The organism is Mucilaginibacter segetis, from assembly GCF_016522075.1.
In the GTDB taxonomy this organism is placed as follows: domain Bacteria; phylum Bacteroidota; class Bacteroidia; order Sphingobacteriales; family Sphingobacteriaceae; genus Mucilaginibacter; species Mucilaginibacter segetis.
In genome coordinates, this window is the sequence record NZ_JAEHFW010000004.1 from 1 (window position 1) to 115,343 (window position 115,343).

Sequence of the window (115,343 nt, forward strand, 5' to 3'; positions counted from 1 at the left end):
GTCGGTGCCCAATCTTAAAGTTAAACCCTTCAACCTAAAGTTGAGGGGTTTCTTTGTTTTTATACAGTCCGCGAAGTAAGTAAAGTCCGGAAGACAGAAAGTCCGCAAGAGACATTCTAAATCCTAAAATATGAACTCTAAATCCTAAAGTATAAATCTCAAATCCTGAAAAACTTTAAACTTTACGCTTTATACTTGTAACTCCCGTGTCATTCAGAATGATAGAGATAAATTTTGTACCACTTCATCCCTGCAAAAGAGATTTATACGTGTCTTAAAATTTAATGGCGTATAGGGTAAACGGGGTTTACAGGTCTTAAATAATGCAGGTGGATAGGCAATACGTGTTTTTGCCCGACTGAATTTTATGCCTTTTGCTGCGGCTGTTTTAGGTGGCTTTTCTGCTAAAAACACAGATTGCATCGCGTACAGGCGGTTTTTTGCACTATGGTTTGCTGCTGAAGCAAGCCGTGTGCCAAAACAAAAGAACGATTTTTTGATATTTTTGAAATTGAACAAGCGTGTGATGCCCAGGTTGAATGCTGCAGAACGCAGGATAACCCGGTAATAATTGCAATATAAATATACAGAAAATTCTTGATATATGGAAGCCTCCTTTATGTCTCACCTGCTTGCGAGGACTTTAAAATCCTTGTTAAGAGGTGCAAATAAATTTTGATATGAGAATCATTATATTTGAATATAAATAATTTGATAACCGGGTGGATAGCAGCGCAAACGTATATTTCAGGTCGAAAAGGGTTTCGTTAATAATTTTAGCGGTAACGGCCGTAGTTTGCTCCAGACTATTGTTCTTCTTTTTTAAAGATCCGGAAGGCCCGAATTTGTTTGTAGTTGGTGTGATGGCGCTATTGCTGTTTGTTTTAGCTGCAGCGGTTTACCTTTTGGGCCCGTTAAAAATAAACGGGATCAATCGGCTTTCTTTGGTGATTGGAATACAGGTGCTCGCCGCAATAGTGCTTTATTTTTGCATGTAAAGCCCCTTCTAAATCCCCTATAGATAGGTAGAGACCTTTTTTTAATTTAATGACTCATACCGCCCGCGATTTCTTGCTCTTCTGTTAAATTTCTACGGTATCTTTTTCACCTATCTGCTGACGCCACATGGCATAATATAAACCTTTTTGATCTATCAGATCGGGGTGCTTGCCCGATTCAATGATACGGCCTTTCTCCAGTACGTATATCTGGTCGGCGTGCATAATGGTCGATAGACGGTGTGCTATCAATATGGTGATATGATCATTCATTACAGATACGTCGCGTATGGTTGCCGTAATTTCCTCTTCGGTGATGGAATCCAGCGATGAGGTAGCCTCATCGAAAACCAGAATATCCGGCCGGCGCAATAACGAACGCGCTATAGACAGACGCTGCTTTTCGCCACCCGATACTTTTACTCCACCCTCACCTATCACGGTATCCAGCCCTTTATCGGCCCTTGCCATTAAGGTTTGGCAGGCCGCGCGTTGTAACACGTTAAAGCATTCCTCATCGGTAGCATCGGGGCGCACAAACTGCAGGTTCTCGCGAATAGTGCCCGAAAACAGTTGTGTATCCTGTGTTACAAAGCCTATCTTCTCGCGCAGATGGTCAAGATCAATATCCTTGCTCAAGGTATCGTTATACAAAATATCGCCATCAAGCGGCTGATAAAGGCCTACCAACAGCTTTACCAGTGTGGTTTTACCCGAACCCGAAGGCCCTACAAAAGCTATAGTTTCGCCGGTATGCGTTTCAAAGGTAATATGATTTAATGCGTTGCGGTTAGCGGTTAAATGTTTAAAGCTAACATTACTGAAAGCCAATTTTTTTACACGCTCAAGCAATACGGGCTTTTCGGGTTTGGCATCAATAGGGATGTTTAATATCCTGTTAAAATTATCTAAGGATACCTGTGCCTCGCGCCACGACAGGATAACGTTGCCCAGTTCCTGCAGAGGGTTAAATAAAAAGAACGAGTAAAATAAAAAGCTGAAGTATTGTCCCGGTGATATGGTTTCCTGGAAAATGAGGAGTAACAGTATAACCACCATTACGCTGCGTACAAAGTTTACTGTGGTGCCCTGTACAAAGCTCATACTGCGCACAAATTTTACCTTACGCAGTTCCAGATCGAGTATTTTATAGGTGGTATTGTTAAGGCGTTTGATCTCCTGCCGTGCCAGGCCGAGGCTTTTTATGAGTTCGATATTACGTAACGACTCCGTAGTTGAGCCTGCAAGCGCGGTGGTTTCGCCCACTATTTTACGCTGGATGGTTTTTATACGCTTGCTCATGGCCATGCTCACAAACGTAATAACAGGTATGGCCGCAAAGTACACCAGGGTAACTTTATAGCTTACTGTTGCCGAGTAAACGATAACGAATATCATACCGATAAGACTCACAAATAATATGCTGATGAACGAGGTAATGAACTTTTCGCAATCCAGCCGTACCTTTTGCAGCACGCCCAAAGTTTCGCCGCTGCGCTGATCTTCAAAAACCTGGTAGGGCAGCTCAAGCGAGTGTGTTAAGCCATCGGCATACATTTCGGCACCTACCTTTTGGGTAATAATGTTAGTGAAATAATCCTGAAAGTTTTTTGCTATACGCGATACCATTGCCACGCCAATAGCCAGGCCAACCATTTTTAATACGCCGTAAACATATTCGTGGTGCGACAGCACCTTGTATTTTTCGATAAAGTTATCAACTATACGACCGGTGATGTAAGGATCGAGCAGGGAGAAACCGATATTGGTAGCGGCTAAAAAGAGCGCTAAAACTACCACCCAACGGTGTTTTGATAAGTAGGAGATTAATATTTTCATACAGTATCAACAAAAATAAAAAAAGGGAATGGCTAATAAGCTCATTCCCTTTAATTTGACATTTTGGTTAATATTAAACCGTCATGATATCTTTTTCCTTCACATCCGAAAGCTGATCTATCTTAACGATATAAGCATCAGTAAGTTTTTGGATCTCACCCTCGCCAACCTTTATCTCATCTTCAGAAACACCTTCTGTTTTTAATTTTTTTATCTTTTCGTTAGCATCCTTACGAATGTTACGGATAGCTATCTTACCTGTTTCGGCTTCGCCTTTTGCTTTTTTAACCAGATCGCGGCGGCGCTCCTCGGTCAAAGGCGGAACGTTGATTCGGATAATAACCCCGTCGTTTTGTGGGTTTAAGCCCAAATTAGCTTCTTTAATAGCTTTTTCAATAGCTCCAAGTAATGATTTTTCCCATGGCTGTATAACTATGGTACGGGCATCGGGCGTGTTTACACTGCCTACCTGGCTTAAAGGTGTTGCTGTGCCGTAATAATCAACGGTAACATCATCCAGCATGGATGGGTTTGCCTTACCGGCGCGTATTTTTGTTAGTTCACTATCCGTATGGGCAATGGCTTTTTCCATGGAAGCCTTTGCATCATCTACTTGTTTTTTAATGAGTTCGCTCATTGGTTTATTATTTTTTGTGACAAAAATAGTAAAAAGTATTAAAGCGGCTTAATGTAATGCAGATATAGGACGTACTTTTTATCAGTAAGGCTGTGCCAAACGCTTATTGATCGGTGCTATGTTTTTGAGATACAAGCTTTTCTACCGGGTAACCCATAGCCTTACACCTGCTGATTATATGCTGTAATAAATTTTTATCGATAGATGGGGTACGGCTCATGATAAACAAATATTTATGGTCAGGATGGCCAACTACCACGTAGGAATAATCATCTGCAAGCTCAATAACCCAGTAATCTACCTTATATGGCCATAAGAACTGGGCCTTCATTTCGGCATTATGCGTGCCCTCTACCTGAAATAGTTTAGAGTTTACAGAATGTACCCCGGGATCATTGCCTTTTTTATAGGTGGTAACCACGTTATAATATTCCTTTTTTGCGTTCCAGTTGTAAGTAGTGGTAGTTTCTCGGGTGCCTTTATCAAAATAAGTAGGGATAGAGTATAAAGAATACCATTTACCGGCAAAGCGATGAAGATCAACGCTGTCAACCGGTTTATTGGGAATGCCTGTAAACGAACTGAAGAATAGTATTAAAGTTACATATAACGTTTTCATATAAATAAAAAACGAGATAGGGAGCTGTACAGATTGTACTTTAAGCCTTAATTGTTACAACCAACAGGAGAGCGCAGGGGTATTTTCATATTGTCGTATGTCCGGAAATTCCGCTGCGAAACGGACGGATAAGTAAGGGGTGCTATAAGTTAGATACAATGGTTTAGGAATTCTGAATAAATTCCTTTACAAGTTTTATACTATGGATAGTAAGCATTAAACAACTGCATATTATAGTCAGATTAATTAAGGCCCGTATAAGCCAGCGTTGTTTTGCGAAATTATGGTTGAGGACTTTTGTCAGCAAAACAGCAAGGCTAATAAAGAAAAACCAGGTTGTAAAAAACAGGGATGTACTGCCGCGAAAGATTATAGTAACAACATCATGGATCAGTCCGCAAAAAATGAAGGTGAAAATTAACGAAATAGAATTAGGAAAGATCTTTTTTAACGGCTTAAAAATAAACTTACCAAGGTAATAGCCAAAGACGGGATTCCAAAAATTCCAAAAAGCTGAAAAATTTTTAGCGCCGAGTGACCGGTAAAGATTATTTCTTAATGATTTTGGACTACCGATTGCTACGCCATTTCTTTTCTTTATATACTCGGTTAAAGTTATATGCATATTGATGTGACACGAGGTAATGCGACCAGCGCAAAAATATTTATCCATTTGGCTATAAAGCATATGGGTGTTTTATCCTGAAATTCCGCTAAGAAAACGAGCGGATAAGGTATACCATGCAGGTGGTAATTAGCCAAAGAAAAGGCGGAGTCGCAAAAAAATGATGCAAATAAAAAGCACGCTGACAATAAATTGAAAGCGTGTTAATGGAAATATGATTTACAGCAAAACACTGTTGGTTAACAATGTTTTGCTGTAGGTAAACATCTGTTTTACCAGCGACTGCCGCCGCCGCGATTGCTATCTTTTGAATAGCCGCCACCGCCGCCACCACGATTGCCACCGCCGTAACCGCCGCCACGGTTGCCACCGCCAAAACCACCACCGCCTCTGCGATCGCCTGGTTTTTTATCTTCGGCCTGGCTCACTGCGATTGAACGACCGGCAACTTCAGAACCATTCAGACCTGAAATTGCTTTTTGAGCGCTTTCGTCATCGGGCATTTCAACAAATCCGAAACCTTTGCTTCTTCCGGATTCCCTGTCGATAATAATTTTAACGGTGCTTACTTCACCATAAGCTTCAAAAAGCTCTTTTAAATCTGCTTCCTCTAAAGAATAAGGAAGACTTCCTACGAATATGTTCATCAAAAAATTAGTTTAGTAATGATCAGTTTTTTTTGCTGTCATTATTTTGTTTACCCAAATATAGAATAGATATTAATGATTTGTACAATAATTTATTAAACTGTGTACTTTATTTTATTTTAAGGTCAAATTATGGGCCGAAATTTAAATAATTGAGGTTATTTGATAGTTTTTTTCATTTAAGGAAAAAGTTTCCCCTGTTTTTTTGCCTGTTAACTTTAATCCGATAGGGGAAGCTGGAGATACCGCATAGTAACTTTTCCCATCAAGACTTAATATTCCGGCGCTTATAGCAATGTAAAACGTTCCGTTATTGGTAGTTACCAAACTGCCGGGCGCAGCTGTTGTATAAACGGGTGTATAGTGTACCTGGTTAAGCGCTACCATAAGTTTGTTAGCTTCAGTTAACTGTGCCATGTTACGGTTAGTTTCCTGCTGCATCATTTCTCGGCCCGTTTCATATTTATCGCCGGCGCTGCTTTTAGTATCATCCTTTGCGGCATTTTGAGCTTCTTTTATAGCATCTTCCGCGGCCTGCATCCGGCTTTGTACATAATCGATACATAACTTATGCAGAGTGGCCTTTATATCATCCATCAGGGTAAAAATCAGGACGCTAATATGGGTAAAATAGGTGAAAGGTATAAGGGCAATAAAAACAAAAGCCCCGGAGCACTCGCTGCCCGGGGACTTTCAACCTAAACCTTATCACAATTATAAGTGTATTGCACTTACAGTGATATAAACGAAATTGGGTGAGCTATGATACATCACTTAATTAAAGTTGACATAAAAATGATAAAACTAAAAAACGATGTAGATGTTAACTTTTGAAAATACTTTTAAAAGTATTAAACCTTAAATATTTTTAGTTGTCTGTTACATTATAGCAAGCCATTACGTAAGGGTTGTATAAAATCAGTTTTATGATCAGGAATTTTAAAAAAGAGATGAACAGTTATGAAGCGACGCTGATCTTGCTTTCGATATTGTTGGTACTCATTGGCCTTTTTGAATTAATGCCGCTAAAATAAACCTTCCCTGTATTATACTTATCAACTCCAGTTGCGCTTAAAACAAAGCCCGGTTAATTTGGTTATCTGTAAACATTAATTAAAAGCACTTAACCATAAAAAATATGAACCTAAAACGCACATTTGGCACCGTACTTACTGTATTAGGAATAATAGGACTTATTTATACCGGAGTAGAAGTTATACAGCATACCGGTGAAGCAACTACACTTATTGTTATTGGTGTAATTTCAGTTATTTTCTTCTTTACAGGCGTTGGGCTTGTACGCAACACTAAAGACGAAGCTTAGCATTAACCGGAGATATATCTCCGCTGGCAGTTATCATTAGTCCGCTGGCGGGGAAATCCGTTTCGGTAAGCATTTTTATACGGTTTGCCGCCCGGTTTAAAGTATCGGGCAGGAGTCCTTTATCATGAGTTTGTATAAATGAAACTATCTGCCCGTTAATAAACTCACCCCGTTTGTTCAGCTTTACCTTTAATAAGGGGGCCAAACCACATACACCTAATACACTTACCGATTTATAAGTACAAAAATTACCCAGGCTGTAAGCGATCAGCCTGTTTTTATAGAGCTCAACCGCCCGGCTTACATGAGGGCCATTCCCCAATATGATATCAGCTCCGGCATCCACTGCGGCGTGAGCAAAAGCATTAACGTTACCACGGCGCTCGCCTTTATATAATTCCTCTTTTAAAGGTACATGTTCAAAATCCACCCCTTCGCCACCTCCATGGAATGATACGATCACGATGTCGCTTTTAGCTTTTAAGTTGGTAACAATGCTTTTTACCACTTTCAAATTGAGTAATGATACGGTTTGGCTGTTTGGTGAAAACGCGCAAAAGCCATAACGCACGCCCTTAATGGTAAATAATTTTGACTGATGCGTTTTTAGTCCTGCGTAATTAATACCCAGGCTATCAAGCACCTTAACCGTGCTTTTTTGACCTTCCAAGGCAAAATCGTTGCTATGGTTGTTGGCCATGCTTAATAAGTTAAAGCCCGCCTTTTTAAAGATATCACCATAAAATTCGGGCATCTTAAATAAATAGGCTTTGCTTTTAAAATGCAGTTTTTGTTGCTCGGGTTCGCCCTTATCTAATAAAACCCCTTCCAGGTTACCAAAAGTAACATCCGCTGCTTGCAGGTATTTATCGGCATATTTAAAGCTGTATTTACCGCTATCTGCCGGTAGTTGGCTGCTATCGGGGTAGGTGCTGCCCAGCATAATATCACCCACCGCGGCTATATTTACCATGGTATCAGCAGGCTGGACAGCTATATTTTTTTTAACGGAAGGAGCGTGATGCTGTGTAACCTTCGTAGTTGTTGACGGATTTTTTTTTAAATAAGGATCAAAGCAGGCGGTTGCAGTAAAACAGGCAAACGCTATAAAAAGGCAGATAGAATGGTGTTTCATTAAATAAAAAGATCCTTCCATAAAGGTATGAAAGGATCTTTAGTTATAATATAATTTAGGTTTAATTATCGTCTGAATCGTCGTCAGACGATGATAGTTCGTTTTTAAAAGAATCAAGCAACCTGCCGCCTTTGTAAAAGTAGCGGGCATAATAGGCATCGGCCAAATTGCTGATGGCTACCCCGTGTGATGAAGCGTGTGCAAATTTTCCATCGCCTAAATAAATACCAACATGTGATATTTTGCGGCTGTGTATTTTAAAGAAAACCAGATCGCCTTCTTTCAGATCATCCTTGCTGATGGGATCTACCATTTTAAAGATATCACGTGAATTGCGGCGGATACTTAAATTAAATACATCACTGTATAGTTGTTTGGTAAATGCCGAGCAATCGATACCTTTCCGGGTGTTACCACCAAAACGGTAAGGAGTGCCTATCCAGTCATGTACAAAATTAAAAAGTTTAAGGTTAGATGTAGCTGAAAGGGCAACACCCATAATTTGCGATAAATAATCTTTTGCTAAGCTTTCCTGATCTTCAGGTTCAGAGGTGGTATTTGGAACAGTTTTTGTTTGCGCTTGTGCACCTATTATGGTGAAAATTAATGCAATAGCAAATATTATTTTCTTCATTTAATCTTTGATTTGTTGGTTAGCGAACAACAAGTTGTATATTAAATTGTACAGTGTGTCTATTGTTGGATACAAATCTATATAATATTTCTAAACCTCCAAATTAAAGGTGAAATTTATTTTACAATTAAATTAGCTATAGTTTTAAACTATTGTTAATAAACCACTTGTAAAACGTAAAAAATCAGCTTTATTTTTCGGGCAGCGAAATTAAATTTCCTGTGGCGATTGTTTTTTTGTTTTGCCATATGGTTATTGATTAGTTGATGTATGTATATGATATATGGATGTTATTACACATACTCATAAGTTTTTTTTAATTTTTTACTAAATAGAAAATTGCGGTATTTATTTCATCAACTGTTAAATAAAGGGTAGTAATATGCGGTATTCCAAATGATATTTTGCTTTTTGTGAATTTTTATTACTGCGTATGAGCTATATAAGGCATAAATGCGGATAAATCTTTCCAACAAATTCGTTGCAGTTTCGATTATTTGCAGGATATAATTAGATTTGCGCTTTCTCTAAGATTTGTTTTTAATAAATGAGTTCAATCGAAATAAATAAAGACACCTACCTGATGTGGTACGAGTCTATGCTTTTAATGCGGAAGTTCGAAGAAAAGGCCGGCCAGTTATATGGTCAGCAAAAGATCCGCGGGTTTTGTCACCTCTATATAGGGCAGGAAGCCGTATTGGCCGGAGCGATGTCAGTTCTTCGTAAGGAGGACAGTATGATAACCGCCTATCGTGATCACGCACATGCTTTAGCAAAAGGGACAAGCCCGAATGCTGTAATGGCGGAGCTTTACGGTAAAGCTACCGGTTGCTCAAAAGGTAAGGGTGGTTCCATGCACATGTTCGATAAAGAAAATAACTTTTACGGCGGGCATGGTATTGTAGGCGGACAGGTACCTTTGGGTGCAGGTGTTGCCTTTGCCGAATTGTATAAAGGTACCGATAACGTTAACGTAGCCTATATGGGCGATGGTGCTGTACGCCAGGGCGCGCTTACTGAAACCTTTAATATGGCCGCTTTATGGAAGTTGCCTGTAATTTTTGTTTGCGAAAACAATGGTTACGCTATGGGTACTTCAGTAGCGCGTACAACTGTACAAACCGATATTTATAAGCTGGGTCTGCCTTACGGGATCCCTTCATCCCCGGTTGACGGGATGGATCCGGTTGCGGTGCATAATGCTATGGACGAGGCCGTACAACGTGCACGCCGCGGCGAAGGGCCAACATTTTTGGAGATGCGTACGTACAGGTATAAAGGGCACTCGATGTCCGATCCGCAAAAGTACCGTACTAAGGATGAACTGGAAAGTTATAAATCAAAAGATCCGATAGAAACAGTAAAACTAACTATACAAAAAGAAGGTTATGCTGATGATAAATGGTTTGAAGATATCGCGGAAAAAGTGAAGGCGGTGGTTGATGAATCGGTTAATTTCTCTGAAGAATCACCATGGCCGGAAGCGTCAGAACTGTATACTGATGTTTACGTACAAAAGGATTATCCTTACATCCGCGACTAACTATTATAAATAAATATTAACAATATTCACAGTATATGGCTGAAGTAGTTAAAATGCCAAAAATGAGCGATACCATGACCGAAGGGGTATTGGCGAAATGGCATAAAAAAGTTGGCGACAAGGTGAAATCGGGCGATGTTTTAGCCGAGATCGAAACCGATAAGGCCACTATGGATTTTGAATCGTACCAGGACGGCACCTTGCTATACTTAGGTGTTGAAGAAGGTAACGCTGTGCCGGTTGATGCCGTTATAGCTGTTTTAGGTAAGGAAGGCGAAGATTATAAAGCGGCATTGGACGCTGCCGGAAGCGGAGCCGAACCTAAAAAAGAAGAAGAAAAAACAGAAACTGCCGAAACTAAACCAGCGGCAACGGAAGATAAAAAACCTGCATCCGCAGAAGCTAAACCAAAGGTGGATACATCAAGCATACCTGCAACGGTTATACGCATGCCTTTGTTAAGTGATACCATGACCGAAGGAACTATTGAAAAATGGAACTTCAAGGTTGGTGATAAAGTAAAATCCGATGATTCATTAGCGGATGTGGCCACCGATAAAGCTACAATGGAAGTTGTAGGATATGAGGAAGGCACCCTGCTTTACATTGGTGTTAAAGAGGGTGAAGCTGCCCAAGTAAATGGTATTATAGCTATTGTAGGTAAAGAGGGTACAGATATCACCCCTTTATTGCAGGATACAGGCGAGGAAGAAACTCCTGCCGAAGATTCCGCTAAGGAAGAAGCTACTCAGGCTGCAGAAACTCCTGCGCCGGAGACCGCTGCACCTGCTGCCGGCGGAAGCAATGACGATGACAGCCGTGTTAAAGCGTCGCCACTGGCACGTAAAATAGCTAAGGATAAAGGTATTAACCTGAATGATGTAAAAGGATCTGCCGATGGCGGCCGCATCATTAAAAAGGATGTGGAAGAGTACACGCCTGCTGCTAAACCGCAGGAAGCTGCTGCTCCTGCAAAAACAGAAGGTGCTCCTGCTAAAACCCAGGCCCCGGTAGTATTACCAACTTACACAGGCGAAGAAAAATTCAGCGAAAGGCCTGTTACGCAAATGCGCAAAGCCATCAGCAGAAGATTATCTGAAAGCTTATTTACCGCACCTCATTTTTATGTGACCATGTCTATTGATATGGATCAGGCTATTGCGGCCCGTACCAAAATGAACGAGGTAGCGCCGGTTAAAATATCCTTTAATGATTTTGTAGTTAAAGCAGTTGCTGTGGCGTTAAAACAACACCCTGCTATTAACTCCTCATTCATGGGCGATAAGATACGTACAAACGAGCATATACACGTTGGTGTGGCCGTAGCGGTAGATGAAGGTTTACTGGTGCCTGTTATTAAATTTGCGGATGGTAAATCATTAAGTCACATCTCGGTAGAGGTGAAGGAGTTCGCCGGAAAAGCTAAGGCTAAAAAGTTGCAGCCTGCCGAAATGGAAGGTTCAACATTCACTATATCAAACTTAGGTATGTTTGGTGTTGACGAGTTTACCGCTATTATTAACACTCCAAACGCATGTATATTAGCAGTAAGCGGTATACAGCAGGTTCCGGTTGTTAAAAATGGCGCCGTGGTACCGGGTAACATCATGAAGGTTACTTTAAGCTGCGATCACCGCGTGGTAGACGGAGCTTTGGGTGCAGCATTCCTGCAAACCCTTAAAGCGTTGTTAGAAGAGCCTGTAAGGCTGTTGATATAAGTCCCGGAAGTATTCCGTAACAGGAAAATCCGAAAGATGAATAGCGATGGGTTAATGCTCATCGCTATTTTTTTGTGTTGCGCATTAAGTTTAATCCTATATTGCCTTTATGTATTACCTGGTTCCTGTTGTTATTGTAATTGTTGTTTACCTGTTATTTAAAAAAAACCGGCATAAGGTATCGTTACAACCTATGCCAGCTTTAAAAAAGTTGCTGGTACAGCATATTAATTACTATAACGAACTTACTGACGAGGATAAAGCAGTTTTTGAACATAAGATAAGCACCTTTTTATCTGACGTAAATATTGAGGGTGTAGGATTAACCGTAACCGATACCGACCGTGTTATGGTTGCGGCAAGCGCCGTTATCCCCATTTTTGGCTTTAAGGATTGGCGTTACCGTAATGTAACCAATGTGCTTTTGTATCCGGATACTTTTGATAAGGAGTTTGCGTATGAAGGGGGTGAAGGGCGAAATATAATGGGCATGGTAGGCAGCGGATATATGAACGGGCAAATGATACTATCACGCAGGGCGCTGGAGAAAGGCTTTTCTAAAAATGCAGGCAAAGAGAACACCGGTATACATGAATTCGTTCATCTGCTGGATAAAACCGACGGCGCTACAGATGGTATTCCCGAAGGATTTTTACAGCATGAATATGTAACGCCCTGGGTAAAAATGATGCACCAGGAGATCCATAAAATAGAAGCCGGTAAATCGGACATAGGGATATACGCGGCTACCAACGAGGCTGAGTTTTTCGCGGTGACATCAGAATATTTTTTCGAGAAACCGCACCAGTTTAAAGCTAAGCATCCCGAGTTGTATGATATGCTGAGTAAAACATTCGGGCAAGACCCGGAAGGCGAAGATGCGATTCATTGACAAGCGTATTAAAGCAAAAGAGCGATAGATACCCATCGCTCTTTTGTTATAATTTATATTTATAGGTCGATTTACATCTTTTCTATAACTGCAACTATCCCAATAATAACAGATACCATAAGGAAGAAGAAAAACATATCTGCCTTTAATTTAGAATAGTTTCTGCTTTTTTTTGATAAGATGATATCTGTTGCCTTTTTGTAAAGCACAATAATGAAAAACGGAATAAATACTAAATATAATGGGTGCATTTTATGATTCTTAATAAATCTCCATTAGTTAAAGCCCAAACATTGCCGTATTTTAAGTCCGGCAATTTCTAATACATCTAAATTAGTTTTTTTTTGGATTGTTCTTTAAAATATATCAATAAAACGCTCTACTATTGTTCATTTTCAACATTCGCCAAAGCGGATGTTTTGCTTAACAACTTTGCACTTTCCGCAAGGCGAATAAATTCTGACCGGTAGCCTTCCTCGTCATTCCCTCTACCTGCCTTTGCAATATTTATAGCCTGCTCAAAATTAGCATGCTGCTTAAACTGCGAGTCGCGCAGCAGCATGCCTATTTCAGCTATGGAAGCCGCGAATTTGAAATCGTCCGAGGTTTTGTCAAATGCCGCGGGTACATCCATAACCACTGCCTGGCTCAGTTTGCTTTTTGAGGAGTTTGGCTCTTTATACCGGAATTTAATGGTCAGCATTTCATCAGATGTGGAAACTACCGGTTTAGCTTTAGGCTTTTGATATTTAAGCGGGTCGACCGAGGGGGTATAGTCATCAGTAATACCTGCGGGGATGATCTCGTAAAAAGCAGTAACATTGTGCCCGGAGCCCATATCACCGGCATCTTTTTTATCGTTATTAAAATCTTCTTTGTTCAGTATACGGTTTTCGTAGCCTAACAATCGATAGGCCTGCACTTTGGCAGGGTTAAACTCTATCTGCAGCTTTACATCTTTTGCAACAGTGAATAAAGTTCCTCCAAACTCGCTGATAAGAGTTTTACGTGCTTCGGTAATATTATCAATGTAGGCGTAATTACCGTTGCCCTTATCGGCAAGGGTTTCCATTTTGCTGTCTTTATAATTACCCATACCATAGCCCAGTACGGATAATGAAATACCGCTTTCCCTTTCCTTTTCAATCAGTTTTTGCATGTCCTCATCACAGGAAGCTCCTACGTTAAAGTCGCCGTCGGTAGCCAGTATAATACGGTTATTACCTTTCTTCATTAAATTATCCGCTGCTATTTTGTAAGCCAGCTTTATGCCTTCGCCGCCCGCTGTTGATCCGCCTGCATTCAAATTATCAATAGCGTTATAAATGGTGGTTTTTTTATTGCCGGGGGTAGATGGCAGAACCACGCCGGCTGCACCTGCATATACTACCATAGCTACGCGGTCTTGCGGCCTTAGCTGATCGGTAAGCATTTTTAAGGATGATTTTACCAGCGGTAATTTATTAGGATCGCTCATAGAGCCCGACACATCAATTAAAAACACCAGGTTAGATGGCGGCAGGTTATCAGTAGGGATGGTTTTAGCTTTAAGGGCAATACGCAGTAAGCGGTGTTTGGTATTCCAGGGCGCCGATGAAAGTTCGGTATGGATGGCAACCGGATCATTATTTATTGGCCCGGCCAGGTCATATTTAAAATAGTTGATCATTTCCTCTATACGTACCGCATCAGCAGGGGGTAGTTGCCCATTATTAATAAACCGGCGAAAGTTGCTGTACGATGCCGCATCCACATCAACAGAGAAGGTAGATAGCGGGTTATTAACCGCATCCTGAAAAGCATTCTCTGTAATGGTATTATAGGTTTCTTCATCGGCTTTTATTACGGGAGCGGCAAACCTAACATTCTGAACTGATGCCTTTCCTCTTATCCGGATAGTCTGGTTTGACCCCGGACTGCCCTGTACCATCACTCCATATACTTTATCGTTAAGCATAGCATTTGGGGATACCGTGGTAACAGCACCTGTAACTTCTCGTCTTATTTGAGCCTTGTACCCGGTAACAACCACCTCATTGAGTGAATTAATACTTTCTTCTAAATACACATTTAGGATATTGCTTTTTTTGATGGTTATTATTTGAGGCTTATAGCCTAAAAAGGCAAATTCCAGCTTTGTTTTTCCTTCGGGAAGGCTGATGGTGTATTTACCATACTTGTCGGTTTGTGTAGCCTGGTTGCTGCCCGCAACCCTAATGGTTACACCGGGAATTGCCAAACTGTCGGTTGCAGAGTACACCGTGCCGCTGATCATACGGTTGGTGTTTAGCTTAAATGCGGTTAAGCCAAATGCTGATAGCGTGATAATTAATATAAGCTTTTTCATAATTTGATGATTTTTTACCTGTAGGATGCAGCAAAAAGCTAATTTCCATAAACCATAAAAAAAAATTATTTTGTGGCTTTAATGAATTTACTAACCAAGCCAATTAAAACCGATAATACTACTGATGAAAAGCTGGTAGCCGTTTATCGTTCAACGGGAGATATCGCGGTGTTAGGTAAGCTGTATGAAGCATATATGCCGCTGGTGTTTGGCGTGTGCCTTAAATATCTGAAAGAGGAGGAGCCTGCCCGGGATGCGGTGATGGAGATATTTGAAGAGTTGGTTGATAAGGTAAAAAAACACGATATAAAACAATTCAGGAGTTGGTTGTATGTATTAAGCCGCAATTATTGTTTAATGCAGCTGCGGGCCGGTAAAAAAATAAACGTTGTTGCTTTGGATGAGGTTATGGAATTTACACCTTTTATGCATCCTGATGATAATAAAGAGGAGGCCCTGCAGGCAATGGAACATTGTTTGGAGAAGTTAATTGCGGCACAGCAACAATGCGTAAGGTTGTTTTACCTTGACGAGAAGTGCTATAAAGAGATCGCAGCTGTTACGGGCTACCTGCTTAACGAGGTGAAAAGTTATATACAAAACGGCAAAAGGAATTTGAAGATTTGCCTTGAGAAGAAATTGTGAGTAAAAAGGATTACGACATAACGCAAATAAAAAAGTACCTGAACGGAGAGCTGGATGACCGTGCTATGTACCAATTGGAACGCCGGGCGCAGGATGATCCGTTTTTGATGGATGCCCTGGAGGGGTATGAGGTAGCGGGTGCCGATCAGCAGGATAACCTGGATCTGCTTTCGGAAAATTTGAAGGGGAGGTTGGCAAATCAAAAGGAAAGACGTATAATACCGTGGACGGTGATTGCTGCTGCCGCTTCGGTTATAGGCATATTGGTAGTAGCCGGAATATTGTATAACGCGAATTATAAGCAAGCAGTGAAAACGCAACCGATAGCGGCAACTGTAGAGCCTGTATTAACTAAACCGGATGCGAACGTTGATAAAGCGCCTGTAGTGGTAAAAGAAAGGTCGGTTGCTAAACCGAAGGCCAATAAGCAGCTTAGTGAGCATCGTTTCAAATCTTTTTCTCCCCCAATAGTTAAGGCAGATGAGGAGGCCCTGGTTGCTGCGAATAGTGTAATAGCCTCCCGGGCTGACAAGAGAGTGCAGAAAAAACTTCCGACGATATCAAAAACGGATATGATGGGCGATACCCTGCCATTGGATGAGATGGTGATGGGATATATAGCCAAACAAAAAGATGACAGTTTAACTATGCCCCAAACCGTGGCTATAAATAAGCGGCCCTACGCAAGGGTAATAAACGGAAAAACGGAAGGGGTTAATACTAACGAACGTAAAGGAAGGAATGAGCAAAACAATGCGTATTACTTAGGGACGCTTGCACCCCAAACGCCATCGGGAGATATACAATTAGCGGGAGTGGTTACCAGCCATGATGACGGCCAGCCTTTACCGGACGTATCGGTTAACGTAGTAGGTAAACCTGTTGGTGCCGTAACGGATGCTAATGGTAAATTTATATTACCCGGGGTAAAAAAGGATGAAACGCTATTGGTTGGTTCTGTAGGCTATAACTCCCAAAAAGTTAATGTGGGCTCAACTGATACTGTAAAGGTGGAGCTTGACGCATCCCAGTCTGCCCTGAGTGAAGTAGTTGTTGTAAACGGTACTGTTAAGGCACATCCCCGAAAAGGGTGGGACTATTTTAAGGCGTACCTGAAAAAGAACGCCTTATTACCTGCGGGAGCAAAGAAAGGCAGAGTACAATTGCAATTTAAAGTGAACAGCAAAGGCAATGTATCTGATATTACTGTGATCAAAAGTCTCAGCGCATACGCCGATAAGAAAGCTGTTGCACTCATAAAAAACGGTCCGGCATGGATAGCTAATTCAAAGGGCATTACGGAAACGGTAAGTTTAAAAATAAACTTTGAATAGCACTCCGGCAATTAATACTGTCCTGTTATTACTTCCTCAGTTTGGTACGGTCGGCGTAAGAGAATACTTTTTGCATGAGCGGAGTGGTACGTGCCGATATATTCTGGCGAATGTTCAATTCTTCTTTAGCTATCTCATAAAATAAGCCATCAATTGCTTTTTGCGTAACATAATCGCTTATATCCGGGTTTATCTTACTAACCAATGGCACCTTGTTGTATGCTGTAGCTGCTTCGCTGTAATATTTGGTAGCGCCTACTTTATTCAAACTCGTTTCTACTACGGGTTTAAATTTAGCGGCAAGTTGTTGGGTAGTGGTACGCTCAAAATATTGTGTTGCCGCATCCTGGCTGCCCAATAAAATATTAGTAACATCCTGTATGGTCATTTGCTTTATAGCGTTCACAAATATGGGTTTGGCTTCGGCAGCGGCATCTTCAGCAGCACGGTTAAGCGATAATATCACATTATCAGCCAAAGAAGCCAAACCTATGGTACGCAGGGTGCTTTCTACCTTTTTAGCTTCGGGTGGGAAAAGTATTTTTACAGCTGCGTTACCAAAAAATCCATTGGTAGCTGATAGCTGATTAGAGCTTTTATCGGTTCCCTGCTCAAGTGCCTGTTTTAAGGCGCTGGCTATCTCTACAGTTGATGGATTACCTGCTTGTTGTATAGTTGTTTGCGCCACCTGGCTAAGTGTATCGCAGCCGGTAGTAAATATTAAAAATAATGGGATAAGGAGCAGTAATTTTTTCATGCAAGCATAATAGCAAAATTACTGCCAAGAAAAAAACCAGATCAGAAGGAACGCACAACCAAAAATACCAGGCCGGCAATAACCGCTGAAATTGGAATGGTAATTATCCAGGCCCAAACTAAATTAATGGTGACCCCCCAGCGTACAGCAGATACACGTTTTGTTAAACCAACCCCAATAATTGAACCGGTAATGGTATGGGTAGTTGATACAGGTATACCAAAATGTTCGGTTAAGAGAAGGGTTACCGCACCGGCAGATTCAGCACTTACGCCCTCTAAAGGTGTTATCTTGGTGATCTTGGAACCCATGGTTTTAACAATTTTCCACCCGCCAGACATGGTACCTAAAGAAATAGCCGAATAACAGGCCAGTGGTATCCAATCAGGCATAGGGGCATCGGCACCTATTATTTTTGAAGCAATAAGTGTAACATACAATATACCCATAACTTTTTGGGCATCATTTGCACCATGTGCAAAACTTAATGCTGCTGCAGATACCAATTGTAATCTTTTAAACCAGCGTTCGGCCACGGCGGGTTTTGCTTTCTTACATATATGCAGGATGAGAATAGTAATGATATATGCGATAACTAAACCAATAAAAGGCGCTAATACTATATAAGCTATAATGGTTAATATATAGTGCATGTTAACCGCATCAAGCCCGTGCTGCCCCATTAACAAGGCATTGGTGATACCTGCGCCTGCAAAACCACCTATAAGCGTGTGCGAAGAGCTGGACGGAATACCAAACCACCAGGTTGTTAAATTCCAGGTAATGGCAGCTATTAAACCGGCTAATATTACCGGCATGGTTATAAATTGTTCAACTACTATTTTTGAGACGGTATTGGCTACTTTATGATCCTTAATAAAAAAGTAAGCGGTAAAATTAAAAACAGCCGCTAACAAAACAGCCTGAAAAGGTGTAAGTACCTTAGTAGAAACTATAGTAGCAATAGAATTGGCCGCATCGTGAAAGCCATTGGTGTAATCGAAAATAAGGGCAAGAACAACAATAACAACTAATAGGGTGGTAACCATTTAAATAAGATAAATTTTCGCTTACGCGTTTTTAACTAAAATCGATTCCATAACGTTAGCGGCATCTTCGCACATATCTGTAGCGGTTTCCAGCGCGGCAAGTATCTCTTTGTATTTAATAAGGCGTATAGCGTCAGTTTCGTACAGGAACAGATCGGCCACGGCACGGTCAAATACATAGTCGGCCTGGTTCTCAACACTGTTTATCCTGATGCAGGAATCGGCGATATTGCGTACGTTCCTTAAGTCTTTCAATTCCCTTACTGCTTTTTCAAGGTCGCCACATGCTTGTAATATCAGCTCAGATAGTTTGCGGATATGCTCATTAAAATCATCTATCTTATACAAACTCATCCTGTTTGCTGCGCCGTGTATGTAATCGGCTACGTCATCAATAGCCGTGGCTAATGCGTGTATATCTTCACGATCAAAAGGGGTAATGAAGTTTTTGCCCAGTTCGAGGTATATCTGGTGGGTAATTTCATCGCCTTTATTCTCAAGCTTATCTATCTGCCTGAAAAGCTCATCCTGAGTAGCGGAATTACCCGAATTAACGGCTTCTACCAGGATTGTTGCCATGCTTACCACATTATTGGCGGCTTGTTCAAAAAGCGGGAAAAAGGTTTTCTTATCTTTTGGTACGAAGTACTGGAAAATACTGTTAAGTGACATTGCGTAATTTTATGGGGTAAAGGTACGTTAGCAATGTTAAGTTAATGTTAACTTTTTAATACGGGGATGTTCGGAAAGGGTAAAATTTGTTTACCCTTTTGTAAAGTGAACCCGAAGGTTGAGCCGAGTCCGTCAGTACTGCGCACATTTATAGTTTGCTGATGGGCCTCTATAATATGTTTAACAATAGCTAACCCCAATCCTGAACCACCGATCTGGCGGGAGCGGCTGGTATCTGTACGAAAAAAGCGCTCAAATAAACGGGGTAGATATTTTTCTTCGATACCAATGCCATCATCGGTAACCTCTATCAGTACCTGCTCATGCAGGGTAAAAAGGCTGATACCGGTTTCGCCGCCATCCTTGCCGTATTTAAAAGAGTTATCTATCAAATTCACCAATACCTGCCTTATTTTTTCACGATCGGCGTTTACGTATATGCCCTCGTCATACTTTTGTTTAAAGGTTAGTTTGATATTATGTTTTTTCGCTTTCATTTCCATTGATTCCATCACCTCTTTAATCAGGTCATTGATCTTGAATTTGGAATAATTAATAGGGATCTCTCCGGATTCGAGTTTAGATATCTCATCCAGATCCTTAATAAGATAGCTTAAGCGGTCAACATTTTTTGAGGCCTTTTCTAAAAATTGCGCGGCCATCTCCTTATCTTCAAAATCATCATCCTGCAAGGCTTCAATATACCCCTGTATAGCAAAAAGCGGGGTTTTAAATTCATGTGAGATGTTTGATAAAAAATCGCGGCGGAATTTTTCCTGTCGTCTTAATTCATCTATTTCAGTTTTTTTTTGAGAGGCCCATTCCTTTACTTCCTGTTCCACATCATTTATAGGGTCGGCGCTTACATGCTCGCCAAGCGCATCGCGCAGGTCGCGGCCAAGTTTAAGGTTATGAATAAGCTTGTAAATGAGCTTTATTTTTGAATAGATGTACTTTTCTATAAGGTAATAAAAAACAATATAGCTGGTGGCAAGCGTTACCAAAAAAGTAACAGCCATATCAGTCCATTTACGTTGAAAATAATAATTTACTATAGATAGGGTAATAGCTACAGCTAAAGCATTAATAAATACTAATACACGCAATTTCATGGGTATAAAGATAGTATATAGCTGCCAATTAAAACCGGCATTAATGCTAAATGAATGTTAAATGTTCAGATAAATAAGAGTTACTTAGATGCTTTAACCTCAACGTTAACAATAACCTCATCGCTCAGGGTGAGGCTATTACCGCCGATACCAAAATCGCGGCGATTTATTTTAAAGCTGCCTTTAAATGAATTGGCGTTACCCGTATCAGCGTAGGTGAAAGGAAGATCAACAGATTTAGTGATACCTTTTATGGTGATGTTAAAACTGCCCATGTAATTATTACCGCCTTTTTGTTTAAAGGTAGTAGACGACATTACGATCATGGGGTACTTTTCAGCATTAAAGTAGTCTTCACCTTTCAGGTGGCTATCGCGCAGACTATTATCGGTATCAATAGTGTTTACCTCGGCTGTAGCTTCTATTTTGCTGGCGCTTAAGTTAGCAGGGTCGAAGTTAATGATCGCGGTAACACCGCCAATGGTTCCGCCTGTTTTAATGCCCAGATTTTTTATCTCAAAGGATACTTTTGAACTTACTATATTGTTTTGTGCAAATACGGAGGTGCCTGTTATTAACAGTACTATTATTGTGAAATATTTTTTCATGTAAAGGATTTGATGCTTTTTTAGGTTACAGGTTTAATTTATGACGTTCAATAACTTAAATTATTGCACTTCAAAGTAAAACTGATCCAGGTAGGTTTCCATAAAATTGTGGCGTTGTTGTGCCAATTGTTTGCCGGTAGGTGTGTTCATCTTGTTTTTTAGCAGCAACAGCTTTTCATAAAAATGGTTAATGGTAGGCGCAGTAGTGTTTTTATATTCCTCTTTGGTCATGTTCAGTTTAGGTTTTATCTCCGGATTATATATTTCCCGGCCCTTAAACCCACCATATGCGAATGCCCGTGCAATACCAATAGCACCAATAGCATCAAGCCTGTCGGCATCCTGTACAATATGAAGTTCTATAGATTTAAAGGTTGGGGCATCAAACCCTGATTTAAAAGAAACATGCTTTATAATTTGTTGCACATGCTCAATTACAGTATCATTAGCATTTATACTCTTTAAAAAATCGCCGGCTTTTTTGGGGCCTAACTCTTCGTTGCCATTATGAAACTTACTATCGGCAATATCATGAAGCAATGCAGCAAGTTCAACCACCAGCAGGTCGCACTCTTCTGTTTGCGCTATACGCCTGGCGTTTGTCCATACGCGTTGTATATGCCACCAATCGTGGCCGCCCTCTGCATCTTTGAGGGTAAATTGAACAAAGTCTGCGGTTTGCCTTATAATATCTGCATTATTCATCATTCGGTGCTAAATATGCAAATATAAGAGGAAGAAATAAGTTGTTTCTAATTATTGAGCAGCCTCAGCCCCGGTGGTGTTTATAAGGTCAATGATTGGTATTTCCAGCACTTCAGCTATCTGAAACAGGCGTTCAAGTGTAATTTTGGTATAGCCCAATTCAATTTTGCTATAAGCATTTTGCGATATATTCAATTTTGCGGCAAGATATTCCTGAGTGTAATTTAACTCCTCGCGTTTATTTCTGATGTTCGCCGCTACGGCCTTTACTCTTGTATTTAAATGATTACTCGTCATTGTCAGGGTTAATTATTCCTATAATAACGAGATGTAACGCCGATTGGATTTTTACAAATTGCTTTAGGCGGATTTTAACTATAAAACTTTAATGTTTTAGCTTACAGATTGTACTTAACCACTACTGCAGGTAATAAGGTTGCCGCATTTAATGGTAGCTGATCTGTTGCAACAATGGGTTTACGCTTACGGTAAAAATCGTATGCTGCTTTTTCAATCTCTGCCGAGCCAGTAGCCGGGTTATTAAAGCTTACTGAAAAAGGGATAATAAAATCATGAAACTTTTCCTTATCCGGGATGATCCATTTTTTATTCGATTTTTTTAGTACCTCAATTAGCGGCGCTGTTAAAAGGTAATCATCAGCATAATAGATCACTATTTTTTGAATGTTGCCGTATTCATCAGCAGTAAACTTAAATATGGCCATACCGGTTGCTTTTTTGGCTACAATATCCGGTGTAACAGTAATGCTGTCCTTAAAAAATTGTTTAAAGATCTGGTTGCCTCCCTGGAAGGGAAACGCTAATTGTCCGTCCTGCGCGCTGCAGTACACTGATGACAACAGCAAAAAAAATACGATAAGTTTCTTCATTTACTCTTCTTTTGGTTCACGTTTACTGCCTTCATACAGTTCATATTCAAACAATCGGCAATCTAATTTACCATTATAAAATTCAATTCGGCGTGACGGGCGTAAACCTATTTTTTTAGCCAGATCCGGATTGCCGGTAAATACATAGCCACTGTAACCAAGGCAGTCTTTTTTTAAATAATCGCCAATGCGCTTGTAAGTTATTTCCAGTTTGGTGTGTACGCCCAGGCGTTCACCATATTCCGGATTAAACATTACCACACCGCCGCCTTCCGGCACGGGTGTCTCGGCAAAATCACAAACGTGAAAATCAATTAAATGTTCTACACCCGCTGTTTTTGCATTGTTTTGAGCAATATTAACGGCATCTTCAGATATATCAGTAGCGATGATCTTAAAATCAACCGTTTTTTTGGCTTTATCTTTCAGTTTACGGCGCTCCGTAAAAAACTCCTGCTCATCATATCCCAAAATATGCATAAAGCCATAGTTCATTCTGAATAGTCCCGGGTGCTTATCGGTAGCCAGTAAAGCGGCCTCTATGGCCAACGTTCCGGAACCGCACATGGGATTGATGAAATTGCTTTGCCCATCCCACCTGGTAGCCATAATGGTAGATGTTGCCAGAGCTTCCAGCATGGGCGCCTTACCCGGTATTTTACGATAGCTGTGCTTGGCCAAAGTTTCGCCGGAGGTGTCTAAAAAGATATCGGCCTTATCCTCCTGCCAGTACAGATGCACCAGCGTTTTATGAGCATCAGCGCCGGAATCCGGCCTTATGCCTTTTACCGATTTTATACGATCAGCGATGGCATCTTTTACCTTTACATTGGCAAATAACGGCGTGCGTATGTGTTCGTTGTTCACATTTGACGATACGGAGAAATAGCCGGCAAAATCGATCAGGGTCTCCCATTCAATTTTAACCAGCTCGTCATATAATTGCTGCGGATCTTCGGCATCAAAGCTTTTTAATAAATAAAGCACCTGGCTTGCGCAGCGCAGGTTAAGGTTCAAAGCAATGGTATCGGTTATGGTACCCTTTAACTCAACGCCTGTTTGGAAAACACGTGTCGGGGTAAAGCCCAGGGCTTCTACTTCCTGCTGCAGGTAAGGTGAAAGCCTTTTGTTGCAGGTGATGATGATTTTACTCTCGGTGTGGAAAACTTGCATGATATTTTTGCGAATTTATAAATAAATACACCTCATTTTAATTTCTTACTATTAACTTTACATTTTAAATATTTTCTGAACTATGGATATCAAAGGTAAAGTACATGAAGTATCGGCAACTATGCAGGTTACCGAGTCGTTAAAAAAGAGAGAATTGATAGTTGAATATATCGAGAACCCGCAATATCCCGAGTATTTAAAATTTGAAGCTATACAGGATCGTTGTAACTTACTGGATAATGTTAAGGTTGGGGATGATGTGGAAGTGTTCTTTAATTTAAGGGGCCGCCCATGGACAGATAAAAACGGTAAAAAATCTTATTTTAATTCGTTACAGCTGTGGAGGCTTAACGTATTAACCGGTGGTGGCGCCAGTGCTTCACCTGAGTATGCTCCGCCTGCTGATATCAGCTCGGCTCCTGATGATGACGATCTGCCGTTTTAAAATATATAATTGGAGAAAAATCCAATCGCTAAAAAAGCCTTTCCGAAAAATTTGGAAAGGCTTTTTTTATGATTATAATGACATCTTGATTTGATCCGTTTTAATGGCCATTTTTAAGGGTTTTGTAGCTTATGCTAAGTGCAGGGCGGCGAATAACAAACGAAAGAAATGGTTATTAATCAATAGCTTAAATATAGCTTTATAAATTGTTAAAAATTGTTAAAAACCCTCATTCTACAATTATTTAAAATATTTTTGCTTAAAGCATGAAGAGGAAAAGTATTGGTTTAATAATAGGATTGATGGGCCTTGCGCTGTTGGGCGTTGTGGCTATGCAATTATATTTTTTACGCCAGTCGTACCAAATGCAGTCAGAGCTTTTTAAAAGTTCGGTCAACGAGGCACTTAACAGCGTGGTTGCTAAAGTTGCCAAACAGGATGCCATTAATTTTCTGAATTCAAAAACAAAGAACGCCCAAAAGCTTGCGGAAGAAACTGCCTCACAAAAGGAAACGGAAATAAGTATAAATGGCAGTAATGGCGAAGGTGCTCCTGATAATCAAAACCAAACAAAGCGTGAACGTAAGCTGAAAATGCTGAGGGATAGTTTGCGGCACATGATCATGCAAAGGCAGGTGGAAGACCAGCTGGCTACCTTATCACAGCAGGGTACACTGCGTATTCGTATTGAGGAATTTACGGATGAGTTTGGAGACGTACATGGCCGGCTTATACCCGAGATAGTGAAATCAGGCCCGTTGCCGGTAAAGAAGAAATTATATAAATATGATACGCTCCGGTCTACTTATATCGATCCGCAGTTTGGCAAGCAGGTAATATCCGCCGTCAGAATTAATCCGCTATGGCTACAGGAGCAGGAGCGGCTGCAAAAAGAACGGCAGTTTAAACAGGTGAAGAAAATGCTGGCTGCCGATTCACTGGAAAATGCGTCGCACACATCGCCGAAAATTAATGTTATTGAGAATTTGGCAGAGGAGTACCGCCAGTCGGGTGAACCACTGGACAAACGGCTTAATACGTTGTGGATAGATTCGGTATTAAGGTTTGAACTGCATAACAGGGGGATATTTATACCATATAGTTATGAGGTAAGTACCGCCAACAGCGATTCACTTATATTTTCGAGTGCCCAGGATGTTAAGGGACTGAGGCCTAAGTTTGTTAATGATAAAACTTATCAAAAGGCAATATTCGGCAACCAGGTGATCAATGATCCGGGAAGGATAAAAATATATTTTCCGAAGCAGAACTCATTTATATTGGGCAACATGACCGCCAGTATGGCCACCACCGGCGGGCTGATATTTGTGCTTATACTGTGCTTTGGATACACTATTTTCTCGATACTTAAACAAAAGAAGATATCGGAGATGAAAATGGATTTCATCAATAACATGACGCATGAATTTAAAACACCGGTATCAACCATCATGATAGCCAGCGAGGCCTTGAAAGACGAGGAGATAACGGAAGATAAAGCACGTGTGTTACGTTTGGCAAACGTTATTTACGAAGAGAATGTAAGGCTGGGCAGCCACATAGAGCGCGTACTGAATATTGCCCGTATTGAGAAAGACGATTTTAAACTGGATAAGAAACCGGTAGATGTTAACGAGATGATCACTATTGTGCTCGATAGCATGCAGCTTAAACTTCAAAAATGCGGCGCGGTTACCAGGTTAAAAATGGATGCAAAAAATCCGGTTATTATTGGCGATGAGTTACATTTTAGTAACGTGCTGTATAATCTTATTGATAATGCCATAAAATACAGCACTGATAATCCGGAAATTACTATTACAACGCAAAATAACAGCGGATATGTATTAATAAAGGTTGCCGATAAGGGTATTGGCATGAACCGAGACCAGCAGGCGAAGATATTTGAGCAATTTTACCGTATACCCACCGGTAACCTGCACGATGTTAAGGGCTTTGGTTTAGGGTTAAGCTATGTTAACACCATAGTTAAAAGGCTTGAAGGTATGATAAGTGTACGATCTGAAAAGGAAAAAGGATCGGAGTTTGAACTGAAATTTCCATTGGCATAATTCAATATGAAAAAAATATTACTGGTTGAGGACGATCCTAATCTGGGCTTGCTGTTGCAGGATTACCTACAGCTGAAAGGTAAGTTTGATGTAGTGTTATGCAAAGACGGGGACGAAGGTTTACGGGCCTTTACCAAACAGACTTATGACCTGCTGATACTGGATGTGATGATGCCTAAAAAGGATGGTTTTACCCTTGGTAAGGAAATCAGAAAAATGAATGCGCAGGTACCCATAATTTTTGCCACAGCCAAGGGCATGATAGAGGATAAAACGCAGGCCTTTAATTTAGGCGGAGACGATTATATCACCAAACCATTTAGAATAGAGGAACTTTTACTGCGTATTAACGCTTTGCTTAAACGTGCAGATAACGCGGAGAAAAAAGCGGATGAAATGCCAACGCAGTTTAAGTTAGGAGGGTATGATTTTGATTATACCTCGCAGGTAATTACGCGGGGGGGCAACAGCCAGAAACTATCTACCAAAGAGGCCGAATTGCTGCGCTTATTATGTTTACGAAAAAACGAAGTGCTTACACGCGAAGAAGCTTTATTAAATATTTGGCACGACGATAATTATTTTAACGGCCGCAGTATGGATGTTTTTTTAAGTAAGATACGTAAGTATTTAAAGGATGATCCGGCTGTGGAGATCATTAATGTGCACGGTAAGGGGTATAAAATGCTGATCAATTAATCATCGTCAGCCATATCCTCGCCGAAGTGGATGATATTGCCGTTGTTATCCAGAATACTGAATTGTTTCATTTTCCAGGGCATTTCTTTCAGTTCTCCGTTGGGGTGTACCACGCCGTGAGGTTTTAATTCGGCATACAGCTTATCAACTTCAGTAACATTCACATAACAACCTGTGTTTTTAGCGATCTCTGCATCAGTACAGGGCCATAAATGAATATTGATATCATCGCGGCTAAATATCAGATATCCCTCCCAACTGGAATGGAAGGTAAACCCCAGCTTTTCTGTATAAAAGTTTATAGTATCATCCTCATTTAACGAGGCTAAAATTGGTACGGCCGATCTGAGCATTTTTTTAAGGATAACTATTATTCAAATATAAGGCGAATTAATTTGCTTGTAACAACTTTGTTAATTCTGCCGAAGATTTTTACAGTTTAAATTAGATAAGTTTGTTTATTGCTTACTTAAACTGATCAAATATGAAATTAAAATTACTTTACACCTGTATTGTTTTTACAGGCTTAACGGGTTCTGTGTTAGCACAGGAGGCCGTTGACCAGGCTGCTGTTCAAAAGATCCGCGAGGAAGGATTGAACCATTCCAAGGTGATGGAAACAGCCTTTTATTTAACTGATGTTGCCGGGCCGCGACTGGCAGGTTCACCCGGACTTAAACGCGCGCAAAACTGGGCGGTAAACCAGTTAAAGGCCTGGGGCATGTCGAACGCTAAATTAGAGCCCTGGGGCAAATTTGGCAAAGGCTGGGAAGTTCAGAAGAACTACGCTGCCATGACCGCACCTTACTATCACGCTATTATTGCCATACCTAAAGCATGGACTCCAGGTACAAACGGGCCCATAAAAAGCGAAGTAGTATTGGTAAAAGCGGATACCGTAACCGATTTAGATAAGTACAAAGGCAAATTGCAGGGTAAGGTGGTGATTTTTGATACCGAAAATACACTGAACAGGACCTTTAAACCGGATGCGGCCCGATACACTGATGAAGAATTAGCTGAAATGGAAAACGCAGAAGCACAGCGTGGGGGTGGTGGCCGTCGTGCTTTTGACCGTAACAACCCGCGTTTTGTTGCTATGATGAAAGCAAGGGCAATGCGTGGCGCTTTAAACGAATTTTTAATCAACGAAAAAGTTGGTCTTATTTTAAGCCAGGCACGTGGTACCGATGGTACCGTATTTACTACTAACGGCGCATCATATGCCGATACCGCCAAAGCTGTGGCTCCAGAGCTGGAAACCAGCGGCGAAGATTATCTGCGTATTTTAAGATTGGTTAAAGCCGGACAGCATGTAGAGGTGGAAGCTGATATAAAAACCCGGTTTATAACTGATGATATGAACGGTTATAACGTAGTGGCCGAAATTCCTGGTACGGACAAAACCTTAAAAGATCAGGTAATAATGATAGGCGGCCACCTTGACTCGTGGCATGCGGCAACCGGGGCTACTGATAATGCTGCAGGCAGCGCGGTAATGATGGAGGCTATGCGCATTTTAAAAGCAATAGATTTTAAGCCGAAACGCACTATCCGTATTGCCTTATGGAGTTCAGAGGAGCAGGGTTTATTTGGTTCGCGTAATTACGTGCTTAACCACTTTGGCGATCCGGCTACCATGAAGTTAAAACCCGAACAAGCTAAGTTAGACGCTTACTATAACCTTGATAACGGTACAGGTAAAATACGCGGTATTTACTTACAGGGCGACTCAGCAGCCGGGCCGATATTTAAGGCATGGTTCGCGCCGTTTAAAGACCTTGGAGCATCAACCGTTACCATTCGTAATACAGGCGGTACCGATCACCAGTCGTTTGATGCGGTTGGCCTGCCGGGCTTCCAGTTTATACAGGATGCTATTGATTATGGCGCCCGTACCCACCACAGTAACCAGGATACTTATGATCGTTTAATTGAGGATGATCTGAAACAGGCAGCTACCATCGTAGCATCATTTGTGTATAATACATCGCAACGTACAGAAATGATACCCCGTAAACCCTTACCAGAGCCGCGCGGCGCAAGGAGGTAGTTTACGTTGAAATAAAAAAAGGCGATCAGGGAATATTTCTGATCGCCTTTTTGCTTTTGCGAATAACTTATAAATATAAATCAAGAGCATCAAAAAACTGCTTTTTTAATTGATATAGTTCATTTAGATCAGTGATTTCTGTTTTAACAAACTCTTTGTTATTGTTTATAATTGCAATTGTTTTTTTCTTTTCCGTGAAGTATAAGCGGCATATTGGTTTTCTGTTATTATCATCTAACAATATAGCGCAGTAAGATTGGGCATCTCTCAAGTCAACTCTCTTTGGATCTATCTTCTCAGAAAGTATAGATTTAATTATTAAACACCCTACAATTTCATCTTCGGTTGTCTCAATATTATTACCATCAGAAATGTCTGTTTTTTGAGAGTCAATAACTGGAGTTAAGGATTCTTCTTTGTTAGTGTCTATTTCTAAAGCTGATTTAAATCTTTCGTTTAATATATCATTTATGTAAATTGAACAAGCTCTCTTGGTAATTAGCTTAAACTGTTCTAATACCTTTTGAGTAACTGCACCGGGATAAACTTTTTTTGTGAAGTATTTTACGAATTCATCTGTAGGATCAGCAAATTCTTGATTTAATGCCTGTTTTATCTGGTTCAAATATTTAAGTTCACTTGCAGTGTTTGTAATATTATCTACATCAAAATATGATTTATGAAACTTTCTGAGCTCAATAATTTCATTGTCTTTAATGTCAGTAATTTTGAATTCAAAAAATGGTTTCTCATCCATTTTATTCGGACTTGCTAAATCCGTATAAAACTTGAATTGAATACCATTTGTAAGTAGTCCAAACTTAGCCTCACTTGTGTGAAAATATCTAAATAATTGAGAATTATGCGGATTTAAATCTTGTGTGTAATGTTTGCATTCAATTAGTAGAATAGGCTTTCCATCGTTCATAATTGCATAATCAACTTTTTCGCCTTTTTTTATTCCAATATCAGCAACGAATTCAGGATTAACCTCAAATGGGTTAAATACATCGTATCCAAGTAGTTGAATAAATGGCATTATTAATGCATTTTTTGTTGCCTCTTCGGTTTGAATTTGGGTGCATAATTTTTCAACGCGCGATGCAAATTGAAGAATTTGATCTTTAAAGTCCATGATTGATTTAAGTTTAGGTTAGGTTTACTATTTAGTAATCTGTAAGGTAGATTAAAATTTTGGGAAAAGGAATTGTTTATAATGCAAAAAGCGATAAGAAACTAATCCTATCGCTTTTACAATGAGTTTTTTATAAATTTTATTATGAAGCTTTAGTATGTTTGTTGCGTTTAATTTCCTGCGCTTTTACTTTGGCAACAATTGCTGCCGCGTTGTATCCGCATTCGGCCCAAAGTTCGGGCTGTTCGCCATGTTCTATAATCCGGTCAGGAATACCTAAACGTATAATATTTGCTTTGTATTTATTGTCGGCCATAAATTCTAACACAGCGGTACCCATGCCGCCTTCAAGACATCCGTCCTCAACGGTTATTACCGTATTGAATTTTGCAAATACCTCGTGCAACAATCCTTCATCAAGGGGTTTTACAAACCGGAGGTCGTAATGTGCCGGGTAATAGCCGTCATCGTTTAATTCTGCAGTAGCTTTTACCACCTCGTTACCAATGGTGCCGATGGACAATATGGTAACATCTTCACCATCACATATTTTGCGTCCCTTGCCCACCGGTATAGCTTTGAAAGGGCGTTGCCAGTCAACCATTACACCGTTACCACGCGGATAGCGAATAGAGAAAGGGCCCATATCATTCTGCTGAGCGGTGTACATCAGGTTACGGAGTTCTTCCTCGTTCATCGGGGCGGATACCGTCATGTTGGGGATACAGCGCATATAAGCGAGGTCGTATGCGCCGTGGTGGGTTGGTCCGTCAGCTCCGGCAATACCGGCCCTGTCCAGGCAAAAAATAACATTAAGCTTTTGTATGGCTACGTCATGGATAACCTGATCATAAGCCCGCTGCATAAAGCTGGAATATATGTTACAAAACGGGATCAGGCCTTGTGTAGCTAAGCCTGCCGAAAAAGTAACCGCATGCTGTTCTGCAATGCCCACGTCAAAAGCGCGGTTAGGCATTGCCTTCATCATCAGGTTAAGCGAGCATCCTGACGGCATTGCCGGAGTTATACCCATAATTTTAGGGTTTTGCTCAGCCAGTTCAATTATAGTATGCCCAAATACATCCTGATATTTTGGTGGCTGTGGCTTATCCTGTTTAGTTTTTTTTATTTCGCCGGTTATTTTATCAAATAAGCCGGGGGCGTGCCATTTGGTCTGGTCTTTCTCGGCTAGGGCGTAGCCTTTGCCCTTTACCGTAATGCAATGCAGCAGTTTTGGACCGGGGATATCGCGCAGATCGCGCAATAATTTTACCAGGTGTTTAACATCGTGGCCGTCAACAGGTCCAAAATACCTGAATTTTAGCGCCTCAAAAAAATTGCTTCTTTTAAGAAGGGTGCCCTTAATGCTTTTTTCCAGTTTCTTGGCTATTTTAAAAGCATCGGGCCCTATTGATGATATTTTTGCCAGCACGGTAGCAATATCATCCCTGAAACGGTTGTATGGGCGCGAGGTGGTAATATCCGTTAAATATTCTTTAAGCGCGCCAACGTTAGGATCTATCGACATGTTATTGTCGTTCAGTATCACTAACAAATTACTATTCTCTATACCTGCATGGTTAAGCGCTTCAAAAGCAAGTCCGGCTGTCATGGCGCCATCGCCTATTACCGCTACGTGCTGCCTGTCGGTTTCGCCTTTGTATTGTGATGCTACGGCCATGCCTAACGCAGCGGAGATAGATGTAGAGGAGTGGCCCACACCAAATGTATCAAACGGGCTTTCCGCTCTTTTCGGGAAACCGCTTATACCGTTATGGACGCGGTTAGTATGAAAGGTATCGCGACGGCCGGTCAATATTTTATGACCATAGGCCTGGTGGCCAACGTCCCAAACTAACTGATCATAAGGGGTATTTAAAACATATTGCAGGGCTACTGTAAGTTCTACAACACCAAGGCTTGCGGCAAAGTGCCCGCCATTTACCGATACTACATCAATAATATACTGACGAAGCTCGTTACAAACCTTTTCAAGCTCTTCTTCCTTAACTTGCTTTAAATCAGTTGGGGAATTAATAGTTTTTAACAAATCACCTGCGGGTACCTGCATGGATATTTTATAGCCTTTATTAACTTACAAAGTAAGTTATTTTATTGATATAATCAGAATATGGTAAAGGTAAATATTGTTTTTAAATTAACAATTTAATATATGTTAATAAGCTGTATTTTTGAGCTATGACCGATGATGGTTTCGCCATAAAACTACCTCAGTTTGAGGGGCCGTTTGATTTGCTGCTTTTTTTTATTGAAAGGGATGAGCTTGATATACATGACATCCCGATAGCCCGGATTACCGACGATTTTTTGAATTACATCCATCAGATGACGGTTTTGAATATGGAGCTGGCCAGTGAATTTATTTTTGTTGCGGCTACCTTAATGCGTATTAAAGCCAAAATGCTGTTGCCCCGTTATAATGCCGATGACGAGGAAAATGAAAAGGATACGAGGGAGGGCCTCATCAGAAAGCTTATAGAATATAAGAAGTTTAAGGAAGTGTGCGATGACCTGCGCCCGTATGAGGATGAGCGCCTGAAACAGGAAAAGCGGGGCAATATTAAAACCGATCTGGAGCAGGTTGAAAAGGTCACAACACCCGGCGAGGAACTGTCTGACCTAAGCTTGTATAAATTAATGATGGTGTATAACCGCATGATGCGCCAATATATTACACGTACCGAAGAGGTGCACCATACCATAGTACAATACCCCTATACCATTGAGAAGCAAAAGCAGGCCATAAGCGAGTTGCTTAAAATAAACAGGAAACTCGATTTTAAGAACATTGCCCTTAACTCCGAGAATAAGGTGCATTTTGTATATAATTTTTTGGCTGTATTGGAGATGCTGCAACAGGATCTGGTCGATATTCAAATAGGGTTGGGGTTTAATAATTTTTGGATATCGCCCAGAATGAATGCCGCAGACTAAAAAGAAAGAATAAGTATTAATAATAAAACGCTTTTAGCTTTAGGGTTTTACTTCTAATATCTAACTTAGGGCCGTTTTAAAAATAACCATGAAGAGAGACAAACTGATTTTTAAGCTACTGGACGAAGAGCAGCAGCGCCAGGAAGAAGGCATTGAGCTTATCGCATCTGAAAATTTTGTGAGCAAACAGGTAATGGAAGCCGCAGGCTCTGTAGCAACCAATAAATATGCCGAAGGATTGCCTGGCAAACGTTATTACGGTGGCTGCGAGGTGGTTGATGAAATTGAAACCATAGCTATTGAACGTGCCAAGCAGCTTTTTAATGCAGAGTGGGCTAACGTACAGCCCCATAGCGGCGCGCAGGCAAATGCAGCGGTAATGCTGGCTTGTTTACAGCCGGGCGATAAAATATTAGGGTTCGATCTTTCACATGGCGGGCACTTAACACATGGTTCGCCTGTTAACTTTTCAGGGAAATTATATAAACCCTTTTTTTACGGTGTGGATAAAGAAACCGGTTTGGTTGATTATGATCATCTGAAAAAGGTAGCGTTAAAAGAAAAACCAAAACTGATCATCTGTGGCGCATCAGCTTACTCGCGCGATTGGGATTATGAATTTATACGTAAGGTAGCCGATGAAGTAGGTGCACTGGTATTGGCAGATATATCGCATCCGGCGGGGTTAATAGCGCGCGGCTTGTTAACCGATCCGCTGCCACACTGCCACATAGTTACCACCACTACACACAAAACGCTTCGCGGGCCACGCGGGGGCCTTATTTTGTTAGGTAAGGATTTTGAGAACCCTTGGGGCTTAAAAACACCGAAAGGCGAAGTGAAAATGATGTCGGCCGTATTGGACATGGCAGTTTTCCCGGGTACGCAGGGCGGGCCGCTGGAGCATATCATTGCAGCTAAAGCAGTTGCCTTTGGCGAAGCGCTGAGCGATAGCTATATGAAATACATAGCGCAGGTTAAACTTAATGCAGCTGCTATGGCCAAGGCATTTACCGAAAGGGGATATAACATTATATCGGGTGGTACCGATAATCATTTAATGCTTATCGATCTGCGTAATAAGAATATCAGCGGAAAGGCGGCCGAAAACGCATTGGTAATTGCCGATATCACCGTAAATAAAAATATGGTGCCCTTTGATGATAAGTCGCCGTTTGTTACTTCGGGCATACGCGTAGGTACTGCCGCCATAACCACCCGCGGTTTGAAGGAAAAGAATATGGAAGCGATTGTGGAACTGATAGATGCGGTTTTAAAAGATCCGGAAAATGAAACATCGCTGAAGAAAATACGTAAAAGGGTACATAAGTTTATGAATGACTACCCGCTCTACCGCGATAAACATTTAAAATAGCGAATGACAAGTGAGCAACAGCATCTTTTTGACTATGAAAACCGGCGCTTAAATGCGCTTAATTCATACGAAGTACTGGATACTTTGCCCGAAAAAGAATATGATGCCATTACCCGGCTGGCATCATATATATGCCATGCGCCCATCGCTTTGATCACTTTGATCGACAGCGAAAAGCAATGGATTAAATCAAAGGTGGGGGTTGATATTGAAGAAACTTCCCGGACGAACGCGTTTTGTAATTACACGATAGAAAGTGACGAAATTTTTGAAGTAGCGGATGCGTTAAAGGATGAAAAAGTAAAAGATAACCCATTTGTTGATTCTGCGGGAATACGGTTTTATGCGGGGGCGCCGTTAATTGATCCGGATGGATATCGTCTGGGGTCGTTATGTGTCATTGATCACATCCCGCGTAAACTTAGTCCTGAACAGCGCGATGCCCTGCGCACCCTTGCTGACGAGGTGATGTCGCACCTTACCCTTCGCAAACAAAAAAAAGAACTTGAGCAAAGTGTATTGGTGCATAAAGAGTTCTATAATCTGTTCAATAGTTCATCCGAGATACATCTTATAGCTGATAGTGATTCTAACATCCAACTGATAAACGAGGCTGCTAATACAATTTTAGGCTATAAACCTGCTGATGTGACAGGGAAATCATTATGGGAGTTTGTAGCCGGTAAAGATCGTGAGCAATTTGTTTCGCTTATTGAAAAAGGCCTGGAATCGGAAAAACCGTTTGAACTGGAAACCCAGATACCTGCACATAACGGTGAAATTAAATGGATAAGCTGGACGGCGAACTACAGCGCCAGTAAATGGTATGCCAGTGGCAGGGACATTACCTATCAAAAAATGCTGCTTACCGAAACGGAGCAACTCTCGCTGGTGGCAAGTAAAATAAATAACGGAGTAGTAATTAGTGATACTGATGATAAGATAATCTGGGCTAACAGCGCTTTTGAAAAAATAACCGGTTATAAAACTACCGAGGTAAAAGGAGAATATATTGGTAAGGTGCTGAAAGGGAAGCCAAAGGATAACGCAGCTGAACAGGAACTGATAAAAGCGATAAAAAACAAGGTATCCTATGAGGTGGAATTGTTGATTGATAATAAAAGTGGTGAACAATCCTGGGTATCAGTTACCAATACTATCATATACTCTGCCGATGGCACTGTTGACAAATATGTAAGGATAATTATCGACATCACATCGCGCAAGAAGGCGGAGCAGGATGTAGAAATACTTTCGTTTGCCGCACGCAAGTCGCCCAGCGGAATAATGACACGCGATAAAGATGGGAGGATTATATGGATGAACGAGGCTATGGAGCGCATTATTGGTTATTCACTTGAAGAGTTGAAAGGCCAAACCGTAGGTAAAAGATTGATAGGTGAAGAAACGGATCTTAAGGTATTTGAAAAAGCTGTTGAAGCTGTAAAGCAAAACCAACCCTATGAAATAGAGCTGAAAATATATAAGAAAGACGGATCTACGGCGTGGGTGTTCATATCAAACAGTCCGCTGTTTAACGAAACCGGAACTGTAGAACGCCAGATAGGCGTAATGGTTGATATTACCGAGCGTAAAAAATCGGAAGAAGAGTTGACCATGCTATCATTGGTGGCCAGCAGAACTACCAGCGGAGTTGTAATTAATAACAGTAAAGGGAAGGTGGAATGGGTTAACCCATCATTTGAACAAATTACCGGCTACAGCCTTACCGATGTAAAGGATCAGCACCTGGGAGATGTGCTTAAGGGAGAACTTACTGATGTATCCCTTATTGAAAAAGCACGTGAATTATCCGCACAAAAGCAATCCTTTGAGGTGGATCTGCTGATCTACCGCAAGGATGGCCAGCAACTGTGGCTTTCTGTTATCAACTCGGTAATTATGGATGCCGAGGGTAAAGTAGACAAATATATAGAGGTAATTATAGACATCACCTCAAAAAAGAAAGCAGAACTTGAACTGGTAGCTGCAAAAGAAGAAGCTTTGCAATTAAGCCGTGCAAAAGACATGTTTATTTCAGTGATGAGCCATGAGATACGCACACCGCTTAACGCGGTTATAGGTATGTCGCATTTATTGCTGGAAGATAACCCTCTTGAGTCGCAAAAAGAGAATTTAAGCATCCTTAAGTTTTCTGCAGAGAATTTGATGACCTTAATAAATGACGTACTTGACTTCACAAAAATAGAAACCGGTAATATAGAACTGGAGAAGGCGAAGGTTGATATACGTGAAATGATTAAAGGCATTATTGCATCAATGCAATATAAAGCAAAAGAAAAAGATATTTATTTAAAAAGCCAAATTGATGATGCGGTTCCGGCCGTTGTGATAGGCGATAGAGCAAGGCTTGTGCAAATATTATTGAATCTTATCAGTAATTCTGTTAAATTTACGGGCAAAGGAGGCGTAAGCATCGATCTGAAGGTTATTGAACAAAATAACAATACGGTAAGAATACGCTTTGCGGTAACAGATACCGGTATAGGTATTGCGAAAAATAAATTAAATACCATATTCGAATCTTTTAAGCAGGCCGAAGCCGATACTACACGAAATTATGGTGGTACGGGTTTAGGTTTAGCTATCAGTAAGCGGTTAATAGAATTACATGATTCACGTATTAACGTTGATAGTGAGTTAGGAGAGGGGTCAACCTTTTGGTTTACTATAACATTTAATAAATTAGATAACCACACAAGTACTAACGATAATAAAGTGGAAGCAGGATTAAATATTAACGTATTGGTAGTTGATGACAATCAGATTAACAGATTGCTTATCAACAAAGTATTGAAGAAGTGGGGAGCCAGTGCTGACTTTGCCGAAAATGGCGTGGAGGCGATAGAGAAATTGGAACTTAACAAAAATTATGATGTTGTGCTTATGGATATTCATATGCCGCTAATGGGTGGTTTAGAAGCTACGGGTGTGATAAGGGCAAAAAGTGATTCTTACTTCCAAAAGCTTCCTATTATAGCTTTGACGGCATCAATGCTTAGTAATCAAATGGGCCAGATAGAGGGTGCTGGTATGAACGATTATATTTTAAAACCGTTTGATCCTACTACGCTTTACGATAAGCTGAGCCGCTACCAAAAACAATAATTACTCCGCATAAGCAATAGTTGCTATACTTAGTTTTAGTCCGGGTATTTTAAGCAGCTCAAGTCCGCAGGCTTCCAGTGTCGATCCGGTGGTTATTATATCATCAACCAGTAAAATGTGTTTGTTCATCAATCTTTCGGGATCAAGCACAGTGAAAACCTCCTGCATATTCTCGAACCTTGCAAAGCGCGATTTGTGAGTTTGTGTATGGGTAGCTACTATACGTACCAGGTTATTTGTTTCTACCCGGGCATTTAATTTCGGTGCCAGGCCTTTTGCAAAACACTCACTCTGATTATATCCGCGTTGTTTTAATCTTTTTTTATGGAGAGGAACCGGTATAATAACGTCCACAGAGGTGAATGTTTTATTGAGCATAAGCTGCCCGGCTGCAATACCCCCCAGTAAAGTACCTATCTTATACATGCCGTCGTATTTAAAATGGTGCATCATTTTTTGCACACTGCCACCTTTATTAAAATAGAACAAAGCGTATGCTGCCTCAATGGGTAATTTGCCCCAAAACTGCCGTGCAACAATGTTATCGGATTGCAAATGAAAGTTGGTTTTTGGTAAATTGTACAGGCAATCGGTACAAAGGATGGTCTCGTTGGCCATTAAGCCATTGTGGCACGCGGCACATATTTGAGGAAATATGAGAGAAGCAAAGTCCGCTAAGTAAACACCCAAGGCTTTCATGGTGTTAATTTAAGCAGATATTTATATTCAGGAAACCTTTTCTTTCTCTTTAATTGCCAGCTGGCCACAGGCCGCATCAATATCTTTACCCCGACTGCGGCGTAAATTAGTATTAACACCTTGTTTACGCAGATAATCGGCAAAAACCTCAATCTTATCTTCACCGGCATTTAAGTAACTCGCAAAGGCAATGGGGTTATATTCAATAATATTTACCTTACAGGGGAGGTGCTTACAAAAGCTGGCTAATTCCATCGCATCCTGCAGGGTATCGTTTACGCCATCAAAAACAATATATTCATACGTTACAGGGTTTTTGGTTTTAGCGTAGTAATATTTTAATGCCTCGGCAAGGGCCTTTAATGAATTTTGCTCATTTATGGGCATAATAGTGTTTCGCTTTTCATCATTGGCAGCATGTAACGAAAGTGCCAGATTAAACTTAACCCCATCATCGCCAAGCTTACGAATCATTTTTGCTATGCCCGCTGTAGATACTGTAATACGTTTTGCAGCCATATTTAAACCATCCGGAGAAGTTATTTTTTCGATAGATTTAATAACATTGGCATAGTTTAACAGCGGTTCACCCATCCCCATATATACAATATTTGATAACGGAATGCCATAGTTTTCGCGCGCTTGCTTATCTATTAATACTACCTGATCATAAATCTCATCGGGATTAAGGTTGCGTTTTCGCTCCATATAGCCGGTAGCACAGAACTTACAGGTAAGGCTGCAACCCACTTGTGATGATACACAAGCCGTCATGCGGCCGGGCGTCGGAATTAAAACGCCCTCAATTAAGTGAGTATCGTATAATATAAAAGAATTTTTTATAGTTTTATCAGCACTAATCTGTGAAGAATTAATTTTAACATTATTGATGGTAAAATTTTCGTTGAGTTTAGTACGAAGTTCTTTTGAAATATTGCTCATGTCATCAAAAGATAAGCATGATTTTTTCCAAAGCCACTCATAAACCTGTTTAGCACGGAAGCTCTTTTCATTCATTTGAATAAAGTGCTGCTGTAAAGCTTCCAGACTCAGGCTGCGGATATCAATTTTACCTTTTTTGTTGTTCACATTACAAAAGTACTTAAATTTAAAAAATTCGTTCTTTTTTTAAAGTCATTCTTTTATAACATTAAAAACAATAACTAAAAGTTAATTGTTAGCTAATTCATAATAGAGAATGGGTTTGAAAAATTTCAGTGGAAGATGCTAAGATATATTTAATGAAAAGTTTTAAAGCCGATTACGTTTATCCTGTTTATGCCGATCCGATAAAAGATGGAATTGTAACCATTGATGACCATGGTAAAATAATTTCAATAACAAATAGCCTCACGGATAAACCAGATCATGAATTAGAACATCATAGCGGAGTTATCTGTCCGGGTTTTATAAATACGCATTGTCACGTAGAGTTCTCTCATCTTAAAGATAAAATTGCACAGGGCGGCGGACTGATCACTTTCATAAAAGATATACAGAAATTAAGGAATGCTGATAAAAGCGAGATATTGGCTGCAGCAGAAAAGGCTGATAATGAAATGTATGAAAATGGCATAGTAGCCGTTGGCGATACCTCAAACAGTAATATAAGTGTATCAGTTAAAGCGAAAAGTAAGCTTTATTACCACACTTTTGTAGAGATATTTGGCTTTTCTCCCGAAAATGCTGAAAAGTTATTTAATGACGCACTTGCGCTTGCAGATGAGTTTAAACCGCAATCAAGTTCGGTTACTGCTCATGCTCCGTATTCCGTATCAAAAGAATTGTTCAGGTTAATAAAGCGATATAGTGATAACGGTAAAAACCTGCTAAGTATTCATAACCAGGAATGTGATGATGAGAATAAATTTTATAGATATAAACTTGGCGGATTTATAGAACTGTATGACCATTTAGGGATAAATATTGATCATTTTCGCCCGCAGGCGCGCAATTCCCTGCAATCAATAATTCCACTTTTAACCAACCGGCAAAAAATTTTGCTGGTGCATAATACCTGTACCAATTTAAAAGATATCTACTTTATTAAACGATTTGACCGGAAAATAAACTGGTGTTTTTGCCCCAATGCCAATATGTACATAGAAAAAAGGTTGCCTAAGGTAGATCTGTTTGTAAATCAGGGATTAAATATCACTTTAGGAACTGATAGCCTGGCATCGAACAGTAAATTGTGCATTTTAAGTGAAATGCGCACCCTGCAACATAAATTCCCTTCGCTGAGTTTAGGCACCCTGTTAAAATGGGGAACCATTAATGGAGCGGAATTTTTGGGGATCGACGAAACCATGGGCACACTCGAAACAGGGAAAACTCCGGGACTTAATCTTATTACAGGCTTAGATGGGTTAAAAATCACTCCTGAAACTAAAGTAAAAAAATTGGTTTAATTAAATTTGATTGCGTTGATTTGAAGTAATGTAATAATACTTCAGAAAAAACAAGTTCAGATTAAATGATCAAACATTTAGATATTACCGTTAACGGCAAAGTGCAAGGCGTTTTTTACCGTAAATCAACCAAGGCGGTGGCCGACCAGTTAGGTGTGCGAGGCTTTGTGATGAACAAACCCAACGGCGACGTGTATATTGAGGCTGAGGCCGATACCGCTACATTGGATATGTTTTTAGACTGGTGCAATGAGGGGCCTGAGAATGCTGTGGTAGGTGCTGTTGAAACGCATGAGGGCGAATTAAAAAACTATCGTAATTTTGAGGTGGTTAAGAAAAGCATTTTCAAGTAAGTAATTTATAGCCATTGTCAACCGCAAAAAAATTCGCAGGTCAAACTGCCATGTATGGATTAGGTACCGTTATTCCGCGTTTACTCAGTTCATTGCTTACACCGCTTTATACAAGTGCCTACAACCCCAAAATATATAGTATTTTTAGTACCATGTTCAGTTATGCCGCTGTATTGCAGGTATTACTGGCATTTGGCATGGAAACCACTTTTTTCAGGTATCTGAATAAGATAAGTGAAAAAAAGCAGGAGGTTTACAATAATAGTTTTTGGGCAGTATTTATGATAACGGTGCTGTTTTTATTATTAACTATTCCCTTTACCCATACCATAGCAAGTTTCATAAAAATAGGTGATACTACTTCGCAAAAAGAATTTGAACTATACATCTATTACTTTATAGCCATATTAGTTTTAGATGCCTGGTGCGCTATACCCTTTGCCAAACTACGTGCGGATGGGCGGCCCATAAAATACAGTATTATTAAAACCATTAATATTGTAGTTACTGTATCGTTGAATCTAATTTTAATATTACTTATACCTTATATTATTAAAAATAATTTTACAGGTGCCGCATGGTTTAAAACATGGTATATTGATAGTTGGGTTGGATACGCGTTTATTGCCAATATTGCCGCCAGTTTTATTACGCTGCTCCTGCTATCATCAGAGCTGTTAAAAATTCAGATGCGGTTTGATGCAGCTATATTTAAAAGCATGCTTAAATATAGCTGGCCGGTAATGATAGCTGGCCTATCCTATGTGGTGAATGAGAATTTTGATAAGATATTATTAGGTAAGTTACTGCCCGCTAATATCAGCGAGCGCGAATTGGGTATTTATGCGGGTTGTGCACGTATATCAGTGTTTCTCAGCTTATTTAACCAGGCTTTTAGGATGGGGGCCGAACCTTTCTTTTTTAGTCATGCCAAAAACAAAAATTCCGGGCATACTTATGCCCGTATCATGGATTATTTTGTTATCACCATGTGTTTAATGTTTGTAGGGGTGGTGGCAAATATTAATATATTTAAATATTACGTGCATGATAAAGCCTACTGGGTAGGGTTGCCGGTAGTTCCGCCATTGTTATTGGGGTATGTAAGTTTAGGGGTATATACTAATTTGTCCATCTGGTACAAACTATCCGATCAAACAAAATATGGGTTGTATATTTCCGGAATTGGTGCAATACTCACCATAGTGCTAAATGTTATTTTTATACGTAAATACAGCTACATGGCATCGGCATGGATATCGTTGATCGCTTATGCCAGCATGATGGTCATGTCGTACATATGGGGGCAAAAAAATTACCCGATACCTTATAACCTGAAAAAGAATTTAGCGTATATTGTTATTTCGGTAGTACTTGTTTACTTGTCATTCAGTGTATTTAAACGCAACATATTTATCGGCAATGCCTTTTTGATCTTATTTGGACTTGGGGCATTGTATAATGAAAGAAAAGAACTAAAAGCTATATTTAGCAGATGAACATTAAAGTAATAAATAAATCAAAAAACGCCTTACCCGCGTATGAGACGTTACATTCAGCGGGAATGGATCTCCGCGCAGACCTGGAAGAGCCTGTGTTGTTAAAGCCCCTGGAACGCAAACTGATACCTACCGGTTTATATATTGAATTACCTGAAGGATATGAGGCACAGATAAGACCCCGAAGCGGTTTGGCTTTTAAACACGGTATAGGTATTGTAAATTCACCTGGCACAATTGATGCAGACTATCGTGGTGAAATTAAGGTGCTGCTTGTAAACCTTTCAAATGTGGATTTTGAAATAAACACCGGGGACAGGGTAGCTCAAATGATAGTGGCAAAACACGAAAAGGTGATTTGGCAGGAAGTAGAAAATTTAAATGAAACTGTACGTGGTGCCGGTGGCTATGGCCATACGGGCGTTGGTTAAAATATAAATGAGATTTATAGCGGTCATAGTATTATTTACCATTTTTTCATTCAGCAGTTTTGCTCAAAACAAGCTGAAGAAAAATAATAATGCCGATGCTTTTACATCAAAGGGCCTGAGCAATGCTGATAGCGGGGTGGTCAGGCAGCTTTATTTTTCAGCTCTTCGGGAAAAAACGATAGAAAATTTCAGGTTGGCGTCTGACCTGTTTACCCGGGTTTTGCAAATAGATCCGGCTAATGATGCATCAATGTATGAGCTGGCCAATCTGCAAAAAATTCAAAAAAATTATGCAGATGCGGTGCCGCTCTTAGAACGGGCCGTAACTATCAGTCCGGATAATGAATGGTATTGGTTAGCCCTGGCTGATGGGTATGAAAAGACCAATAACATCAATAAGCTCGAGAACGTATTTGATCAGCTTATACGTCTTGATCCGAAAAAGCCCGATTATTATTTTGACAAGGCAAATGTTTATCTGCTGCAAAAAAAGTATGATGAAGCTTTGAAGTTATACGACCAGGTAGAACTGCTTACGGGCCCCAGCGACGAATTGCTGGCAAATAAACAAAAGATATATTTAAGGCAGGGCAATATAAATAAAGCAACGGACGAGCTTGAAAAAATGATAGCTGAAGAGCCTTCGGAAATAAAATATTACATAAAACTCGCGGATGTTTACAATTCTAATGATAAGAATGATAAGGCGCAGGAGGTAATAGAACGCGCGCAGAAAATACAGCCCGATAATGGTATTCTTCATCTTGCACTGGCGGATATTTACAGGGATAAAAAGAAATACGAAGACAGTTTTAATGAACTGGAAAAAGCATTTGCTGATCCGGATGTGGATATAGAACAAAAGATCCGTATCATTTTAGGGTATCTGCCTCAGTTTTCTGATCTGAATGCTAAGGCCAGCGCCCTTCAACTAAGTAAAATTCTTACCACCACCCATCCGGATAATGACAGGGCTTTTGCCATGTATGGCGATATGTTATTGCAAAATGGGAAATATAGCGAAGCTAAGGCAGCTTACAAAAAAGCAATTGCGTTAAACGGGCAGGTTTATGCCACACAGGAACAGTTAGTTAGATTAGAGATAGGAGATAATGATATTGAAAATGCGATAAAAGATGGCGAAAATGCGCTTTCTTATTTCCCTAACCAAGCATCGATGAATTATTTGGTAGGGGTTGCATGGCAGCAGGCTAAAGATTATAATAAGGCATTAAGTTATTTAAAAAACGCGCTCGCGTTAGAGCCGGCCGATAAGGAGTTGCTTTCGCAATGTTACTCCTCAATGGGCGATTGTTACCATGCAATCAGCGATAATGCTAAATCAGACGAGGCATATGATAAGGCTTTGACATACGATCCGGATAATGCTTATACTTTGAACAATTATGCTTACTATTTGTCGTTAAGGAATGAGAAGCTGGATAAAGCCGAACAGATGTCAAAACACAGTAACGTTTTGCAGGAAAATTCAGCATCATTTGAAGACACGTACGCCTGGATATTATTTAAACAAAAAAATTACCGGGAAGCTAAGGTTTGGATAGAAAGATCGTTACAACACGATAAAACCAATAGCTCGCTCAAAACAGAACATTACGGTGATATCCTGTATTTTTTAGGGGAAACAGATGGGGCGGTAAAAAATTGGATAAAAGCTAAAGCTCAGGGTGAACAATCGCCCGTTTTGGAACAAAAGATAAATGAGAGAAAATATATTGAATAAAATACTGGTAATTTGCTGCATTATTATAGCAATGGGTTGTTCATCAAAAAAACTGCTGGTTGTAAAAAGACCTGTTGCCGACTCCGCTATAAATGCTACAGATGATAAAGCAGAAAGGCTCGCGGCTGTAAGTTCCAGCCAGATTACTTTCAATACCTTTTCGGGCAGGGCCAAAACAAAATTAGATATTAACGGGAATGATAATGATGTAACGCTTAATATTCGTGTAAACAGGGGGCAGAAAATCTGGATATCCATCACCGCTATAGCCGGAATTGAAGTAGCCCGGGCACTTATTACCCCTGATAGTATACAGGTTTTGAACCGGATAGATAACGTGTATCTGAATAAGCCCTTTAATTATATTTACAATTATGCCGACAAACAGGTTAATTTTGGCACTTTGCAATCGTTACTGGTGGGAAATGCGATACCCGAGTTAATTAATGCTAATACCACTGTTGAATTTAATGATAATAAAACAACCTTGTCTGGTAATGTTAAAGGACTTCTTTATAAAATATTACTGGGGGCTGATCTTAGGGTAAGTGAAATGACTTTACAAAATCCGGAAACCCGCCAATCATTACAGGTAACCAATAGTGCATTTACGCAAGCTGATGACCATATTGTACCCTCGGAGGTTAATATAACATCCGTATCCGGAAATAATAAGGTATTAGTGAATTTGCGTTATACTAAAGTTGAGTTTGATAAGGTGCTTGAATATCCCTTCAGTATCCCAAAAAATTACGAACCTGCTAATTAAAATTATACTTTTGGCGAATGAAATTTTTTAGAGCGGTATTATTTATTATTTCTGTGTTTTTTGTTTCCGGCGTGTTTGCGCAAAGCAGTTCGGAGTTAAAAAAACGGCGTGATAAGTTAACCAATGAGCTGGAACAACTAAACAAAGAATATAACGAGGTAGCCAGCAGTAAAAAAGTATCATTAAAACAGTTAAATATCTTAAAGGCAAAAATAAATTTACGGGAAGAAAAGATCCGGAATATCAATTCTGAGGTAAGAAATCTAAATAATCAAATCTCTCAGAGCAATAATACCGTACGTAGTTTACAGGCGCAGTTAGATCAGCTTAAGAAAGATTATGCCGGGATGGTACTTTTTGCTTATCGAAACAAGAGCGGCTATAATAAGCTGATGTTTATTTTCGCGGCGAAAGATTTTAACCAGGCTTACAGGCGTTTAAAATATCTGCAACAATTTGGAGCTTACCGCGAGCGGCAGGCGGGATATATACAAAATACGCAAAAGGAACTTAAAGAAAAGATACAGGAACTTGATAAGGATAAAAAGCAGAAAAGTGATCTGCTTGCCGATCAGGAAAAAGAAAAGGCAACCTTGGGCAAAGAGAAAAATAATCAGTTAAAGGAGATTACAAATCTTTCGAAACACCAGGGAACGTTACGGAAACAACAACGTGACCTGAGAAATAAAATTGACAAAGCAAATAAACAAATTCAGGCCGTAGTACGCCGGGAGATAGAACAGGCAAGGCGCGAGGCCGAAGAAAAAGCCAGATTAGCTGCTGCTAAAGCTAAGGCGGAGAACCGTGCGGGGGAAAGCAAAGCAAAAACGATTGATAAAAGTTCAACCACCAGCGAGGTGTTAAACGCAACTCCTGAGGCGGCAAAATTATCAAATGACTTTTTAGGTAACAGGGGCCGATTACCATGGCCGGTAGCTAACGGACAATTAGTGCATGGTTTTGGTACCTATAAAGATGCGGAAGGTATAACTATTGATAACTTAGGTTATGAGATTAGAACAGGTGACGGGGCAGCAGTAAGGGCCGTTTTTGACGGGGAGGTAATAAATATTACCGATGTGAGTGGTACATATTTAGTTATAATAAGGCATGGAGAGTATTTTACCTCTTACCAAAATTTACGTACCGTGGTTGTATCAAAAGGACAAAAAGTTAACACAAAACAAACTTTAGGTACTGTTGCTACTGATCCGTCGAGTGGGGAAGCTGAGGTTATATTTGGCTTAACTAAGGGTGTTACTTCAGTTGATCCAAAATTATGGCTGACGCCAAACTAAGTTGAAGATTATAGCGTTCTATTTGTTTATATTTGTAACTTTAATTTAAGTAAGGATAATGTTGAGTTCAGTTTTTTTATTTTTGAACATAGGCGGCGGCGAAATGATACTTATCGTTTTTGCAGCACTGATGCTATTTGGGGGCGAAAAGTTACCTGGTATTGCACGCACATTAGGCAAGGGCATAAGGGATTTTAAGGATGCCTCTGAAGATGTGAAACGGGAGATAAATAATCAGATTAATACTTTTGAAGAGAAAAAAACTGAAATAAAAACACCGGCAACTGAACAAAAAACATATGAATCAGAAGGTGTTGCCGGTACTCTCCCGGCGTTTTCAGGGCAGTCAGCAACTGATGTTATAGACGAAACGGAAAATAATGAAATTGCCGTTGCTGAAGAAGAGAAACCAACAGAACAAATAATAACTGAATCTCCTGTGGCTGAACATAATGATGTTGTTAATACTTCAGCTGATGAAATGTTGACTACTGAAAATAACACTACAGAAGAACCGGTAAAAAAATCTATCGAAGAAGAATATAAATAATAACAAAAATATTAACGTAACATAAAATTAAAAAATCATGGGTGGATTAGGCGCACCAGAAATTATTCTGATCATTATTGCAATACTTATTTTATTTGGCGGAAGAAAAATCCCTGAACTTATGAAAGGTTTAGGTAAAGGTATGAAGGAATTTAAAGACGCGCAGAACGGCGAGTCAAACAATACAACAAATACCTCTGCTACAGAGGAAAAGCCAAAGGCTTAACTGTTGCTGTTAAAAGCATAATTGCTGTTTAAACTTACAACTTATCTGTTGAAATATTTATGCTTCAACAGATAAGTTTTTTTATTTTAGGCCCATGGCTAAAAAATATGCCTCTTACAGTCAACTTAAGAGGGAATTATATAGCGGGGAAGTTACTGCTGAAGAGCTGGTTAAAAGTTACCTTCAGCAAATAAAAAGCAACGCCCGCTTAAATGTTTTTAACGAGGTATTTGAACAGGAAGCGCTGGCTGCTGCAAAAAATATCGACGAACGTATCGCATCGGGTGCATCCTTGGGCAAACTCGCCGGAATGGTTATAGCTATTAAGGATAATATTTGCTATAAAGGGCATAAAGTTAGCGCATCTTCAAAAATATTAGCAGATTTTACTTCCATATATTCCGCGACCATAGTTGAACGTTTATTGGCAGAGGACGCCATTATTATCGGCCGCTGTAATTGTGATGAGTTTGCTATGGGTGCCGCAAACGAAAATTCATTTTTCGGGCCGGTAAAGAATTTTGCTGATGAAACCCGCGTATCAGGCGGCTCATCAGGAGGTTCGGCGGTTGCCGTGCAGGCGGGCATGTGCCACGCAGCAATTGGTACCGATACCGGAGGGTCAGTAAGGCAACCGGCGGCCTTTTGCGGTGTTATTGGCTTAAAGCCCACTTACGGAAGAATATCCAGGCATGGAATTATATCTTATGCTTCATCATTTGATCAGGTTGGTCCATTAACACAATCCATTGAGGATGCTTTATTGTTATTGGAGATCATGGCCGGGCCCGACGAGTTTGACGGTACACTTTCTACAAAACCTGTTCCTGAAAGCAAAAAGCACAGCCGCGATACCGGTAAAAAGAATATCGCATACCTGCAGGAGGCTTTATCAAGCCCCGGCGTTGATGATGAAATTAAAAATAAGCTTATCAGTTATATAGAGAAACTTCGCGCAGACGGACACATCGTAAAGCCAGTATCATTTGAATTGCTGGATTACCTGGTACCTGCCTATTATATATTGGCAATGGCCGAAGCATCGTCAAATCTGGCCAGGTACGACGGCGTGCATTTTGGGTATCGCAGTCCGGAAGCTACCGACCTGGTATCGACCTATAAGCGTTCACGTTCCGAGGGGTTTGGTAAGGAGGTTAAGCGACGTATTATGCTGGGCACATTTGTATTAAGTGCAGGTTATTATGACGCTTATTATGCGAAAGCACAAAAAGTTCGCCGCCTGATAAAAGAGAAAACAGAACAATTATTGCAGGAGTACGATTTTATATTGACACCAACCGCTCCAGAACCGGCTTTTGAGATGGGAATTAAAGAAAAAGATCCGGTGGTGAATTATTTACACGACATTTTTACGGTACAGGCTTCTTTAGCGGGTTTACCGGCAATTTCGTTGCCGGCAGGTAATAATAGCAAGGGTTTACCGTTAGGCTTACAATTAATAGCCAAAAATTTTGCCGAACAGGAGTTGTTGAGTTTTTCTGATTATTTCTTGCAGCTATAAAAAATTAATATATTAGTAAATAATTTTAAACTGTTGTTCCCTGTAATTAACCCCTTATGAAGAAACTGTTTACTTTTATTATTTGTATTTCATTAATACCAATAGTTAAGGCAGATGTAAATAAGCATACTTTACAATTCGCGTTTAAATTATCGCTGCTTAACCGGGTTGATACTAACGCGATTTCGCCCCCCAGCCCGTCAACTCGGTCCATTTACGAAGATAATGTATACAAACGCCGGCTCGACTCGGTACAAAAAGATGTGCCATTAGATTATAACGAGTATGTACAGGCTTATATTGATACCTACATGGGGCGAAAAGGCGACATCGCTCGTTCATTGGGCTTGTCTAAATATTATTTTCCTATTTACGAAAAGGCTTTTCGTGATGCCGGGATCCCGGAGGAGATGAAATATCTTTCGATAGTTGAATCGGAACTAAACCCTAATGCTGTTTCAAGGGTTGGCGCTACAGGTTTATGGCAGTTTATGTCGGAAACGGCTAAAATATATAATCTTAAAATAGATAATTATGTTGATGACCGCCGCGACCCCATAGAGGCAACCTATGCTGCGGCCGCCTATTTAAAGGATGCCTATCAGCAATTTGGCGACTGGCTTTTGGCAATAGCATCTTATAACTGCGGTAAAAGCAATGTAGAGCGCGCCATGGAAAAAACAGGTGGTCACGACTATTGGTCGATACGTGAGTATCTGCCTGCCGAAACCCGGGGTTATGTACCCGCTTATATTGCCGTAAGCTACATGATGCAATATTATGATAAATATAACATTACGCCCGAGCAAAGTGTATTAGCTATGCAAACAGATACCGTTATGGTGAACAAGTATGTTTCGCTTACTAAAATATCGGCTGCATTAGGTATAGGGGTACAGGATATGGCTTTACTAAATCCGGCGTACAAGCAATTGATAATAAATGGAACGGCTGCACAGCCGCGAAGGTTAGTGATACCCCAAATATCAAAAGACAGGTTTGCCGTTTTGTACGAGGTGTTAAATAATCCTGATGCGCCGGTACCCGCTGTGCAATCCGCTACTGCGAAAACTTTACAGGCCAAAACTGTTTTGCCTAAATATTATACTACAAAAAAGGGGGAGACCCTTGAGGATATTGCAGACAGATACGGTGTAGATATTGAAGATCTGAAACTATGGAATAAAACCATCATAGGTATTAAAACCGGGCGCCTGCAAGCAGGTGTAACACTTAAAATAACTCGGGGATAAATGTATTAAACAAGTTAGCCCGGTTTTGAAAAACATCAAAACCGGGCTTTTTTATTAGCCGTTCAAAAAGTAATTGTAATTTTGAGGGCTTGAATTTGATAAGATGAACAAAACCAATCGTAAACAGGACGCCCTTAATTACCACTCTAAAGGTCGTCCCGGAAAAATACAGGTAGTACCTACCAAACCAACTAACTCACAGCGCGATCTTACTTTGGCTTATTCGCCTGGTGTGGCCGAGCCTTGCCTGCGTATTGCCGATAATGTAGAAGACGTATACAAATACACAGCTAAAGGTAATTTGGTAGCCGTTATAAGCAACGGCACAGCCGTGTTAGGATTAGGGAATATTGGCCCCGAGGCCAGCAAGCCGGTTATGGAAGGTAAAGGTTTGTTATTTAAGATATATGCTGATATTGATGTTTTTGACCTGGAAGTAAATGCCAAAAGTGTTGATGAATTCGTAAACATTGTAAAGGCATTAGAACCAACGTTTGGCGGTGTTAATCTGGAAGATATATCCGCTCCAACCTGTTTTGAAATAGAGCGTCGCCTTAAAGCGGAAATGAAGATCCCGGTAATGCATGACGACCAGCATGGTACGGCCATCATATCTGGTGCGGCGTTAATGAATGCCTGCGAAATACAAGGAAAAAAACTCGATAGAATTAAAATGGTAGTGAACGGCGCGGGCGCTGCTGCTGTTTCCTGTTCCAGAATGTATCTTTCACTGGGTGTGAAAAAGGAGAATCTGGTAATGTTTGATATAAACGGGTTGCTTACACCTTCCAGAACCGATCTGGATGATATCAGGATGGAGTTTGCCACACAGCGTAAAGACATTACCACCTTAGCTGACGCCATGAAAGGAGCCGACGTTTTTGTTGGCCTCTCAGCCGGAAATGTGGTTACCCCGGCAATGCTGGTTAGTATGGCTAAAAATCCGATAGTATTTGCGATGGCCAATCCTGAGCCGGAGATCGCATACGATATAGCTATTAAATCCCGTAAGGATATAATTATGGCTACGGGCCGGTCGGATTTTCCTAACCAGGTGAATAACGTATTAGGGTTTCCGTACATATTCAGGGGCGCGCTTGATGTAAGGGCTACAGCAATTAATGAGGAGATGAAAATTGCGGCGGTAAAGGCAATTGCGGAAATGGCAAAGAAACCTGTACCCGAGGCGGTTAACCTGGCTTATAATATAACAAATTTGAAGTTTGGACGCGATTATATCATCCCCAAACCAATGGATCAGCGTTTAATAGTGGAGGTATCGGCGGCAGTTGCTAAAGCGGCAATTGAATCGGGTGTGGCTCGTAAAACCATTACCGATTGGGATGCTTATAATGAAGAACTGCTTTCGCGATTGGGCCATAATGATAAATTACTGCGTGATATTACCAATAAAGCCAAGCAGGATCCTAAAAGGGTGGTTTTTGCTGAGGCAGATAATTATAAGATATTGCGTGCTGCACAAATTGTTAAAGAAGAATGTATTGCTACTCCTATTTTATTGGGGAATGTTGAAAAAATAAAGCAAATTATAAGCGATAATGACCTTGACCTGGGTGATGTGCAGATCATTGACCCTCGCGAGGACTCGGAACGCCTGCAGGAGTTCACCGAATATTACTTTAAAAAGCGCCAGCGCAGAGGTGTTACCTTTTTTGAGGCGAAGAAATTAATGAGCGACCGTAACTATTATGGAGCCTCGATGGTGCAATTTGGTGAAGCGGATGCGCTGATATCCGGTCTGACCAAGAATTATGTGCCTACCATTAAACCTGCTTTACAAATTATTGGCACACAGGAAGGTGTTAACCGTGTAGCAGGTATGTATATGATGATCACCCAAAAAGGCCCGGTGTTTTTTGGTGATACCACTGTTAACGTTAACCCCACAGTACAGGAGCTGGTTGATATTACCGTTTTGATGGAACACTCAGTTTGCCAGTTTAATATTAAACCCCGCATAGCTGTATTATCCTACTCGAACTTTGGCTCCAACGAGGGTGATATACCGGAAAAAACACGTGAAACGGTAAGAATTCTGCATGAAAAATATCCGGATATGGTTGTTGACGGCGAAATGCAGGCTAATTTTGCGTTAAATACACGATTGCTTGCAGACAATTTTGCCTTTTCAACACTAAACGGTAAACCTGCAAACACACTTATATTCCCTACACTGGAAGCAGGAAATATAGCGTATAAACTATTACAGGAAGTTGGTGGGGCAGAGGCTGTAGGGCCAATTTTATTGGGCCTGAAAAAGCCGGTGCATGTATTGCAGTTAGGCAGCTCGGTTCGTGAAATTGTAAATATGGTTACCATAGCGGTGGTAGATGCACAGGAAAAGAGCAGGGAAGAAGCCATAGCCGCATCAAAATCACGCAAAAAGAAATAACATATGTACGATTATATTGATGGTAAATTAGCTTTTAAAAGTCCTGCTCATGTAGTGATCGATGCCGGTGGTGTAGGTTATCATATCAATATATCTTTACATACGTATTCACAGATCACCGGGGAAGAAAAGTGTAAGCTATATATATGGTTGCACGTAAAGGAAGACGCGCACACCCTATACGGGTTTGCTGAACCCGGCGAACGCCGGTTGTTCCTGCATCTGGTATCTATATCAGGCATAGGGCCTAATACGGGCCGTATGATGCTGTCGTCTATTACACCGGCCGAGATACAGGCAGCCATAGTACAGGGGAATGTATCCCTTATACAACGCATTAAGGGGATAGGTCCCAAATCTGCTCAGCGAATTATTTTAGAACTCCAGGATAAGCTGCGAAAAGAGGGGCCTGATACGCTGACTATGATGCCCGTATTAAAAACCGTTAAGGACGAAGCCTTATCCGCCTTAGTGATGCTGGGCTTTGCCCGCAATGCTGCCGAAAAGGTGCTTGAGCAGGAAATAAGCAAAAATAATGGCGTTTTAACTGTTGAACAGTTAATTAAATTCGCTTTAAAAAGCTTATAATTACCTGTAATTCTTAAATGCTTGGTTAGGTTTTTTACTTGTAGGATTTTTGTAAGTATATTGTTTGTTGCTGCATTATGCGGACAGGGAGCAGTGTTTGCGCAGCAAAAACCTTTGGCCAGTGCAAAAGCTGATACCACTTTTATAAAAGCCCCTGTAAAAATAACCCGGTCAAAAAATCAACGTCTGCTTGATGGGGTATTAACCCCTGATCCGCCAAACCTTGTTCGCACTATTGAGTACGATGCGGCTACTAACCGGTATATATTATACGAGAAAGTAGGTAACCTGCTTTATCGCCCGCCTGTTTATCTCACTTTTGACGAATATCTGCAACTGCTGCAAAAGGATAACAAACGTGAATATTTTAAACAACTGGCTGATAATTATGCTTATGAATCGCAGCAGCCCGGTTTTATACCTCAGATAAAGGTACGGAGTAAAACCTTTGAGCAGATATTTGGCAGTTCAACCATTAATATCCGTCCACAGGGTTCGGCTGAGATGATACTGGCGGGCCAGGTTAATAAAAATCAAAATCCGTTATATAATACTCGGCAACGCAGCCAGTTCAATTTTAATTTTGACCAGCGCATTCAACTGAACGTAACAGGCGATATTGGCGATAAGCTAAAAATAAGCACCAACTATAATACAGAAGCTCAGTTTCAATTCGAAAATCAGATAAAACTGGATTATACGGGTCACCCCGATGAAATTATACAAAAAATTGAGGCGGGTACGGTAAGTATGCCTTTAAATACTACATTAATTTCAGGTAGTCAGGCCTTGTTTGGCATTAAAACTAAACTCAAATTCGGCAAGCTGGATGTTACCAGCATACTTTCGCAACAGCGGTCGCAATCAAAAACCATCACTATTACCAATGGATCGCAACAAGGTAATATTTCCCTTACCGCTGCGGACTATGAGGCAAATAAGCATTATTTTTTGGCGCAGTATTTTCGCAATAATTATAACAAGGCGCTGGCTAATATTCCCATCATCAGTTCAAATGTTACCATCACCAAAATTGAGGTTTGGACTACTAACCGCACTAACGTAACCACAGATTCGCGCGATGTGCTTGCTTTCTTAGATTTGGGTGAGAATAATCCTTACAACACTACCCTTATACAGGGCGGCGCCGGTTTCAGCGGATTGCCGGCCGGTTTCCAGGGCCCGGGGTTTGTGCAGCAATCCAACTCCTTACTGGCAAACCTGCCTGCCAATGCCCGTATTACAAATTCCAATGATGTTGCAAATTATTTCCGCAGCACAGGTAATACGGATAATTACGCCAAATTAACTTATGCGCGAAAGTTAACGGATAAGGAATTCACCCTTAATCCAAAATTGGGTTATATATCGCTGAATTATCCGCTTAATAATGATGAAGTACTTGCCGTGGCGTATCAGTATTCTTATAATGGCGTACAGTATCAGGTTGGTGAATTCTCCAGCGATGTGCCGGTTGACCCCAATACTCCAAAAGTGCTTTATGTAAAATTGCTTAAGAATGAGTTACTGAAAACCAACCTGCCTACCTGGGATCTGATGATGAAGAATATATACTCCTTAGGGGCCTTTCAGATAAGTCCGGAAAATTTCAGGTTAAACATTACACGATTGGATGACAAGTCCGGAATTGAAAAATCAATTATGGATGAAGGCGTAAATACAAAAGGAAAGCGGTGGTTACAGCTAACCGATGTAGATAACCTTGACCAGCAGAATGATAAACGGCCGGATGGCTTCTTTGATTTTTTAGAGGGGATCACTATAGATTCGCAAAACGGGCGAATCATGTTCCCGGTGCTGGAACCATTCGGATCAGATCTGTCGAGGCAGTTTGCTCCGGGCGAACAGGATCTCGCCAACAGGTATGTATATCAACCCTTATATGATTCTACGAAAACCATAGCTCAGCAATTTTTTCCCAAATTAAACAGGTATTTAATAAAAGGAACATATACATCAACAGGAGGGTCGGAATACCAACTGAATGCCGTTAATATACCACAAGGTTCGGTAGTGGTTACTGCAGGCTCGTTAAAATTACAGGAAGGCGCCGATTATACGGTGGACTATAGCGCAGGGCGCATACGGATACTCAATCAGGCGCTGCTCTCATCAGGGCAACCCATCAATGTAAAGTTAGAGAATAATGAGCTTTTTGGGGTTCAGCAGAAATCGTTATTTGGAACCCGGCTTGATTATCATGCTAATCCCAATCTGGAACTTGGCGCTACTATATTGCACCTTACCGAGCAGCCCATTTCTCAAAACGAAATAGTTGGGGAAGAGTCTATCTCCAACACCATATGGGGCTTTGATGCTAATTACAGCTCAAATTCCCGGTTTTTAACACGGTTGGTAGATAAGATCCCCTTTATTAATACCAAAGTGCCATCAACAGTAAACCTGAGCGGTGAGTTTGCGCGCCTTATGCCGGGTAACCCTAACGCGTTGAATTTTGCGGGGTCAAAAAATGGTACATCTTATCTGGATGATTTTGAGAACAGCAGATCGGTTATTGATATCAAGAGCGCTGGCAGCTGGCAGATATCCGGTACGCCGCAAATGTTCCAGGAATCGCAACTTTTTAATGATCTGAGCTACGGTTACAACCGTGCACGTCTGGCTTTTTATAATATCGATCCTATATTTTATACAAGTCTTGGTAATATACCTATTTCCAGGAACGAACTCTCTAACAACTATGTAAGACAGATAATTGAGCAGGAGGTGTTCCCGTACAAGCAGTCAGTTATAGGGCAGGGGATAAGTCTGGCTACGTTAAACCTGGCATTTTACCCCATGATCCGCGGGCCGTATAATTACAGCACTACCGGTATAAACAGCGACGGTACCTTACAAAATGCTAAAAGCCGCTGGGGAGGTATTTTCAGGAAGATAGAAACTAACGATTTTGAAGCTCTGAATGTTGGCTACATTGAATTTTGGGTAATGGATCCATTTATTAACAAACCATCATCACAAGGGGGAGACCTGTACTTTAATTTGGGTAGCCTGTCTGAAGATATATTAAAGGATGGGCGTAAAAGTTTGGAGAATGCCTTACCTGTTGACGGAAGTACAGATAAAACTGATGAAACCGCTTGGGGGAGGGTATCAAAGCTACAGCCTGTAATAAACGCGTTTGATAATAACCCCGATGCCCGCCGGCTGCAGGATATTGGTTTGGACGGTTTAAATGATACCGATGAACAAGCTAAATTTAGCAGCGTGGTGCAACAAATTAAAGGGGCAGTTAGTCCGTTGGCAGCAACAAATTTTGCTGCCGACCCATCGTCTGATGATTACCGTTATTACCAGGGCCCGGAGCTTGATCAGGAAAGGGCGGGGATATTAGAGCGTTACAGCAGGTATAACGGTACCGAAGGTAATTCCAAAACGGCAGAACAATCACAGGCCGAACTGGGATTACAAACCTCCGCGTCCACTTCACTCCCCGACGGGGAGGATATCAACCGCGATAACAACATGAGCCAGACTGATGAATACTTTCAGTACCGGGTCTCCATCAGGCCGCAGGATATGGTGGTGGGTAAAAACTATATCAGTGATAAAGTAACATCTAATGTTAAATTAGCTAATGGTACTGATGAGTCTGTTACGTGGTACCAGTTCAGGATACCGATAACTGATTATGAAAGCAAGGTGGGTAATATACAGGATTTTAAAGCCATACGCTTTATGCGGATGTTCATGACCAACTTTGCCGATACAGCTATACTGCGTTTTGCTACATTGCAATTGGTAAGAGGCGAATGGCGCACCTTTAATGCCGAAAATAATCCGGCTAATATTATTGCTGACCCGGGCATTGCCAATCCTGTGAATGATAATTCAACGCTCGACGTACAGGCGGTAAATATTGAAGAAAACGGCAACCGTACACCTATACCTTATGTAGTGCCACCCGGTATTAACAGGCAGCGTAATTATAACAACCTGCAAACTGATACGCGACTGAATGAACAATCACTCTCGTTAAATGTAAGCAATCTGCGAGACGGGTATTCAAGAGCAGCTTTCCGAACGTTTTATAACGATCTGCGGTCATATAAACGCATCCAGATGTTCATACATGCCGAAGGGGATATGTTGAAGGATAACGACCTGAGTGCGTTTATACGACTCGGGGCTGATTATCAGGATAACTATTACGAATATGAAGTGCCGCTGGCTGTAACCCAGCCCGGTACGCGCGATCCGGATGCCATATGGCCGGCAAGTAACGAACTCGACCTGCAGTTAGATGTACTTACCAATGCCAAACTCGCGCGTAATAATGCCAAACTTAACGGCGAACCATGGCCATACACCGTGCCATTTGTTTTTACCGACGGAAGTAATAAAATTACCATTAAGGGGCAACCCGACCTGAGTCGTTTGCGTACCATTATGTTGGGCGTTCGTAATCCATATAAACCCAACGCGGTTGGGAGTACAGATGATGGACTGGATAAAACCGGTATTGTTTGGTTTGATGAACTGCGTTTAACAGACTTTGACAATCGTGGTGGCTGGGCCGCTACTGCACGGGCCGATTTCGCACTGGCTGATTTTGCCAATATAACGGTAACCGGGAGCAAAAGTACGGTAGGTTTTGGTACGCTGGATTCCAGGTTGAATGACAGGAGCCGGAGTGATAACCAAATATATGATGTGTCAGGAAGTGTTGAACTGGGTAAGTTTTTCCCGGATAAAAGCGGGATACGTATCCCTGCCTACGTAAATGTGTCTAATCAGGTAAGTACTCCTCAGTACGACCCGGCCTCGCCCGATGTTGAACTTAAGAAAACACTTGCAGCAGCACCTACTTCGCAAGCGCGTGACTCTATACGTAATGTATCTGTTGATTACACCATGCGTAAAAGCATTAATTTCACCAATGTACATAAAGAACGTACAAATCCTGATGCGCCTGTACACATCTGGGATGTAGAGAATTTGAATGCAACCTATGCCTATACGGAATACACGCACCATGATTTTAATGTAGAGAACGACTTTGCCAAAACGTATCGCCTGGCATTGGCTTATAATTACAGTAATCAACCTAAATATTATTCGCCCTTTCAAAAGATAATTAAGAGCAACCTGCTTGCTTTAGCGCGCGATTTTAACTTTAGCATATTACCGTCACGTTTAAATTTCAGCATTAGTTTCGATCGTTTTTATTCAGAGAACACACTGCGTGATAATGATCCTAATAACTTTATTCCAATACCTACCAGTTTTAACAAGAATTTTAATATCACCCGTGTATATGGTATAGGGTGGAATTTATCGAAGTCGCTGCAGTTGGATATTGATGCCACCAATCTTTCAGTAGTGGATGAACCCGCAGGTCGCATTAATGGCCTTAAGCGCGATACACTTTGGGAAAACCTGAAAAAGCTGGGCCGTACTACTAATTATAATCATACTATCAACCTTAACTATACCACGCCGATAAACAAAATACCGGGCCTGGACTGGACAGCGCTGATAGCGCGTTACAGCACGCATTTTAACTGGCAAACCCAACCGGAATTTGCCATTAATAACGCCGATTATAATATTGGTAACAGTATTCAAAACTCGAGAAGTATACAGCTTAATCCATCGTTAAATTTTACCACTTTATACAATAAGTTTGCTGCTTTGCGAAAAAACGGTAACAGCAAAGGTGGTGGTGCCGGTCAGTTTTTATTGAATATAGTTACCGGCATAAAAAGTATCAGCGGCAATTACACCCGTACGGAGGGAACCTTTTTGCCCGGTTATTTGCCCCAAACAAACTTTTTTGGGGAAGACTTTACCTACGATGCACCGGGCTTAGGGTTTTTATTGGGCAGCCAGGCCGATCTGCGTAATAAGGCCGTAGCCAACGGTTGGATAACAACCGATACATTGCAAAATCAGTTGTATGTAAAAACGTTTAATGAGGACCTGCACCTGCGGAGTATTATTGAGCCAATAAAAGATTTGCGTATAGAGTTGATCGCCTTTAAAACCGAGGACCGGAACTATCAAACTAATTTTAAATATCTGTCAGAAACCGGCATGATTGAGAATTTAAGCCCGGTAACATCAGGTACCTATAGTATATCATATTTAACATTAGCTACAGCGTTTTCTAAAGCCGGAGGAATTAATAATACATCTTCTGTTTATCAGCAATTTTTAAATAACCGGTCAATCATATCACAAAAGCTGGGTGTGCTCAATCCCAATTCGACAGGTACAAGCGGCGGTTACGCCGACGGTTACGGACCCAATGCACAAAACGTATTGGTACCTGCATTTTTAGCAGCATATTCAGGCAAAAGTGCTAACTCTTCATCCCTTAATCAATTCCCGGATATTCCTATACCCAACTGGCAAATAACGTATAACGGGTTAGGCAAGCTGCAGTTTTTTAGTGAGTTATTTGATTCTTTTGACCTGCGGCATGGGTATCGTTCATCATACAATGTTAATGGTTACACCACTTTATTGCAATATCACGAAGATAACGGGAATGTAGACTCCAGAGATGCCAATAACGACTTTTTGCCATTTTATCAATTTACACAGGTAAGCATTTTTGAACAGTTTGTGCCATTAATAGGTGCCGATGTAAGATTTAAAAACAGCATGACGGCCAACTTTGAGTATCGTAAAACACGGTCGCTGAGTTTGAGTTTACTAAACAGCCAGTTAGCCCAGCAGGATGAAAATATACTGGTGTTCGGATTTGGCTACCGGCCTAAAAATTTCAGGATGCCTTTTGGCTTGTTTGGTACAGGTGCAAGGCAAAACAATGATGTAAACTTTAAACTTGATTTGGCTTTGCGAGATAATAAAACACTTATTTATCGCGCGGATATCGAGTCTGCGGAGATTTCTTCCGGCGCCAAAAATATAACTATTCGCCCGTCCATTGATTATGTGATCAATCAGCGATTTAATCTTAACCTGTTTTATGACAGCAATATCACCAAGCCTTATACCTCTCAAACTTTTAACACGGCCTTTACCAACTTCGGGATAAACCTAAAACTTTTACTGCAATAAAAAAGCCTCCCCGAAAAACGGGAAGGCTTGTATTTATTTAAACTTAAAGGCTTAAGAAGCCATTTGTCTGCGGATAATATTTAACGCACCGCCTGCCTTAAACCATTCTATTTGCTGTGCATTATAAGTATGGTTTACCTGGAAGGAATCCGTTGTGCCATCAGTATGATGTAAAACTACAGTTAACTGTTTGCCCGGAGCAAATTCAGTTAAACCGTCTATGTCAAAAGTGTCATCCTCTAATATCTTATCATAATCATTACTGTCAGCAAAGGTAATTGCCAGCATCCCTTGTTTTTTAAGGTTGGTTTCGTGTATACGTGCAAATGATTTTACCAATATAGCCCGAACGCCTAAATGGCGTGGCTCCATAGCTGCATGCTCGCGTGATGAACCCTCGCCGTAATTTTCGTCACCTACAACTATACTGCCTACATGGTGAGCTTTATAATCGCGCTGAGTGGCGGGTACAGGTCCGTATTCACCTGTTAAGGCGTTCTTTACACTGTCCGATTCATTATTGAAGTAGTTAATTGCACCAATGAGCATATTGTTGGAAATGTTATCCAGATGCCCGCGGAACTTTAACCATGGTCCGGCCATAGAGATATGGTCTGTAGTACATTTACCTTTGGCCTTAATTAAAAGTTTTAAGCCCTTAATATCAGTGCCTTCCCATGCGGTGAATGGTTCCAAAAGTTGTAGCCTTGCTGATTTTGGGTCAACAATAACTTCCACTCCGCTACCGTCTTCGGCAGGAGCCTGATAACCGGCATCTTCAACAGCATAACCTTTTACCGGCATTTCTATCCCCATAGGCTCATCCAATTTTACCTGCTCACCGTTTTCATTAGTTAATGTATCAGTAAGCGGGTTAAATGTTAGATCTCCGGCAATTGCAAATGCGGTCACTATTTCAGGAGATGCCACGAAAGCATGGGTGTTAGGGTTGCCATCATTACGTTTAGCAAAGTTACGGTTAAACGAGGTAATGATAGAGTTTTTGCGGGTAGGGTCATCAGTATGACGAGCCCATTGGCCTATACAAGGACCGCAGGCATTAGCTAAAACTACACCGCCCATTTCGGTAAATGTATTTAAATAGCCATCGCGGTCAACAGTATAACGCACCTGTTCCGAGCCCGGAGTTATTGTAAACTCTGCTTTGGTTTTAAGATGCTTGTCAACAGCCTGTTTAGCTATTGATGCAGAACGGGTAATATCCTCGTAGGATGAGTTGGTGCATGAACCTATTAAACCTACCTCTAACTCAGCAGGCCAGTTATTCTCTTTAACCGCAGTAGCGAATTTTGAGATAGGCCATGCCAGATCGGGTGTAAAAGGGCCATTAATATGCGGCTCAAGCTCACTCAGGTTTATTTCAATAACCTGATCAAAATATTGTTCAGGGTTAGCGTATACTTCATCATCGCCTGTTAAGTGTTCTTTAACGGCATCAGCCAGTTCGGCAATATCTGCACGTTTAGTACCTTTCAGATAAACTGACATTTTTTCATCGTAGCCGAATATGGAAGTTGTTGCTCCAATTTCCGCACCCATGTTACAGATGGTACCTTTACCTGTTGCAGAAAGCGAGCGGGCGCCTTCGCCAAAATATTCTACAATAGCACCGGTACCACCTTTTACAGTAAGTATACCTGCTACTTTAAGTATTACGTCTTTTGCTGATGTCCAACCGGAAAGTTTTCCGGTTAACTTAACTCCGATCAGTTTAGGGAATTTAAGTTCCCATGGTAATCCGGCCATCACATCACATGCATCAGCACCACCAACGCCAATGGCTACCATGCCCAAACCACCCGCGTTAGGGGTGTGTGAATCTGTACCTATCATCATGCCACCGGGGAAAGCGTAGTTCTCTAACACTACCTGGTGAATGATACCGGCACCGGCTTTCCAGAACCCTATGCCATATTTATCAGATACGGAAGCAAGAAAATCATATACTTCGCGGTTTACATCAATGGCCGTGTGTAAATCTTCAGTGGCGCCTATCTTAGCCTGTATAAGGTGATCGCAGTGTACGGTTGAAGGTACTGCAACCTGCGGCCTTCCGGCTTGCATAAATTGCAGCAGGGCCATTTGCGCTGTTGCGTCCTGCATGGCAACACGGTCAGGTGCAAAATCAACGTAATCAGTACCACGTTCAAATGCTTGTTTAGCATCTCCTTCGGAAAGGTGAGCATATAATATTTTTTCGGTTAAGGTAAGGTGTTTACCAGTCGCTTTGCGTGCCGCATCAATACGGGTGCTATAGCGGTCGTAAACATTTTTGATCATATCTAAATCAAAAGCCATATTTGTTTGATTTTTAGTTTAGTAAAAGACAATAAAAGCCCTGGTAGGGCCGCGCTGCGAATTTACTAAATATAACAGCCAAATAATAGCGGCTGTTTGCGCAAATGTTATTTGGATAGGTTCTAAATAGTTAAAAGGCGGGTATCAGTCTAATTTTGCATATTCATAAATATCATCCAGTAAAAATTTTTTCAGCTCTGCCAATTTATCTGTATTTATCAAGTCAACACCACAACTTAACAACTCTTTCCATACGGCGGTGTTTTCCGGAGAAGCCCATAATCTTACCCTTTTGCCAAATTTATGAGCTAAAGCCACATATTTACATAGTCTGTCTTTTTGTTGTTGAGGCAGTTTTCCGTCGCCCGTCCATTTTAATATTTTGGAATATTTGCAACTGGCTGTTTGATAAACATATTTTTAAAGCGTATCCCTGCCTGCCTGCATCAGATCTTCATCAATAAATGCCAGGCGACTTTTTTGTTTTTTAATGATATTGTAGGGTTTATGGCCCGTTATAACTATAGTTATTTCCCTCTGGATAAAACGTCCGCTCTCATAACCTGAAATCATTGCCGCATATTTTTTTAGCAGAACCTCTAAAGCCCTGTAGGTTTTATCTGCGTCTGATTTAATATCTATCATTAAGGTTATAGGATAGGAGGGGCAGATAATTTCCGGATTTTTACCCGAGATACAATCAGCTAAAGGCTTTAAGTACATACTCTCCAATTCTTTTTGCTGATTAAAAATTGGCAGGATGTGTGCAACGATCAGTCTTCCGTTTCTGAGATAGATATCGGCCTCTATATTCGTGAATCCATTGTCAAGAGCATCATATAATGGCCTTTCATGCCAGTAGTCATTATGAGCAAAGCCATTTACAAGTGTGATATTTTGGGAGTTTGCTTTAAGGCTGATGTTGATCAGTATGATAAGTGAGATTAATTTCAGGTGCTTAAGGGAAACGTTTCCTGTTTGCATCGTAAATTATTTGATGCAAACATAACATCGCTGTATTGCTGAAATATTAGCTTACTGTAAAGGAATTATCTTGAAAAAATAAAATAAGGTGCACCCTTTTAGGGGTACACCTTTCATAGGTATTGATAAGGTTTAGATTGCTGTAAACCTATATAATCAAATACATAAAAAAAATACGTATTAATACGTGATTTTTAAAAAAGTAAGCATCCATTTACAGAAACGTTTTACAATTGCCCTGAGGTATTGGTATATTAGCATAAGTTGAACCAATATAACCTGATGAAAAAGTTATTTATCTCTATTGTAGTTTGCGCAATACCGTTGTTTTTTTTCGTAATACCCATATATGGACAAACACAAATAACACGCTGGCAGTATGATCGCAACGGCGCCGTATCTATAACATTTGATGATGGCTCTATTAATCAGTTTAAAAAGGCAGTGCCTATACTTAACCGGTTAGGGTTTCCGGCTACATTCTTTATTATTACCGGGCAAATTCCGGGGTCGATGTATAAGGGTAAGTTTATTGGCAGACCCGTTAAAGATATCATCAGAGAAACAGCAACTATTCCTACGGATAGCAGTAACTTTTATGAACGGGCATCAGCGGCGGGCTATTTAGGTTTGATAGGTCCGTTAGACTACCATTACAAAGCTGGTGAACTTGTTGATGCGGGGAAAACGGCTGAAGCTTATAAGGTAATTGATGAATGCTACACAAAAGTGCGTAATGGCGATTTTAAGCCGGGGATTCAGCACAACGATGAATATAAAGATGCGCATGGTACTACCTGGAATGATATACGCAAATACGCGGCGCAGGGACATGAATTTGCAAGCCACATGATAACACATCCGCGTTTGGCTGTGTTAGATGAAGCTAATATGTTGTACGAGCTAAAGAACAGCAGGCTTGATATTTTAAAACAATTAGGCCAGCAATACACATTCTCTGCGGAGGGGCCTTTTGGAACCGAAAATGAGCGGGTAATGAGCTACGCGCACAAGGTTTATCCGGCTTTACGGAACAGGATGCCCGAACCCTGGCTAAAGGAAATAAGCCGGTCGAACCGCAGCAATCCCGGAAATACAGATAAAGCGTATATCCAATTTCAAAGAGGGGCTACTACAAAAACGCCCTTAGCTATGATGGAGACCTGGGTTGATACTACCCTGAACAAAAATAATACATGGCTGGTGCTTACCTTTCACGGAGTTGACGGCATAGGCTGGGAGGCACTTACTCATCAGGAGCTTGATGCTTACTTTAGTTACATTAAAAAGCGGGAAGACAAACTATGGGTGGCTACTTTTGGCGATGTAACAAAATATATGCGCGAGCGACAAAGCGCAAAGGTGCAAGCTACGCCAAAAGCAAATAGCATAACTGTGAATTTAACTTGTCCGCTTAATAAAACATGGTATAATATTCCGCTCACTTTAAAGACCTATGTGCCTGAAAAATGGGTAAACGTAAAAGTTACGGAAGGCAAAAATGTAAAAACCTTTAGCACTATTAGTGATAGTAAAGGTAAATATATCCTGTATCAGGCCTACCCTAACCGCGGGACGATAATTTTAACAGCAAATTGAACATGCCTCGTCAGGCATTTTGCTGACGAACCTGCTTGCCGGCATTGCCCTTATTATTAGCGTCTGTTACAACAACATCTTCCCATACGGAGCCATATATATAGGTTTTTTTGTAACAGCTATTACATTCGTAACGTTTAATAGGTAACCAAAATAAAGTAGCTTTCATTAGTACCGGTCTGGGCGCACGGTGGGCTAGTACTCCTCTCTGGCAATGAGGGCATTTCTTCTTTTGTTTTTTTGTTTCCATCTTGGGGTCGGTTGTAAACTTTAACAATTAAATTAATTAGCTATATGGGGGTATAGTTAAGCGTTTAGTAGTCCGCTTACCTACGGGTTTTTTCTTACGCAAATCTTAAATGATCTATCATTATCTTACTAAAAAGAACTATTTAAAGAAAGATAAAAGGTGTTTAGTTTGAGGTGCATGCAGTCGGCTGTATTCCGAGCCTATTTACCTTTTACCGGAATATCCTTATTTACTAAACGTGCATTCAGAAAACTCGGATATTTTATTTGTTTACTATAACTTAAAGCTGTATCAAAAAATGAGTTGCTATAGTTAAAGTTTTGCTGCTTTAATGCGCATAGCATTAAAATGTTATCCTTTAGTACATAAATATACATGTTATTATATAATACGCACAATATCTTTCCATCTGGAGTAAAATTTGCTTAAATGATTAACTTTTAGTTATTTAATTCAAATATGAAAAAAGATAAGTGGTAAATATTGTTTTTGGGGTGGACAAAAACAGGACAAAAGAATTATTTAAATTATTATAGTGAAAACACAACGGTTTCCAACTCTTCCCCATTATTAAGATTTAATTTTTTGCGTAAGCGTTGTTTAGATTTTTTTACGCCATCGGTAGTTATGCCCAGCATACCTGCCATTTCCTTATTGTTAAGATTAAGTTTAACCAGGGTAAGTAATCTGGTATCTGTAGCTGTGAGCTGAGGGTAATTTTTTCTGAGGTTATAAAAAAATGCAGGATATACATTTGAGAACAACGTTTTAAATTTCTCCCAGTTATCGTCGGTCATGATGTGGGCTTGCATCATTGCTGTTAACTGCAGTGCAATTATTTCATCGGTAGTTTTTAATTGCAGTTTTTCAATCTCAGATTTAAATGTATCTATCAATCGATTGCTTTGCATCAGGTTCTCTGTATAAACCTGTAACTCCATATTTGCCTTATATAAGTCTTCGTCTACACGCAGCTTTTCTGCAGCAAGCAATGCCTTATCCTTTTTACCCTTTAACCGTTGCCTGTTATAAAGTAATATGCTTATAATTATTAAAAGGGAAAGAACAATAATTACCGTATTCCTTTTGTAAACTCTTATTTCTGTTTTGGTTCGCAGCCTTTTTAACAGCAGGTTGTTTTTTTCAACTTCCCATTTTAATCTTACCCTTTCAATTCCCGCTATATTATCGCGCCGGGATAAACTATCTTTAAGGGTATCGTACTTTTTGAGGTATACTAATGATTGTGCAAAATTGCCCTGTTGTTCACTTAATAATGCGTTCAGGTTATAGAGTTCTACCCTCAGCGATAATGCATCGTCTTTTAAATTTTTTATCAAATTACCGGCTGATTCAAGTTGGGTAGCAGCTTTGGTGAAATTCTTATAGACTATACTTATTTTTACCAGCCGTAACAGTGCTATGGCTGCGTTTAGCGACTGGTCGTATTTTAATGACTCGCGGTAATCAAGTTCAACCAATGGAAGAGCTTTGAGATATTGATGCTGCATAAAATATACCGACCCGATGTTACCTGTAGTTATAGCTATCCAAACACTGTCATGCTTTGCTTTAGCGATTTTTAATGCATCGTTAAAGTAGCGCAGTGCTGTTGCATAGGCATTGATATTACGATAAGTGAGGCCAATGGTATTTATTAAATTGATCCGGTCTGACGAGTGGGCAGCTGTAAAGAGCAGTGCATTTTTCAAATTTATACGGGCGTTCTCATAGTCACCAAGTGCATAATAAAAATCAGCGGCCTGGGAAAAAAGCACGTCAATATTCGGCACGTTTTTATACCCTATTTCCCTGAATTGTTCCTGCGCAAGTAAAAAATACTTGCAGGCAGGAATGTTTTGTTTGTAATTAAAAAGATATAGCGCTTTGCTTTGTTCATAAATGCCGATTAGCAGCGGCAGGTCTTTTTTAATAGCAAAATTAATAGCTTGGTCATGATACCACGTGCTTAATTTATTAAACCCTTTGTTTACCGAATAATAATCAGCCCGCATATCAAAAACAGCACACTGTAACGGAAGGTCATTCAAGCTTTTAGCAACGGATTCCAGCTCATTAAGAGCGCTCATCGCATTTGCCTCTGTCATTTTCCGGCATGTTATTTTGTATAATTTTCGTGCAGAAGAAACCCTGTCAGCGGGAGGTGTATTTTTTAAATAGTCGAAAAGTTTTGAATGGTTATTAATATTCTGAGAAAAGGTGATTGGAATTAAGGAAAACGTGAAAAGGTATATCAGGAAGGCGGCCCTGCATGTTTTTTCTACACGTTTCGATTTCAATTTAAAAGGGGAATTATTGTTACTGTTAATTATTAGCCTAAAACGTAATAAAGATAATAATTTATTAAACGCAATGTTTTTAAAATCAATATTTTAATACGAAATTAAAAGTAACAGCATGTTAACACCCATTAGTTCAAATTTCAGGAGGGTGAATCTGATTTAAAGTTACCGGAATCAATTTTTTAGTTTTCAGGTAGGTAATAGTTACTATCATCAGTGTCATGCTCCCGCCAAAAACAACGGCGGGTACGGTGCCTATAAGCCTTGCAGCTGTACCCGATTCAAAAGCGCCAATCTCATTAGATGAACCAATAAACATAGAGTTTACGGCTGATACCCGGCCACGCATATGATCGGGTGTAAGTAATTGCATTATTGTTCCACGTATAATTACACTTACGCTGTCAAAAGCGCCCTCGGTAAATAAGAATACAAGCGATAAATAAAAACTGCGCGATAAACCAAAACTGATAATTGATAAGCCAAAGCCTGTTACTGCTATGAGTAAGTTGCGCCAGGGCCTGCCCATGGGGGAAAAACGTGACATTGCCAGCATGGTTAATACTGCACCCAATGATGATGTTGCCCGCATAATGCCCAAACCTTCGGCTCCTACTTTTAAGATCTCGTTAGCAAAAACCGGCAGCAGCGCCACTGCTCCTCCAAAAAATACCGAAAACAGGTCAAGGCTCATGGCACCTATCATCATTTTGTTATGAACAACAAAATGTATCCCTTCCGACAGGCTCTTCCAAATACTTTCTTTTGGTACAAATACCGGGGGGTATGATCGCAGTAAGTAAATTAATATCAGTGAAATAGCCAGAAATAATAGTATAACTATAAATGTTATGGTTATACCATAAAATCCATAGATCAAGCCTCCTGCGGCAGGGCCTAAAATTGACGCGATCTGCCAGCTTGAACTACTCCAGGTGCTTGCATTAGGGTAAAGTTTTTTCGGGATACTTTGGGTATAGATCACGAAGGTAGCCGGCCCGTAAAAAGCACGTGCAACGCCGTTCAAAAATATCATTGCGTAAATTATGGGTACTATCCAGCTTATGTGGATGTATTGCCCTGCACCTTTTAATGTAACCAGGAACATCACAAATGATGAAAAGAAAACACCGGTGAAAATTAACAAAAGCATTTTCCGCTTCTCTGATTTATCGGCGATGTAGCCGCCATATAAGGCTATGCCAACAGCGGGTATAGCTTCGCATAAGCCAACTATGCCTAAGGCAAATGCGCTTTTTGTAAGCTGATAAATGTAAAAGCCGATAATAACCGCCTGCATTTGATAAGCAAACGTGAAGAAAAAACGTACGCCTATATATGAGCGAAAATCTTTATACCTGAGGGCCGCAAATGAATCTACCTGCGGTGTTATTTGTTCATCTTCCGGCACTTATTTCAGATGTTATTGAGCGTGCAATTTACAATTGCGTATTGGTGGCGCAAAATATATTATCGCTAAATTAAAAACTTAAGTTATGCTGATCTATTAGATAGACAAGTCCGGCTATAGTAGCTGCTCCTAATTCCAATTCACGCTTATTTACATTCTCGAAAACATCATTAGGGGTGTGATGGATGTCAAAATAGCGTTGCGAATCAGGTCGGTAGCCAATCAATACCACCGATGGTATAGTTTCTTTTAAAGGGCCTATATCGGTACCACCCCCGCCTGCTACCAAACGATCGGCCTCGTATGGTTCAAAAAGATGTTTCCAGCTTTTATTTAATTCCTTTAAAAAACTACCCGAAACGCCCTGAAAACTAAATCCACGGGGGGTAAAGCCACCTTCGTCTGTCTCAATAGCGGCTATGTGTTCTTCTTTGTTTTGAGCCGCCAGTTCTGCATATTTAGTACCGCCTTTATGTCCGTTTTCTTCATTCATAAAAAATACAGCACGTATAGAGTTTTTAGGACGATAACCGATGGCTTTAAAAATTCTTAATACCTCTACAGATTGCATAACTCCGGTGCCGTCATCATGTGCCCCTTCTGCAAGGTCCCAGGAGTCCAGGTGTCCGCCTACGGTTATAAACTTATTGGGATTTTGGGTGCCTGTAATTTCTCCAACTACATTATATGATTTTGCGTCCGGTAAAAGCTGGCAATTTTGCTTGAAGTAGAATTTTATTAATGGCAGTTTCCGAAGTTTGAGCATACTGCTAAGTGTGTTTGCTGCTATAGTGGATATAGCAGCGGCCGGTATGTTTTTCCCTGCCGCATCGTAAGCGGTTGTCCCAGTATGCGGATAGTTGTCGATGCTTTCTGTTAATGAACGTACAATAACACCTACGGCTCCATATTTTGCAGCGGCGGGCGGCCCCATAAATCGTTGGTCACCTGCTGTGCCATAAGCCTGCCCTGTCTCAATAAACCTGGGATCGAACGGGCGGTTAAAAAACACTATTTTCCCTTTTATAACATCTTCGCCTAAACTGTCCAGTTCTTTAAGGCTTTTTACTTCTATTACATTGGCGGTTATGCCTTCCTTAGGAGTAGCCACTGACATGCCGAGGGCGGTTATGGCTACAGGTATTTTATTATTACCATCTATAATATAACCTTCTTCTTTTTTGCCCCTTACCCAATGCGGCACCATAACCTCTTGTAAGTAAACCTTATCAAAGCCGTAACTGTCCATTAACATTTTGCTCCATTCCACAGCCTTTTGCGCACCTGCCGATCCGCTTAATCTGGGGCCTATGCTTTTACACAAATAGCGTAAATTTTCATAGCATTTACCGTTGACCAAAGCTTCGTCATATAATTTCCGCAACATTAAGGAATCCTGTGCCTGAACGCCGGTGATACTTAGGGCGAGTGTAAAAAGAAGTAGAATTTTTTTCATGCTGATGCTTGTTTAAACAAATGTAATATTTGGTGTGTAAAATACCATCATGATATTTTATCCCAGCTCAGTCCGTCGGTTTTTGCCTGAAAAGCCAGGTTCAACACCTGATGCTCCGGCAAAGCCAAAAGCGGATCTTTCTCAAATATATCCTCTACACAGCTACGTGCTTGTGATAATATTTCCTGATCAGTAGTAAGGTCAGCAACTTTCAGATCGAGTATACCGCTTTGCTGGGTGCCTTCAATATTACCCGGCCCGCGTAGCTGCATATCAATTTCTGCTATTTCGAAGCCATTGTTGGTTTTAACCATTGTATTTAACCGTATCCTGCCGTCGTGACTAAGCTTTTGCCCGCTCATTAGTATGCAATAAGATTGATCAGCTCCGCGCCCAACACGGCCTCTTAGCTGGTGTAGCTGCGAAAGCCCGAAGCGCTCGGCATTCTCAATGATCATTACCGATGCATTTGGCACGTTAACGCCAACCTCGATCACCGTAGTTGCCACCATAATATGTGTTTCACCTTTTATAAAACGCTGCATCTCAAAATCTTTTTCTGCTGCAGTCATTTTTCCGTGTACTATACTTATCCGGTATTGCGGCAGTGGAAATTCATGTGACATGGTATTTATACCATCCATCAGATTCTTCAGATCGAGCTTCTCGCTTTCATTTATCAGCGGATATACAACATATATTTGGCGGCCCTTAGCGATCTCCTGCTTCATAAAACCGAACATGCGTAAGCGCTGATTTTCAAAGTAATGTACGGTTTGTATGGGTTTTCTGCCGGCTGGCAGTTCATCAATTACCGAAACATCCAGATCGCCGTATAAGGTCATGGCCAGTGTGCGGGGGATGGGGGTGGCCGTCATTACCAAAATATGAGGAGGCACAGTGTTCTTTCGCCAAAGCTTTGCGCGCTGTTCAACCCCGAAACGATGCTGCTCATCAATCACTACAAAACCCAGGTTTTTATACTGAACCTTATCTTCGATTAAAGCATGTGTTCCTATAAGTATTTTAAGGCTGCCATCTTCGAGTTGCTCATGTATCACTTTCCGGGCTTTTTTAGATACCGACCCCGTTAGTAATGCTACAGGTATAAACGTATCATCAATCAGGTTTTTTATAGTGTGGTAATGCTGATTTGCCAAAATTTCTGTAGGCGCCATAATGCAGGTTTGAAAACCATTGTCAATAGCTATCAGCATGCTCATTAAAGCTACTACGGTTTTACCGCTGCCTACATCGCCTTGCAATAACCGATTCATCTGGACACCCCGCTGCGTATCTAAACGTATTTCCTTTAAAACACGTTTTTGTGCGTTGGTTAATTCAAACGGTAGCCTGTTATGGTAAAAATCATTAAAGTAATGGCCAACTGTTTCAAAAATATTGCCTTTAAATTTTTGAGTGCGGAGTAATTTGTTTTTAAGGAGCTTGAGTTGTAAAAAAAATAACTCTTCAAATTTTAAGCGATAGCGCGCCTCATGCAGGACCGTTGCGTTTTCCGGAAAATGAATGTTCCGGTAGCTGGTTGCCCTATCCGTAAGTTTAAATTTGTTTAAAATATATTGGGGTAAATTTTCGTGAATATCTTTTAAGTGCTGCTCCAGCAGCGAGGCAACTAACTTTTGCAACCCCTTACTATCTAAGGAATATTGCTTTAATTTCTCGGTTGAATTGTAAGCGGGCTGTAAGGTGAGGTTGCCATTTCGCTTTACATTTGCCGGTGTATATAGCTCCATTTCAGGATGCGGCATTTGGGCTTTACCGTTAAAAAAGCCCGGTTTTCCAAAAATTATATAAACCTTGCCTTTAATAATAGATTTTTCAACCCATTTGATGCCCTGAAACCACACCAATTCAATAGTACCTGTTTCATCATTGGCTTGTGCAACTAAACGTTTGGTGCGTTTTTCGCCGATTATTTCATAAGAAGTTAAACGGGCAAGCACCTGTACGTGGGGCATGTCTGCATTCAGATTCTTTATTTTATAGAATCTCGTACGATCTATATACTTATACGGGAAATGTTTTAGAAGATCTTCAAAATTGAATATTTGCAGTTCCTTTTTCAGCACCTCAGCTCTTGAGACGCCTACACCTTTCAGATATTCAATAGGTGTTTGAAAATGCCGGTTATTCAACTCTTTATAATATCAGGGCTTTAATGCAATTGCGGAAATTTCCACATTTACGTTTTTAGGCAATGCAGAAACCTGTACAGTTTCGCGAGCGGGAAAATTATCAGTAAAATAAGAACCATACACTTCATTCACCTGTGCAAAACTTTGCATATCAGTTAAAAATATGGAAGTTTTTATAATATGTTCAAAGCCGCATCCAGCTTCTGTTAATATTGCCTTTAAATTTTCCATTACCTTTTTTGTCTCTGCCGCAATGTCAGTTAATGTCAATTCGCCGGTTTTGGCATCGAGTGGTATCTGACCTGAAATGAAAAGCAGATTGCCGGCTAAAACTGCCTGACTATATGGTCCAATAGGCGCAGGTGCATTGTTTGTATTTATAATAGTTTTCATTTTTTTAATATAAACCAGTCAATAAGTTTCCAGATAATGCCCAGCAAAAACATGCTTATTGCAATAGCATTTATAACATGCATAACCTTAAGATTGAAACTTGTAGGCCTGGTGGGATCTTTTTTTCTGAAAAAATACATTACACAAATTTAATAAAAAAAAGAAAAGCCCCGGGTTATCCGGGGCTTTCTCAACAATATTATTGTTAAATATTACATCTGTTTGAAAGAAACACGACGGTTAAGCACGCGACCTTCTTCAGTTGAGTTATCAGCTATCGGATTAGTTTCACCGTAACCTTTAACTTTTAAGTTGCTTGCAGATACACCTGAATTAACTAAGTAAGTTTTTACTGAGTTAGCACGATCTTTTGATAAAGACATGTTGTAAGCAGCAGTACCTTCAGATGAAGCATAACCATCAATCTCAACAGTTTTACCAGTTGACCTTAAGTCAGCAGAAGTAGCATCTAAGATTGGGTAAGATGAAGTTCTTAATACTGAACTGTCAAATTCAAACTGAATGTTAGAGTATGCAGCACCTGTTGCAGCAGCAGGCTCAGGAGTAGGGAATACGATAACGCAACCAGAACCATCAACTACGCTACCTGCAGGAGTGTTAGGGCATTTGTCAAACTGATCAGATACACCGTCACCATCAGAATCTTTCTTAAGATCAGTTACAGCGTTTTCAACGTTAGTAACACGGCCTTTAAGAGCTTCAACTTCCTGACGTAAAGCTGCATCATATAATTCATCATACATCATAGCAACCGGGTTTACCCAATCCAGGTTCGGTTTTGATTTTGAACCTAAAGTGAATTCTAAACCAGCGTAACCGTAAGAGTAGTGATCTTTAGTTGGGTAACCGGTGTGTAAACCGTCAAAGTTATCACCATCAATAAAGTTTTGGGTGTAACCTAAGTTTAATGCAACCGCATCGCTCAGTCTGAATTTAACACCTGCACCTACTGGTATAACTAATTCTTTAGCATAGTGATTAGTGCTTGTGCTACCGTCTGTAGGATCAGTATAGTTAGCATAATCAAATGGAGCACCACTTGGAGTGATACCTGATGGTTGGTAGAAAATTAAACCGGCACCTGCAGTAACGAAGAAGTTAACTGCATTTTTACGACGGATAAAGTCGATAGTAGCAACGTTAACAATACCGCTCAAAGTACCTGAATAAAAATCAGTTTGGTAAGAAGCAGCGTTAGGTATTACATCGCCGTTTGCATCAGCAGTGTTACCTTTAACACGTCCGCCATGGAAATCCAATTGTAAACCAAATGAGTGAGCCAGTTGTGATCTTAAAGATACACCATAGCCGTAAGAGATTTCTTTGTGATTGTAGTCATTTGAACCACCAGTCGCCAAGGTAGGTGAAGTTACACCACCATTGATTCCGATGCTAAATGTTTTGTACTGTCCTCTACCGCCAAATACCTTGGCTGTAGATGTTCCAGAAGACATCATAGTTGAATCTGATGACATGTCTTGGGCGTTAACCAATCCAACGGTCATCAAAGAAACAAATGATAATGCTACTGATTTCTTTAATGTAGAATAATTCATAGTTTTAAGATTAAACGATTTAATTGTGATTTTTTTCAAAATTAGTAATTATGTTTGAAACGAATACCAAACTCTGTTCCAAAATTTCTAATATCTACTACAAATAATAAAAATAAATTGTTTTTATTAAAATATATATTTTATAATTATGAAATATCTACCTGTTAATGAGGCGTTATTTACAAATAATAGAAAAAATTTCGTTTCCCGATTAAAAGCTAATTCTATAGCCATATTCCACTCAAATGACGAATTTCCCCGAAATGGTGATCAATCCTTTCTATTTAAGCAAAATCCTGACTTTTTTTATCTTTCTGGCATTGATCAGGAGCAAAGTATACTGGTTTTATACCCGGATTGTCCTAATCAGCTATACAAAGAAGTACTATTTTTAAGACAAACCAGTGAACATATTGCAATTTGGGAGGGACATAAATACACCAAGGAGGAGGCGAGAAAGGCTTCGGGTATTCAAAATATTTACTGGCTTGATGATTATGACACTATTTTGCACAGTATTGTAAACTACGCTGAGCATATTTATATCAATACAAATGAAAATGACCGTTATGCGCACACAGTTCCTTACCGCGATATTAGATTATTTGAAAGTTTAAGACAAAAATACCCCTTACATCATTATGAGAGATCGGCACCTATATTAAGAGATCTGCGTGTAATTAAATCGGATATTGAAGTTGAGCTCACTAAAAAAGCTTGTGAAATAACACGCGATGCTTTTATACGGGTACTTAAATTTGTAAAACCCGGTGTAGCCGAATACGAGATAGAAGCAGAGATTATCCATGAATTTATAAAACAGCGTGGTACCGGTCACGCCTATAGCCCTATCATAGCATCGGGCGCTAACGCGAATGTGCTGCATTATGTAGATAATAATCAGGTTTGCAAGGACGGGGATGTGATACTTTTTGATTTTGGGGCGGAATATGCTAATTATAATGCGGACATGAGCAGGTCCATACCGGTAAACGGCCGCTTTACCAAACGCCAGCGCGATGTATATAATGCTGTGTTAAGGGTAATACGGGCATCCATAAAGTTAATAGTTGCCGGTGCGGTATGGAACGAGTACCACGAGGAAGTTGGCAGGATAATGACGGGTGAACTTATTGACCTTGGATTATTGAAGAAACACGAAGTTGAAAAGCAGGATCCTAAAATGCCTTTGTATAAAAAATACTTTATGCATGGTACTTCGCATCATTTAGGATTAGATGTTCACGATTATGCAAGCAGGTATAAAAAATTCGAGGTGGGAAACATACTTACCTGCGAACCCGGTATATATATTCCGGAAGAAGGCTTAGGTATACGTATAGAGAACGACATACTGATAACTAAGGATGGAAACGTTGATTTGATGGCTGATATTCCTGTAGAAGCCGATCATATAGAAGAAATAATGAATTAATTATACGTTTCTACAAAGGTATACAGGTTAAATCCCGGCTCAGTTAAAGCTTTGGCAATTTCTTGCTGAAGCTTTTTTTTATCGATACCAGCCATACGTTTTTGTTGGATAAGGTGATAAGCCTTTTGCGTAAGCAGTACTTCGTGCCTGTTTCTGTTTTTGGTGGGTTGTTCCGTAATAAAATTACTCAGCTCGGTTATCCCTTCGTTTTTTGATGCGACGGTTTTAAAAATAGGCGGCGTATCCCTTTTATCCTGTAAAATTATTTTTCTGAGATTATTAATAAAGAGATCGGCGCCTTCACGATCAGCCTTATTTACTATAAATGCATCTGCAATTTCCATCAGGCCCGATTTTATATTCTGAATCTCGTCGCCCGCCTCAGGTACCAGCATTACCAGCGTGGTATCAGCAAGCCCGGCAATCTCTACTTCTGACTGGCCAACGCCTACCGTTTCAATTATAATATGATCGAAACCGGAAGCACGCAGCACATCCGTCATTTCTATGGTTTTGGCTGATAATCCACCCAGAGAGCCGCGAGTGGCTATTGACCGGATAAAAACATCGGGGTGATTAAAATGCGAAGCCATGCGAATACGGTCTCCTAATAAGGATCCGAAATTGAAGGGCGAAGTGGGATCAACAGCTAAAACGGCGATTTTTTTACCTTTTGCCAGCAATTCGCTTATTACTGCATTTACCAAAGTGCTTTTGCCTGCACCGGGCGGCCCGGTAATACCGGTTACCGGCACATTTTTATATACCAATGATCTCAGCATTGCCCCGGCCCCTGAAAGGTTATTCTCTACAATAGTTAGTGCACGCGCAACTGAACGGAAATCGGTAATATTCGTTGTAGAAAAGGGTTTGTTAGTTGCGGTCATTTTTGTACTTATTTACAAATGAATAAAATTACACACATAAATTATATTATATTTATAATTGCAGCTTTCAGCTAACTCTTCTGTATTAATGTCAAAGACATCAATTTTGGTAACATTCGATTCCATGAAAAATCCAAACTCCGGATATTTCTCGTTCGGAAAAGGTTTAGGCGATGCGCTGTTAAAGCAAAATAAAGGACGGTTTAAGCTAACGTATTATCTGTTTAAGATAACAACTTATTTTGATGGATTGGTAGATATTTTGCACTTAAATAGGCTGCATCGTATATTTTTCCCCTCCTATAATAAATTTAACTTAATCCATTTTACTGATCAGACCTGCAGATTACGTCCATATCGGGTGAGAGGTAAAAAGATCATGACTATCCATGATATTAATAATGCCCATCTTTTATTTAAACCCCCACACAAAGTAGACGCGCATATAAAAAAACTTAAAAGATTTATTGCCTATTGCGATAAGGTTGTGACAATATCCAGATTTGTAGCCGATGATATTTTACGTTTTATACCCGAAGCCCGAGACAAATTAAGTGTAATATACAATGGCGCAGATAAATTGCAGGTGGCTGATGGTTACACGCCTGCTTATAAACCGGAGCGTTTGTTTCTGTTCACCATTGGGTTATTATCTGTACAAAAAGGATTTCATTATATACCGGCCTTGCTGGCAAATAATAATTATGAACTGGTAATTGCGGGAATTGAAACGCCACATAAAAAAAATATCATAGCTGAAGCGGAAAAGTATGATTGTATTGACAGGGTCACTATTACAGGCCCCATAAGTGATTCTGATAAGGCATGGTATTATAAAAATTGCAGTGCATTTGTATTTCCGTCAATAGCTGAGGGGTTTGGTTTACCTGTAATTGAAGCAATGTATTTCGGAAAGCCTGTTTTTCTATCCAAATTCACCTCATTGCCGGAAGTTGGCGGAAACGAAGCTTACTATTTTGATAATTTTGAACCAGATCACATGCAGGCTGTTTTTGCAAAGGGAATGAAAGATTATAAAGCTAATGATCGCGAAGCGGCTATTATTGCTCATGCCCATAAATTTTCCTGGGAAAAAACCGCGCAGCAGTATTTACAGCTATATGAAGAATGTTTAAAAAGCTAACGGCTTTTAATATTTACTCATTTATCAAGTTTTTGGGTAGCTAACCCTTAAGATGTTAATTATGTTTATTAACACCTGCAACGTTTTGGCTAAATGGTACGTAAGTGTAATTACAGATAATTAAGTGAATAAATTCATTGTTTATTTATGTTAATAATCCGATCAGCATAACTAAGAATTAATATTTCCCTTTTTTATAAAGAGTGTTTTGCCATTTAATATTATATAATGAATCAATATAGATGAAGGTTGCAGGTTTTACATTTATACGTAATGCAGTAAAAAATGATTATCCAATAGTTGAAGCTATAACTTCTATCTTACCAATTTGTGATGAATTTGTGGTAGCACTCGGTAATAGTGAAGATGATACAGAAAAATTGATCTTGGATATCAAATCACCCAAGATCCGAATTATTCGAACAGTTTGGGATGAAAATAATAGAGAGGGCGGGGCTGTATTTGCAGTTGAAACCGACAAGGCTTTCCGGGAGATTTCTCCTGATGTAGATTGGGCTTTTTATATACAAGGTGATGAATGTGTGCACGAAAAATATCTTCCGGTAATAAAAAGTGCCATGGAAGAAAATCTCGAAAGGCGAGAAGTAGAAGGACTTCTGTTTAAGTATATACATTTTTATGGTTCGTATGATTACTATGGACATTCTCGCCGCTGGTACCGTAGGGAGATACGTGTATTGCGGAATAACAAAGCTATACATGCATATCGCGATGCGCAGGGATTTAGGTGGCAGGATAGGAAGATAAATGTGAAGCTGATTGATGCATATATCTATCATTATGGTTGGGTGAAGCCTCCGTCAGGTTTGAAACATAAATTGCGCAGCTTTAATCAATTTTATCAAGACGATGCCTGGATAAACGAAAATATACCTGACACGTATGAATTTGATTATAAAAATGCTGACAGGCTCATTAAATTTAATGATAAACATCCGGCAGTTATGCAAAAGCGAATAAATGCAACTAACTGGAAATTGGACATTGACATTGATAAACTTCATAAGAAAATGACCTTTCGTCGTCGTTTTTTACAAAAAATAGAGGATTGGACGGGGTGGCGACTGGGGGAGTATAAAAACTATAAAATACTTTAATGAAAAAGATTCTATACTTTTTCCCGGATAATGTTGGCGTGCAAACAGCTGGTAATAAAGCTCGTGCTATACAATTACTGAAATTTTTTAAGGAGCGGGGTTATCAGGTTGATTTTGTGAGTCTTAAGCATGAAACAGCAGATAGCGAAACAGAACAAGATACTATAGATTTCCTGACGGGTAACAAACTTGCCCAACGGGTTTATTTATTACCACGTAAGCCTCACAAAAACAATTATATAGTTTACTTTTTCAAATATAAATTATGGAATCTTTTTTATTATTGGTTTAACTACCCGGCAAAATCTAAAATTCCTACTTTTTTAACCATACATTTAAAGCACGCTTTCAACAATGTGTTAAAAAATGATACATATAATTATATAATTATCAGTTATGTGCAATGCGCCGATCTTATATCCAACAAACGTTTATTAAAGGGTGCCAAAACTATTATCGATACACACGATCTTATTACTGCTCAATTTAAAGATAAACGACATTTTAACCTCGGGGTAACTTTTCAGGACGAAATAGACAGATTAAGTAAGTTTGATGAAGTTTGGGCGATATCATACGAAGAACAATACATTTTTGCACAGTTTTGTCGCTCTCAAGTTCGATTGGTGCCGTTAATGGCAGATATTGACCATAGTATAAGTTCATCGGCGTCAATAAAAAAATATGATCTTATATATGTAGCAAGTGATAATGTACATAATAAAAGGTCTGCTGATTGGTTTTTTGAAAAAGTTTACCCTCTATTACCAAACGATATAAATATATGTGTAATAGGCTTGATCAATAAAACTATCCCTGAGCAATACAAGATAAAGCGTGTACTTTATGCTGCTGAACTTGGCGAATATTATAGAAATGCAAAAATTGCTCTTTGTCCTATGCTTACAGGCACAGGAGTAAAAGTAAAAGTAGTAGAAGCATTAGCTTACGGCCTGCCTGTAGTATGTACAGCGCGCGGTACTGATGGCTTACCTAATAAAGAATTCAATGGATGTTTGGTAAGTGATGATGCAACTGAGTTTGCTAATAATATTATTAAGTTGCTTAATAATAAAGATTTATATATTTCCCAAAGTGCTTTAGCAAAACAATTAATTAATGTTGCTTTTAGTAAGAATGTTCTTTATGAAAAATTGGATCGCGCCTTTAATTAATACATTCACGGTATAAATAAAAAGCCCCCGGGGCGACAATTTTTGCAGTGATAAATTCCTTTAATTACTACGAATAGTTAATGTTGGTATTGTGGAGTGTTGTGCCGATGTGCTCTTTATTGCGGCTGTAACATAATTAATTATTTTACTGCTAACTTTGCCTTGCATTAAATTTTTTTGATGAAGACTTACTTCCGGCTGTTATCATTCGCAAAACCTATTGAAAAGTTTGCTATACCTTATATTTTTTTCACGGTATTTGCTGTCATATTCAGTACGCTGAACCTTGCATTACTGGCACCGCTGCTGCAAACTTTATTTATTGATACCAAAGCTGATGATGTTGTTAAACCGCTTGGCCCTAAACCTGCTTTATACGATGTAATGGAGGTGTTTAAATATTATGTGCAATACAGTATAAACAATTATGGTGTATGGGGGGCACTTAAGTTTGTTTGCGGAGCTATTATTGCATCCGCATTATTAGGTAACCTGTTCCGATACTTTTCGCAGCGCACCATGGAGAACCTACGTGTGCACACCTTACTTAATTTACGCAGGCGGGTATTTAATAACGTGATGAATTTGCACCTTGGTTATTTTAATAATGAGCGTAAAGGTGATATTATTTCAAAGGTGTCGTCTGATGTACAAGTGGTGCAATTTTCAGTAACCGGCACTTTACAGGTTATATTTAAGGAACCGCTAACACTTATTGCTTATTTAATATACCTGTTTATGATATCAGCGAAGCTTACTCTTTTTTCGCTCATTATTATTCCTATATCTGCTTTTGTAATATCCAGAATAGTGAAGCGCTTAAAGCAACAAGCCATGGCTTCGCAGCAAACTTATGGTAATATGATCAGTTATCTTGATGAAGCATTGTCGGGTATAAAGATCATTAAAGCTTTTAATGCCACTAATTTTATCAAACAAAAATTTGATGACGAAAACAGGCGCTATTCGTTTATTACACGGTCAATGGCGAAAAGGCAGCAACTGGCATCGCCTGTATCAGAATTTTTTGGAGTTACCATGGTTGCCGGTATTGTATTATATGGCGGGCATTTATTGCTAAGTAATCAGTCGAGTTTAACGGCATCAGAATTCGTAACTTTTATTGCTATATTCTCTCAGGTAATGCGCCCGGCCAAAGCCATCTCCGATTCATTCAGTAATATCCATTCAGGAATAGCAGCGGGTGAGCGTGTGCTGGAACTCATAGATGAAAAGCCCTTGCTTACCGATGCCCCCAACGCCATAACCGTTAATGATTTTAATACCGCAATTGAGTTTAATGACGTCAGTTTTGCTTACCAGGAAAAGGAGATATTATCATCTATTAATTTAAAGGTGCCTAAAGGGAAAACAGTGGCGCTGGTAGGCCCGTCTGGTGGTGGAAAATCCACCTTAATGGATTTAATACCCCGCTTCATGGATCCGCAAAGTGGCAATGTAGCTGTAGATGGAGTGGATGTTCGATTGATCACAGCAGATTCGTTACGCTCGTTGATGGGTATTGTTAATCAGGATTCTTTGTTATTTAACGATACCATTTATAATAATATAGCTTTTGGCAAAACGAATGCTAAGCCCGAAGATGTAGAAGCGGCGGCACGTATTGCCAACGCACATAATTTTATTATGGATACGGATAACGGATACGACACCAACGTTGGCGACAGGGGTACAAAACTTTCGGGCGGGCAAAGGCAGCGAATATGTATAGCCCGGGCAGTATTAAATAACCCGCCGATTATGCTGCTGGATGAAGCCACATCTGCTTTGGATACAGAATCGGAAAAACTGGTACAGGATGCCTTGAATAATTTAATGAAGAACAGGACATCACTTATTATTGCCCACCGGCTTAGTACGATACAAAACGCCGACATGATCGTAGTGCTTGAGGCTGGTAAAATCGTAGAGCAGGGCAATCACGCGGAGCTTATTCAGCATAATGGCCTGTATAAAAGGCTGATAGAAATGCAGACCTTTAATGGATGATAACTAAAAAGGGCTTGTAAATTTACAAGCCCTTTTTAGTTTGATAATTATTGAAAACGGAAGCCTAAACCTACCTGGAATACCTGGTTACGGTAATCCGGTACCGATCCGTCATCCGGGGTGTTCTGTTGCAGGTCAATATTATATCTGGCGCGTAATTCTACGTTCCGGTTAAGATCAATACCAACACCTACTACACCGGCTATATAGCTTTTATCGCCCCGGTTATTATACCGTTCTTCGTAAACGGTATTAAATCCATCGTCGTAAATATTCTTTGTAGATGTTAAAAAGGTAAGCTGAGGTCCGGCAACGATATTAAAGCCGCGCACTACCCGTAATTTAGCGAGTAATGGAATATCAATGTAATTGGTCCGCTGCTTAAACTGACCGTAATTTGTTTCTGCCTTGTATCCTTTTTGCGAATACAAAATTTCGGGAGCGAAAGATAAAGGATAAACCAGCGGAATTTCAAATGTCAATCCGGCGTGTACACCTGTTATGCTACTTGTACTAAAATTAGAGTTGTATGCATCAACCGTGTTAGAAATATTTAAACCACCGGTTATACCAACTTTTGGCTGATAAAAGTCATCAACAGGCCTGCGTTCCTGCCTCATCATACGGTGTGGAGGACGGCGTGGATTGTGATAGCGTTGGGCACTTACCGAGCCTGCTATAAATAAGCTTATTGCTAAAAAGAGTGTTTTTTTCATAGTTGTTGTAATGTTTTAATAATATTTATGAGAGCGAAAATTTTAAAGAAGGTTTATTCGTATCTATTGCATAATATTTATTTAGCTTAAAAACAATTAGCTAAAAATCATATTTAAGCTACATTTACATTACAATGCTTATAACAAAATATTTTACCCGAATTTCCCTTTTGCTATTGTTAATCAGTGTTTTTACTGATACAGTCCGGGGGCAATCATCCCTTATCAATACCCTGAATAGTCAAAACCACTGGGTTGATTCCGTTTACAAGAAATTAAACCGAAAGCAACGGATTGCACAACTTTTTTTTGTTCGCGCACATACCAATAAAGGGCAGGCTTATGAAGATTCAGTAGGTAAGGTGATCCAGAAGGAACACATAGGCGGGTTGGTTTTCTTTCAGGGAGGGCCGGTTAGGCAAACTGATCTTATTAATAATTACCAGAAGTTATCCCGGGTTCCTTTACTTATAGCAATGGATGGCGAGTGGGGATTGGGCATGCGATTAGATTCAACCATCTCCTACCCTTATCAGATGACACTGGGCGCTATTCAGAATGATTCGCTTATTTATAAAATGGGTCAAATGATAGCCTATGACTATAAGCGTATGGGAATGCAAATTAATTTTGCACCCGTATTGGATGTTAACAATAATCCTAATAATCCGGTTATTAACTACCGCTCGTTTGGTGATAGCAAATACAATGTAGCAAAAAAAGGCATCGCTTATTTTAAAGGTATGCAAGACGCCGGGCTAATAACGGTGGCCAAACACTTCCCCGGCCACGGAGATACCGATGTGGATTCTCATTATGATCTGCCCTTACTTCCTTTTACACGGGACAGGCTCGATTCATTGGAGGAATACCCATTCAGGGAAGCCATTAAAGCAGGTATTGGCGGTGTAATGATAGCACATATGAGCATCCCTGCTTTTGATTCCACTAAGAATTTACCCTCTACTTTATCGAGACCGATTGTTACCGGTGAGTTAAAAGATTCCTTAAACTTTAAAGGATTAGTAGCATCTGACGCGATGGAAATGAAAGGAGTAACCAAATATTTCCCGAATGGCGAAGGTGACCTTAGAGCATTCCTTGCCGGTAATGATATTATTGAACTATCTCCGGATTCAAAGAAAGCCGAAAAAATGATATTAAAAGCACTTCGTCATCATAAAATGCCGAAAGAGGAATTTGAAGCGAAGGTAAAAAAGGTACTTGCCGCAAAATATTGGGCAGGTTTAGCGCATTACACTCCTGCATCCCGGGCAGGGCTTGTTAGCGACCTTAACCGGGATTCGGCCAAAGCACTTGTACAGCAATTAAGTGATACAGCTATAACTTTATTAAAAGGGGATAGTACTTCGCTTTATAAAGATCCTAAAAAAAGAACGGCTATTGTAAGTATAGGAGTTGATGAAGAAACAGTTTTTCAGAAAGAATTATCGAAAAAATATCCAAACAGCTTGTTGTTTTTAGTTGGAAAGAAAACGCCCGTTAACGAGTTGAACGGCATGCTTGCTTCGCTAAAAAAATACGATCAGTTATTTATCAGTATCCATGATACCCGTTTAAGGCCTCAAAGCAAACTGGATTATAACAGCGATGTGAAATTGCTGATATCCCAGTTAGCATCTTTACCTAATACAATTACCTGTGTTTTTGCCAACGCTTATACCATTGCAGGGTTGCCGGGTATTGAAAAAAGTGAAACATTATTAGCCTGTTATCAAAAGGAAGATTTTATGCAACGGGCTGCTGTTAAGGTAATAACCGGGCAAATAAAGCCGAAAGGAAAATTGTCGGTAAGCATTAATATGTTTTTCCCGACGGGTACCGGGATAATCTTTTAACAGACATTTATAGGTTTATTGCTGCCTTAAATGTTTTATCATTGCTGTTAATAATGCGATAATAAGCATTGTTACCCCACTTAAACCTGGCCGTATTTGCCTTGAGCACAGTTTTTATCATCTCCCTGGAAGCCTTTAGCTCCAGGGGATCCATCACTTTTATTGTTTGTGACGCATAGCTTATAAAGTTTTTAAAAATATCATCTGTTATTTCAAAATGAGCTATGAAATCATCAGCAGTAGCGTATTTTTTTAGAACAGGGTGCAACTTGTCGATCACAAAAGCTGAGAATAATTGGTTCTCATTAAGTTCATCTAATAATATCGAAAATTGAGTAGTGTCTACAGGTATAAATACATCAGGCATAATACCCCCTTTGCTGAAAACCGGCCGTCCGTTTACCGTATGATAAGTGGTTGTCCCGGCAAATGCACTATCACTTAAGTTGCTGCTTGCAGATAAAAGTTCGCCTTTGCGTTCCCGGTTTACCAGTTCATTCTGGTAACTTTCTAACCCATCCTTATATGATTTCTGAATTGACCTGCCGGAAGGAGTATAGTATCGTGCTATAGTTAAGTTTATGGCTGTGCCGTCGCCAAAGGGGTATTGTTGCTGAACCAGGCCCTTCCCGAATGAACGGCGACCAATTATGGTGGCTCTGTCAAGATCCTGCAAGGCCCCGGCAAGTATCTCACTGGCGGATGCGGAACGTTCGTCAATCATCACAGCTAATTTCCCTGTCAGGTAATTTCCAGAGTCGGTAGAGAAATAATCCGTTCGGGGCTCATGTGCGCCCTTAGTATAAACAATAAGCTTTCCGCCGGGTAAAAATTCATCAGCCATTGCTGTTGCGGTGTTTACATAACCACCTCCGTTGCCTCTCAGGTCAAGCACCAGTTTTTTCATTCCCTGTGCTTTAAGCTTTTGCAGGGCGCTTCTGAAATCATCGTCGGTTGTTGTAGCAAATTTTGTTATTTTTATGTACCCGGTAAAGTTGTCCGTTAAATAAGCAGCATCCAGGCTACTCAGATCAACAAAGCCACGTTTTATAGTATAACTTGCGGTTTGCCCGTTGTCCATTAATACGCCAAGTGTTATTTTAGTGTCCTTTGCGCCTCGGAATGTCCTGCTGATGCGATTAACAGTTAAATGCGTGCCGGAAAAAGGTTTGCCGTTAACTGTAAGCACTTTACTTCCGGTAGGGAGTTTTGCATGCGCGGCGGGCCCGTCATTATATATTTGCGTAATTACAAGCGTATCCCTCAATAGCTGGTATTCCAGGCCAATGCCGGTAAATCCGCCGTCCAGTTTTTCATTTAGTGATTGCGCCTGCCTTGCAGGCAGGTAAATAGAATGGGGATCAAGATTTTGTAAAAGATCGTTCACGGTTACACCTTCAATACTGTCGGTGTTTATGGAGTCGACGTAATTGTTTTTGACCAGATACAGGGTTTTTAATATTTTATCATTACCTGTATTTCTGAAACCAATCTTGCTGCCTGAAAAATTATAGTCAGTTATCCATATGCCTATTGCAATGCCTATCAGTATAAGTATGATTGTTCTGAAGATAATTCCCGCGGTTCTTTTCATTGTTGTGGAGCAAATTTAATCATTCGCCTGTATTGCCTATAATTTATATAATCTTAGTTGCTTTGATGTTTTTTATTCAATTTTGTTAAAAATTTATCAGTTACATGAATATTACTACCGAGAAAGATTCCCTTTACACCGGATTGGAAAACATGCAGATAAGTGAACTGCTTCAGCATATTAACGCTGAAGATAAAACTGTTCCGCTGGCGGTTGAAAAGGCATTGCCACAGATTGAAGCTTTAGCTAAAGCCGTTACGGATAAAATGCGCAATGGCGGCAGATTGTTTTATATAGGTGCAGGCACAAGCGGCAGGTTGGGTGTGGTTGATGCATCGGAATGCCCCCCGACTTTTGGTGTGCCGTTTGATTGGGTAGTAGGGATTATTGCAGGCGGTGATGGTGCTATACGTAAGGCTGTTGAATTTGCCGAGGATGATGCTGAACAGGCATGGAAAGATCTGCAACAGTTTAACATTAATTCCGGAGATGTTGTAGTAGGCATAGCGGCATCTGGTACCACACCTTATGTTGTTGGTGGCTTAAAGGCCGCTAATGAAAATAATTTAATAACCGGATGTATCGTTTGTAATAGTGGTAGTCCGGTTGCTGCAGCAGCCAAATATCCTGTTGAAGTAGTTACCGGGCCGGAGTTTGTTACGGGATCAACCCGTATGAAAGCGGGCACCGCGCAAAAGCTGGTTTTAAATATGCTGAGTACAAGTGTAATGATACAGTTGGGCCGTGTAAAGGGTAATAAAATGGTAGATATGCAGTTAAGCAATAATAAACTTGTTGACCGCGGAACACGGATGGTAATGAAAGAAACAGGGTTAGATGAGGCTACTGCTGCTGAATTGCTTAAAAAGCATGGCAGTGTTAGAAAAGCGGTGGATAGTTTAAATAATTGATGGTTTATAAAAAAATAGATGCACGAAATAGAGCCATATTATAAGTGGAGGGATGACTATGTAGCGTCGGAGGATGAATATTCGCCCTTTTACGCCACACAGTACAGTGAGTTTGAATACGATAAGCAGATATATAACTATTTGCTTCATCCGCAGTGGGATTCATTCGGCTCAAATACCTTATACCTGAAAGTACTGTATGTTGATTATGACCGGCATTACAGTATTATTGAATTAATAGGTGAGTGGAACGATGCTATTAACAATGATATAATGCTTCTTAAACGGGAGCTTCTGGAGCTGATGATAGATCAGGGGGTTAATAAGTTTGTGCTTATAGGTGAAAATGTTTTAAACTTTCATTCATCAGACGATTGCTATTACGAAGAATGGTTTCAGGATATTGATGATGGCTGGATAGCCGGCATAAATTTTCAAGAACACGTAATAGATGAATTTAAAAATAGCGGGATAGATTACTACATTAATTTTGGCGGTAATTTGGATGAGCTTAACTGGCGTGCACTGAAACCTGTACAAGTATTTAAAAAAGTAGAAGAGCAATTGTTAAAAAGGTTAAATTGATTAAACCTTACCTCAAACCAACAATCATTTAAATAAATAATTCTAAATTCGTATTGAATAATTTCGTAATAAAATGGAAAATAATACTTCTGACTACGTTTATAAAAACGTAATACAAATTGATGATGCAGATGCTTCCCGTAAGTATTTAGCCAATGTATTTATATGGATGTTTGCTGCATTAGGTATTTCGGCGGTTATAACTTTTGAAATCACCCAACACTTAGATTTTTTAAAACTTATTGTCGACCCCGTAAACGGTGGATTTACAGGCTTGGGTTACATAGCTATTTTTTCTCCACTTGCATTTTCAGTTGTAATTAATTTCGGGTATAATAAAATCTCATATCCGATCATGGTCTTTCTGTTTCTTGCTTATGCAGCTGTCATTGGTATCAGCTTGAGTATTTTATGTTTAATTTACACAGCATCTTCTATATTTAGTGTGTTTTTAACTACTTCGTTGGTGTTTGGTGTAATGGCTGTAGCTGGCTATACAACCAGGCAAGACCTTACAAAATTCGGCTCCATTCTTTATATGATCTTTATTGGTGCTTTTATAGCCGGATTAGTAAATTTCTTTTTAGGAAGTGCACAAATCAGCTATATTTTAAGCTTTGTTTTTGCCGCAGCAATGATAGGGTTAACATCTTATTATGTGCAATTATTGAAACGAATAGGCGCAGGGCTTGAATATGGTTCAGCACAATACAAAAAATTAGTAATTATTGGAGCATTTACACTTTATACTACTTTTATTAATCTGTTTATATCGTTGTTGCGTATTTTCGGTAATAGGCGATAAGTATATCTCATTAAATAAGTAAAGCCGCCTTGTGCGGCTTTTCACATTTAACAGACCTCTGGTTTCGCAGGCCTATACTGTATTTGCACATTACAAACTTATTATTCATCTTTGTAACGCTTATGGAGAAAGGCGGAGGGATTAGACCCTGCGATGTCTTGGCAACCTGTGCTTACAAGGTGCTACATTCTACTTGGACGGTTTAACCGGTCAGGAAAGATAAGCGAAAGTCAAATAAATACACCTGACTTTTCGAGATAAGCTATATTTTTTTGTGTTGCAATTTGTTGCTTAACATAAGCAGCCTGCAACCCGCACAGCTTTATAATGGATATTAGAAAAGAATTAGAGAAACGCATCCTGGTTATTGACGGGGCGATGGGCACCATGATACAACGGTACGAACTAACCGAGGAAGATTTTCGTGGTGACCGTTTTCGTGACCATCCGTCAGATCTGAAAGGGAATAATGACCTGCTGAATATCACCCGTCCGGATGTGATTAAGGCTATACATGCCGAATACCTTGATGCAGGCGCCGATATTATTGAAACCAATACCTTTAGCACGCAGCGTATATCACTGGCAGATTATCATCTGGAAGAACTGGCTTATGAGTTGAGTTTTGAAGGTGCCCGTTTGGCACGCGAGGTTGCCGATGAATACACACAAAAAAATCCGGATAAGCCACGTTTTGTGGCCGGAGCTGTTGGTCCTACAAATCGTACCGCTTCCTTATCGCCGGATGTGAATGACCCCGGCTATCGTGCCGTTACTTTTGATGATTTGGCCGAGGCCTACTATGAGCAGGTACGTGGCCTGGTTGATGGTGGCGCACATGTATTATTAGTGGAAACCATATTTGATACACTTAATGCTAAAGCGGCATTATATGCTATCCAGCGCTATAAGGATGAATGCGAGGCAGCTGGTAAAAGCTATCCGGCGTATAGCAAAGATGGTGGTGTGATGATATCCGGAACCATAACAGATGCTTCCGGACGTACCCTTTCAGGACAAACGGTTGAGGCTTTCTGGAACTCGGTAAGTCACGCTAACCTGCTGTCGGTAGGATTAAATTGTGCTTTGGGCGCGAAAGAAATGCGTCCGCATTTAGAAGAACTTTCCGAAAAGGCGGGAGTATATATTTCCGCTTATCCAAACGCGGGGCTCCCAAATGAATTTGGCGCTTATGACGAAACCCCTCATGAAACAGCTCATCAGGTAGATGATTTCATGAAAGCTGGTTTGGTAAATATAGTAGGTGGTTGCTGTGGCACCACGCCAGACCATATAAGCCGTATTGCCGAAAAAGCAGCAAGGTATCAGGCGCGTAAAAAGCCGGTTATTGAACCGTACTTACGCCTTAGCGGTTTAGAGGCAGTAACGCTTACACCCGAAACCAACTTTGTAAATATTGGTGAACGTACTAATATTACCGGATCGCCCAAATTCTCCAAATTAATATTAGCCGAGGATTATGAAGCCGCGTTAAGTGTTGCCTTGCAGCAGGTAGAAGGTGGCGCCCAGGTGATAGATATTAATATGGATGAGGGGATGATAGACTCTGAAGCCGTGATGGTGAAATTCCTGAACCTGGTAGCTTCGGAGCCGGATATCGCCAAATTGCCGATCATGATCGATTCCTCTAAATGGACGGTTATTGAGGCCGGTTTAAAATGTTTGCAGGGCAAGGGTATTGTTAATTCTATTTCGCTAAAAGAAGGAGAAGAGAAATTTAAAGAATACGCGCGAAAAATTTTAAGCTATGGCGCAGCCACGGTAGTAATGGCTTTTGATGAAACCGGTCAGGCTGATTCATTGGAGCGTCGTAAAGAGATCTGCGAGCGCTCTTACCGCATCTTAGTTGATGAAGTTGGCTTCCCTCCGCAGGACATCATATTCGACCCCAATATTTTAACCGTTGCCACCGGGTTAGATGAGCATAATAACTACGCGGTTGATTTTATTGAAGCCACCCGCTGGATTAAGCAAAACCTACCACTGGCTAAGGTTAGCGGCGGGGTAAGTAATATATCGTTCTCATTCCGGGGGAATAACACTGTACGTGAGGCTATGCATTCCGCCTTCCTGTACCATGCTATTAAAGCAGGGTTGGATATGGGAATTGTAAACGCTGGTATGCTGGAAGTTTATCAGGAGATACCCAAAGATCTGCTGGAACTGGTGGAAGATGTTTTACTGAACCGCAGGCCGGATGCTACCGAACGTTTGGTTGAATTTGCCGATACCATAAAAAGTAAGGGCAAAACCGTTGTACGTGATGAGGAATGGCGTAAGGGAACTGTTGAAGAGCGGCTATCACATGCTTTAGTAAAAGGTATTATTGAGTATCTGGATGATGATGTTGAAGAGGCCCGTCAAAAGCTTCCTAAGCCGTTAGAAGTAATAGAAGGTCCGTTAATGGACGGGATGAATATAGTAGGTGACTTGTTTGGCGCCGGAAAAATGTTTTTGCCGCAAGTAGTAAAATCGGCAAGGGTAATGAAAAAGGCAGTTGCTTATTTATTGCCATTTATTGAGGCTGAAAAACAAAGAGTGATTGACGCCGGTGAAGACTCAAGCGGTAACCGGGCTAACGCCGGAAAAGTATTAATGGCCACTGTAAAAGGCGATGTGCACGATATTGGAAAAAATATAGTTGGAGTTGTTTTAGCCTGTAATAACTTTGAAGTGATTGACCTGGGCGTGATGGTGCCTGCTCAGCGTATTATTGAAGAAGCAAAAAAACAGGATGTTGATATCATCGGCCTCAGCGGACTGATAACTCCGTCGCTTGATGAGATGGTGCATTTTGCCAAAGAAATGGAACGTGAAGGGTTTACCATTCCGTTAATAATAGGAGGTGCTACCACATCAAGAATACATGCCGCGGTAAAAGTTGCACCAAACTATTCGGGGCCTGCTATTCATGTGCTGGATGCATCCCGAAGTGTTACGGTTTGCAGTAATCTGATGAACAAGGATCAACGCAATGAATATATACAGGGCATCAAGGATGAATACGCCAAAGCCCGGGAAGCACATTTAAATAAAAAGTCGGACAAGCGTTTCGTAAGTATAGAAGATGCCCGTAATTTAAAATGCCAGATCAATTTAAACGGTGCAATGCCCGCGAAACCGGCCCTGACAGGTACAAAGGTTTTCGAAAATTATCCATTAGATAAATTGGTGCCTTATATTGATTGGACACCCTTTTTTCATACCTGGGAACTGCGTGGCAGCTATCCTAAAATATTTAATGACAAGTATGTTGGCACCGAAGCTAAAAAGCTGTATGATGACGCGCAGGTACTGTTAAAGCGTATAGTAGATAACAAATTATTGAGGGCTAACGGTGTAATAGGTTTTTGGCCTGCAAATAGTGTAGGTGATGATATAGAGATCTACACTGATGAATCACGCACACAATTATTAACCCGCATACATACATTGCGTCAGCAGGCCGAAAAGGCCAAAGGCGAGCCTTATTACGCGCTATCGGATTTCATCGCACCTAAAGACAGCGGCATAGCCGATTACTGGGGTGGCTTTGCAGTTACTACAGGTATAGGATGTGATGAATTGGTGGCTGAATTTGAACGCGATCATGACGATTATAACAGCATTATGGCAAAGGCACTTGCCGATCGGTTAGCAGAAGCGTTTGCTGAAAAAATGCATGAATTGGTACGTAAGGAATACTGGGGGTATGCAAAGGCTGAGAAACTCGAAACTGATGAATTGATAAAAGAAGCTTATCAGGGAATTCGCCCGGCGCCGGGTTATCCTGCCTGTCCGGATCATACGGAAAAGACCACTTTATTTGAGATACTTAAGGCTGAAGACAATGCCCACATGTATTTGACCGAAAGCCTGGCTATGATGCCGGCAGCATCCGTAAGCGGATTTTATTTTGCTCATCCACAGGCACGCTATTTTGGCTTGGGTAAAATAGGCAAAGATCAGGTGGTGGATTATGCTAAACGTAAAAATATGTCAGTAGACACCGTTGAACGCTGGTTGGGGCCAAATTTGAATTATTAAGCAGAGCCGGAGGCAAGAAGAGAGACATAAATAGCTAATAATGACATACACAGACTTAGAAGCCTGGAAAGAATCAAGATCATTAGTAAAAATGGTTTATGATTGCTTATTGCCATTTCCTAAAGAAGAGGTGTATGGTTTACAATCCCAGATAAAAAGGTCTGTAATATCAATACCCTCTAATATAGCTGAGGGGTGTGGGCGTAGTCATCCTAAAGATTCAATGCGGTTCTTTTTTATTGCGAGAGGATCTGCTTATGAGTTAGAAACGCAACTTTATCTCTCTTTTGATCTGGGATTTATTGACGATGCAGTTCTTAAGCAGCTTTTAGATAAACTTGCCCAAATAAGAAAATTACTTGCAGGGTTAATTAATCATCAAAAATCTCAAATAAAAGACTAATCTCACACTAATCACCCGCACTCGCACCAAATCGAATGAAAATAACCGAACATATAGAAAACGCAAAGGGTAAAACGCTTTTCTCTTTTGAACTGATACCACCATTAAAGGGGCATAGTATACAAGGTATTTATGATGCTATTGATCCTTTAATGGAGTTTAATCCGCCTTTTATTGATGTGACCTCGTTGCGCGAGGATTATATTTATAAACAACATGAAACCGGCTTGTTGGAAAAACTGGCCTATCGTAAACGTCCGGGGACAATTGCTATCTGCGCTGCCATCATGAATAAATATAAGGTAGACACTGTTCCGCATTTGCTGTGCGGTGGCTTTACCAAGGATGAGACGGAGAACGGCCTGATTGACCTTCAATTCCTGGGAATAGAAAACGTACTTGTGCTGCGTGGTGACGCTAGGCGTGGAGATAGTTCGTTTGTGCCAACACCTAATGGGCATTGCTACGCGACCGATTTGCTGCAACAGGTAATAAATATGAATAATGGCGTCTATCTACACGAGAATCATGAAGGTATCCTGAAATCGGATTTTTGTGTTGGTGTAGCTGGCTATCCCGAAAAACATTTTGAGGCACCTAACCTGAAAACCGATTTTAAATATTTAAAGCAAAAGGTGGATATGGGAGCAAAATTTATTGTTACCCAGATGTTTTTTGATAATCAGAAATATTTTGAGTTTGTAAATAACTGCCGGGCAAATGGAATTGACGTACCAATTATACCGGGATTAAAACCTATTACTACTTCAAAGCAGTTAGTTAATCTGTCAAAAACATTCCATATTGATATACCGGAAGATTTAAGCGACGCCATACACGACTGTAAGGAAGAAAAAAATGTTAAAGATGTAGGTATTGAATGGATGATAAATCAGTGTAAAGATCTGGTGAAGTTTGGCGCGCCTGTGCTGCATTTTTATACCATGGGAAATCCCGGTCCGACAAAAAAAATTGCTGAAGCTATATTTTAGATTTTTATAAAAAGGACAAAGGGTGGACCATTAAAATGATTCCACCCTTTGTCATGAAGCACAATGATATTTTATTTACTTCTTTCGCCTTTTAATTTAGAGGCAGCAACTAATGCTTTATAAGCATTAACAACACCCCCTGTTTTTGAAAGAGTAGTAAAATCAACTTTTTCTTTTGTGCCCGGTTTAATTACCATTGTACCGTTTAATGGAGTAGCTGATTCTAGTATAACCTGCTTTAATTGTTTTGCACTCAAATTAGGGTAATACTCTAATACCAACGCGGCAATGCCGGCGGTAATAGGCGAAGCAAAGCTGGTTCCGTCAGCAGTATTAAACTCGGCATCCATATCAATAGAAGTAACCTTAACGCCGGGGGCAAAAACATCTACCGTTCTTTTGCCATAATTACTGAAAGAAGCAGGTAATTCTTCGTCCTGCTTAGCTGATGAGGCACCCACACTTATAACATTGTCTGCATCTGTGCTTGATCCATCTTCAAATGTGTCATTAGGATATTGTGGAGTTACATCCACATCCTGATTGTCGTTACCCGAAGCCTGTACTAAAAGCACATCTTTGGAGGCAGCATATTTAAAGGCTTCATCAACCCATGCCTTATGCGGAGATAATTTTTTCCCAAAGCTCATGTTAATGATCTTGGCGCCGTTGTCAACGGCATAGTGTATAGCATTAGCAATATCTTTATCGTACTCATCGCCGTTTGGTACAGCCTTAATGCCCATTATACGAACATTGTCTGCTATACCATCAATGCCGTAGCCGTTGCCGCGTACCGCGCCAATTAAACCTGCAACACCTGTTCCGTGTGATGCATCAGGGAATTTAAGGATATTATTACCATAAGGTTTTCCGTCTTTTATGTCAGGGTTATCACCCACAATACGTTTGCGTGCATCAAGGTCAGGATTTACATCGTTATTTAGTTTAGCAAGATACTCACTCAGGTCTGCTATGATCTTGGCATTGGTAGAATTTCCACCTTCTTGCTGAAACACAGATTCCCATACGTATTTGCTGCGGTTAACCGTATCATTAGTTGTTTTTATCTTAGCCAGATCCTCTAATTTAAAGGCATCATCCGTTTTAAGGTTAAGCGCCCTTTTAATATAACCACTGGTGGTCATCAATGCATTCATAACGGGTTGCAATTGCTGTATACCCTGCTGCGATTTTTCAAGTGTTGAATCGTGCGTGGCTTTTACTTTAACCCAGTAATCGTACTCTTTTTGATCGCCGTTAATCGGGCCTGTCGCGTTGGCATATTTATCTTTAAGCCGGTTGTACTCTCTTACTTCTTCAGTAGTTTCAGTGTAATCGCATTTACCGCCGGGGCCGCCTAAAAAATCCCAGCCATGTATATCATCAACATATCCGTTATGATCATCATCAATACCGTTGCCGGCAATTTCTTTTGGATTGGTCCACAATATTGGTTTTAGATCTGCCTGGGCGGTATCTATACCACTATCTATTGTAGCTACAATAACTGTTTTGCTTTTTTTGCCTTTAACAAACTGATAAGCCTGGTTAAGGCTAACTCCAAAGTAGCCATCGGTTTTAAGATCCATTTGATGCCAGTTTTTTGGCAGTTCGGGTTCAGCAGCAGGCGCTGTTTGTGCAAAGCCTTGTATGCCGGTTAGCATGGTGCCGCAAACCAGGGCACCCGTTATTAATTTGCAATATTTGTGCATTTTATAATATAATTTGTTTTTTAAGTATTTACAGATCGAATTTAATTCCTTGTGCTAAAGGCAACGTTTTAGAATGGTTTATAGTATTGGTTTGGCGACGCATGTACACCTTCCAGGCATCAGAACCAGACTCGCGTCCGCCGCCGGTTTCCTTTTCGCCGCCGAAAGCCCCACCTATTTCTGCACCGGACGTGCCTATATTTACGTTGGCTATACCGCAATCAGATCCCGCGAAAGATAAAAATGTTTCAGCTTCGCGCAGGTTATTGGTGATAATAGCAGATGAAAGTCCCTGCGGTACACCGTTTTGTAGATTGATGGCCTCATCCAGATCCTGATATTTGATAAGATAAAGTATAGGAGCAAAAGTTTCATGCTGTACTATAGCGTAATGGTTCTCTACCTCCGCTATGCAGGGTTTTACATAACACCCGGATGCGTAAGCCTCGCCCTCCAGTTTTCCGCCGTCCACCACAAAATTGCCACCCTCCGCTTTGCATTTTTCAATGGATTCCAGGTAAAGTTTAACCGCGTCTTTATCAATAAGCGGACCCATGTGGTTGTGTTCATCCAGCGGATCGCCGATTTTTATTTGCGCATATGCATTGATCAGTTTCTGCCTGAAATCATCATAAACACTATGATGAATAATTAAACGGCGGGTACTGGTACAACGCTGCCCCGCAGTGCCTACCGCGCCGAATACCGCGCCAATCAAAGCCATATCCAAGTCGGCGTTTTCGGTAATAATAATAGCATTGTTACCGCCAAGTTCCAATAAACTTTTTCCTAATCGTGCACCTACGGCAGCGCTTACGGATTTCCCCATGCGGGTTGATCCTGTTGCCGATATTAATGGTAAACGGGTATCATTGGCCATCAGTTCGCCAATACTGCGGTCACCAATAACCAGGCACGATACCCCTTCATCAATACCATTCTTTTTAAAAACATCCTGTGCAATATGCTGGCAGGCAATGGCTGTTAAAGGTGTTTTTTCTGATGGTTTCCAAATACACACATCGCCGCAAACCCATGCCAGCATAGCGTTCCAGCTCCAAACCGCTACCGGAAAGTTAAATGCCGAGATGATGCCCACAATGCCTAATGGATGATATTGTTCATACATGCGGTGTTCCGGCCGTTCTGAATGCATGGTTAAACCATAAAGCTGTCTGCTTAATCCAACAGCAAAATCACATATATCTATCATTTCCTGTACTTCGCCGTAGCCCTCCTGCAAGCTCTTGCCCATTTCATAGGAAACTAAGGTGCCTAACTCTTTTTTATTGAGCCTTAGCTGATCGCCAATTTGCCTTACTATTTCGCCCCGTTTGGGTGCAGGTATTTGCCGCCAGCTTTTAAAGGCTTTAGCAGCAATATCTACTACGGTATTATACTCAGCAGGAGTAGCGAATTTAACGGAAGCTATACGTTTACCATCAACCGGAGATAGAATGTCGTTTACAGGCGAATCGGGACTGCTGCCTTCATCCTTGCCTGTACTAAAAGCATGGTTAATGTCGTTTATATGTAAATGATCAAGAATTTCTGAAATAGCTAAGCTCATAATGGTTACTTTTGTCAAAGTTAAAAATCTTTAGGGCAATATCATCAACTCATCCTCTGCCGGTTAAAATGCTGTACATTTATTATCAGTTACTTGCATTGCAAACTTGTTAATAATGTTTGTATGTTGAAAACTTAATTGCCTTTTAGGAGCTTATTATTGTAATTTGAACTCATGTTTAAGCCTTGCGGATTAACCATCCGGAGGAATTTGTGTTCTTCAAATAAACTTGAATGGAAGAAGAATTTGAATTTGGTTTTACCGAAGACCCAAAATTTTCGGTAGAACGGTACGAAGAAATGATACGCAATCATGATCAGTACTTTTTTGATGCGCAGGCTTTTGAAAACATTATAGACTACTACATCGAGAAAAATGCCCCCTCGAAAGCCCTCCAGGTATCAGAATATGCCCGGAATCAGCATCCCTTTGCAGCTGTTTTCTTAATAAAACAAGCGCAGTTGCTGGTAGTTAATAACCGCGCTTCTGAAGCTTTTGCCGCACTGGATAAAGCCGCTATGCTGGAAGCATCGGATGCGGATATCTACATCATAAGGGGTAATCTTTATGAAAGTATGGAGCGCAATACTGAAGCTTTGGAGAATTATGAAAAGGCGCTGGAATTTGCCGAGGAAACTGATGAGATATTATTGCATATCGCATATGTTTATCAGAACATGGGCGACTATGATACGGCAATAACTTATTTGAAATTATGCCTAAAACAAAACATGGAAAATCAGGATGCCTTATATGAACTGGCATTTTGCTACGATGTTTTGGATAATCAGGAAGAAAGCGTTCAGTTTTATCAGCAATATATTGACAATGAACCTTACAGTTACGCAGCATGGTACAATTTAGGGAACGCTTATACCAAACTTAGTCTTTTTGAGAAAGCTATTGACGCTTATGATTACGCGATACTAATTAAAGACAGTTTTGCGTCGGCTTATTTCAATAAAGGGAATGCTTTAGTTAATTTGGAAAAATACGCTGAAGCTATTGAAGTATATCGCCAAACTTTTGAGTACGAGCAGCCTAATGCCGATACGTATTGTGCAATAGGGGAATGCTATGAGAAACTGGAGCAGATGGACGAGGCCCGTTCCTTCTATAAAAAATCAGTAAAGATGGATCCTAAACTGGCCGATGCCTGGTTTGGTATTGGGGTGACACTTGATTTTGAAGAAAGGTACTTTGAAGCGTTGCACTTTTATAAAAAGGCGCTTGATCTGGATATTGCCAACGCTGATTATTGGTTCGCGATAGCGGACGCGGAATATAAATTAGGCCGCATAACTGAGGCTGAGCACGCTTATGAAAAAGTGGTAGAATTAAATCCGCTGGATGTTGATGCCTGGCTGGATTATTCGTCGATATTATACGAGCAAAAACGCCTGGCTGAAGCAATTGAGACCATATCCGAAGCTATAAAGAATAACCCTGATGCAGCCGAGCTTTATTACAGAATGGTAGCCTACCTGTTTGCAAAAGGGGAATATAATGAGGCCCTGAGTTTTTTGGAGATGGCTCTCGCATCCGATCCTGAAAAGCATTATATCCTGTTTGATTATTTACCGCAACTACAGGAGAATAAAATTATAATAGATATCATTAACCGATTTAACAGATAGATGAATATAAAACCGGTATTAGCAATATACCGGTTTTATATTTTAATATCTATTGCATTAAAGTTTCTTGCACTTATGCGCATCATTCCCGACATTTGTGCGCTAATACTTTTGGTTATAAGCTATAACAAAATATACTATGAACTACCATATCAATGATCTTCCTGAACGCACTGTAAAGCCACGAAACAGCGGTCTTACCATGGTTATGGATAAGGGATTAAGCTTGCGACAGGCGGAAGATTTTATTGAAGTAGGCGGTGAATATACCGACCTTATAAAATTAGGATGGGCAACATCATACGTTACGCCCAAGCTTGACGAAAAATTATCACTATACCGAGAAGCGGGGATACCGGTATATTTTGGCGGCACACTTTTCGAAGCAATGATTGTAAGAGGTCAGTTTGATGATTACCGTCGTATACTGGATAAGTATAAGTTGCAGCATGCGGAAGTGTCTGATGGTTCTATAACTATTGAGCACGATGAAAAATGTGAATATATTCGTAAACTCAGCGAACAGGTTACCGTCATATCTGAAGTAGGTTCTAAAGACGTTCAAAAGATATTTGCACCATATAAGTGGATAAAATTAATGACCGCTGAAATAGAAGCCGGGTCATGGAAGGTGATTGCGGAAGCACGTGAAAGCGGTAACGTAGGCATTTATCGTGATTCGGGTGAGGTAAGGCAAGGTTTGGTTGATGAAATATTAACTCAAATACCTGAAGAAAGCATTATTTGGGAGGCGCCTCAAAAAGCCCAGCAAGTTTGGTTCATAAAGCTGATAGGCGCAAATGTGAGCTTAGGTAATATTGCACCGGCAGATGTTATCCCTGTGGAGACCTTACGTTTAGGTATCAGAAGTGATACATTTGAACATTTCCTGAAAGGGTAGTTTAGCCAAACAACAATAAGGATTCATACGTTCTGAATTAAAAGCGGAATTATGAATATACCTGAAAATAAGACAGCCCCGGAAAATGACGCGTTAGATCCAAAAAAAAAGAAGGGCGAACCCGAAGCAATTACTAACAACGAGGAAGCTAACAAGGTAGTGAATAAAGATGGTGTTTCTGCCGACATGGAAGGCATTGAGGAAACACTTAATGAATCGTCACCATCTCCTTCTGTGGAACAAACAACGGCAACAGATGCGGATATAGCCGAAAGCAATACAGCAACTGACGCTGAAATTGCCGGAGATGATAAAATAATTTAATTTTTTTATTATACAAAAAAGGCAGCCTTTATTTTAAGGCTGCCTTTTTGCTTATATACGTTATTTATTTGTTCTTAACATTTGAAAATAACCAGGGTAAAAGTTCAGGCTCTGCAAAAGCATCCTTCCAACTATTATGATCATCGTTAGGATAAACCGTAAAACGGGGATTACCACCCGCATCCCTTATAGCGGCTACCATGGCCTGTGAATGTTCAACAGGTACTACGCTATCTTTAGCGCCATGAAATATCCACATAGGTACTTTTTTAGCATATTTCCCGGCGTTGTTGGTGTTGTCGCCTCCGCATATGGCAAATGCCGCCGCGAAAACTTTGGGCTTACGCCTTAATATCTCAAACGTTCCCATGCCACCCATGGAGAGGCCCCCTACGTAAACTTGTTTTTTATTTACAAAAGGTTTATCAAGCAATTGATCAACAAGGCCGAGTAAGGCATGCATTGCGGGAGTAGGGTCACCGCCTTTCACAAAATTAAATATTCGTTTACCGTTGGCATTTGTATCCACCTTCACATTTGCCCAGTAACTATTTTTGGGGCATTGCGGATAAACTACAATGGCGGGATAATTTTCTCTTACAGAGTCTTTCAAAAAAAGCTCGGGGCCGTAAGCTAATTGCGCTTTATTGTCGTTGCCCCGTTCACCCGCTCCGTGTAAAACTATTAATAAAGGATATTGTTGGGTGGGATCAAACTTCTCGGGGAATAATATTCTGTAAGGAAGCGTATCATGCTTACTCGCGTACATTCCGCGCTCAAAAGCTGAATTATCCTGTGCGTGTACAAAAAACGGAAATGCCAGGCTTATTATGCCCAGCATTCCTGTAATTAGCAATTTTTTTAAATTCATGGGTATCGGTTTAAATGTCTCTTATTAATTTACGTATAGCTCTAACGCAAATTAGCCTATTTCGATTTATTTTTCACAAATAATTTTCAGGCAAAACATCTAATACCCTAAGTCCTCTATTTTTTTGCAAGAGCCGGGCTGGTAAAATCTAATTTTTTTAAACCGTTTTGAATTTCCGGACAACTCATAAATAAATTCCACAGCAAGCCTGAGCGATAATTTTCTATCATTACAACTATTGGTCCCTGATCAATTGCCAGGTATGATTTAGCATACCAGTTATGCGATTCGCTGAACGCATCTGTAAAGCCATATTCGCCCCATATTTTATCTCCCAGGTCATAATAGAAATGACGAAGCGCCTGCATGGAATATTCCGGTGTATACGGGAATGCAGAAAGTGCGGCGGTAGGTGTTATCACGCCCAGATCGTTAGTAGGGGAGTGTGCGTTATAACCTTCATAATTATCACTTGCGGTTAGTCCCCAGCAGTTTTCACCATAACCTTTAAATTTTTTAGGGTTATCAATGCAATACGCACGATTAATAAGTGTATGATTTTGATTTTGTACCCAATAATCGGCATAGCGGTCTTTTAAGCCTTTCGGATTCAGGCCCATAAAGGAATATTGCGAAAAAAATAACGGACCACCATAATCAAATCCTAAAGGTAATTTATACCCGTAAAATGTTTTTCCATTTGTAAAGAAGTCACTTTGAGCCCAGCCTCTGTGATAAACGTCAGCTGTAACCGGGTACCTGTCGGCCGAGGCTGCAAGTATATACGTTATTAAACATTCATTAAAGCCGCGTATCGGAAAATTCATTGCCCATCCATTGTTCGGGCTCCAGTGCCAGTATAAATTATCCCGACCGTCGCGCGTGTACCAGTCCCATTCAATTTCACTCCACATCCAGCCTATCATATCGCGTATGCGGCGTTCTTTAGGCGTATCAGCGGTAAAATATTGCTTAGCACATAACAAACCTTCAAATAAATACGATGTTTCCACCAGGTCGCCACCATCATCTTTCCGCCCAAACGGGATGGTTTTTCCGGTTTCGCCATTAAGCCAGTGCGGAAATACACCGTGGTATGAATCAGCCTTATATAAAAACTGAACAATTTTTACCATACGGTCAACCGCTTGTTCATGTGTTATCCATTTTCTATGATCGGCAGCTATCAATGCCATTATCCCAAAGCCTGATCCGCCGGTGGTTACCACCTCATTACCGTAATCGAATGCAGCGTTACTGCGCTCGCGGGCCAGGCCGCTAACCGGATGGCCAAAATCCCAAAAGTAACGGAATGTTTGGCGTTGTACCACATCAAGCAGGGCACTGTCCGTCAGGTTTTTTATAATACCCACGGGTTTTATGCCATCTGCCACCGGTGCTGCCGGCTTTTGAGCCATACAATGAGCTGATAGTACAATTATGGCTAAGGATAAAAATATTTTCTTCATCAGTAATAATTAATAGGTTAAATAGCGGGGATTTTAACCTTGCCGCTATTTTAAAGTTTACAAATGCGGTCCCTGAAAACCCAGGTTTTTCATCCCTGTTTTTATTTCCGGACAGCTCATGAATAAATTCCACAGTAATCCGCTGCGGTAATTTTCTATCATGCAAATAATCGGCCCCTGGTCAATGGCCAGGTAAGAGTTAGCAAACCAGGTGTCGTTTAAGCTAAAGGCATCATAAAAACCATACTGGCCCCATAGCTTGTCTCCCAGTTTGTAATAAAAGTATCGTAATGCGGCCATTGACTGATCGGGTGTGTATGGCAGGGAGGATAAAGCAGCAGTAGGTGCAATTACTCCTACATCATTGGTAGGAGAACTGGCAGTGTATCCACCATCTATATCACTTGCGGTAAGGCCCCAGCATGCAGCGCCATAACCAAAGTAATTTTTAGGGTTTGCTACACAATAATTGTAATTAATTAATGTATGAGCTTTGGTTTGTTTTCCATAGTCGGCATAGGCATCGCTTAAACCATTTGGATTGATACCCAAAAAGGAGTAGTGTTCAAAAAATAGCGGTCCGCCCTGGGCTGGTCCTAATGGCAATTGTACTCCATAATACGTGTTCCCGTTTTTCATACTGCCATTGCCTGCCCAACCATTATCATATACCGATTTGGGTATGGCGTGTGTTGGAGAAGATGCCGCAAGAGCGTAAACAATTAACCCTTCGTTCCATCCGGAAATCTTCATGTTAATTGCCCATCCTTTGTCAGGGCTCCAATGCCAGTATAAAACATCCTGGTTGTTTTGGCGGAACCAATCCCATTCTACGCCATTCCATAATGTATTTATATCAGCTCGTAAGGTGGTTTCATCTGAACCGGCGCCATTAAAGTACTGGCGCGCAGTTAGCAGGCCCTGCATTAAATAAGAGGTTTCTACAAGGTCTGCACCATTATCTAACTGACTAAAGGGAACTACCGCACCTGTTACGCCGTTAAGCCAATGCGGAAATGCCCCATGAAATTTTTGCGCGTTGTTTTTTAAAAAACCTACTATTTTTTGCAAGCGTGCCAAACCGTCGGCTCTTGAAATAAAGCCACGGTCAATACCTACTACCATGGCCATTATGCCAAATCCCGATCCGCCGGTTGTTACCACATCACCTGAGGTATTTCGCTCACGGGCAAGCCCGCTAACCGGATGGCCGAAATCGTAAAAGTATTTTAAGGTTTGTTTCTGTACCAGATCAAGCAATTCATTGTCGGTTATCGCCGGGAATTTATCAGCTGGATCGATACCGGTAGTAAGGTTTATATCTATTGGTGATTGTAAGTTTGCGCTTTTAGCAGATTTAAGAGCAGTAGACACCGAAACTGTATACTTGGTGATAAAATTAAACACCGGTTTGATAACTATGGTGCTATCATTATTTTCATAAGATGATGTATAAGTTACATTTGCCCCGGTTTTATCTTTTATACTTAGAGCATTAGCTACAGAAGCTTCATCAACAGGGGATGAGAAGGATATTTTTATAACAGGATTATTGTTTACGTTAGTATATGTAAAACCATTAAATACACCGTTAACCTTTAATGCGTTAAAGTTTAACGATGCGGGGGGTATTACCGGATGTACCGGTGATGGTGCCGGATCATTACTTTTGCAAGCCATTATCAAAAAAATCAGGCAAACCCCTGCGTATATCTTTAAATCTCTCATCTTATTTCTTTTTTAATAGTTGCACCAATCATAAAAAAAGGCTGCCCGGCTATTACACCGAACAACCTTATACTCAATCAAATGTTTACTTTCCTCTGCCTTCAAGTTTTACAATGGCGTTTATCTCCTGGTCAGTAAGCGCTTTGTTATATATTCTTACTTCGTCTAACTTTCCGGTTAAATAACTTGCCCAGCTTTGCTGACCGGTTGCCGATGTTTGGCTTGGAGTGGTCATGAACTGTACACAACCAAAAACTATTTTACCGGTATTATTGAAATGCAATGGTCCTGAAAGCCCGCTCACATTTGCCTGTGCCACTCTTGAGCCATTTACATATAATTTGCAGGTAGATGAGGTTTCATCATAAGATACGCCAATGTTCACCCATTTATTGAAAAGGTTGGTTACATTATCAACAGAGAAGGTTTTATCATCTACACCATTAGAAATATGTATACGTAGTTTGCCATTATCATTTGTGCTCCCATTTTCTACAAATATTTCAAGGTTACCCCAAAAGGTTGTGGTGTTAACTAATGAAAACAGACCTAAAATACCTGTTGATGGCGGAGGGGTGTTTATCCACTCAGTTGTAGTAAAACTGGTAACCCCGGTTACCGCGCTTGAAGGGGTAGTTAATACATAGCTGTTTAAAGCGCCCTGCAATGCGTCGCCTTTTACACCTTCGTTAAATGTGGTGCCGGTAGCAGTTCCTGCTGTATTTGATACACTGTCAATAAGGTTATTATCAAAAGACCAGTGAGCTACTAAATTTGAAGAAGCTACTGCATTAGCGCTGGTGTAGCCGCCAATATCCAAAGGAGGAGCATAACTTTTAGGATCGAAGCTTTTTTGGCATGAAGACAGGCCCATGCCCACAAGGGCAACGGTCATCAGTTTTATATTAAATTTTTTCATATACTTAAAGTTTAATGATTAATAACCGGGATTTTGGGTTAATACTCCCGCACTCAAGTCAATTTCATTTTGTGGTATTGGCCAAACCTCATTTTTTCCTGCTGTCCAGCCTTTAGGACCAAATACAGCGGCTGCGCGTCCCTGACGTATCACATCAAAATAACGATCGAACTCCATAGCAAGTTCTACCCTGCGCTCGTGCCATATAGCTGTACGCAACTGATCTTTATCGGTAGTGGTAACCGGTGGCAAAATAGCGTTGTTGCCTGCCCGTGCCCTTGCGCGTACCTTCTCTAATGAAGCTAACGCCTGTGCAGTATTTCCCAATTCATTCGCAGCTTCAGCATTCATTAATAAAACTTCGGCATAGCGTAAAACCCTTACATTCTGATCTTCACCCTGGTTCTGAAGAAAAGGAACATTAAACGGAACATATGATTTTTGATTATACCTTGGGTTAGGGCCTATAAGTGATATGGCATCACCCTCAGGTGTAGTTTCACCGCGGAATATTATAGTAGCATCTTTACGAGGATCGCCTTGTTCAAACGCGTCTACTAATTCCTGTGTAGGTACATTAAAGCCCCAGCCGCCTTTTGGCTCACCGGCTACGCCTTGTATCTGTGAGTACTGGCTTGTAGCAGCACCCCCAGGTAAACTTTGGCATTGAATTTCAAAGATCGATTCCGAACAATTTTCATTGGCTATCCGGAATAATTTTTCAAAATCAGGGAACAGAGAGTAACCCATGCCCATTACCTGATTAGTATAATTCAATACATCTGGCCATTTTTGCTGATACATGGCTACTTTAGCATGTAAGGCAAGTGCAGCACCTTTAGTAGCACGACCTATATCTGCAGAACCGTAAGTTTGAGGCAATACAGCTGCAGCATCAGTTAAATCCTGCTCAATAGCTGCATACACTTCAGCTTTGGGTGTGCGTGGTAAATTATATTCTGTAGCATCTTTAGCAATATGCTGCCTTAATACCACATCTCCAAAAGCACGCACCAACCTGAAATAGTTGTAAGCCCTTACAAATTTTGCTTCAGCAAGGTAACGCGCCTTTAAGTTTTCATCCATGGTAATGTTAGGCACATTATCCAGTACCTGGTTGCATAAGTTGATGCTTTGATACTGTCCGTTCCAGAAATCCTGTAATTGGCCGTCTGTGGCGGTAACCGTAAAATTATCATAGGCATTCATGAAACTGGCATCACTTGGTGTACTGCCTTTTTCAGTTTCATCAGATCCCAGGCTTTCAACAGCCATAGGAGCGAAAGCAGTTTCTTTCCATTCACGTAAATTACCATAAATAGAATTTACGGCTTTGATGGCATCTTCCTGGGTCTTAAAAAATTCCACACTTGGCTGCTGTGCCTGAGGTGGTACATCCAGAAAACTTTTTTTACACCCCTGTGTAATCATCAGCACCGCACATGTACTTAAAGCAAGCGCTGTTTTAAAGTTTTTATTAAACATATCTTTAATATTTTTAATTGTTAAAATGTAACATTCACACCAAAATTGTAGGTGGCATATAACGGATATACACCATTATCAATTCCTGCATTCGTTGGTGAACCGCCAACCTCGGGGTTAAAGCCGGTGTATTTAAATGAGTTGAAGGCATTTTGCGCATTAGCGTAAACCCTAAGCCTTTTTACGAATAATTTTGATGCAATAGATGAAGGTAAAGTATAACCCAACTGTAAATTACGGATACGGAAGTAAGCGCCGCTTTCCACAAAGAATGAGTTAGGTTTATAGTTATTGCCACCACCTATGTTAGCAGAAGGGTAAGTGTTTGAAGTACCCTCGCCATGCCAGCGGTTATTATAAAAATCTTCAGTAAAATTCTCTGATCCGTAACGCAGACCTTTGTTAGCATTGTAGACATCAACACCGGCTACACCCTGCAAATCGACCGTTAAGTCGAACGCTTTATAATTAAAGTTAGTGCTCAAACCATAAAGGTATTTAGGGTTGGGATTACCAATAACCTGACGGTCTTTAGCATCAATAACACCATCGTTATTAATATCTTTATAGATAAAATCGCCCGGTTTAGCATCTTTTTGTTTTGATGCCGCGATTTCGGCAGCATTTTGGAATACGCCATCAACAACTAAACCATAAAATTCGCCAATTGGCTGGCCTAATATGGTGCGTGTACTTAACTGGCCACCGGTTGCAGCAGCGCCGCCACCATAAATTGGATTTGCACCGGTTATGGTTGATAGTACCTTATTGTTGTTTATACTAAAGTTACCGTTTAAGGTATAAGTAAATTCGCTGCCAACCTTGCCGCGCCATCCGGCTGTAAATTCTAAGCCCTGGTTTTGGAAGGTTGCCTGATTGCCAATAATAGTACCACCACTGGTACCTAAAGAACCTAATACAGGGATAGCGAATATGGCCTGCTCGGTTTTCTTTTTGTAATAATCAGCTTCGAAAGTTAACCTGTTGCCAAGGAAAGCCATCTCTATACCAACATCAGTACCAACGCCACGCTCCCAATAAGTAATAGGAGGAACAATAGTAGTAATGTTAGCACCTGTTGCAGACTGCCCGTTATAAATGGCAACAAAACCTGCTGAATTATTAACTGTTAAAGTAGAGAGGTTTGCAGGTACAGAAGCGTTACCTATTTTACCCCAGCTGCCACGTATTTTTAAGTTATCAAAAATATGCTGATCGCGCATAAATTCTTCATTACTGATCACCCAGCCCGCACCAACAGATGGGAAGTAACCCCAACGCTCATTACCGATGAATTTTGATGAACCATCAGCACGGAGCGATGCATTGATAAGATATTTATCAGCAAAAGAGTAGTTAACCCTGCCAAAAAATGATTGATAGGTAGCTAATGCGCCGCCATCACTAACAGAACGTGGATTTACATTATCGTTTGAGCCTAAGGTAAGGTACAGGTCGCCATCGCTTGTATTGGGTACATTTTGCGCCGTAGCATTTATATTATATGATTTATAACGCTGTGCAGACTGACCTGCCAAAACAGTTAAATGATGCTGCCCGAAGGTCTTATCAAATGTCAGGGTGTTTTCCCATATCCAGTTCCTAACTTCTGAACGTGATACATTAAGCCTGCTGATATCATTAAACTGTATGGAGTTAGCTTTATAAACAGGAATATAACCTAAAACTTCGGCCTGGCCGAACTCACCGCCAAAACTGGTATGATAAGTAAGGTATTTTGCGAATTTAACATCGGCATAAATATTACCTGTAAGGCGATAGTTTTTTGAACGCTGATTAAAGAAATCTATCTGTGCCTTAGGATTATTGGTAGCATTACCTATCGGGAAATCGCCAGGGTCTCCGTATGTACCATCAGCATAAAACACAGGTACTATCGGGGCAGCAGTAAATGCTTTATAAATAACACCCGGAGCATCGTGTGAATTACTGCCCTGTAAAACCGCATTGTAACCGAGTTTTAAAAAGTCGGTTGCCTGTACATCTTGTTGCAAATGCGCGGTTACACGGTCATAATCGTTACCGCTTACTACGCCCTGCTGTTTTAAATATCCGGCAGAGAAGCTGTAAGTAGATTTATCAGTACTGCCGCTAACGGTTACATCATGTTTCATGGTGAACGCGTTTCTTAAGATAACACTTAACCAATCGGTACCGGTGCCAAATTTAGATGGATCAGCAAACGTAATAGGATCTGAAGGGTAATTAATAGCGTTAAGCTCATTTATCATGGTAGCATATTGTTCGCCATTTGCTAATGCCGGCTGATTAGTTACCCGTTGCCAGCCTGCATAAGCATTGTAACTGATAGTTGGAGCGCCTTTACCTTTTTTGGTGGTTACCAAAACCACGCCGTTTGCAGCTCTTACACCATAGATAGATTCGCTCGACGCATCCTTAAGGATACTGATGTTCTCTATATCATTTGGATTAAGGAAGCTGATATCATCGAACCAAACCCCGTCAACAACATATAAAGGGTTTGCGTTACCATATACGGTACCTAAACCCCTGATACGTATTTGAGGTGAAGCACCAGGTGAGCCACCATTGGTGATTTGTACACCTGCAACCTTGCCCTGTAAGGAGCTTACCGCATTGGTTGATGATTGTTTAGAAATTTCTTCGCCTTTTACAGATGCTACCGAACCGGTTACATCAAGTTTACGCTGTGTACCATAACCAACTACCACAACCTGTTGTAATTCATTTGAACTGATTTGTAGTTTTACGTCGATATTGGTTCTTCCGGATACAGGCACCTGCTGTGTAGCATATCCTATATAAGAAATTTGCAGGGTTGCGTCAGACGATACACTTATAGAATAAGCGCCGTTAACATCTGTTTGGGTACCTATTGTTGTTCCCTGTACTCCAACAGTTACACCGATAAGCGGATCGCCATTTGCAGCATCAGTAACTTTACCTTTTACGGTAATGTTTTGTGCCAGGGCAACTGTAGAGAAAAAAGTAAACAATAGAAATAACCCTGAGATTGTATAAATTCTCTTCATCGTGGTTAATAATTTAATAACTGGATTAATTGGTTTTTTGTAGGGTCGAAATTGAGGAGATAATACATTTTTAACAAATAATGTCACTCTACATTAATACATCAAAAGGTATTTACTTTCTCAATAAAAAATTCTATTTTTTATAAAACACTGAATTTTAGTGATTTATTTAGATGTTAGTGTAAAAAATACATACTACAGGCTGATATGTAAACAACTAATGTGTTTAATGCCTTATGAGAGGTAATGATGTAGTATTACAGCTCAATGAGAAACTCTACCAGATTCTTATCATGCTCCAAATTAAGCTTTTTGCGTAGTCGGTATCGCCTTATCTCCACACCGCGTAACGAAATATTTAAAAGCGATGCCATTTCTTTACTGCTCATATTCATTCTTAGATAGGCGCAAAGTTTCAGGTCATTAGGAACAAGGTCGGGATGGTCATGTTTAAGTTTTTTGAAAAAGTTTTCATGTGCCTCGTTAAAACTGCGCTCAAATATATTCCAGTCGCGTTCATCGCTCATGCCTTCGTCAATCACCTTATGGAGTTTTTTTAATTGTTCTTCAGGTAATTTTTTTCCACTACTGTCTTTAAAGTTGTTTATCTCATCACTTATTTTTTGCAGTAGTTCATTTTTATACACAATGTTCATTGCCGAGTTGGCAAGTTCACGGTTTTTACTGGCCAGATCGGCCTGTAACTGTTCGTTTTTTATGGTGACTATATGTTGTTCATTGGCAATAGCTTCCTGTCGTAAAAATTCTTCTTTTTCACGCTGTAGTTTTTCCTGTATCTCTTGCCGGTGATTTTTAAGTTTTTGACGATAGTATTGCCGGCCTACATAGTAAACGGCTATTACTAATAATACATAAATAATAATAGCAACCTTACTTGTGTACCATGGCGGTTGTACAGTAAATGTTAATGAAGTAATATCAGATATGCTTTCGTCATTTATTTTGGCGCGTACTTTAAATATATAAGTTCCCTGATTAAGGTTTGTAAATTCTTTTTGGCTTTGGGCCGTCCAATCAGACCATTGCCGGGAATATCCATCCAGGTAGTATTGAAATTTAATTTTTGCCTGCCGGTAGTATGGTAGCGTAAAAGATATGCGTATGTTATTTTGTGTATACGGAATTTGCAGATCACTTTTCATTATCCCTACATTATCTGCAATTGCGGCAATTTTGTCGGTAATATTTTCAATTTTCCTGATAAGTACGTGAGGGATATTTAACTTATTTTGTAACAGCGCATCCTGATCATTCAAAATTACAAACCCGTCATCAACACTTATTAAATAAGTAGAGGTATTAATAAGGTTAATGTTTTCGTAATGCTGTACCATTTGTCCGTTAAGGATACTGAACCTGTTGGAATCAATGGAAAGTTTGCCGGGTACGGACAGATCAGCAAGTGCTACACGACCATTGTTTATAAACCAGTATTTTTTACCGATGGCTGGGATAAGTTTACCCGCAGATGAAAATGTCCCTAACTTTTTATTTAACTGCTGGTATTTAAAAAATCGATCAGCTATATCATCATAAACATAAAACCCGGAGTCTGAAGAAAATACCACCCGGTTATCTAAATTGAAAACATTCAGGTTATAGCTGCCGGGGAGCCCCTGCCTTTCATCATAATATTTTACCGAGGTAGCTGTTCTCAGGTCAGCACTAAGTGTAAGTTTATATATGCCCTTGTAGGCGTGGCTAACCCATATTTGTCCTTTACTATCCCGTTCCACATATCTGGATGGTTCCCCAAAGTTTTCAATTTTATGATCAAATATCCAGTTGCCAGCTTTGTCTTTACGGTATACAACTAAACCTGTATAAGTGCCTTGTATAAGTTGATGATCATTTAATTTCTTTAAGGTCCATCCGCCATTAATATTTGATATTTTGGTTATGGTACTGCCATTTACCTGATAGGTGCCGTTATTATGTCCACACAGCAAACGCCCGTCTTGTAAGGAAAGATCCCATACTTGTCCTTGTGAACCTGGTATCAGCTTAAAATCAAAGGATTGAAAAAGATGGTTTCTGTCGGTTTTTACCCAGTCACTGTAAAATAAGCCCTGATTAGTGCCCAGGTATATTTTGTTGTTAAATACAATACTGGAATACACTGTTCCGAAACGCCCTGTTTTATCGAAGTAGAAATACAGAGGAGAATTAACTTCGATACGATCTATGCCGTTGTCAAGTCCGGCCCATAAATTTTGCTCGGCATCAGTATGCAGGCTGAGTACGGTATTATTTTGTAAACCGCTTGCTTTATTTATGTGCTGTACAACATTCCCCAGTGTATCAATAATAATAATGCCATTTAAAATGGTACCATACGCAAAATACTTGCCGGGTATAAGTGCGCCATTGTTGAGCTGGTATGTTTTTAAAAAGTCATTCGCCTGGTTGGCCCATGGCTTAATTTGTACACCGTCATAAATAAAAAGCCCATTTTTTGCGGTGCCTATTAAATATTTATTGTGCTGAAAAGGTAATATCGATAACACCCCGCTGGTACCTAATACATCACTCCCGGGTATATAATTCAGCTTATTATTTTTTAGCTCAAATAAACCGGCAGCAACCTGCTCAACAAAGTAGCGATTGCCGCTTTTTAGCAAGAACAGGAAGGGCTTAGATGCCCTAACTACAGTTATTTTCCCTTTTGAATAAATGAATATGGACCCGAACGACTGGAAAATGATCTTATCATCATCAACAATTATTTTCCATATCTCTTCATTCAGCAGGTTTTTTGCCTTAACCAGATTGGTTAGTGAATGATATTTTAAGAATCCCAGTTTATTGTTTTCCCAATATCCAAATTCACCAAAGCTGCCTGCGTATATTTTGCCGTGCCCGTCGGCCGCTACCGATCGAACGATTTGACCATTAGGCATATGGTTGAGCTGCCAGTATTTGCCATCGAAGGAAAGAAGCCCTTCGGAGTTGCCAAAGTACATGATACCATGCTCATCGCTGGTAACCGCCCAGTTTTGGTTGCCTGACTGATATTGTGCTTTGGTGTAATTTTGAACATATGGCACACCTATGCTTTTTATATCAGCCGACGATGCCTGGATATGAAATAAAGCACAAAGTAAAATAAGCAGCAAATATTTACGCATAGGTTTGAGCCTTTGAGGCTAATTATACGAAAGTACGTTTTGCAGATGAATATTCAGAAATAAGGAATGCTAAGAGCAATAAGTTATTAATCCGTAATAGATTGCAGTTTCTTTCCTTTTTGCGTATTTACAGGTTGCGGTACTTTTACATAATAACCTGTACCGTCATAAACACGTTTGCGAGGATGTGCTTTACAAGCATCACTGCAACAGCCATCCATAGCTGTACCGCATTCATCACACTGGGTAAAATGCTCATTACACTCTGGGTTGGCACAATTAATCATTTTCGGCGTTGTTTTGCCGCAATTAAAGCAGGTGGAAATGATCACCGGGTTTACCTGATTAACATCAACCGAAAGGCGGTTATCAAATACATAACACTTCCCTTCAAAATCCTGCCCGCCGGCTTCCTTACCATATTTTATAATGCCGCCATGCAACTGATATACATCTTTAAATCCCTCATGTAATAACAGGGCAGATGCTTTTTCACACTTAATACCACCGGTGCAGTAGGTGAGCACTTTTTTATCCTTGTATTTTGCCAGCTCATTGATCTTTGCCGGAAAGTCACGGAAGTTTTCGATATCCAGCGTTACTGCATTTTTAAACTTACCTAAAGAGTGCTCGTAGTTAGACCGTACATCCAGGATCACTACATCATCGCGATCTTTAAATTCCAGAAATTCCTTTGGAGCTAAATGTTTGCCGGTCTGTTTCTGCGGATTTATCATGTTAGGATCGCGCAGGCCGGAGTGTACGATCTCGGACTTGTAACGAACATGCATTTTAACAAACGATGGTTCCTTAACTTCATCTATCTTAAAATCAATATTGGCAAAGCGCTCATCAGCATGAACAGTATCCATATAGATCTTACACGCTTCAGTTGTGCCCGAAACAGTTCCGTTCACCCCCTCTTCGGCTACAATAATTCGCCCGGTCAATCCCAGGTCTTTACAAAATTTTAAATGATCTGCTGCGAATTGCTCCGCATTGTCTATTGTTGAATAACAATAATAAAGTAGTGTGTTATATTTTTCCATAAATCATTGATACTGCTGCAAACAGTGTTAAATGAGCCGCAAATATAATAATTTGAGCGCAAAGGAAAAACAACACAAAAGTACCGGGCACCTTCAGATCATTAACGGATACCGTAAAATATCCTTATACCCTGAATGTATTTTTTATTGTCGGTATAAGATACACCGTAATCCACGCGGAATATAAGCCGCTGAATGCCCACATAAAACTCGCGGTAATTTCTGTTATCACGGGTGGTAAGATAATTAGCGCCTATAATTTCTTCGAGTTTCAGCTTACGCAGGAATGGGATTTTGTTGAAAATAGATCCTGAAAAATTATGCTGATAATGTGCTTCTAAAAAGGCGCCGTTTGTACTGTAAGTGTAAAATGGTAAAAAATGAAAGCTGCCAATATAAGTAGGATCAAAGGTTGTTCCCTGATTTCCCAGGAAATGATTATAATCCATAAAATATAGTGTTTTACGATTTAGAAAATCGCCCCCTGTTAATTTGAACGAGGAATATCCTGATAAACCTATCCTGATGTGATATTGGGAAATATCAGCAGACAGGAAATCGTAATTTACATCAGAGCCTAAAATGTTGTTTATACCCTTACGATAATTTAGCGTTAGCGTAGGATATTTAGACGGCAGATTAGTTTTGCCTGTAGGGCGGGTAATGTATTTTTGATCGAAAGTAAAGGTTAAGGAAGTTTTAAAAGTTAATGCCTGGTTTTGCGGAAAAAGAGGGAATTTTTCGTCATAATGTGCTCCCGGCGGTGCAA

93 protein-coding genes and 1 riboswitch (1 of these 94 running past the window's edge) are annotated in these 115,343 nt (G+C 40.3%); of the genes, 45 read left to right on the forward strand and 48 right to left on the reverse strand.

The window, feature by feature from the left end:
- The first annotated feature begins 367 nt into the window (after positions 1-367).
- Together I5M19_RS17740 and I5M19_RS17745 are read left to right on the forward strand one after the other, a co-directional pair.
- Entirely contained in the window at positions 368-568 is a 201-nt protein-coding gene (locus tag I5M19_RS17740) for a hypothetical protein (RefSeq protein ID WP_200067718.1), read from the forward strand.
- 154 nt (positions 569-722) lie between these two features.
- Positions 723-998 (forward strand): hypothetical protein, encoded by a 276-nt coding sequence (locus I5M19_RS17745; protein WP_200067719.1) that lies wholly within the window; start codon positions 723-725, stop codon positions 996-998.
- Positions 999-1,082: 84 nt separating this feature from the next.
- On the opposite strand, the gene I5M19_RS17750 is transcribed toward I5M19_RS17745, so the two are convergent.
- From I5M19_RS17750 to I5M19_RS17770, 5 genes are all read right to left on the reverse strand, one after another.
- A complete protein-coding gene (locus I5M19_RS17750; protein WP_200067720.1) occupies positions 1,083-2,837 on the reverse strand; it encodes an ABC transporter ATP-binding protein in 1,755 nt (584 codons plus the stop codon).
- A 73-nt stretch (positions 2,838-2,910) separates the two neighbouring features.
- Complete coding sequence (gene frr, locus I5M19_RS17755) at positions 2,911-3,474, reverse strand: ribosome recycling factor (RefSeq protein WP_200067721.1); 564 nt, start codon at positions 3,472-3,474, stop codon at positions 2,911-2,913.
- Positions 3,475-3,577: 103 nt separating this feature from the next.
- Positions 3,578-4,093 carry a lipocalin family protein gene (locus I5M19_RS17760; RefSeq protein ID WP_200067722.1) on the reverse strand — a complete coding sequence of 172 codons (516 nt, stop codon included), beginning with the start codon at positions 4,091-4,093 and terminating at the stop codon, positions 3,578-3,580.
- 897 nt (positions 4,094-4,990) lie between these two features.
- The gene (locus I5M19_RS17765) at positions 4,991-5,365 is read right to left on the reverse strand and encodes an RNA recognition motif domain-containing protein (protein ID WP_200067723.1); all 375 of its coding nucleotides are present in this window, start codon (positions 5,363-5,365) and stop codon (positions 4,991-4,993) included.
- Between the two features lie 144 nt (positions 5,366-5,509).
- On the reverse strand, positions 5,510-5,962 hold the full coding sequence (locus tag I5M19_RS17770) for a 3-oxoacyl-ACP synthase (RefSeq protein WP_200067724.1): 453 nt from the start codon (positions 5,960-5,962) through the stop codon (positions 5,510-5,512).
- Positions 5,963-6,503: 541 nt separating this feature from the next.
- On the opposite strand from I5M19_RS17770, the gene I5M19_RS17775 reads away from it, so the two are divergent.
- Positions 6,504-6,689 (forward strand): hypothetical protein, encoded by a 186-nt coding sequence (locus I5M19_RS17775; RefSeq protein WP_200067725.1) that lies wholly within the window; start codon positions 6,504-6,506, stop codon positions 6,687-6,689.
- On the opposite strand, the gene I5M19_RS17780 is transcribed toward I5M19_RS17775, so the two are convergent.
- Together I5M19_RS17780 and I5M19_RS17785 are read right to left on the reverse strand one after the other, a co-directional pair.
- Positions 6,673-7,845 (reverse strand): CapA family protein, encoded by a 1,173-nt coding sequence (locus I5M19_RS17780; RefSeq protein ID WP_200067726.1) that lies wholly within the window; start codon positions 7,843-7,845, stop codon positions 6,673-6,675. The genes I5M19_RS17775 and I5M19_RS17780 overlap by 17 nt on opposite strands.
- Before the next feature lie 40 nt (positions 7,846-7,885).
- Complete coding sequence (locus tag I5M19_RS17785) at positions 7,886-8,458, reverse strand: C40 family peptidase (RefSeq protein ID WP_200067727.1); 573 nt, start codon at positions 8,456-8,458, stop codon at positions 7,886-7,888.
- 547 nt (positions 8,459-9,005) lie between these two features.
- Here I5M19_RS17785 and pdhA point away from each other — a divergent pair.
- The 3 genes from pdhA (at position 9,006) to I5M19_RS17800 (ending at position 12,611) form a co-directional block, all read left to right on the forward strand.
- Positions 9,006-10,001, forward strand: a complete 996-nt coding sequence (pdhA, locus tag I5M19_RS17790; protein ID WP_200067728.1) for a pyruvate dehydrogenase (acetyl-transferring) E1 component subunit alpha — start codon at positions 9,006-9,008, stop codon at positions 9,999-10,001.
- 35 nt (positions 10,002-10,036) lie between these two features.
- On the forward strand, positions 10,037-11,719 hold the full coding sequence (locus tag I5M19_RS17795; RefSeq protein ID WP_200067729.1) for a pyruvate dehydrogenase complex dihydrolipoamide acetyltransferase: 1,683 nt from the start codon (positions 10,037-10,039) through the stop codon (positions 11,717-11,719).
- A 109-nt stretch (positions 11,720-11,828) separates the two neighbouring features.
- Entirely contained in the window at positions 11,829-12,611 is a 783-nt protein-coding gene (locus tag I5M19_RS17800) for a M90 family metallopeptidase (RefSeq protein ID WP_200067730.1), read from the forward strand.
- A gap of 71 nt (positions 12,612-12,682) precedes the next feature.
- Here I5M19_RS17800 and I5M19_RS17805 read toward each other — a convergent pair whose 3' ends face one another.
- On the reverse strand, positions 12,683-12,862 hold the full coding sequence (locus I5M19_RS17805; protein ID WP_200067731.1) for a hypothetical protein: 180 nt from the start codon (positions 12,860-12,862) through the stop codon (positions 12,683-12,685).
- 131 nt (positions 12,863-12,993) lie between these two features.
- The gene (locus I5M19_RS17810) at positions 12,994-14,958 is read right to left on the reverse strand and encodes a vWA domain-containing protein (protein WP_200067732.1); all 1,965 of its coding nucleotides are present in this window, start codon (positions 14,956-14,958) and stop codon (positions 12,994-12,996) included.
- Positions 14,959-15,039: 81 nt separating this feature from the next.
- On the opposite strand from I5M19_RS17810, the gene I5M19_RS17815 reads away from it, so the two are divergent.
- Both I5M19_RS17815 and I5M19_RS18820 read left to right on the forward strand, forming a co-directional pair.
- Entirely contained in the window at positions 15,040-15,603 is a 564-nt protein-coding gene (locus I5M19_RS17815; protein ID WP_200067733.1) for an RNA polymerase sigma factor, read from the forward strand.
- Positions 15,600-16,937: a carboxypeptidase-like regulatory domain-containing protein gene (locus I5M19_RS18820; RefSeq protein WP_200067734.1), complete on the forward strand. Its 1,338-nt coding sequence runs from the start codon at positions 15,600-15,602 to the stop codon at positions 16,935-16,937. The genes I5M19_RS17815 and I5M19_RS18820 overlap by 4 nt, the downstream gene beginning before the upstream one ends.
- A 28-nt stretch (positions 16,938-16,965) precedes the next feature.
- Here the strand turns inward: I5M19_RS18820 and I5M19_RS17825 are convergent, their stop codons facing one another.
- The 9 genes from I5M19_RS17825 to I5M19_RS17865 all read right to left on the reverse strand — a co-directional run bounded on the left by I5M19_RS17825 (position 16,966) and on the right by I5M19_RS17865 (position 23,903).
- Positions 16,966-17,694, reverse strand: a complete 729-nt coding sequence (locus I5M19_RS17825) for a DUF4197 domain-containing protein (RefSeq protein ID WP_200067735.1) — start codon at positions 17,692-17,694, stop codon at positions 16,966-16,968.
- 41 nt (positions 17,695-17,735) lie between these two features.
- Positions 17,736-18,743 carry an inorganic phosphate transporter gene (locus I5M19_RS17830; RefSeq protein WP_200067736.1) on the reverse strand — a complete coding sequence of 336 codons (1,008 nt, stop codon included), beginning with the start codon at positions 18,741-18,743 and terminating at the stop codon, positions 17,736-17,738.
- Positions 18,744-18,764: 21 nt separating this feature from the next.
- Complete coding sequence (locus I5M19_RS17835) at positions 18,765-19,415, reverse strand: DUF47 domain-containing protein (protein WP_200067737.1); 651 nt, start codon at positions 19,413-19,415, stop codon at positions 18,765-18,767.
- 47 nt (positions 19,416-19,462) lie between these two features.
- Complete coding sequence (locus tag I5M19_RS17840) at positions 19,463-20,527, reverse strand: sensor histidine kinase (RefSeq protein ID WP_200067738.1); 1,065 nt, start codon at positions 20,525-20,527, stop codon at positions 19,463-19,465.
- 80 nt (positions 20,528-20,607) lie between these two features.
- The gene (locus I5M19_RS17845) at positions 20,608-21,135 is read right to left on the reverse strand and encodes a YceI family protein (RefSeq protein ID WP_200067739.1); all 528 of its coding nucleotides are present in this window, start codon (positions 21,133-21,135) and stop codon (positions 20,608-20,610) included.
- A 60-nt stretch (positions 21,136-21,195) separates the two neighbouring features.
- Positions 21,196-21,840, reverse strand: a complete 645-nt coding sequence (locus I5M19_RS17850; RefSeq protein ID WP_200067866.1) for an HD domain-containing protein — start codon at positions 21,838-21,840, stop codon at positions 21,196-21,198.
- A 51-nt stretch (positions 21,841-21,891) separates the two neighbouring features.
- Entirely contained in the window at positions 21,892-22,137 is a 246-nt protein-coding gene (locus I5M19_RS17855) for a helix-turn-helix domain-containing protein (protein ID WP_200067740.1), read from the reverse strand.
- 101 nt (positions 22,138-22,238) lie between these two features.
- Entirely contained in the window at positions 22,239-22,730 is a 492-nt protein-coding gene (locus I5M19_RS17860; protein ID WP_200067741.1) for a hypothetical protein, read from the reverse strand.
- Entirely contained in the window at positions 22,731-23,903 is a 1,173-nt protein-coding gene (locus I5M19_RS17865; protein ID WP_200067742.1) for a THUMP domain-containing class I SAM-dependent RNA methyltransferase, read from the reverse strand.
- Between the two features lie 82 nt (positions 23,904-23,985).
- On the opposite strand from I5M19_RS17865, the gene I5M19_RS17870 reads away from it, so the two are divergent.
- The 3 genes from I5M19_RS17870 (at position 23,986) to I5M19_RS17880 (ending at position 27,119) form a co-directional block, all read left to right on the forward strand.
- Positions 23,986-24,348 carry a DUF3127 domain-containing protein gene (locus I5M19_RS17870; RefSeq protein WP_200067743.1) on the forward strand — a complete coding sequence of 121 codons (363 nt, stop codon included), beginning with the start codon at positions 23,986-23,988 and terminating at the stop codon, positions 24,346-24,348.
- A 266-nt stretch (positions 24,349-24,614) separates the two neighbouring features.
- Positions 24,615-26,420 (forward strand): sensor histidine kinase, encoded by a 1,806-nt coding sequence (locus I5M19_RS17875; protein WP_200067744.1) that lies wholly within the window; start codon positions 24,615-24,617, stop codon positions 26,418-26,420.
- 6 nt (positions 26,421-26,426) lie between these two features.
- Complete coding sequence (locus I5M19_RS17880; protein ID WP_200067745.1) at positions 26,427-27,119, forward strand: response regulator transcription factor; 693 nt, start codon at positions 26,427-26,429, stop codon at positions 27,117-27,119.
- Here the strand turns inward: I5M19_RS17880 and I5M19_RS17885 are convergent.
- Positions 27,116-27,472, reverse strand: coding sequence for a bleomycin resistance protein (locus tag I5M19_RS17885; RefSeq protein ID WP_200067746.1), 357 nt, complete (start codon positions 27,470-27,472; stop codon positions 27,116-27,118). The two genes, I5M19_RS17880 and I5M19_RS17885, sit on opposite strands and share 4 nt — an antisense overlap.
- Before the next feature lie 131 nt (positions 27,473-27,603).
- On the opposite strand from I5M19_RS17885, the gene I5M19_RS17890 reads away from it, so the two are divergent.
- Positions 27,604-29,172 (forward strand): M28 family metallopeptidase, encoded by a 1,569-nt coding sequence (locus tag I5M19_RS17890; protein WP_200067747.1) that lies wholly within the window; start codon positions 27,604-27,606, stop codon positions 29,170-29,172.
- Positions 29,173-29,239: 67 nt separating this feature from the next.
- On the opposite strand, the gene I5M19_RS17895 is transcribed toward I5M19_RS17890, so the two are convergent.
- On the reverse strand, positions 29,240-30,307 hold the full coding sequence (locus I5M19_RS17895; protein ID WP_200067748.1) for a type I restriction endonuclease: 1,068 nt from the start codon (positions 30,305-30,307) through the stop codon (positions 29,240-29,242).
- A 142-nt stretch (positions 30,308-30,449) separates the two neighbouring features.
- Positions 30,450-32,378 carry a 1-deoxy-D-xylulose-5-phosphate synthase gene (gene dxs / locus I5M19_RS17900; protein WP_200067749.1) on the reverse strand — a complete coding sequence of 643 codons (1,929 nt, stop codon included), beginning with the start codon at positions 32,376-32,378 and terminating at the stop codon, positions 30,450-30,452.
- Positions 32,379-32,506: 128 nt separating this feature from the next.
- On the opposite strand from dxs, the gene I5M19_RS17905 reads away from it, so the two are divergent.
- From I5M19_RS17905 to I5M19_RS17915, 3 genes are all read left to right on the forward strand, one after another.
- Positions 32,507-33,262 carry a segregation and condensation protein A gene (locus I5M19_RS17905; protein ID WP_200067750.1) on the forward strand — a complete coding sequence of 252 codons (756 nt, stop codon included), beginning with the start codon at positions 32,507-32,509 and terminating at the stop codon, positions 33,260-33,262.
- 88 nt (positions 33,263-33,350) lie between these two features.
- Entirely contained in the window at positions 33,351-34,637 is a 1,287-nt protein-coding gene (gene glyA / locus I5M19_RS17910) for a serine hydroxymethyltransferase (protein WP_200067751.1), read from the forward strand.
- A 3-nt stretch (positions 34,638-34,640) separates the two neighbouring features.
- The gene (locus tag I5M19_RS17915; protein WP_200067752.1) at positions 34,641-37,766 is read left to right on the forward strand and encodes a PAS domain S-box protein; all 3,126 of its coding nucleotides are present in this window, start codon (positions 34,641-34,643) and stop codon (positions 37,764-37,766) included.
- Here I5M19_RS17915 and I5M19_RS17920 read toward each other — a convergent pair whose 3' ends face one another.
- Together I5M19_RS17920 and rlmN are read right to left on the reverse strand one after the other, a co-directional pair.
- Positions 37,767-38,465 carry a ComF family protein gene (locus I5M19_RS17920; protein ID WP_200067753.1) on the reverse strand — a complete coding sequence of 233 codons (699 nt, stop codon included), beginning with the start codon at positions 38,463-38,465 and terminating at the stop codon, positions 37,767-37,769.
- Positions 38,466-38,492: 27 nt separating this feature from the next.
- Positions 38,493-39,554, reverse strand: coding sequence for a 23S rRNA (adenine(2503)-C(2))-methyltransferase RlmN (gene rlmN / locus I5M19_RS17925; protein WP_200067754.1), 1,062 nt, complete (start codon positions 39,552-39,554; stop codon positions 38,493-38,495).
- Between the two features lie 152 nt (positions 39,555-39,706).
- Here rlmN and I5M19_RS17930 point away from each other — a divergent pair, with 152 nt between their 5' ends.
- From I5M19_RS17930 to sov, 14 genes are all read left to right on the forward strand, one after another.
- Complete coding sequence (locus tag I5M19_RS17930; protein WP_200067755.1) at positions 39,707-40,876, forward strand: amidohydrolase family protein; 1,170 nt, start codon at positions 39,707-39,709, stop codon at positions 40,874-40,876.
- A 68-nt stretch (positions 40,877-40,944) separates the two neighbouring features.
- On the forward strand, positions 40,945-41,229 hold the full coding sequence (locus I5M19_RS17935) for an acylphosphatase (protein ID WP_200067867.1): 285 nt from the start codon (positions 40,945-40,947) through the stop codon (positions 41,227-41,229).
- Between the two features lie 14 nt (positions 41,230-41,243).
- Complete coding sequence (locus I5M19_RS17940; RefSeq protein WP_200067756.1) at positions 41,244-42,728, forward strand: oligosaccharide flippase family protein; 1,485 nt, start codon at positions 41,244-41,246, stop codon at positions 42,726-42,728.
- Entirely contained in the window at positions 42,725-43,159 is a 435-nt protein-coding gene (gene dut / locus I5M19_RS17945; RefSeq protein ID WP_200067757.1) for a dUTP diphosphatase, read from the forward strand. The genes I5M19_RS17940 and dut overlap by 4 nt, the downstream gene beginning before the upstream one ends.
- Positions 43,160-43,166: 7 nt before the next feature.
- A complete protein-coding gene (locus tag I5M19_RS17950) occupies positions 43,167-44,903 on the forward strand; it encodes a tetratricopeptide repeat protein (RefSeq protein WP_200067758.1) in 1,737 nt (578 codons plus the stop codon).
- Complete coding sequence (locus I5M19_RS17955; protein ID WP_200067759.1) at positions 44,881-45,672, forward strand: DUF4292 domain-containing protein; 792 nt, start codon at positions 44,881-44,883, stop codon at positions 45,670-45,672. Before I5M19_RS17950 ends, I5M19_RS17955 begins: the two co-directional genes overlap by 23 nt.
- Before the next feature lie 17 nt (positions 45,673-45,689).
- Positions 45,690-46,970 (forward strand): murein hydrolase activator EnvC family protein, encoded by a 1,281-nt coding sequence (locus I5M19_RS17960; protein WP_200067760.1) that lies wholly within the window; start codon positions 45,690-45,692, stop codon positions 46,968-46,970.
- Positions 46,971-47,028: 58 nt separating this feature from the next.
- Positions 47,029-47,520 (forward strand): Sec-independent protein translocase subunit TatA/TatB, encoded by a 492-nt coding sequence (locus I5M19_RS17965; RefSeq protein WP_200067761.1) that lies wholly within the window; start codon positions 47,029-47,031, stop codon positions 47,518-47,520.
- Positions 47,521-47,557: 37 nt separating this feature from the next.
- Positions 47,558-47,746 carry a twin-arginine translocase TatA/TatE family subunit gene (gene tatA / locus I5M19_RS17970; RefSeq protein WP_200067762.1) on the forward strand — a complete coding sequence of 63 codons (189 nt, stop codon included), beginning with the start codon at positions 47,558-47,560 and terminating at the stop codon, positions 47,744-47,746.
- A gap of 94 nt (positions 47,747-47,840) precedes the next feature.
- Positions 47,841-49,268: an Asp-tRNA(Asn)/Glu-tRNA(Gln) amidotransferase subunit GatA gene (gatA, locus tag I5M19_RS17975; protein ID WP_200067763.1), complete on the forward strand. Its 1,428-nt coding sequence runs from the start codon at positions 47,841-47,843 to the stop codon at positions 49,266-49,268.
- A gap of 56 nt (positions 49,269-49,324) precedes the next feature.
- Positions 49,325-50,521 carry a lytic transglycosylase domain-containing protein gene (locus tag I5M19_RS17980; protein ID WP_200067764.1) on the forward strand — a complete coding sequence of 399 codons (1,197 nt, stop codon included), beginning with the start codon at positions 49,325-49,327 and terminating at the stop codon, positions 50,519-50,521.
- A gap of 103 nt (positions 50,522-50,624) precedes the next feature.
- Positions 50,625-52,934: an NADP-dependent malic enzyme gene (locus I5M19_RS17985; protein ID WP_200067765.1), complete on the forward strand. Its 2,310-nt coding sequence runs from the start codon at positions 50,625-50,627 to the stop codon at positions 52,932-52,934.
- Between the two features lie 3 nt (positions 52,935-52,937).
- The gene (ruvA, locus tag I5M19_RS17990; RefSeq protein WP_200067766.1) at positions 52,938-53,522 is read left to right on the forward strand and encodes a Holliday junction branch migration protein RuvA; all 585 of its coding nucleotides are present in this window, start codon (positions 52,938-52,940) and stop codon (positions 53,520-53,522) included.
- A 60-nt stretch (positions 53,523-53,582) separates the two neighbouring features.
- Positions 53,583-60,593, forward strand: coding sequence for a T9SS outer membrane translocon Sov/SprA (gene sov / locus I5M19_RS17995; protein ID WP_235985886.1), 7,011 nt, complete (start codon positions 53,583-53,585; stop codon positions 60,591-60,593).
- Positions 60,594-60,644: 51 nt separating this feature from the next.
- Here the strand turns inward: sov and I5M19_RS18000 are convergent, their stop codons facing one another.
- The 3 genes from I5M19_RS18000 to I5M19_RS18005 form a co-directional block, all read right to left on the reverse strand.
- Complete coding sequence (locus I5M19_RS18000) at positions 60,645-62,912, reverse strand: aconitate hydratase (RefSeq protein ID WP_200067768.1); 2,268 nt, start codon at positions 62,910-62,912, stop codon at positions 60,645-60,647.
- A 144-nt stretch (positions 62,913-63,056) separates the two neighbouring features.
- The gene (locus I5M19_RS18670; protein ID WP_317193247.1) at positions 63,057-63,230 is read right to left on the reverse strand and encodes a hypothetical protein; all 174 of its coding nucleotides are present in this window, start codon (positions 63,228-63,230) and stop codon (positions 63,057-63,059) included.
- A 102-nt stretch (positions 63,231-63,332) separates the two neighbouring features.
- A complete protein-coding gene (locus I5M19_RS18005; protein WP_235985887.1) occupies positions 63,333-63,896 on the reverse strand; it encodes a PI-PLC domain-containing protein in 564 nt (187 codons plus the stop codon).
- Between the two features lie 282 nt (positions 63,897-64,178).
- On the opposite strand from I5M19_RS18005, the gene I5M19_RS18010 reads away from it, so the two are divergent.
- Positions 64,179-65,495 carry a polysaccharide deacetylase family protein gene (locus I5M19_RS18010; protein ID WP_200067769.1) on the forward strand — a complete coding sequence of 439 codons (1,317 nt, stop codon included), beginning with the start codon at positions 64,179-64,181 and terminating at the stop codon, positions 65,493-65,495.
- Between the two features lie 10 nt (positions 65,496-65,505).
- On the opposite strand, the gene I5M19_RS18560 is transcribed toward I5M19_RS18010, so the two are convergent.
- The 8 genes from I5M19_RS18560 to I5M19_RS18045 form a co-directional block, all read right to left on the reverse strand.
- Positions 65,506-65,664, reverse strand: coding sequence for a hypothetical protein (locus tag I5M19_RS18560; protein ID WP_214653089.1), 159 nt, complete (start codon positions 65,662-65,664; stop codon positions 65,506-65,508).
- 611 nt (positions 65,665-66,275) lie between these two features.
- A complete protein-coding gene (locus tag I5M19_RS18020; protein ID WP_200067771.1) occupies positions 66,276-67,853 on the reverse strand; it encodes a tetratricopeptide repeat protein in 1,578 nt (525 codons plus the stop codon).
- A gap of 328 nt (positions 67,854-68,181) precedes the next feature.
- Positions 68,182-69,459, reverse strand: a complete 1,278-nt coding sequence (locus tag I5M19_RS18025) for an MFS transporter (protein WP_200067772.1) — start codon at positions 69,457-69,459, stop codon at positions 68,182-68,184.
- Between the two features lie 70 nt (positions 69,460-69,529).
- Complete coding sequence (locus I5M19_RS18030; RefSeq protein ID WP_200067773.1) at positions 69,530-70,915, reverse strand: M20/M25/M40 family metallo-hydrolase; 1,386 nt, start codon at positions 70,913-70,915, stop codon at positions 69,530-69,532.
- A gap of 47 nt (positions 70,916-70,962) precedes the next feature.
- On the reverse strand, positions 70,963-73,071 hold the full coding sequence (gene recG, locus I5M19_RS18035; RefSeq protein WP_200067774.1) for an ATP-dependent DNA helicase RecG: 2,109 nt from the start codon (positions 73,069-73,071) through the stop codon (positions 70,963-70,965).
- Positions 73,072-73,083: 12 nt separating this feature from the next.
- Complete coding sequence (locus I5M19_RS18040; RefSeq protein WP_200067775.1) at positions 73,084-73,464, reverse strand: RidA family protein; 381 nt, start codon at positions 73,462-73,464, stop codon at positions 73,084-73,086.
- On the reverse strand, positions 73,461-73,604 hold the full coding sequence (locus I5M19_RS18825; protein ID WP_317193248.1) for a DUF6728 family protein: 144 nt from the start codon (positions 73,602-73,604) through the stop codon (positions 73,461-73,463). Before I5M19_RS18825 ends, I5M19_RS18040 begins: the two co-directional genes overlap by 4 nt.
- Positions 73,605-73,676: 72 nt before the next feature.
- Positions 73,677-75,080, reverse strand: a complete 1,404-nt coding sequence (locus tag I5M19_RS18045; RefSeq protein ID WP_317193249.1) for an OmpA family protein — start codon at positions 75,078-75,080, stop codon at positions 73,677-73,679.
- Between the two features lie 109 nt (positions 75,081-75,189).
- Here I5M19_RS18045 and I5M19_RS18050 point away from each other — a divergent pair, with 109 nt between their 5' ends.
- Entirely contained in the window at positions 75,190-76,476 is a 1,287-nt protein-coding gene (locus I5M19_RS18050; protein WP_200067776.1) for an aminopeptidase P family protein, read from the forward strand.
- Here I5M19_RS18050 and meaB read toward each other — a convergent pair.
- The gene (gene meaB / locus I5M19_RS18055) at positions 76,473-77,363 is read right to left on the reverse strand and encodes a methylmalonyl Co-A mutase-associated GTPase MeaB (protein WP_200067777.1); all 891 of its coding nucleotides are present in this window, start codon (positions 77,361-77,363) and stop codon (positions 76,473-76,475) included. The two genes, I5M19_RS18050 and meaB, sit on opposite strands and share 4 nt — an antisense overlap.
- An 88-nt stretch (positions 77,364-77,451) precedes the next feature.
- Between meaB and I5M19_RS18060 the strand changes: the two genes are divergently transcribed.
- The 4 genes from I5M19_RS18060 (at position 77,452) to I5M19_RS18075 (ending at position 82,810) form a co-directional block, all read left to right on the forward strand.
- Entirely contained in the window at positions 77,452-78,507 is a 1,056-nt protein-coding gene (locus I5M19_RS18060; protein ID WP_200067778.1) for a glycosyltransferase family 4 protein, read from the forward strand.
- A gap of 242 nt (positions 78,508-78,749) precedes the next feature.
- A complete protein-coding gene (locus I5M19_RS18065) occupies positions 78,750-79,625 on the forward strand; it encodes a glycosyltransferase family protein (RefSeq protein ID WP_200067779.1) in 876 nt (291 codons plus the stop codon).
- On the forward strand, positions 79,625-80,800 hold the full coding sequence (locus tag I5M19_RS18070) for a glycosyltransferase (protein ID WP_200067780.1): 1,176 nt from the start codon (positions 79,625-79,627) through the stop codon (positions 80,798-80,800). The genes I5M19_RS18065 and I5M19_RS18070 overlap by 1 nt, the downstream gene beginning before the upstream one ends.
- A gap of 180 nt (positions 80,801-80,980) precedes the next feature.
- Complete coding sequence (locus I5M19_RS18075) at positions 80,981-82,810, forward strand: ABC transporter ATP-binding protein (RefSeq protein WP_200067781.1); 1,830 nt, start codon at positions 80,981-80,983, stop codon at positions 82,808-82,810.
- A gap of 47 nt (positions 82,811-82,857) precedes the next feature.
- Here the strand turns inward: I5M19_RS18075 and I5M19_RS18080 are convergent, their stop codons facing one another.
- Positions 82,858-83,526, reverse strand: coding sequence for a porin family protein (locus I5M19_RS18080; protein ID WP_200067782.1), 669 nt, complete (start codon positions 83,524-83,526; stop codon positions 82,858-82,860).
- A 134-nt stretch (positions 83,527-83,660) separates the two neighbouring features.
- Between I5M19_RS18080 and I5M19_RS18085 the strand changes: the two genes are divergently transcribed.
- Positions 83,661-85,385: a glycoside hydrolase family 3 protein gene (locus I5M19_RS18085; protein WP_200067783.1), complete on the forward strand. Its 1,725-nt coding sequence runs from the start codon at positions 83,661-83,663 to the stop codon at positions 85,383-85,385.
- 7 nt (positions 85,386-85,392) lie between these two features.
- Here I5M19_RS18085 and I5M19_RS18090 read toward each other — a convergent pair whose 3' ends face one another.
- The gene (locus I5M19_RS18090; RefSeq protein ID WP_200067784.1) at positions 85,393-86,979 is read right to left on the reverse strand and encodes a S41 family peptidase; all 1,587 of its coding nucleotides are present in this window, start codon (positions 86,977-86,979) and stop codon (positions 85,393-85,395) included.
- Between the two features lie 104 nt (positions 86,980-87,083).
- Between I5M19_RS18090 and murQ the strand changes: the two genes are divergently transcribed.
- From murQ to metF, 6 genes are all read left to right on the forward strand, one after another.
- Positions 87,084-87,890 carry an N-acetylmuramic acid 6-phosphate etherase gene (gene murQ, locus I5M19_RS18095; protein WP_200067785.1) on the forward strand — a complete coding sequence of 269 codons (807 nt, stop codon included), beginning with the start codon at positions 87,084-87,086 and terminating at the stop codon, positions 87,888-87,890.
- Positions 87,891-87,908: 18 nt separating this feature from the next.
- Positions 87,909-88,475 carry a hypothetical protein gene (locus I5M19_RS18100; RefSeq protein ID WP_200067786.1) on the forward strand — a complete coding sequence of 189 codons (567 nt, stop codon included), beginning with the start codon at positions 87,909-87,911 and terminating at the stop codon, positions 88,473-88,475.
- A gap of 73 nt (positions 88,476-88,548) precedes the next feature.
- Positions 88,549-89,280 (forward strand): Bax inhibitor-1/YccA family protein, encoded by a 732-nt coding sequence (locus tag I5M19_RS18105; protein WP_200067787.1) that lies wholly within the window; start codon positions 88,549-88,551, stop codon positions 89,278-89,280.
- Positions 89,281-89,397: 117 nt separating this feature from the next.
- A riboswitch (SAM riboswitch) is annotated at positions 89,398-89,506 on the forward strand.
- 101 nt (positions 89,507-89,607) lie between these two features.
- A complete protein-coding gene (gene metH / locus I5M19_RS18110) occupies positions 89,608-93,327 on the forward strand; it encodes a methionine synthase (protein ID WP_200067788.1) in 3,720 nt (1,239 codons plus the stop codon).
- A 40-nt stretch (positions 93,328-93,367) separates the two neighbouring features.
- Positions 93,368-93,730 carry a four helix bundle protein gene (locus tag I5M19_RS18115; protein WP_200067789.1) on the forward strand — a complete coding sequence of 121 codons (363 nt, stop codon included), beginning with the start codon at positions 93,368-93,370 and terminating at the stop codon, positions 93,728-93,730.
- Positions 93,731-93,765: 35 nt separating this feature from the next.
- Positions 93,766-94,722, forward strand: coding sequence for a methylenetetrahydrofolate reductase [NAD(P)H] (gene metF, locus I5M19_RS18120; protein ID WP_200067790.1), 957 nt, complete (start codon positions 93,766-93,768; stop codon positions 94,720-94,722).
- Between the two features lie 71 nt (positions 94,723-94,793).
- Here metF and I5M19_RS18125 read toward each other — a convergent pair whose 3' ends face one another.
- Positions 94,794-96,437, reverse strand: a complete 1,644-nt coding sequence (locus I5M19_RS18125; RefSeq protein WP_200067791.1) for a S8 family serine peptidase — start codon at positions 96,435-96,437, stop codon at positions 94,794-94,796.
- A 28-nt stretch (positions 96,438-96,465) separates the two neighbouring features.
- Entirely contained in the window at positions 96,466-98,007 is a 1,542-nt protein-coding gene (gene amaB / locus I5M19_RS18130) for an L-piperidine-6-carboxylate dehydrogenase (RefSeq protein ID WP_200067792.1), read from the reverse strand.
- Positions 98,008-98,240: 233 nt separating this feature from the next.
- On the opposite strand from amaB, the gene I5M19_RS18135 reads away from it, so the two are divergent.
- From I5M19_RS18135 to I5M19_RS18145, 3 genes are all read left to right on the forward strand, one after another.
- The gene (locus tag I5M19_RS18135; protein WP_200067793.1) at positions 98,241-99,644 is read left to right on the forward strand and encodes a tetratricopeptide repeat protein; all 1,404 of its coding nucleotides are present in this window, start codon (positions 98,241-98,243) and stop codon (positions 99,642-99,644) included.
- A 139-nt stretch (positions 99,645-99,783) separates the two neighbouring features.
- A complete protein-coding gene (locus I5M19_RS18140) occupies positions 99,784-100,545 on the forward strand; it encodes a phosphosulfolactate synthase (protein WP_200067794.1) in 762 nt (253 codons plus the stop codon).
- A gap of 51 nt (positions 100,546-100,596) precedes the next feature.
- A complete protein-coding gene (locus I5M19_RS18145) occupies positions 100,597-100,869 on the forward strand; it encodes a hypothetical protein (RefSeq protein ID WP_200067795.1) in 273 nt (90 codons plus the stop codon).
- Between the two features lie 64 nt (positions 100,870-100,933).
- Here the strand turns inward: I5M19_RS18145 and I5M19_RS18150 are convergent, their stop codons facing one another.
- The 9 genes from I5M19_RS18150 to I5M19_RS18190 all read right to left on the reverse strand — a co-directional run.
- Positions 100,934-101,740 carry a carboxylesterase family protein gene (locus tag I5M19_RS18150; RefSeq protein WP_200067796.1) on the reverse strand — a complete coding sequence of 269 codons (807 nt, stop codon included), beginning with the start codon at positions 101,738-101,740 and terminating at the stop codon, positions 100,934-100,936.
- 116 nt (positions 101,741-101,856) lie between these two features.
- The gene (locus I5M19_RS18155; protein WP_200067797.1) at positions 101,857-103,209 is read right to left on the reverse strand and encodes a glucoamylase family protein; all 1,353 of its coding nucleotides are present in this window, start codon (positions 103,207-103,209) and stop codon (positions 101,857-101,859) included.
- 57 nt (positions 103,210-103,266) lie between these two features.
- Positions 103,267-104,937, reverse strand: a complete 1,671-nt coding sequence (locus I5M19_RS18160) for a glucoamylase family protein (RefSeq protein ID WP_200067798.1) — start codon at positions 104,935-104,937, stop codon at positions 103,267-103,269.
- Between the two features lie 85 nt (positions 104,938-105,022).
- Positions 105,023-105,856 carry a LamG domain-containing protein gene (locus tag I5M19_RS18165; protein ID WP_200067799.1) on the reverse strand — a complete coding sequence of 278 codons (834 nt, stop codon included), beginning with the start codon at positions 105,854-105,856 and terminating at the stop codon, positions 105,023-105,025.
- A gap of 18 nt (positions 105,857-105,874) precedes the next feature.
- Entirely contained in the window at positions 105,875-107,341 is a 1,467-nt protein-coding gene (locus I5M19_RS18170; RefSeq protein WP_235985888.1) for a RagB/SusD family nutrient uptake outer membrane protein, read from the reverse strand.
- 20 nt (positions 107,342-107,361) lie between these two features.
- Complete coding sequence (locus I5M19_RS18175) at positions 107,362-110,376, reverse strand: SusC/RagA family TonB-linked outer membrane protein (protein ID WP_200067800.1); 3,015 nt, start codon at positions 110,374-110,376, stop codon at positions 107,362-107,364.
- A 257-nt stretch (positions 110,377-110,633) separates the two neighbouring features.
- The gene (locus tag I5M19_RS18180; protein WP_200067801.1) at positions 110,634-113,525 is read right to left on the reverse strand and encodes a ligand-binding sensor domain-containing protein; all 2,892 of its coding nucleotides are present in this window, start codon (positions 113,523-113,525) and stop codon (positions 110,634-110,636) included.
- Between the two features lie 86 nt (positions 113,526-113,611).
- Positions 113,612-114,574: an oxygen-dependent tRNA uridine(34) hydroxylase TrhO gene (gene trhO / locus I5M19_RS18185; RefSeq protein ID WP_200067802.1), complete on the reverse strand. Its 963-nt coding sequence runs from the start codon at positions 114,572-114,574 to the stop codon at positions 113,612-113,614.
- A 101-nt stretch (positions 114,575-114,675) separates the two neighbouring features.
- A protein-coding gene (locus tag I5M19_RS18190; RefSeq protein WP_200067803.1) for a DUF5686 family protein crosses the window boundary here: on the reverse strand, positions 114,676-115,343 show its final stretch. It continues 1,813 nt past the right edge of the window; the window shows 668 of its 2,481 coding nt (coding positions 1,814-2,481); its start codon lies beyond the right edge, outside the window; the stop codon is at positions 114,676-114,678.

What these genes read in the sequence shown, in the direction of transcription:
- I5M19_RS17740 (WP_200067718.1), top strand. Translation starts at nt 368, where the DNA reads ATGCCTTTTGCTGCGGCTGTTTTAGGTGGCTTTTCTGCTAAAAACACA.
- I5M19_RS17750 (WP_200067720.1), bottom strand. Translation starts at nt 2,837, where the DNA reads ATGAAAATATTAATCTCCTACTTATCAAAACACCGTTGGGTGGTAGTT.
- frr (WP_200067721.1), bottom strand. Translation starts at nt 3,474, where the DNA reads ATGAGCGAACTCATTAAAAAACAAGTAGATGATGCAAAGGCTTCCATG.
- I5M19_RS17760 (WP_200067722.1), bottom strand. Translation starts at nt 4,093, where the DNA reads ATGAAAACGTTATATGTAACTTTAATACTATTCTTCAGTTCGTTTACA.
- I5M19_RS17765 (WP_200067723.1), bottom strand. Translation starts at nt 5,365, where the DNA reads ATGAACATATTCGTAGGAAGTCTTCCTTATTCTTTAGAGGAAGCAGAT.
- I5M19_RS17770 (WP_200067724.1), bottom strand. Translation starts at nt 5,962, where the DNA reads ATGGATGATATAAAGGCCACTCTGCATAAGTTATGTATCGATTATGTA.
- I5M19_RS17775 (WP_200067725.1), top strand. Translation starts at nt 6,504, where the DNA reads ATGAACCTAAAACGCACATTTGGCACCGTACTTACTGTATTAGGAATA.
- I5M19_RS17780 (WP_200067726.1), bottom strand. Translation starts at nt 7,845, where the DNA reads ATGGAAGGATCTTTTTATTTAATGAAACACCATTCTATCTGCCTTTTT.
- I5M19_RS17785 (WP_200067727.1), bottom strand. Translation starts at nt 8,458, where the DNA reads ATGAAGAAAATAATATTTGCTATTGCATTAATTTTCACCATAATAGGT.
- pdhA (WP_200067728.1), top strand. Translation starts at nt 9,006, where the DNA reads ATGAGTTCAATCGAAATAAATAAAGACACCTACCTGATGTGGTACGAG.
- I5M19_RS17795 (WP_200067729.1), top strand. Translation starts at nt 10,037, where the DNA reads ATGGCTGAAGTAGTTAAAATGCCAAAAATGAGCGATACCATGACCGAA.
- I5M19_RS17800 (WP_200067730.1), top strand. Translation starts at nt 11,829, where the DNA reads ATGTATTACCTGGTTCCTGTTGTTATTGTAATTGTTGTTTACCTGTTA.
- I5M19_RS17805 (WP_200067731.1), bottom strand. Translation starts at nt 12,862, where the DNA reads ATGCACCCATTATATTTAGTATTTATTCCGTTTTTCATTATTGTGCTT.
- I5M19_RS17810 (WP_200067732.1), bottom strand. Translation starts at nt 14,958, where the DNA reads ATGAAAAAGCTTATATTAATTATCACGCTATCAGCATTTGGCTTAACC.
- I5M19_RS17815 (WP_200067733.1), top strand. Translation starts at nt 15,040, where the DNA reads ATGAATTTACTAACCAAGCCAATTAAAACCGATAATACTACTGATGAA.
- I5M19_RS17825 (WP_200067735.1), bottom strand. Translation starts at nt 17,694, where the DNA reads ATGAAAAAATTACTGCTCCTTATCCCATTATTTTTAATATTTACTACC.
- I5M19_RS17830 (WP_200067736.1), bottom strand. Translation starts at nt 18,743, where the DNA reads ATGGTTACCACCCTATTAGTTGTTATTGTTGTTCTTGCCCTTATTTTC.
- I5M19_RS17835 (WP_200067737.1), bottom strand. Translation starts at nt 19,415, where the DNA reads ATGTCACTTAACAGTATTTTCCAGTACTTCGTACCAAAAGATAAGAAA.
- I5M19_RS17840 (WP_200067738.1), bottom strand. Translation starts at nt 20,527, where the DNA reads ATGAAATTGCGTGTATTAGTATTTATTAATGCTTTAGCTGTAGCTATT.
- I5M19_RS17845 (WP_200067739.1), bottom strand. Translation starts at nt 21,135, where the DNA reads ATGAAAAAATATTTCACAATAATAGTACTGTTAATAACAGGCACCTCC.
- I5M19_RS17850 (WP_200067866.1), bottom strand. Translation starts at nt 21,840, where the DNA reads ATGAATAATGCAGATATTATAAGGCAAACCGCAGACTTTGTTCAATTT.
- I5M19_RS17855 (WP_200067740.1), bottom strand. Translation starts at nt 22,137, where the DNA reads ATGACGAGTAATCATTTAAATACAAGAGTAAAGGCCGTAGCGGCGAAC.
- I5M19_RS17860 (WP_200067741.1), bottom strand. Translation starts at nt 22,730, where the DNA reads ATGAAGAAACTTATCGTATTTTTTTTGCTGTTGTCATCAGTGTACTGC.
- I5M19_RS17865 (WP_200067742.1), bottom strand. Translation starts at nt 23,903, where the DNA reads ATGCAAGTTTTCCACACCGAGAGTAAAATCATCATCACCTGCAACAAA.
- I5M19_RS17870 (WP_200067743.1), top strand. Translation starts at nt 23,986, where the DNA reads ATGGATATCAAAGGTAAAGTACATGAAGTATCGGCAACTATGCAGGTT.
- I5M19_RS17875 (WP_200067744.1), top strand. Translation starts at nt 24,615, where the DNA reads ATGAAGAGGAAAAGTATTGGTTTAATAATAGGATTGATGGGCCTTGCG.
- I5M19_RS17880 (WP_200067745.1), top strand. Translation starts at nt 26,427, where the DNA reads ATGAAAAAAATATTACTGGTTGAGGACGATCCTAATCTGGGCTTGCTG.
- I5M19_RS17885 (WP_200067746.1), bottom strand. Translation starts at nt 27,472, where the DNA reads ATGCTCAGATCGGCCGTACCAATTTTAGCCTCGTTAAATGAGGATGAT.
- I5M19_RS17890 (WP_200067747.1), top strand. Translation starts at nt 27,604, where the DNA reads ATGAAATTAAAATTACTTTACACCTGTATTGTTTTTACAGGCTTAACG.
- I5M19_RS17895 (WP_200067748.1), bottom strand. Translation starts at nt 30,307, where the DNA reads ATGGACTTTAAAGATCAAATTCTTCAATTTGCATCGCGCGTTGAAAAA.
- dxs (WP_200067749.1), bottom strand. Translation starts at nt 32,378, where the DNA reads ATGCAGGTACCCGCAGGTGATTTGTTAAAAACTATTAATTCCCCAACT.
- I5M19_RS17905 (WP_200067750.1), top strand. Translation starts at nt 32,507, where the DNA reads ATGACCGATGATGGTTTCGCCATAAAACTACCTCAGTTTGAGGGGCCG.
- glyA (WP_200067751.1), top strand. Translation starts at nt 33,351, where the DNA reads ATGAAGAGAGACAAACTGATTTTTAAGCTACTGGACGAAGAGCAGCAG.
- I5M19_RS17915 (WP_200067752.1), top strand. Translation starts at nt 34,641, where the DNA reads ATGACAAGTGAGCAACAGCATCTTTTTGACTATGAAAACCGGCGCTTA.
- I5M19_RS17920 (WP_200067753.1), bottom strand. Translation starts at nt 38,465, where the DNA reads ATGAAAGCCTTGGGTGTTTACTTAGCGGACTTTGCTTCTCTCATATTT.
- I5M19_RS17930 (WP_200067755.1), top strand. Translation starts at nt 39,707, where the DNA reads ATGAAAAGTTTTAAAGCCGATTACGTTTATCCTGTTTATGCCGATCCG.
- dut (WP_200067757.1), top strand. Translation starts at nt 42,725, where the DNA reads ATGAACATTAAAGTAATAAATAAATCAAAAAACGCCTTACCCGCGTAT.
- I5M19_RS17950 (WP_200067758.1), top strand. Translation starts at nt 43,167, where the DNA reads ATGAGATTTATAGCGGTCATAGTATTATTTACCATTTTTTCATTCAGC.
- I5M19_RS17955 (WP_200067759.1), top strand. Translation starts at nt 44,881, where the DNA reads ATGAGAGAAAATATATTGAATAAAATACTGGTAATTTGCTGCATTATT.
- I5M19_RS17960 (WP_200067760.1), top strand. Translation starts at nt 45,690, where the DNA reads ATGAAATTTTTTAGAGCGGTATTATTTATTATTTCTGTGTTTTTTGTT.
- I5M19_RS17965 (WP_200067761.1), top strand. Translation starts at nt 47,029, where the DNA reads ATGTTGAGTTCAGTTTTTTTATTTTTGAACATAGGCGGCGGCGAAATG.
- tatA (WP_200067762.1), top strand. Translation starts at nt 47,558, where the DNA reads ATGGGTGGATTAGGCGCACCAGAAATTATTCTGATCATTATTGCAATA.
- gatA (WP_200067763.1), top strand. Translation starts at nt 47,841, where the DNA reads ATGGCTAAAAAATATGCCTCTTACAGTCAACTTAAGAGGGAATTATAT.
- I5M19_RS17980 (WP_200067764.1), top strand. Translation starts at nt 49,325, where the DNA reads ATGAAGAAACTGTTTACTTTTATTATTTGTATTTCATTAATACCAATA.
- I5M19_RS17985 (WP_200067765.1), top strand. Translation starts at nt 50,625, where the DNA reads ATGAACAAAACCAATCGTAAACAGGACGCCCTTAATTACCACTCTAAA.
- ruvA (WP_200067766.1), top strand. Translation starts at nt 52,938, where the DNA reads ATGTACGATTATATTGATGGTAAATTAGCTTTTAAAAGTCCTGCTCAT.
- I5M19_RS18000 (WP_200067768.1), bottom strand. Translation starts at nt 62,912, where the DNA reads ATGGCTTTTGATTTAGATATGATCAAAAATGTTTACGACCGCTATAGC.
- I5M19_RS18005 (WP_235985887.1), bottom strand. Translation starts at nt 63,896, where the DNA reads ATGCAAACAGGAAACGTTTCCCTTAAGCACCTGAAATTAATCTCACTT.
- I5M19_RS18010 (WP_200067769.1), top strand. Translation starts at nt 64,179, where the DNA reads ATGAAAAAGTTATTTATCTCTATTGTAGTTTGCGCAATACCGTTGTTT.
- I5M19_RS18560 (WP_214653089.1), bottom strand. Translation starts at nt 65,664, where the DNA reads ATGAAAGCTACTTTATTTTGGTTACCTATTAAACGTTACGAATGTAAT.
- I5M19_RS18020 (WP_200067771.1), bottom strand. Translation starts at nt 67,853, where the DNA reads ATGACAGAGGCAAATGCGATGAGCGCTCTTAATGAGCTGGAATCCGTT.
- I5M19_RS18030 (WP_200067773.1), bottom strand. Translation starts at nt 70,915, where the DNA reads ATGAAAAAAATTCTACTTCTTTTTACACTCGCCCTAAGTATCACCGGC.
- I5M19_RS18040 (WP_200067775.1), bottom strand. Translation starts at nt 73,464, where the DNA reads ATGAAAACTATTATAAATACAAACAATGCACCTGCGCCTATTGGACCA.
- I5M19_RS18825 (WP_317193248.1), bottom strand. Translation starts at nt 73,604, where the DNA reads ATGTATTTTTTCAGAAAAAAAGATCCCACCAGGCCTACAAGTTTCAAT.
- I5M19_RS18050 (WP_200067776.1), top strand. Translation starts at nt 75,190, where the DNA reads ATGAAATATCTACCTGTTAATGAGGCGTTATTTACAAATAATAGAAAA.
- meaB (WP_200067777.1), bottom strand. Translation starts at nt 77,363, where the DNA reads ATGACCGCAACTAACAAACCCTTTTCTACAACGAATATTACCGATTTC.
- I5M19_RS18060 (WP_200067778.1), top strand. Translation starts at nt 77,452, where the DNA reads ATGTCAAAGACATCAATTTTGGTAACATTCGATTCCATGAAAAATCCA.
- I5M19_RS18065 (WP_200067779.1), top strand. Translation starts at nt 78,750, where the DNA reads ATGAAGGTTGCAGGTTTTACATTTATACGTAATGCAGTAAAAAATGAT.
- I5M19_RS18070 (WP_200067780.1), top strand. Translation starts at nt 79,625, where the DNA reads ATGAAAAAGATTCTATACTTTTTCCCGGATAATGTTGGCGTGCAAACA.
- I5M19_RS18075 (WP_200067781.1), top strand. Translation starts at nt 80,981, where the DNA reads ATGAAGACTTACTTCCGGCTGTTATCATTCGCAAAACCTATTGAAAAG.
- I5M19_RS18080 (WP_200067782.1), bottom strand. Translation starts at nt 83,526, where the DNA reads ATGAAAAAAACACTCTTTTTAGCAATAAGCTTATTTATAGCAGGCTCG.
- I5M19_RS18085 (WP_200067783.1), top strand. Translation starts at nt 83,661, where the DNA reads ATGCTTATAACAAAATATTTTACCCGAATTTCCCTTTTGCTATTGTTA.
- I5M19_RS18090 (WP_200067784.1), bottom strand. Translation starts at nt 86,979, where the DNA reads ATGAAAAGAACCGCGGGAATTATCTTCAGAACAATCATACTTATACTG.
- murQ (WP_200067785.1), top strand. Translation starts at nt 87,084, where the DNA reads ATGAATATTACTACCGAGAAAGATTCCCTTTACACCGGATTGGAAAAC.
- I5M19_RS18100 (WP_200067786.1), top strand. Translation starts at nt 87,909, where the DNA reads ATGCACGAAATAGAGCCATATTATAAGTGGAGGGATGACTATGTAGCG.
- I5M19_RS18105 (WP_200067787.1), top strand. Translation starts at nt 88,549, where the DNA reads ATGGAAAATAATACTTCTGACTACGTTTATAAAAACGTAATACAAATT.
- metH (WP_200067788.1), top strand. Translation starts at nt 89,608, where the DNA reads ATGGATATTAGAAAAGAATTAGAGAAACGCATCCTGGTTATTGACGGG.
- I5M19_RS18115 (WP_200067789.1), top strand. Translation starts at nt 93,368, where the DNA reads ATGACATACACAGACTTAGAAGCCTGGAAAGAATCAAGATCATTAGTA.
- metF (WP_200067790.1), top strand. Translation starts at nt 93,766, where the DNA reads ATGAAAATAACCGAACATATAGAAAACGCAAAGGGTAAAACGCTTTTC.
- I5M19_RS18125 (WP_200067791.1), bottom strand. Translation starts at nt 96,437, where the DNA reads ATGCACAAATATTGCAAATTAATAACGGGTGCCCTGGTTTGCGGCACC.
- amaB (WP_200067792.1), bottom strand. Translation starts at nt 98,007, where the DNA reads ATGAGCTTAGCTATTTCAGAAATTCTTGATCATTTACATATAAACGAC.
- I5M19_RS18135 (WP_200067793.1), top strand. Translation starts at nt 98,241, where the DNA reads ATGGAAGAAGAATTTGAATTTGGTTTTACCGAAGACCCAAAATTTTCG.
- I5M19_RS18140 (WP_200067794.1), top strand. Translation starts at nt 99,784, where the DNA reads ATGAACTACCATATCAATGATCTTCCTGAACGCACTGTAAAGCCACGA.
- I5M19_RS18145 (WP_200067795.1), top strand. Translation starts at nt 100,597, where the DNA reads ATGAATATACCTGAAAATAAGACAGCCCCGGAAAATGACGCGTTAGAT.
- I5M19_RS18150 (WP_200067796.1), bottom strand. Translation starts at nt 101,740, where the DNA reads ATGAATTTAAAAAAATTGCTAATTACAGGAATGCTGGGCATAATAAGC.
- I5M19_RS18155 (WP_200067797.1), bottom strand. Translation starts at nt 103,209, where the DNA reads ATGAAGAAAATATTTTTATCCTTAGCCATAATTGTACTATCAGCTCAT.
- I5M19_RS18160 (WP_200067798.1), bottom strand. Translation starts at nt 104,937, where the DNA reads ATGAGAGATTTAAAGATATACGCAGGGGTTTGCCTGATTTTTTTGATA.
- I5M19_RS18165 (WP_200067799.1), bottom strand. Translation starts at nt 105,856, where the DNA reads ATGAAAAAATTTAATATAAAACTGATGACCGTTGCCCTTGTGGGCATG.
- I5M19_RS18170 (WP_235985888.1), bottom strand. Translation starts at nt 107,341, where the DNA reads ATGTTTAATAAAAACTTTAAAACAGCGCTTGCTTTAAGTACATGTGCG.
- I5M19_RS18175 (WP_200067800.1), bottom strand. Translation starts at nt 110,376, where the DNA reads ATGAAGAGAATTTATACAATCTCAGGGTTATTTCTATTGTTTACTTTT.
- I5M19_RS18180 (WP_200067801.1), bottom strand. Translation starts at nt 113,525, where the DNA reads ATGCGTAAATATTTGCTGCTTATTTTACTTTGTGCTTTATTTCATATC.
- trhO (WP_200067802.1), bottom strand. Translation starts at nt 114,574, where the DNA reads ATGGAAAAATATAACACACTACTTTATTATTGTTATTCAACAATAGAC.